Source organism: Sporosarcina sp. So3-204 (assembly GCF_058068165.1).
Genome location: NZ_CM176485.1, coordinates 3402613 through 3517955, shown reverse-complemented (window position 1 = coordinate 3517955; position 115343 = coordinate 3402613). Strand labels below are relative to the sequence as shown.

Below are 115343 nucleotides of genomic sequence, written 5' to 3'. Positions count from 1 at the left end.
AAATTAGGCTTTGTTTATTTAAATATAGATCGTCTTCGTTATGTGAACGTCTCATTTGGCCATGATGCTGGGGATTATGTATTATCAGTTGTTGCTAAAAGATTGAAGGAGGTCCTGCGCTATGACGATTCGGTGGGCAGGATTGATGGAGATGAATTTGCATTTGTTTTACGAGATATTGAAGATGCTGCTCACGCTATGGAAATTACAGAAGAAGTACAAAGTTACCTTGAAGAACCAATAGAATTAGCAGGTCAACAATATATATTATCCACAAGTTGTGGGATAGCAATTTTTCCAGAACATGCTAGCGACCCTTCAGAACTTGGGGTAAAAGCAGAGAAAGCACTTCAGGACACGAAGGCGCATGGTGGTAATGGATATAAGATATATCAGCACGGTACTGCAAAGAAAACATTGGAAAGGATACTTTTGGAAAATGAATTACGAAAAAGTGTTAAACTTGGTCATTTCACGCTCGATTACCAACCTCAAGTTAATCTTGCGAGTGGTGAAATGGTAGGTGTGGAGGCTCTTGTTCGTTGGAACCATCCTGATTTAGGAAGAATAAGACCCGATAAATTTATTCCTGTCGCTGAAGAAACAAAAATTATTATACCGCTTGGTGAATGGATTTTACGTGAAGCGTTTAAGCAGGCGAAGTATTGGCAGGGTAGTGGTTATTTATTTACAATGTCTGTAAATATTTCGGCAATCCAATTAGAGGAACCGTCATTCCTTACATTCATTAAAAACATATTAAATGAGTATGATGTTAAGCCGGAACTGATTGACTTTGAGTTGACTGAAAGTGCGTTTGCGGATAGGGAAGGTATAATGGATAAGATTATGAGTATTAAAGAACTTGGTATTACGGTTTCTATCGATGACTTTGGTACAGGATATAGTTCGTTTAGCTATATTAAAGAGTTGCCTGCGGATACGCTTAAGATTGATATGTCTTTTATACGGGATATTCATATAAATGAAGAAAGTCTTGCGATAGTTAAAGCGATTTTATTCGTAGCGAAAACGGTTGGCTTAAATGTTGTTGCTGAAGGTATTGAAATGAAGGAACAAGTTGATATATTGGTAGCAAATGGCTGTCAAATAGGACAAGGGTATTTATTCAGTAAACCGACGCGACCCGAGGAATGTGAGAAGACTTTCAAAAATACATATTTAAATAAAGGAGGACGTTCTATATGAAGAAGTTAGAAGTTACAGTTATTGGCGTGCCTATGGATCTTGGACAAAGTCGGCGTGGTGTTGATATGGGGCCCAGTGCGATTAGGTACGCGGGGTTAGTTGCAAGGCTAGAGGCGATTGGGCACAAAGTGAAAGATGAAGGAAATATTCCTGTTGATGCTATCAGATGTACAGAGCCTGAGGAGTTAAACTTGAAAAACTTAAAGGAAGTTTTAAAATCGAACACGTTGTTAGCTGAGAAGGTAGCGGATGTTATAAAGGGTGAAAGTTTTCCGCTTATATTAGGCGGAGATCACAGTATTGCGATTGGTACGTTAGCAGGACTTTCAAATAAATATAGCAATTTAGGCGTGATTTGGTACGATGCACACGCTGATATGAATACGAGTGAAACTTCTCCTTCGGGCAATATTCATGGTATGCCGCTTGCTGTAAGCATAGGTCTAGGCGATGAGCGTTTAGTAAATATATATAAAGAAGGAAGGAAAGTTAAGCCTGAAAACATTGTAATCATTGGTGCGCGCTCTGTAGATCCGGGGGAACGTCTTTTGATTAAAGAGCGAGGTATAAAAGTTTATACGATGCATGAAATTGACAGAAATGGCATGTCGGCGGTTATGGAAGATGCGATTTCCTACTTGGCGTCCAAAGAAGTTGATGGTGTTCATTTATCGCTTGATTTAGATGGGCTAGATCCGCTTTATACCCCAGGAGTCGGGACGCCGGTTCAGGGAGGGATTAGCTACCGCGAGAGCCACCTGGCAATGGAGATGCTTGAGGAGTCGGGTATTATTACATCAGCCGAGTTCGTAGAAGTAAATCCGATTTTAGATGAAAAAAATAAAACAGCTGATGTTGCAGTCGCACTAATGGGTTCGCTATTTGGTGAAAAATTAATTTAGTTTTAAAGTTGAGTCCATCTTTTAATTAGGAGATGGACTTTTTTCTATTTCTATAAAATTACCAAGTTTCTCAAATTAATATAAGTTCGAATATAGATTGTTAGAATTAAATGGTAAACGATGGTAAAGTTAATTTATATTTAAAATAAATGAAACCTGTTGATACCTTCACTCGTATAGAAGGAATAGCCGCATAGGGCGGAGGAGAATTTGCCATGGACGAGTTGATAAACAAAAAAATAAATGAGGTTATAAAAGGAAATCAGGATGCATTTGAAGAAATTGTAACCTTATTTCAACACCGCCTTTATCATGTGTGTTATAGAATGTTAAATAATCGCCAAGAAGCGGAAGACATCGCGCAAGAAGCTTTTGTCCGGGCTTATGTCAATATTCATACATTTGATCAGAGCCGAAAGTTTTCAACATGGTTATTTCGTATAGCAACGAATTTATGCATTGATCGAATACGGAAGAAAAAGCCTGACTATTATCTAGATGCAAATGTGCCAGGTACGGATGGTTTGACGATGTATTCAAAAATCGCTTCAGAGGATGAATTACCTGAAGATGAAATAGAGCGAATGGAAACGCAAAAAAGAATTCAGTATGAAATTAGCAGACTTTCAGATCGTTATCGATCGGTTATCATATTAAGATATATGGAAGAATTGCCGTTGCAAGAAATCAGTGACATTTTGGGATTACCACTTGGGACCGTGAAGACACGTGTCCACCGAGGGCGAGCAGCCCTTAGAAAACAGATGGGTAATTTGTAGGGAGGAAATTATTATGAATACCTGTCCAGAATATATCGTTGATTATATGCATGCGTATTTAGATTGTGAAATTAGTGAAGATGAGCAACGAGAATTGGATACGCACCTTGCTAGTTGTACTTTATGCAATGAAATAATGATTGAATTAACTGCCGCTACGGAACTTCTAGAGAGTGCAGATCCGATAAATGCACCTGAGCGATTTGTTGAAAATGTTATGGCGCGTTTACCAAAGGAGAAATCACAAGTCGGAGTTCATAGGTGGCTACGCAAGCATCCTATACTTGTTGCCGCTGCTATGTTCTTTATTTTGATGAGTGCATCTTTATTTTCGAACTACGGTGATGATCAACAATTTTCAGTGACTATGCAACCTGATTTAGTTATCGATAGTGGAACAGTCCTAGTTCCTGAAGGGGTCACAATAAAGGGTGATGTCATTGTGAAAAATGGTGAACTTAGAGTTGAAGGCGCAGTTGAGGGCGATATCACAGTTATTAACGGGTCAAAATATATGGCTTCCACAGCAGTAGTAACTGGGGAAAGTGAAGAAATTAATAAGGCTTTTGATTGGTTATGGTATAAAATGAAGACTACAATTAAGGATGTTTTTCCAAAGAAGCAACAAGAAGATTCGTTAGAGGAGTAGAACAAGCGACCGGAATTATCGCCATGAGCGTAACGGGTCGCTTTTCACACGTCTGAGGTAAGCATAGTGGAAGGTTGTTATGTTATACTAGATGCATATGAAACCGTTGATGAAGGTAGGCGAAGTACATGCCATTTGTAGAGAAAATAGTTGACCTCAGTCCGGTTGCAGCATTCATTAATATCGTGGATGTGCTTCTAGTCTGGTTTGTTTTTTATCAACTAATTAAAATTATTAAAGGAACGAAAGCTGTTCAGCTATTGAAAGGAATATTTGTCATTATAATCGTTCGTATTTTAACGGACTTTTTTGGACTTGATACTTTAAGATGGATGATGGAGCAAGTGCTTACTTGGGGATTCCTGGCAATTATTATTATCTTCCAGCCAGAGCTTCGTCGGGCACTTGAACAACTAGGTAGAGGTAGGCTTTTTGCGCGGACAATGTCGCAGGAAGAGGAAGAACGGGATCGTCTTGTAGAAGCATTATCTAAATCGGTTAACTATATGGCGAAACGTCGTATTGGCGCATTAATTTCCATTGAAAAAGAAACCGGTCTAAGTGAATATATTGAAACAGGTACACCGCTAAATTCTGTACTGACGTCTGAATTGCTTATTAATATTTTTATACCAAATACACCTTTACATGATGGAGCAGTAATTGTTCAGAAGAACAGAATTGAGGCGGCGGGCTGTTATTTACCGCTATCAGAAAGTCCATTTATTTCAAAAGAGCTTGGAACGAGGCATAGGGCTGCTCTTGGCCTAAGTGAGGTAACGGATGCAGTCACTATTATCGTCTCCGAAGAAACTGGTGCAATTAGCATTGCTTCAGATGGTGATATTAACAGAGATTTGACTATTGAAGAGTTTGAATTACGTTTACGTAAGGTTTGGTTTGGTGAAATACCGACTGACCAGCCGAGCACCTCTAGATGGAAATGGGGCGTGAAGAAAAATGGATAAGTTTATGGATAGCCCATGGTCTCTTCGTTTTACTGCCTTATTTCTTGCGATTATTTTATTCTTTTCTGTTAAAGCAGAAGATAGTAATCTAAATGGTAAAACGGTTGGAGATCAAATTGATACTATTCTAGAAGTCCCAGTAGAAATTTATTATGATGATGAAAATTTAGTTGTTACAGGTGTTCCTGAAACTGTAAATGTTAAAATTGAAGGTCCAATAAATATCGTGCAGACAACAAAGTTAATTAAAGACTTCACGTTATTCGTCGATTTGCGAACACTTACAATGGGTGAACATCATGTACAAATACAAAGTGAAAACATGTCTAATAAACTAGATGTTCGAATAGACCCTTCGACGATTGATGTTTTAATAGAAGAAAAAGTTACACAGACGTTTAAAGTGGAGCCAGAGTTAAATAAAAGATTAGCAGCAGATGGTTTTAATGTAGTAAATATGGAAGTTTCACCGTCTACGATTGAAATTACTGGTGCGAAAAGCATTATTGATTCAATTAGCTTTGTAAAAGCGACCGTGTCAGGGGAACAAGGATTTAGCAAATCATTTGAACAACAAGCAAAAATACGTGTATTAGACAGAGATTTAAATAAGTTAAATGTTGAACTTGAACCGCAAAGTGTTACTGTAAAAGTCGAAGTAGAAGAAAATAGCAAAGAAGTCCCAGTTTTATTAGAACAAGTGGGAACGACTGATGAGACGGTAGCTATTGAGTCTCTTACGACTGAGACGAAGTTTATAAAACTTTTTGGTCCAAATAGCGTTTTAGACGAAATTAAAGAGTTTAAAGTAAATGTGGATGTCTCTAAAATAAAAGGCTCAGAAAAGCTTGATGTTGAAATTAAGAAACCCAAAGGTGTGTCGTCACTTTCGACGAATGTCATAAAGGTAGATGTCAAAGCAACAACAACAGCAGCAACTGAAGATAGTGCAGAAGACGAAGCAGCAGAAGAAGAAATATCAAAAGTAGAAACTGAAGAACAGATAAAACCTGCATCTACAGTGGAATTTGATAATATTTCAGTTAACGTGATTGGTTTGAATCAACAGTTTAAAAGTACATTATTAAAACCAATAAACGGATTATTGAAGCTATCTGTTACGGCGAAAACTGATGTTATTAATAACTTGAAGAAATCGGACTTTACCATTTCTGTTGATGCAAACAGTGTCGTTGAAGAAGGGGAGATTATCCTCCCGGTATTGATAAAAGGTCCAGAGGATATAAAATGGACCATTTCAGATGATGAAGTAACATTGAAAATTGAGTTGGCATGAAGTTTTTATTACAACGTACAGGATTGAAGGAGAGATTGAATTGAAAAAGTATTTTGGCACTGATGGTATCCGTGGAATAGCAAACGAAGAATTGACGCCTGAATTAGCTTTTAGATTAGGTAGAATAGGAAGTCATATATTAACGAAAGAAACACAAAATAAACCACGGGTGCTTGTAGGTCGTGATACGCGTATTTCAGGTCATCTACTGGAAAACGCATTAATTGCTGGAGTATTATCAACAGGTGTAGAAGTTATGACATTAGGTGTAATTAGTACGCCTGGTGTCGCTTACTTGACGCGTGTAATGAATGCGGATGCTGGTGTAATGATTTCTGCTTCACATAACCCTGTTGAAGATAATGGTATTAAATTCTTTGGAGCAGACGGTTATAAGTTGACTGATGAGCAAGAATTGGAATTTGAACGTTTACTAAATGAACAAGAAGATACACTGCCACGACCAATAGGAGCAAATGTAGGATCGGTCACGGAATACTTTGAAGGTGGACAGAAGTACATCCAATACTTAAAACAGACCGTAGATGAGCAATTTACGGGTATACATGTTGCGCTAGACTGTGCGCATGGTGCGACTTCGACATTAGCGACCCATGTGTTTGCTGACTTGGATGCTGATTTATCAACTATGGGAGCTTCTCCTAATGGACTTAATATTAATGATCAAGTCGGTTCAACACACCCTGAGAAACTAGCTTCACTCGTAATTGAAAAAGGAGCTAATATTGGTCTAGCGTTTGATGGTGATGGAGATAGGCTTATTGCTGTCGATGAAAATGGTAAGATTGTTGATGGAGATCAGATTATGTTCATTATAGGCCGCTATTTACATTCGGAAGGCCGCTTGAAATCTGGAACAATTGTTTCAACAATTATGAGTAATTTAGGATTTTATAAAGCATTGGCAGAACACGGTATGAATAGTGTGAAAACCGCAGTTGGCGATAAACATGTTGTTGAGGAAATGAGAAAAGGAAATTATAACTTAGGCGGCGAGCAATCAGGCCATATTGTATTTCTTGACTATAATACGACAGGTGATGGACTTTTAACTGGACTTCAGCTGGTAAATATAATGAAATCAACGGGTAGAACGCTTTCTGATTTAGCGAGTGAAATGTCTATATTTCCACAAGAGTTAGTAAATGTACGTGTATCTGATAAAACCGCTGTAGCTGAAAATGCTGTGGTAGCAAAAGTTATTTCAGAAGTTGAAGAGGAAATGGCTGGAAATGGTCGGGTGTTAGTGAGACCTTCAGGTACTGAACCGCTTGTGCGCGTAATGGTTGAGGCTCCTAGTGCGGATGATTGTAAACGTCATGTAGAGCGTATTGTTGCAGTCGTTCAAGAGGAAATGGGACTAGATTAAGACTGTCTTAGTGAAGACCAAAATGCCCGTTTAATGGTATTTTTGGTCTTTTTTCATGTTAAATTTTTAGAAAGGAGCTATTGTGTTTATGGTTATAAATAAATATCAAGAGTTACTATATAAAAGAATCGAAAGAACTTTTTCTGAGTGGGACGAAAAAGAAAACATTTCCGAAAAGGAATTATATGAGTTTTTACATAAGTTAAAAGGAACTTCAGGGACAATCGGGTTAGAAATATTGTCTGCATTTTGTTCTTCCCAGTTAAATATATTATCCGAAGAAAACGAGAATTTAATTCCGACATCGACACTTGTTAAATTTAAGTTAAGAATCAGACAGTTTTTAGAAGGAATCGATGAAACAAGTGAACGAATTCTAGAGAATAAGGCTAATCTTAAGTTCGAAAAAGAAGTGTTTGTGCTAATTATCGATGATGATTTGGAATTTGTTTCTTATGTAAAAGAGTTGCTTGGAAATATGGGTGCACAAGTTGCAATTGCATTGAATGGAAAACGAGGGTTAGATATGTTTTATTCAATGCGTCCTAATATTATCCTGCTCGATTTACATCTACCTGACATGAGTGGATTTGAAATCCTGGATCAAATTGCGGATATTGCAAGAGCAAGACATGTTCCGATTGCAATCATGAGCGTAGATGATAGTAGAGATAACAGAATTAAATCATATGAAAGGGGAGCAATGGATTTTATTGCAAAACCTCTTGATACAGATGTTTTTATTTCTTACCTGTTTAATCGTGAAGCAACGAGAAAAATGATAGATGAATCGATAATAACAGATAGCTTAACTGGTGTTGGAAATCGTCGACATTTTGATGAAATGCTTCATTATTTATCAGAAAATGCGAATCGAGCTGGATCTGAATTTTCACTTGTTATGATTGATATCGATTTTTTTAAGAAAGTAAATGATCAATTTGGTCATCCTGCAGGTGATGAAGTCCTTAGAAAACTTGGAAGAATTGCTCTGAAAATGAAAAGAGAAACGGATCATGTTTTCCGGTACGGTGGCGAGGAATTCGCGTTACTAGTAACTGGTGGATGTGCTGAAGATGCATCAATACTTGTGGAAAGAATACGTTCAGAATTTAGTGAACTTATTTTTCGAGCAGGAGACCAACCCTTCCCGGTTCAATTCTCGGCGGGCATTGCAATGTATCAAGGAGATCCAACGCAATTAGTCTCTTCAGCAGATCAAGCTCTTTATTCTGCTAAACGGACTGGGCGCAATAAAACGGTTATTTATCAATCGGAAGTAGCGATATTGAAACGTAAGCTACATATTTTTATAGTTGACGATGATGTACTACTTCGAACAATACTTTTTGAAAAAGTATCCGAGTGGAAATTATCTAACGTCGATGTAATTGTGCACGCATTTTCAAATGGACCAGACTTTCTTGAAACAGATTGGTATAGTCCAGAAGAAAACTTCATCATTTTATTGGATGGAATTATGCCTAAAATGGACGGACTAGAAGTTTTGGGGCGATTAAAAAACGAATTCAATGAAAGTAACGTTATCATTGCGATGATGACTGCGCGTACTGGGGAGTCTGATATTAAAGCGGCCTTATGGCTTGGCGCAGATGATTATATAATGAAACCATTCAAACCATCAGATGCCTTAGCTCGTATTCAACAACTTTCGAATAGATTTTTTATCTAATTATTTAATTACGCCTGGTATTACCAACACTAGTAAATCCTAAGCATAGGTGAAAATATCTATTCTTTAAGAGGGAGTTTAGTTTCTCGCGCAGTTCAATAGAAAGTGAATTTCCACTCTTCCTATTTTCAATTATAGAAGTCTGGAACTTCTGCTGAATACAGATAAATTGAGTGTTGTGATGAGGAGGTAAGATTAATATGAAAAAGAAAAATATTTTAGTAGTAGATGATGAGGATATTTTGCGCATGCTCATTGTTGATACGTTTGAATTTGAAGGGTATTCTATTGATGAGGCGGAAGATGGTAGAGTAGGCTTTAAGAAAATTATAGAGTCGGATTATGATTTAATTATTCTTGACTATATGATGCCAGAATTAACTGGGATGGAAGTACTTGAGAAAATGAAATCATTAAATTTAAATATTCCGGTCATTATGTTGACTGCAAAAACACAACAAGCTGATCGAAATCTAGCCTATCAAAATGGTGCGAAGTATTTCATGCCAAAACCTTTTAGTCCAAATGCCCTTTTACAATTAGTCAATCAAATATTTGCAAAATAACAATAGGAAAAGCTGCTTTATGCATCGGATTAATCCGGAGCATAAAGCAGCTTTTTAGTTATTTGAAAAGTTATATGTTTGGGTAGGTGTGTAGATGTTACTGTTTTTCATTCAACGTTCATATATTAAAGGCTACCCTTAGAGATATTACATTACGAGCTAAATAGTTGCTTTCCTTTGGGTTTTATAAAGAAATAGACTACTTATTATTTTGTTTATGGGAAATCAACAGTTTTCTAAGAGAAAATAATTTTATTGGACTTTTTCAGCGGCTGTCGAGGCGCATTTACTATTGATAATACTAGAATCAATTACTGGGTATAAAATACGTCCATCAGTAGTATGCAAAACATCAATTATAGTCTCAGATAATTTGTGAGGTGGATATGGTTTTGTCATGTAATGATTGATGCTGAACTCTTTTAAAAGGTTATTCTGTTTATCTAGAGCAGATGAAATAATAATTGGAATATTTTTTGTCAATTTTTTATCTTTTAATTGTTTTACAAAATCCCAACCAGTTAGTTCTGTACTGAGTAATATATCAACAACAATACAGGCGGGAAGCGAATCTTTCACTGATTTCAATGCGGCGTCAACGCTGCATTGATAAGTTACGGAAAAACCTTTTGTTTTAAGTTCTTCCGCTAAGAGTAAGGCGATGCTTTCGTCATCTTCGACGATTAGTACAGTAGGTGAATTATTAGTCAGACTTTTACTGGATTCTATGTTTATTTGTAATGGTAAGGAAAAATAAACAGTCGTTCCTTTAGCAACAGCAGATTCAATCCAAATTTCACCTTCGTGACTCTCAATAATTTCTTTGCAAATCGCTAGCCCTAGACCAGTACCGCCTATTTTACTACTGTATCCACTGTCAAGCCGTTGAAACTTATCGAACATTTTAGCATTATTAATTTCTGGAATACCAATACCTTCATCACGAATTGAAACGATGATGTAGCTTGAATTCTTTGATAGGCCAATTATTATTGAACCGCCATCTGGAGAAAACTTTAATGCATTACTTAATAAATTTGTAAATACTTGCGATATCCTATCAGCGTCAGCTTGAACAAGCATATTGTTTGTATAGTCTACTATATTTATTGAGTGTAAATCACTAATTTGGAAACTTTCAACCATGTTCGTTGCTGTTTCTAAGAGAGATATTTCTGTCATATTATAGAGTTGATTTCCGTGTTCCATGCTTTGTAAATCCAAAAAGTCATTTATAAGATTTGTAAGTCTTTTGGCTTCCTTTTGAATCGTTTCTAAATAAAGTTTCTGACGACTAACATCAATATTTCTTGATAAAAGTAGTTCTGTAAAGCCAAGAATACTAGATAAAGGCGTTCGTAATTCGTGGCTAACCGTTGAAACAAGTTCAGTCTTCATCCGATCAATCTCGTGTTCTTGTGTAATATCACGATGAACGAAAATAGTACCTACTTTTTCGTCTTCCATAACAATGGGGACACTATAAACATCAATGACTCTTGGCAATTTACCAGGTATTGTGTAAGAGGTTTGTAATGTACCGCTAACTTCTGAATTAAGCGCATCTGTAAAAAATTGTTTTAGACTAGTAGGATCATTAACTTTATTTGACAGATAGTCAATCCATTTAGACTGGTCATTAGCTATACTTTTTAACACATTATCTAAATCTAGCATTCCTTTGAAAGCATGGTTTTTTCTTTCGATGACCCCTTTAATTGAAACAAACTGAATACCTTCATTTACATTATCAATCACATTTTTGTTAAGTAAACGTTCATGATTAGAACTTTCATATTGTTCTATACGGTCTACAACTAATGCAAACCGGTTGAGTAGGCCGAATATATCATGCATATCCTCTTTGGAAAATGGGCGTCCCACACGTGATATAGCTATTGCAGTACTAAATTGAGCATTGCTATTTTTTATTGCTGCGTAAAAGTCATATGCGTAATTAACAGAAGTCGAGATTCCTTTCTCATAGACAGCTTCACGTTTCACAGTAAAATAAGATTCCTTTTCAAGACGTACATTAATATAGTCTGCTTGTTTTTCTTTGAATTCAAAAAAAGCTTTACTAGTCATTCCTTTTATTGCGAATTCATCTGATTCGAATAGCCAAAATGCCCCTATATCAATTGAATAAACACTATCGAAGTAGTCTAACGCTGTATCGACTAGTTCTTGCTTATCTAAAGTGAATGATAATTTGTGGCTTAACCCGTTATAACGTTCCAAACGGATTTTAGCAAAACGTGCATCGCTTAAGGCACTTTCCATAATTGATTGATTTTTATATAACTCGTCTTGTTGCATAAGTAATTCTTCATTTTGGGCCGTCATCTCTTCTGTTTTTGATTGTATTGTCGTAATCATTTTTGAGAAGGAAGCGGAAAGTGCACCAATTTCATCAGTTCTTTCAATTGGACGAAATGTGAAATCTGCGCCGGCATGATATTTATCAGCTGTTGATTTCATTCTTTCAATTGGTACGATGAAATTACTAATAAATTGCCAAGTTGTAACTGTTACGACAGTTAGGAGAACTGCGCCAAAAAGAAAAAGAATGACTGAAAATATTCTTGATTGCTTCATGGTTTTTTCTAAAACGACATCTACTTTATCGTAGACGCGTTTTTCGTATTGCTTGGAATAAGCAATGAGTCGGTTAATTGTAGCGTTTGATCCATCTAGTGATAGTGCGCGTAGTGCTTTATAATCGTTATTTTCAACGAGTAATAGCGCGTTAGGTAAGATGGTCGATTCATAATTAATAAAGAATTTTTCCATTTCCTCTATTAGTTCGCGTTCTTCTTTACTTAGTGGAAGGGTACGCAGATTGTCGATTGCTTCGTGTACATGACCAATCTCTTTATAAGCAAGGTTTAATTCGTTTTCAATTTGAAATGCATAATAGCCCCTTACGCGAAAGAAAACTTGATTGAGAGAGGTCGCTAAATTGTCTATAGATCTTGCTTTTTCCAAAGATACTTCCTGCTCCTTTTTCAATTCGGACCATGACTTTTGCATATATATGTATGTAGCTAAGGAGAATGCAAGAGATAAAACCAAAGTGATAAACATGACTTTTAGATATTGGTGCCTAATACCCTTTCCACTCAAATTATTCGGCCTCTTTTCACTGTAAATATTAAGTATATTTTACCATATGGAACCAAAAAAGGTTATCTTCAATTTAGTAGATTCCGCTAAATTGAAGATAACCAATGAAAAACTTATATTCTTTAGTTAACCGAACCGCCCGTTAATATAATCTTCTGTCCGTTTATCGGTTGGATTACTAAATAAGACTGAAGTGCGGTCAGCTTCGACAATTTCACCATTTAGGAAAAAGGCAGTACGGTCTGAAATTCGGGAAGCTTGTTGCATATTATGCGTCACAATGGCGATTGTTACGTCGTTTTTAATCGAATCAATCAACTCTTCCACTTTATATGTGGAAACCGGATCAAGTGCAGACGTAGGTTCGTCCATGAGAATCACTTCTGGATCAACTGCTAAGCATCTAGCAATACAAAGTCGTTGTTGTTGACCTCCAGACAGTCCATACGCTGGTTTATGAAGTCGATCTTTCACTTCTTCCCAAAGTGCGGCTCTACGAAGACTATCTTCAACAATAGTTTCTAACAATGCTTTATTTCGTATACCATGTATTTTAGGGCCGAATGCTACATTTTCAAAAATGGATTTAGGGAAAGGGTTTGGTTTTTGAAAGACCATACCTACTTTTGACCGAAGCACCTCAACTGGCATGGAATTTCCAAAAATATTATTATCCATAAATGTAATGTTACCGGAAATATTAACGTCTTGGACCGTTTCTACCATCCGGTTTAATGTCTTGATATAAGTTGATTTTCCACATCCTGATGGCCCAATAATTGCAGTTACTTCTTTCTCATTAATCGACAGGTTTATGTTTTTAAGTGCGTGGCTGGAACCGTACCAAACGTTCAGGCTAGATGTTTCATAAACGGGTTTTTTCCAGTTTTCATTATTCATAACCCGTAGCTTTTGGTCAATATTTTTTCGGTCTACTAATAAAGTCATTGTTATCCTCCTAACAATTTTCGAGCAATACTACTATGTAAAGTAATCATACCGAGAAATTGTTGAGGTAGTGTGAAGACTATGTAAAGATTTTGTAAAATAAAAAAGTACTCTACTAAATTATAGAGTACTTGTCGTTTATTCGAAAATGTAATGAAGTGCTTTGATGGCTTGGTCGACTGTTTCAACAGTGGCACTAGATTTACGTGACAGTTCTTTAAGTGGATGATGATGCTCTTTGTTTCTAATAAGAATAAGTGGTTTGCCGAATGCAACGGCGGCGCTTGCGTCCATTGCAGTATTCCACTGCTTATACTGTTCGCCGAAAAGCGCGATGACAAGATCAGCTTTTTTCATCAATATCTCTGTTCGTAGATTGTTAAAACTTGAAGCAGCTGCATCTTTTAATATTGCATCTGGTTGTGTCCCTAAGATTTGTTCGCCAATATTATCAGACCGATCATGATCTTCCATTGGTCCTACAAAATCGATTGGTAATTTTAGTGCAGCCGCTTTCTGTTTGATTTCTTCACGCCAAGAAGTATGAATTTCTCCTGCAAGATAAACGCTTAATCGCATAATAAATCCCTCCTGTATGTATTTCTTTTATTATAACATTTATGCCCTTGAGATTGCTCAGAAATGCCCGTAAGCTTACAATAGTAAGTAGAGCAAGGAGTGAGTAACATGAAAACAGTTTGGCATAATGGATTAATTTATACAATGGAAAGCGAAGGCGTAACATTAGAGGCGTTATTGACTGACAACGGGAAAATAATAGAGACAGGCTCATATGAAGAAATGAAAACAAAGGCAAAAGCTGAGGTTGATCTGCAAGGGGCTGTTTTGTATCCGGGCTTTGTGGATAGTCATTTGCATATGATTGGCCATGGTGAAAAATTACTTAGTTTGGATTTGGCAAAGGCGACGTCATCAGATGAAATGCTGGATATGCTATATAACGCTTATCCAGGATTAAGTGTCGATGAGTGGTTCGTAGGAGAAGGTTGGAATGAAAATAGTTTTCCAGATAAGAAAATTTTTACTAGATATGAACTTGATAAAGTAACCGATTCTCCAATGGTCCTAAAGAGGGCGTGCCGTCATGCTGTATTAGCTAATTCAAAAGCTCTATTACTCGCAAGTATTACAAAAGATAGTCCAGATCCAATAGATGGCGTCATTGTAAGAGATGAAGACGGTGAGCCGACGGGGTATTTATTGGAAGGTGCACAGGATTTTGTATTAGGTTTGATATGCGAACAAACTGAAGAAACGCTGACACGCGCTTTGCGAAAATCGGTTAATGACATGCTTTCATTAGGACTAACGGGTGGCCATACGGATGACCTCGGTTATTACGGAGAATATGACAACCCATTACAAGCATTTAAAAATGTTATTAACGAAAAGAATAAGTTTCGTGCACACTTGCTGCTGAGACATAGTGTGTTTAAAAAGTTAATGGAGGATGGAGCTACTTATGATGAGCCTTGGATAGAACCAGGAGCGATGAAGTTTTTTGTCGACGGTGCACTTGGCGGTAAAACTGCACTTCTAAGCAAGCCTTATTCGGACGCCCCAGAAACGTCTGGTATGGCAGTACACTCTGATGAAGAATTAAGAGAATTGGTTGCACTAGCTAGATCATACGATGCAGCAATTGCGGTTCATGTAATTGGAGATGGTGCAGTGGAAAAAGCACTCGATGCAATTGAGGAAAATCCTGCACCGGCGGGAAAACGAGATCGTTTGATTCATGTCAACGTATTGCGTGATGATCTTGTTGAAAGAATGGAGAAGTTACCAATCATATTGGATATACAGCCTGCATTTGTTCCCTCAGATTTCCCGTGGGTAATGGAGCGTTTAGGAGAAGACCGTTTAGAATGGGCGTATGCTTGGAAAAAACTGCTAGATAAAGGTTTTATTTGCGGTGGGGGTTCTGACGCGCCAATTGAAGATGTCGACCCACTGTCTGGTATATACGCAGCAGTTACGAGACGTGAACCTGGTGAATCGCATGATGGTTATCTACCAGACGAAAAACTGAGCCGTTTTGAAGCGGTCGGATTATTTACGACGGGTAGTGCTGCAATAATAGGCAAATCAGAATCCCGTGGTAAACTTGCAGTTGGATTCGATGCAGACTTCACTGTGCTCGATAGAAATTTATTCAACGTTGAGGTTGAAGATATATTAACTGCGAAGGTCGTCATGACAGTCGTTGCTGGTGAAGTCATGTACGCTTGTAAATAATCTTATTTGATTAGTAAAAAGGAGGAATAAAATATGAACGGACAAAATCGTGATGATGTAAAACCTGGTTTAAAAGTGGCAGTTATCTTGAAAAAAGATCAGCGGTCAGGAATTAAAACTGAAGGGGTTGTTAAAGACTTACTGACAAACTCGAAGTTCCATCCACATGGTATTAAAGTTCGGCTTGAAGATGGACAAGTTGGACGCGTGTGCGAAATATTATAAGAAAAAAGCGTTTGGGTAAATGCCTGAGCGCTTTTTTGTTTGCTGAAAAATAATGAATAGAGCATATTTTTATCTTTACAACAGCTTTACAAAAAACGCACACTGGCTTAACACTTGTCCTTTAAAGTATGAAATGTAAGTAAGAAAAACAAAACAGCAAGCCTATATCAAGGGAGGAAAAAATCAATTGAAAATTAAAAAGGTTCTTTTATTCTTAGTAATCGCTGCACTAGCAGTAATGGTTGGAGCTTGTGGGGCAGATAAAGAAGGTACTGAAAAAGATGATGATAACGCAAATGTTGAAAAAACTGAAAGTAAAGTAGACAGCGCAAGTGAAACAACAGCGTTAGAAGGAAGCGTTGTTATTGACGGGTCTGGAACAGTTTATCCATTAATGGCTAGAATAGCAGAAGAATATATGGTGAATGAGCAAGAAGGCGTCTCTGTTGAAGTAAGCAGAGCAGGAACAGGAGCAGGATTTAAAAAATTCCTTGTAAATGAGGGAACAGACTTCAATGATGCTTCTCGTCATATTAAAGATGAAGAAGCAGCTGAAGCTGAAAAACTAGGTATTGAAGTTAAGGAATTAAAAGTAGCGCTAGACGGACTAACATTTGTAATCAATAAGGATAATGATTGGGCTACTGAATTAACAGCAGAACAATTAATAAGCATCTTTAAAGCAGACGGCGGCATTAAAAAATGGTCAGATATTAACCCGGAATGGCCAGATGAAGACATCAAGCCAATGGGGCCGAACGAAAACCACGGAACATATGAGTTTTTCTATGAAAGTATTTTAGATGAGCAAGATCTAGTAGATGGTGTCAATTTACAACAAGACTACTCAACACTCGTTAGTTTAGTTTCTGAAGATAAAAACGGCATTGCGTTCTTCGGATTTGGTTACTATGTGAACAATACAGATAAGTTACAGGCTGTTAATGTAGACTTCGGTAGTGGTTCAGTTGAGCCGGCATTAGATACTATTTCTGAAGATGGGGCCTATGCAGATTTTACTCGCCCAGTGTTCACTTATTTAAATGTTGATCATGCAAAAGCGAAACCACAAGTATTAGATTATGCTATTTATGCTTTAAACAACATAAATAAATTTGCTGGGGAAACTGGATTCGCACCAATCCCTGAAGAAGAAGTTAAAGAGAACATCTCTTTCTTAGAAGGTTTAAAGTAAAAAGGTCTTAATAAGGGTTGTCCTTTAAGTCTCTTATGACTTTCCGGACAGCTCCTTCTTTTAAATTTACGCGAGATGGAAGGAGCTTCATTGTAATATGAGCATTAATCATACAATTCCTAGAAAAACTGAAGATAGCATTAGAGAGTTGATTGATAAAAAGAGGAAAGATAGGAATTTCAGAAATACACTAGAGAGGCTAATTCCTATTATTCTTTTCATGATAGCTTCTGTCTCAATTTTGACGACTATCGGCATTATTTACACACTGTCGAAAGAAACTATTGAGTTTTTCAAGCGCGTTCCGATGAGCGAATTTTTCACAGGAACAGTGTTAAAACCATTGAGTCAAACGCCTGAATTCGGTGTACTCCCACTTCTGATGGGAACGATTACGTCGTCTCTCATAGCCATGCTTGTTGCGGCACCGATTGGTTTAATGACTGCGATTTATTTAAGTGAATATGCATCAGCTAAAGTTAAAAAAGTCGTCAAACCATTATTAGAAATTCTTGCGGGCATCCCGACGATTGTTTATGGTTTTTTCGCCTTTACATTTATTACGCCGTTATTGAAAGGTTTTATTCCGGGACTTGAAGCAACGAATATACTTAGTCCAGGTTTAGTAATGGGTGTCATGATTATACCGATGATTGCATCGTTATCTGAAGATGCGATGAGTTCAGTTCCGAATACGATGCGTGAAGGTGCTTTTGCTTTGGGCTCTACTAAACTAGAGGTGACAAGACGAGTTGTCATTCCAGCAGCATTGTCGGGAATTATTGCTTCTTTCATTTTAGGGATATCCCGTGCAATTGGCGAAACGATGATTGTGACGATTGCAAGTGGAAGTACAAAGAATTTCACATTTGATATTACACAGTCTATGCAGACGATGACCGCATATATCGTTGAAGTAACAGGCGGAGATGCTCCAGCAGGTTCAACAATCTATTACAGTTTATATGCGGTAGCGATGACGCTCTTTGTTTTCACACTTGTAATGAATTTCGTTGCAAGATATATCTCTAAGAGATTTAGGGAGGAGTATTAATATGAATAAAACAAACCAGAGACAAGTATTGAGAAGAATAAACTTTAGGTTGATGATTAATAACCTGGCGAAATTCATATTTTTATTATCCACACTCTTTGGGCTCTTAATTTTAGGAGTTTTAGTTTATAGGGTCATGGCTCAAGGAATAGGTTGGATAAACATGGACTTCCTTACCGGCAAACTTTCGACCCAACCAGCACGAGCGGGAATCATGGGTGCAATTCTCGGAACACTTTGGTTAATGGTGGTCGTTGCACCTGTAACGATGTTTTTAGGTGTAGGGACAGCTATTTACTTAGAATTATATGCGAAAAAAGGGCGGTTTCAAGCGCTGATTCAAACGAACATTTCGAACTTGGCAGGCGTTCCTTCAATTGTTTACGGTATTTTAGGAATGACTGTTTTTGTTAGAGCATTAAATTTTGGAAACATAGTATTAGCTGGCGGATTAACGATGTCGCTTTTAATTCTTCCAATTGTTATCGTGGCTAGCCAAGAAGCGCTTCGTGCTGTGCCAGGACACTTTGGTGAAGCATCTTACGGTATGGGTGCAACAAAATGGCAAACGATTAGGAATGTAATCTTACCAGTTGCTATACCAGGTATATTAACAGGGGCTATTCTTTCGTTATCACGTGCAATTGGAGAGACTGCGCCACTTGTAGTGATTGGAATACCAGCGCTATTATTGCCTTTTCCAGGCGGAATATTCGATAAATTTACAGTGCTACCAATGCAAATTTATTACTGGACGAGTGATTCCTCTTTAATGGCTGAATATGCGAACTTAGCAGCGGCAACGATTATCGTACTACTTCTAACTTTGATTATTTTAAACTCAATTGCAATTGTCATTCGAAATAAATTTCAACATAGATATTGATTTGAAACTATAAAAACGGTTATGGCCTAGCAAAAAAATGCTGGGTTATTACTATTTATTATTTGTTCTATTAATACTATTTATAGGAATAACAGCAGTGAAAGCAAGTACTTATTTCATTAGTTCCTTTATTTATAGAGTTTCGAATCTATTGTGAATATAAAAAGTTGAGTCGGAGGAAAGTAAATGGCCACTAGAAAACAAAAACTTGGATTTAAGATGAAGCATAAACTAATGACTGTCATGGTGGCTTGTTGTCTTTTTATCGTCATTATTATGGGGACGGTTAGTATAACAAAAAGTAAAGAGTTGCTTGAGGAGTATGCTTTTAATAACGCGAAACTATCCGTTGAAAACCACGCAAAGGACCTTAGCAGTACGATAGAAAAAATTGAATCCTCAGTTGATGGATTGGCAATGACAACCTTATTAATGTTGGATGACGTGGAATTGCTACAAACAAGTCCGGAATATGTGGGACAAATTCAAGAAGAAGTCAGACCAATTGCAAGACAATATGGGAAAGAAACAGATGGTGCAATGGCTGTTTATGTAAGATTTAATCCTGATTTTACGGAACCTACTTCGGGCCTTTTTCATGTAGATGTTTATAATGATGGGATTATGGATGAACTGGTGCCAACGGATTTTAGTCAATATGATCCAAGTGATATTGCGCATGTAGGTTGGTATTATACACCGATTAATGCTAAAGAGGCGACGTGGCTAGACCCTTATCATAATGATAATATTGATGTTGATATGATAAGTTATGTCGTACCCCTTTTTAAAGATGGTGTTGAAGTAGGCGTGGTTGGTATGGATATTAATTTTGATTTATTTACGAATGCTGTTGCCGAAATGAAACCAACCCCTAGTAGTTATGGCGCTTTACTGAATCGTGATTTAACATTTTTGATTCATCCTACATACGGGAATGAAAATACACTTGAAGATGTTCAAGCGGAGTTGTCTAAAAAAGTAGTAGAAGAACAATTAGCAGTCGTTTCGACACAAGTGGATGGAAATGAAGAAATCGTTTCATTTAGTCAGCTTTCAAATGGACATTATCTTCTTTTATCTTCACCTAAAAAAGAAGTATATAAGAGTGTTGATTTGATTAAAAAAATTATTTTAATAATTGCTTTAGTAAGTGTAGTTATAAGTATTATCGTGGCCTTATTATTAAGTAATAAAATGACAAAGCCTATACATAAATTAGTAGAAGATATGAAAAAAGTTCAAGATGGGGACCTAACGATTCAAACAGCAGTTATGAGTAAAGATGAAATTGGAGAAATCGCTTCAAACTTTAACCGAATGACGTCGCAGCTACATGAAATGGCATCAAATATTACGGGAATCTCCGGTAAAGTAATCGTGGCTTCTGCCGAATTATCACAGATATCTGAAGAAACGGCTGCGTCTTCTGAGGAAGTAACAACTTCTATAGAAGAAATGGCGTCAAGCAATGGGGAACAAGCATCGTACGTTCAAAAAGGTTCTGAAATTACCCGTCATTTATCAGACGAATGTGTTGAGTTGTCTAAGTCGACGGCTCATATTAATGTGATGACAGATCAGGTTTTAATTGAGCAAATAAAAGGCATTGAAGTTTTACAAAACTTAGTTAAGACTACAGAGAAAAATGAACAAGCAGCTGATCATATTGGACATGTGATCACACGTTTAAATGATAAAACGGCTAACATTGTAACTGTATTAGCAACTATACAAGCGATTGCCGATCAAACAAATTTACTTGCTTTAAATGCGGCGATAGAATCTGCCAGGGCAGGAGAAGCTGGTAAAGGCTTCGCCGTCGTGGCCAATGAAATTCGTTCACTCGCAACCCAGTCTAAAGAATCGACGGGCCATATCCGGAAAATTGTTGAAGAAATTTATAAAGATACGAGTCTGACAGTTGATGCAATGTCGGAAGTTCAAGAAACTACTTCGGAACAAACGATTGTTGTAGGTGTTGTTCAGCAATCCATTCATAATCTTTCAAAGTCAATCGAGAACATTAATGGGCTTATTAAAATTAATGTAAACACCATTTATGACATTACTGATGAGGCAAATCGATTGGCTACTGAAATTGAAAGCATCTCGGGTATTTCAGAGGAGCAAGCAGCAGCATCTACAGAAATTTCGAGCATCATGCAAAACCAAATGAAAGACATTGAAAAAGTAAGTATTTCCACTGCACAATTACACGAATTAATAAGTGACCTACAAGACACTGTGAGAAGTTTTAAATTGTGATGCGGTGTAAATGAGTTGAGTTATTAATGCATACCACAATCTATATGGTTGTGGTATTTTCATATGGATTTTTGCTTGAAAAGAGATTTTTGGGAGAGTGTTTCCAAAAGTGCGCAATGTGTGTGGCGGAACTTAGTAACAAATTTCTGAAAGTAATCACCGTATGTGGAAAACTAATCAACATCGGATGAAAAGCATGCAACGTTTTCCGGAGTATGCAACGAATTAGTAGAACTTATCAACGCAATCGGGGAACTAATCAACATTTGTTGAAAAGTACGCAACGTTTTCCGGAGTATGCAACGAATTAGTAGAACTTATCAACGCAATCGGGAAACTAATCAACATTGGTTGAAAAGTACGCAACGTTTTCCAGAGTATGCAACGAATTAGTAGAACTTATCAACGCAATCGGGGAACTAATCAACATTGGTTGAAAAGTACGCAACGTTTTCCGGAGTATGCAACGAATTAGTAGAACTTATCAACGCAATCGGGAAACTAATCAACATCGGTTGAAAAGTCTACAACGTTTTCCAGAGTATGCAACGAATTAGTAGAACTTATCAACGCAATCGGGGAACTAATCAACATTGGTTGAAAAGTACGCAACGTTTTCCAGAGTATGCAACGAATTAGTAGAACTTATCAACGCAATTTGGGAACTAATCAACATTGGTTGAAAAGCATGCAACGTTTTCCGTTTCTTATCAGCTAAATTTTACTTATTCAGAAACTACATATGAAAAGGTTGGCGGGGTGACTATTAATTATTTAGCGAATTTAAATTTGAAATCAGGTACATACGATTTGTTTTCACAGCGATGGGGAAAGTGCGTTGGAATTTGTGCGTGAAATTCCTACTGCGTTAATAAAAGAAGAAATTAAAATCTGAAAGGTTAGTGATTTTTAAAGTAAGTAGTAAGAAATAGGAATGGCAGACTATAAATTGCCATTCCATTAACTCATATAACCTTAGAAGGCATTTTGGTTTCAGAATAAAGGTAATTACTACCCGGTAACTGTTTGCATCGCTTTTTCAATAGACTTGCCTTTTCTGCTAAATCAAAAATCGATTTATAATGACTCTTTTTAATACACGCAATTGATATAGATAATAGAGGGAAATACTCACTCTCACCATGTCGATTCTTCGAAAGAATCTGTCCTTTAGCAAGGTCCTGTTCATAATAATAGTTTTTAATAGAGTCATCAAATCTTTTAATTACTTGTTCGCAATACGTGGAACTATCTTCAGATGACACGACCATAATAAAATCGTCCCCACCAATATGGCCGACAAAGTCATTACTAGACGCAGTTTGTTTTAAAATGTCTGCGAGTTTCATAAGAACTCTATCACCCTTTTCAAAACCATAAACATCATTGTAAGGTTTAAAATTATCAATATCAAAATAGAGAACGCAATATTCTCCAGGGGTAGCAACACATTTTTGAAGATGCTGCTCTATAATTAAATTCCCCGGAAGTTCAGTTAGTGGATTTAAATGCTTCGCATAATCAATTTCGATTTGCATCGTCTTCTCTAGTAAATCTTTGACCGTAACAATCCCTAAGTACTTGTCATCTTTAGTAACGGTTATAAAATCATACAAATGTTCTGGATCCCTCATCATGGCAATTTTTGATACGACATTAATTGGCGTACATGCATCGACAATGATGAAGTTATTACTCATTATTGTGGATATTTTCTTTTTATGATACAAACTGTATCCGTATGGACCACTCAATTTTAAATTCAGTTGATTACGCGTAATGACGCCAACTAACATACCATTCTCTGTAATACAAAATCCTGGATAAGTATAATTTCCTGCTACTAAATTTGTAACATCGCCAATAAGCATGTCGCCATCTATCATTTCTAATGGCGTAGAAATATATTCAATATTAGTAGAAAGTACTCTATTGGCTGCTTTGCTGAATTTGCGTTTATTTTCCATTGCAATGATTTCATACAAATCCCGTCGAATGGGGTGGAGCTCGGATTCAGGCTTTTGAATATAGTAACCTTGTCCGAAATGTGCACCAAGATTGATAACGGTAAGCAGTTCGGATTTCGTTTCAATGCCTTCCGCTATGATGCGAATATCTGCTAGATTAGCAAACTCACACAAGCTTTTAACAAGCGATTGCTTCGTTTTATCCGTATCAATATCGCGAATTAACTTCATATCTAGCTTCATGAAGTTTGGGTGTATATCGGTAATAATATTTAGTCCAGAATAACCAGAACCGACGTCATCTATTGCTACTTGGTAAGATTGATTTTTATAATGTTCAACGGTTTTTTTAAAATCAGGTAAATTGTTAATGGCTTCTTTTTCAGTAATCTCAAAAATAATTTTTTCTGCATCAATGTCATATCTGCTTAAATATTCTTTTGTAAAACCTTGTTTGAACTTCTCTTCGCTCATAATATTTGGATTAACGTTTAGAAACAGTTTTCCTGCTGTTTGTAAACGATGAGCCGCCTCTAATGCCTTTGATCGGCATAAATACTCCAATTCCCATAATTGATCGTGTTCCATTGCATAAGTAAATAACTCCTCTGGTGAGGCTAAAACCGTATTTTTTGGCCCCCGACTCAATGCTTCATTCCCAAATAAAGAGCCGTCCTTAAGTGAAATGATTGGCTGAAATACAGTTTGAATCGTTCTTTCCTTTAATATATGTGAGAAAAGTTCATGTAAAGCGTCACTGACAATCTTCATTAGCAAAGTCCCTCCTATACAAATAGGCCCATAGATATACACTAATGAATTTTGGCCAAAGTATATACATGGTTTGGGTTAAGTTATTGTAAAGATTTAGTTAAAGTTAATTCCTTCTAATTAAAATCAAACTCCCAAAACTGGATAGCCCTTTGAAACTAAAAAGTCTATCCAAGAATTGCTTTGCATAGGCTAGAAATGATCTAAATAATTTGAATGGAGTGAAGAGACTACCTTACACAGATAATTACGAACGAGACACATACGGAATTATAGATTTTGGGTTAGAAATAACTTCGAACATGGTGAGTTTTTTGATAGGGAAATTAGTCACCATGAATTAGCACTTGCGCATGAAAATGCTCAAATGGTAAAGCAAATGGGAGATACTACTGGTTTTAATAACAGTAGTACCTTTTATGATCTAATGTGTTTATAGCTTAGCTTATAAAATAAGATGAAAATTTCTGTCTCAACCTCCTTTTACTATTACAGCAACATCAGGTGTATCTGTAAAAATACCATCTACCCCCATTTGAATCATCTCTTTCATAATGTCCGCATCATTTATGACAAACGGATGAATATGAAGACCTTCCCCATGTAAACGATTGACCAATTCCTTTGTAACGAGTTCTTGATTCACCCCAATGCCAGAAGCATATTGTCCTAACTGGCTAATTTCTTTATTGGAAATCCCGTTAATTTTTTGACTATACAATTTGACGAGTGGAATTGACGGCTCTAATTCAAATACCCTCTTCAAGCTATTCTCGCTATACGACTGGACAATAACTTTAGGAAACTCATCCACACGATTTATCAAATTATGCTCTGAAAGTTGGTGAATAAGTTCCTCTTCCATTCCTGGCGTAGCATTGAGTGATTTAATCTCAATGTAGTAATTTACCTCATCTTTAAAATAGGAAAGAATTTCTCCAAGTTCGGGAACAGGCAATACCTCGTACGTAGGGGAGGCCAAATCTGGGTGTAAGTTATTAAAGATAAATCCTGGAGAAAACCCTTGTAAATCCTTAAAATTAAGATTTGCAACTGCATGTTCATTCCCGTCAATTAATACATTTTTTTCATGTAAGGCGACAAGTTTACCATCTTTCGTCATATGTAAATCGAGTTCAATATAATCGGCTTCCATTGAAACAGCAAGTTCATACGCAAGCATTGTGTGTTCAGGCAAATAAGCAGAAGCACCGCGGTGGGCGATGACTAAGAAGTTATCAGTTGGTAAAGGGGCGCGCTTAATTGGCTCTATTGAACAACTTAGTAGTATAAATAAGCATATGAATAGTAGGAATCTCTTCATGAATAAGCACACCATCCTTGTTAAATAGTAAAAAAATTGGAATATTTTGCAATAAATAAAGGGGTTTATTAAACTATAGCGAAAGGGGTATATAGGATAATTGATTTAGCAAGATAATATTCAGGAACTTTTATAACTGATTATTAATTAATTGTAAATATACGGTAAATTAACCATACAATGGTCATTTATAGTATATGCTTGCGAAAGAGTCATAACATCATAGGATTTAAACACATCGAAAGGGGTCTTGCTTATGAAAAAAGTAGAGTTGATTGATCTATCTAAGTCTTATGACAAACAGGTCAACGTCATATCTAATATAAACGTAACAATTGAACCTGGCGAATTCTTTGTACTCGTTGGTCCTTCAGGTTGTGGAAAAAGTACCATGCTACGCATGATTGCTGGACTTGAAGAGATTACGAGCGGTACTTTGAAGATTGGCGAGGACATAGCGAACCATTTACCACCTAGTAAAAGAGAATTATCAATGGTCTTTCAAAACTATGCGCTTTATCCACATCTTACGGTAGGGCAAAATATAGCGTTTGGACTCAATGTAAAGAAAATTAAAAAGACTGAACAAGAGCAACGTGTGACGGATGTTGCCGAAATGCTAGGATTGTCTGATTTCTTATCGCGGAAGCCTAGAGAGTTATCAGGTGGGCAAAGACAGCGTGTTGCATTGGCTCGTGCAATTGTCAGTGAAGCGCCGATTTGTTTAATGGACGAACCTCTATCCAACTTAGATGCAAAATTACGCACACAGATGCGTTCAGAAATTAGACGTATCCAAAAAGAACTTAATATTACGATGATTTATGTAACACATGACCAGGTTGAAGCGATGACCATGGGTGATAGAATTATGATTTTACATAAAGGAGAAATCCAGCAAGTAGGGAAGCCGATTGATATTTATAATAACCCAGCTAACCCTTTTGTTGCGACTTTTATCGGAGCACCAGCTATGAACATAGCTGACGCAAGAATTGATGAGAGCACATCTGAATTGATTATCGGCGAAACAATTAGCGTGCCGATTCCAGCGTTGGAAAAAGAAGCGTTTCTAAATCATTCACTCATTGCTGGTATTCGTCCAGAACATCTGCGTATCGCTAATAAAGACAGTCAGGATACTTCCGAAATAAGCGTCGTTGTTACGAATATTGAAATACTGGGAAATGAAACGGTATTCTCATTCATAATTAATGAAGGGGAGTGGTTAGTCAAATGGAGCGGGCAGTGGCATATTGAAATTGGAGATACAGTTCAGTTGGAATTGGATTTCGCTTCACTTTGCCTCTTTAATAAAGAAACAGACCAGCTCATTAAAAAGCCAACGAATAGAGGGAGTTTTGTTTTAAATCAAGAGGTGACGTCATGAATTCACCTATAAAACAGAGCTTTTGGAAGAGAGCAATCAACGGACGAACAGCAACTCTTTATTTGATACCATCTATTATTATTTTCTCGGTATTCATCTTTTATCCGATGTTCAGAACAATTTATTTAAGCTTCTTTTTAACAAATCAAGCTGGAGAAGCAGCATTATTTGTAGGCTTTGAAAACTATGCGTATTTACTGGAGTCGTCGGAATTTCGAAATAGCATGAAAGCGACTGCACTTTTTGTACTATATACCGTGCCAGTAGGTATTATATTTGCGCTATTACTTGCGCTATTAGCAAATGAGAAATTAAAAGGTATAGGTTTTTTCCGAACTATTTATTCATCTACCATGGGCGTCTCGGTGGCGGCTTCATCTGTTATTTGGCTATTTTTATTCCATCCAAGTATAGGAATGTTCAATCGATTTTTAAATGTCGTGAATCTCCCACAAGTACAGTGGTTACTTGATCCTGAGTGGGCACTTCTTTCCGTTTCGATTTCTACGATATGGATGAATACAGGATTTTGCTTTTTAATCATACTAGGTGGCTTACAAAATATTGATGAACATCTATATGAAAGTGCACGGATTGACGGAGCTGGTTATTTTCACAGACTAAGACGCATTACAATTCCAATGTTATCACCTACTTTATTTTTTATCGTTACAATTTCACTGATTAATGCTTTCCAATCCTTTGGCCAAATCGATATCTTGACGAAGGGTGGGCCATCCCAATCAACAAACTTGATTGTCTATTCAATCTATCGTGAAGCATTTATTAACTATCAGTTTGGAACAGCTAGTGCGCAGGCCGTGTTCTTATTTTTAATTATTTTAATCGTAACACTTCTTCAATTTAAGCTATTAGAAAAGAAGGTGCATTACCAATGACAATGAGCCTTCCGAAGAAAATCTGGTTTTACTTTCTATTAGCAATTACTTCTCTATTTGTCTTTTTTCCTGTTCTTTACGCATTTATGATTTCTTTCATGACAGGACCAGAGATTATTCAAGGGAATTTCTTACCATCCAGTTTCCAGTTTGATAATTATATTAAAGTATTTGACCGCTTACCCTTATTAAAATATTTAATGAATAGCTTCATAGTTTCAACTACTGTAATGCTTGGTCAGATTGTTATTTGTAGTCTGGCAGCTTATGCTTTCGTCTTTCTGCCGTTTAGAGGGAGTAATTTTGTATTCTTTTTATTTGTTTCAACAATGATGATCCCTTGGGAAGCAACGATGATTCCAAACTTTTTCATCATTCAAAAGTTAGATTGGCTTAATACTTATCAAGGACTGACAATGCCGTTCTTTGCATTGGCATTTGGTACCTTCTTACTGCGTCAACATTTTAAAACAATTCCAAAAGAGTTGCACGAAGCAGCTAAAATTGCAGGATTAAGTAGATTTGCATTCTTCTGGCGCGTCATAATACCTGTTTCTAAAACGAGCATTGTTACGTTAGGGGCTTACGGGTTCTTAACAACATGGAATATGTATTTATGGCCGCTTTTGATAACGACAAATGATTCAGTTCGAACGGTACAAATTGGTCTAAAACAGTTGCAAACTCAAGAGATTGCAACCGATTGGGGGGTGGTAATGGCTGGTGTTATCGTCGTGATTATTCCGACACTTCTGCTGCTCTTCATTGGGCAAAAACAGTTGCAAAAAGGTCTTTCGCAAGGCGCTTTAAAATAAAAAATACTGAGGAGTGTTCGAAAATGAAAAAACTATTAAAATCGTCCCTATTTTTAATATTAATTTTAAGTGTAGTTGTACTTGCAGCATGTACAAATAGTGATAGTAGTAAAGAAGAGGAAAAGCCAAAGGAAGAACCTACTGATACAACAACTGAAGATACGGATACGGATGCGCCTGAGGAAACAGCTGATGGTGAAAAAGTAGAAGTTGAATTCTGGCATGCGATGTCTGGTGGATTACAGGAATCGCTTGATAAAGTTGTCGATGGCTTTAATACTTCCCAGGATAAGTACTCTATTAAAGCAGAATTCCAAGGGACATATGAAGAATCGTTAACGAAATTGCGAAGTGTTGGTGGAACGAAAGACGCGCCTGCCATCACACAAGTTTTTGAGGTAGGAACAAAGTATATGATTGAGAGTGGCTTTATTGAGCCAATGAATACGTTTATTGAGAAAGAAAACTTTGACATATCTGAACTGGAAGAAAATATTTTAAATTATTATAAAGTGGACGGCGAACTTTATTCAATGCCATTTAACTCATCTACACCTGTTATGATTTATAATAAAGATGCTTTTAAAGCAGCAGGACTAGATCCTGAAACTGCACCTGAAACATTCAACCAAGTAATTGAAGCGGCAGCAAAATTAAAAACAGATGATATGGCTGGTTTTTCAATGCTGACATACGGCTGGTTCTTTGAACAACTTGTTGCAACACAAGGCGGTTTGTATGTAGACGAAGACAATGGTCGTTCGGGTGATGCAACAAAGTCATTATTTAACGGAGAAGAAGGCTTAAAAGTATTTAACTTCTTAGATACAATGAACAAAGCTGGTACTTTTGGTAACTTCGGAACGAATTGGGACGATATCCGTGCCGCTTTCTCAACTGAAAAAGTAGCAATGTATATGGACTCTTCTGCAGGAATTGCAGGTATTATTGAAAACTCACCATTTGAAGTAGGCGTTGCATATATTCCGTATGCAGATGATGTAGAAAGAAATGGTGTCGTTATCGGTGGTGCTTCATTATGGATGTCAAAAGGAATTGCTGAAGAGGAGCAACAAGCAGCTTGGGAGTTTATGAAGTATTTGACAACTGCTGAAGTTCAAGCACAATGGCATCTTGATACAGGGTACTTTGCAATTAATCCTGCTGCATATGAATTGGATAATGTAAAATCCAAGTGGGAAGAATTACCTCAACTAAAAGTTACAGTTGATCAGCTTCAAGATACTGTGCCGGGTCTTGCAACTCAAGGTGCACTCATCTCTGTATTCCCGGAATCTAGACAGCAAGTAGTAACAGCGTTAGAGGATCTATATCAAGGTAAGGATCCACAAGAAGCGCTTGATCAAGCTGCTAAAGGTACTGACCGCGCAATTGAAATAGCTAATAAAACAAAGTAAGTCGAGGAGGTGCAAAATAGATTTGGATATATACGCACACCGTGGTTCATCAGGTACACATCCTGAAAACACACTTGTAGCATTCAGAGAAGCTGCGCGCCTTCCAGTTTACGGAGTCGAGTTTGACGTTCATTTAACGAAAGACAAAAAGCTTGTTGTAATTCACGATGAAACGATTGATCGAACGTCAAATGGAAGTGGCTTTGTGAAAGATATGACACTTGAAGAATTAAGAACGTACGACTATGGTAGTTGGTTTTCAGAAGAATTTAGTGGCGAACAGATTCCGACCTTGGAAGAGGTTTTAGGTCTTTATTTAGATACAGGTCATCATCTGAATATAGAACTTAAATCTGATGTCTTTCGATACGAAGGGATGGAGGAAATTGTTTTGGAACTAGTAAGTGATATGAAAATGGAAGATCATGTGCTTATCTCTTCCTTTAATCACGAGGTAGTCCAAAGCGTTAAGAAGCTAAATCCTAATTTGGAAACAGCAGCATTGTGTATGAAGATACCTGTCGATCCTTTAAATTATGTACGTAATTTACCATCTAATGGGCTGCATTTGTATTTACCAGAGTCTGTGAAACCTTCTGTTAAAGAAGCAATCGAAGATGGAGGCATTGTACGCGTTTTTACTGTTAATCGTAAAGACCATTTAGAAAAACTACATGAAATTGGTGTGCATGCGGTATTTACAGATTATCCTGAAAGAATGCTTGATTATGTCAAGGATTTATCATAGTTTTGTACAGAAAAACCTTCGGGATCTCCAAGCTAAATGGCTTGAGATTCGAAGGTTTTTTATTTATTTGAAATAGATTAGAAGCTACTCAGCTTCATGTTATGTGAAGGTTGTTGCTGTTGCGATTCACATCATCATGCTTAGGCATAACTTTAATAGGTAATGACCATAAAAAGTGTGAGACTTAGGTCCTGATTTGCCGATAACCATTGAATGAGCGTCGATATACGTAAATTATGCGCCGATTTAAGTGTGAATTACGCCGATATATATGTGATAACCGCCGATATAAAAAAACACGTACCAAGTGGACTGACCATTTGGTACGTGTTGGATTTATTATACGTTACGAATATCTTTTTCAACTTTTCCGTCTTTCATAACGACTTGAATCGTATCATTATTTGCAAGTGAATGAATATCATTAAGTGGATTACCTTTGACGATGACGATATCTGCAAGTTTACCTACTTCAATCGTACCCACTGTGTCTTCCCAGCCTAAACATTCCGCAGCTGTTTTAGTAGAGGAGACAATTGCGTCCATAGGTGTCATTCCTGCATCCGTCATTAATCCGAGTTCTCTTAAGTTCGTACCGTGTTTGAAAACGCCAGCATCTGTACCCATCGCAATTTTAACACCGGCTTTATATGCTTTAGTAAAACTAGCAACATGCTGTACAATTACTTCTTTTGATTTTTGGACTGCTGTAGCCGGCATACCTGTTTCGTGTGCTGTTTCTAATACTGCAACTGGTGCAAGAAGTGTTGGAACTAAAAACGTCCCATTTTCTAACATAAGTTCAATCGCTTCATCATCAATGAAAATCCCGTGTTCAATAGAATGAATACCTGCACGAACCGCATTTTTAATTCCTTCTGCTCCTTGTGCGTGCGCCATAACTTTAACGCCTTTTCTGAATTGGCCTTCTTCCACAATGACTTTCAATTCTTCTAATGAGAACTGCGTAAACTCCGGATGATCCGTTGCGCTGAGTACGCCACCTGTTGCGTGTACTTTAATAACTTCTGCGCCAGCACGTAACATTTCACGTGTTTTTTTACGGACTTCTTCAACACCGTCACAAATACCATTTGGCATTCCAGGGTATCCTGAAGGGAGGATTTCTACTGATTTCCCTGAAACCGTATAGCCGTCACCGTGACCGCCTGTGATTGTTAATGCATTGATGCTTAGCTGTAGACGAGGTCCAGGAATATAGCCGTTTTCAACTGCCATTTTCACACCTAAATCTGTTCCAAGTGCATCACGTACAGATGTAACACCTGCGTGCAAAGTTGTTTTTAAATATTCCGCTGCTTCATAGTACATAAATGAAAATGGTGTCGCTAATTTTTCTGCAATAGGTGAGTACTGAAACATCATATGAACATGTGTGTCAATAAAGCCTGGTAAAATTGTACCGCCTTGTGCATCAATGACTGTTTCTTCACCAGTCATTTCATAGCTACCGGCATCTCCAATAAAAACGATCTTTTTATCTTCTACAACGATAACCTGATTTTCTTTAGGATCTGTTCCATTACCATCAATAAATAATCCGTTTTTAAAAATTGTTTTTGTCATTTGTATTCCTCCTAATAATTTTTATAAAGTCTTCACTAATATGCCAGCAATGATTACGGATGCAATCGTTACCGTTGTAAAGCCGCCAATTACCATTGGTGCTAGTAATTCATCAAAAATAATTTTTTCTTCTTCTTCATTTCGTGCCGTACTTCTGCTCACTTCTTCGCAAAGAATATAATCTCCCGGGAAACCGAATAGTGCTGTTAATGCTACAGGCATACCTTTATATGGATGCCATTTGACGAGTTTCGATGTTAAGAACCCACCAATGGAAATACCAGCTGTACCTAATACTAGAATAAGGAGAATACTTGGCAAGTTTTCTAAAACTTGTTGAGGTGAAACACCAGCCATTCCGCCAATAACAACAAAGATTATACCAATCATTGTTATTGTAAATGAATTTGCTCTTTCCAATTCTTTCGATTCAAATAATCCTAATTTCAATCCAATTATACCGATTAATAGACACCATAATGTGTAGTGAATTGGCGTAACAGTACCAAGCGCAATACCAACTGCAGCACCTGCGAAGACGATAAAGAGTTTTATTGTAGCGCTTGTCCGAATAGGCCCCGGTTTTTTAGCTTGTTGTACTTTTTCTTGTTTTTTACTTTCAGTATTCATGGGCTTAAATGTCCCGTCATCAATAGAAGCTTTAATATTACTTGCGTGTTTTCTCATAAAGAACATAGCCAAAGGCATGCCCATAACACCTTGAAATGCGACAATGAGTGCGGGAATAACGATAAGGCTTGATAGACCTAATTCTGTTAATTTTTCAGTAGTTACTAGTAATGCGATTATTCCACCACTGATAGGGCCGATACCTGCAACGGCTGTAGGGTAATCAAAAATTACTGGCACAATGAGTAATATACAAATTCCAGAAAATACGACTCCACCTAAAGCGATTATGACAGCTTTATATTGAGTTTTTACTAAAGAAAAAGGAATCATGGTTCCCATATGAATAATTGCAGGCCCAATTAATATTGCACCAAGTGCTGCAAATTGTGATTTCTCCAAAATGTCTTTTGGGAAAATACCTGTCCAAGATAAAGTAAGAAATAAAACCATAGCTGTTAAAAGCATTGGAATTCTCGCTTTGGAAATAATGGAAAGTATTTCACCTGCGGCAATTAAAGATAAGATTAAAGCGGTAGCGATTAGTGGGTTTGATAACATGATAATTGCCTCCTGTCGCCTTATTCAAAAGACGTTTCTATGTTTGGTGTGTGAATATTTAGAAAAAATAAGACGGTTTTGTACGAAACATTTAAAATTAACTATTGTTATGTAGGCAATAATTAATTGATAACTAATATATCACTAGTATAAATAGTTTGTAAATAAATATTTATATATGAATTTAACAAATACTATGAAAAGCGCGATATAACGGCGTATTGAAATACTATAAATTTAATTATATAAGAAAAGTTGTAAGGAGTGGGTTTAGTCAATAAAAGCTTAAGAGGACTAACTTGTCTGAAAATAATTATTATACTGTAATTATTTGTATGTTAAATAAAATTGTTTTTTAATATGATATTTTGATTGTACATTAATTATAATAAATATTATTTTCCAAAAGATTGATTAACGGAAATCTGAATTAATTAAAAATATTATTGACTTATTTTAAAAATAGCAATACACTGATTACACAAGGTAGTTGAAGTGTTTAGAATTAAAATTATTATCAAAATAATAATTTATGCTTTTTTAATTAAGGAAGACTATCGAAATTAAGGCATAAAAATACTGATAAGAAAGATTAATTAAACTTAGTTTATGTTGTAATGATTAAAGGGATTAACATTTTTAAAATAACACTTGTTTACAGTTGAATGAAAGTTAGATTTGATAGGAATTCATCTGATATCATCCGAGGATCTTACTATTAAAGGGTCTAAAATGTTCAATCTTATAAAGAAATGAATCAATGAATGAACGATTAATTAAAAATGTAAGCGTTTAACTTTATGGTTTATGGGATAAAAAAACGACTTGCTACATCTAAATATAGTTAATTAGTAATTAAAAATGGTTTCACGCCAAGCTTTGTAAATTTAACTTTTAAAAATTAATTTACAAGTTAGGATTTAAATAAAAGGAGAGATACAAATGGGGAAAAAGAAAAATTTGTTTTTAGCACTACTTTTATGCGTTTTATTAGCGTTAGCGGCATGTGGAAGCCCGAAGGCACCAGAGACTGCTCCGAAAGACGATGTAGATAAGGAAGAAACTAGTAAAGAAGAAGCTAGTTCAAGTGATGTAACTGAAATTACTGTTGCGGGTAACGGTGGTAAAATTGAGCAGTTAATTCGCGATGAAATTGGTCCTAAATTTACTGAAGAAACAGGCATTAAAATTAATTACGTAGCTGGTTTGTCAGGTGAGCTTTATGCGAAACTTGAATTGCAAAAAGATAGCCCACAAATTGATGTAGCTACATTTACACCTGGAGATGTTGTTAAATCAGGTAATGCGGGTTTAGTTGAGAAGATAGATAAGAGTAAATTTGAAGGTTTAGATAAGATGGATGAAAAGTATATTTACGGTGATGACGGTGTTCCGATCTTTGGATATACAGTAGGAATTGTTTATAATACTAAAATGTTTGAAGAAGCAGGTTGGGAAGCACCAACTTCATGGAACGACTTATACCGTCCAGAGTTTGCAGGAAAAACAGCTTATCCAGAAGTTTCGAATGCGTGGGGACATGCTGCTTACTATAACTTAGGAATGGCAAATGGTGGCGACTTAGAAAATCTTGATCCAGCTGTAGAATACGGCAAAAAGGTTGCAGCTATTTCTGATACTTTCTATAAAAACTCTACTCAGTTATTACCTGTAATTCAGCAAGAAACTGCTGCTATTTCTATTTTAGCTAACTATGTTGTAACAGATTTAGTTGACGGTGGACTACCGATGAAAATGGTTATCCCTGAAGAAGGAGCACCTTTACAATCGTTAACTGCAGTTGTTGTAAAAAATACACCTAAGCAAGAAGCAGCAGAAATGTTCATAAACTTTGTTATTAGCGAAGCTTCTCAAGAAATCGTTGCACAAAGTGGATTCTATCCAGTTCTTTCAGATGTTAGCCTACCAGTTGAAATCGAAGACATCATTGGAATTTCTGATGCAAAAGTTTATACACCTGATTTCAATTTAATTGCTGAAACGAATGAACAATGGATTGAGCGTTTTGCAAAAGAAGTTGTTCCTGAATTAGGAAAAGACGTTAAATAAGTAGGTTGGAAGGGGTAGTACAAAAATGTCGAAGGTATTTGATGTAGATATACAAGATATAAGTTTAAGTTATGGGAAAACAAAAGTGTTAAATGACATTACACTACAAGTTGAGCAGGGCGAGTTTTTAACCCTGCTCGGCCCTTCTGGTTGTGGTAAATCAACGACACTTAATATTATTGCTGGATTCCTTGAGCCAAATGAAGGGGAACTATTTATTAAAGGAAAGAAAATGAATAATGTACCTTCTTATAAAAGAGATTTAGGGATGGTTTTCCAAACGTACTCTTTGTTCCCGCATATGAATGTGTATGATAATTTAGCATTTGGTTTAAAGCTTCGAAAGACTAGTAAAGAAGAAATTGATAAAAAAGTTAGTGAAAGTTTAACGCTTGTTAAAATGAACGGATTAGAAGAGCGTTATCCTAAAGAATTATCAGGTGGACAAAGACAACGTGTTGCGATTGCGAGAGCGTTAGTTGTTGAACCTACGTTATTATTACTAGATGAACCATTAAGTAACTTAGACGCAAAGTTAAGGCATGAACTAAGAGCTGAGATTAAAAGAATGCAAAACGAAGTCGGCGTAACAACAGTTTTTGTCACGCATGACCAAGAAGAAGCTTTGTCGATGTCAGATCGAATTGTTATTATGAATGCTGGTAGAATTGAACAAATTGGAACTCCAACTGAAATTTATCAAAACCCAAAGACTGAATTTGTTTTTAGATTTATAGGAAACTCTGCACAAATGGACGGTATTTTAACTGATTTACATGATTCAGGTTATGTACTTAAATTAGAAAATAATGTGCTAATTGATCTTCCAAAGAGTTCGTATCTTGGTGAAGAACAGCCTACTATAAATGATCCAATGAATTTATACATTCGTCCTGAGCAAAGCTATCTTGTCACTGATGAGAATAAACATAAGGTAGATATCGTTTTAAATGCAAAGGTTTCACAGATGAACTATTTAGGTGCGTCTTGGGAGGTTGAAGTTCAATTTATTGATTTCAATCAAAAAGTAACGATTATTACACCTGAAGTAAGTGAGGATGTATCCGTTGGGAGCGAGGTGAAAGTGGGTTGGAATCTAAACAGCATGAAGTTGTCGAAAAAAACAGTGTAGGTAAAATTTCTAAAAGAAGAAAATGGAAAAAGGTAGTTCCCGGCTCACTTCTAATCCTTCCGTTATTAGTCTTTATCGTTGCCTTTTTTATTGTACCAATGCTCTATATTTTATACTTAAGTTTTATTGACGTCAAAGAAGGGTTAAACGTTGAAGGAGCAGCATATAGCATTAAAAACTATGTAAACTTCTTTATTGACCCTTATTATTTAGCGTCACTCTGGTTAACGATAAAAATTAGTGTCTATACGGTAATTGTTTGTTTAATTTTGGGCTATCCTGTCGCTTTAACGATGGCAAGGGCTTCTATGAAAATGAGAAGCATTTTAACGTTACTCGTTGTATCACCGTTACTAATTAGTGTTGTCGTTAGAAACTTTGGCTGGTATTTATTGCTCCTTCCAAATGGAACGATTAATAAAACACTACTGAGTTTAGGGATTATTGATACGCCGCTTAAACTTCTATTTTCAGAAACTGGTGTTGTAATAGGTCTAGCAAGTGCTTATTTACCGTTTATGATTTTAGCAATTGCTACGAGTTTGTATAATATTGACCCTTCATTAGAAAAAGCGAGCAGCATTTTAGGAGCAAGCCCAATGCGTACATTCCGAACAGTAACACTGCCACTCAGCTTCCCAGGAATTGTAGGGGGAACAACACTTGTCTTCAGCGTATCGATGAGTGCTTATGTAACGCCTGTTCTTATGGGCGGAGCAGCAGTGCCTGTGTTGCCGGTCGTAACTTACGATAGAATTATGATTTTATTCCAGTGGACTTATGGTTCTGCTATGGCATACGTACTGCTTGTCGCAACATTGATCATTGTATTTGTTTATACGAAAATATTTGAGAAGAGTAAATACGGGGAGGTATTTCGTTAATGAAAATTCTTTCTCCTCTTCGCATGGCGCTTGCTGTATTCAGTATCTTTTTTCTGTTATTACCAATCGTAGTAACAGTCGTTTCTTCATTTACTGAAGCGGGTTATCCAACTTTTCCACAAGTCGGATTTTCACTGAAATGGTATGCTAAAATTTTAGAAAGACCGGAATTTATTACAGCATTAATTAATAGTGTGAAGTTCGCGACTATCGCTTCTATCGGTGCAGTAATTTTAGGGACATCAAGTTCACTAGCAATTGCCAAATATCGTTTTCCAGGCAGAAGCTTTCTAATTTCAATCTTCACAGCACCTTTAACTGTTCCACAAATCGTTCTTGGTGTTGCGCTTATCATCTACTTCACGCCACTAGGTTTAACGGGTACAGCTACAGGATATGTTATTTCTCATATTATTATATGTGTACCTTATATTATTCGTTATGTACTAACGGGTTTAAGTGGATATGATTATACAATTGAGCGTGCAGCTGTTATTTTAGGTGCAAATCCATGGACAGTATTTTGGAAAGTAACATTACCATTAATTAAACCAGCAATGCTATCTGGCGCACTATTTTCATTCTTAATTTCATTTGATAACGTAACATTGTCAATCTTCATGGTCTCACCACAAGTGAGAACGTTGCCTATCGAACTGTTTTCAAGAATGCAAGACGCTTATGATCCGTTAATCGCATCTGTTTCTACAATTGTTGTACTAATTACGGTTGTGTTAATCGCGATACTAGAACGTGTTTATGGTGTTGGGAAATTGTATAGTAATAAGTAAGTTTGTAGGAGAACATCGATCTATTCGGTGTTCTTTCTTTTGGTTTTGGAGTAGGTAGAAGGTCATGATTTACCGATATAAGTGTGTGAGTGTCCGATATAACTCACTTGAGCGCTGATATAAATGGATAAGTGTCGGATATATGATGAGTGAGCGTCGATATAACTGCAGAAGTGTCCGATATATTAAAACAGCTAAGCAAATCCGTTTGGATATGCTTAGCTGTTTATTTGTGCATACTTTTCTTGGCCATAACTTAATAAGTTCGTAAATATGCGATAACCACCGGGTACTTCATTTTGGATTTGCCGATAGAAGACAAGGTTTGTGTAAATATAAGTCCCTTTCCCGTGCTCCGCAATTAGGATTCCACCATCGAAAGCTTTTTCATTCGAATCCGCCATGCTGACAAAGGTCTCGAACTGATTATCCCAGTTTGAAGGGAAATAAAGCCCGCGTTCTTGTACCCAGCCATCCCAATCATGATGCGTAATTTTATTTGGATAGGAGAACAGCGTTGAATCTGGTTTAGTTACTGTTACTTTTGCCTTTTCATCCGTCACGCGCCATTTTATAGAAGGGTTTCCAAGTTCCAGTTTAAACGGTGCTCTATTTTCACCGTTCCAGCCATCACCAGGACGATGATATTGGACAATAAGATTGCCACCGTCTTCTACATATTTTAATAAACGGTCATTATGTTGAATCAAATCTGTACGTGATAAGTAAGCGCGAATTCCAATAACTATTGTGTCGTAAACACTTAAGTCGCCAGTTGCAAGGTCTGCTGCGTTTAATTTAGTTACATCAAAGTCGATATTAATGAGCGCATCCGCTACTTTATCTAAACCACTTTCAATATAGCCCACTTTCAACTTCTTTGGTTTAATTAATTCGAAAACAATTGCATTTAATGTAGCTGGTTGTAAATAAAAGGAGGGTTCAATATGCTCGTATTGAATTTCTTCTATAGTACTGTTCAATGTTTTACCGTCAACATTTGCTGATGCTTCAATTGAAACGTGTCCTTCTTCAATTTTGTTAGATGGGTAAAGCGTAAATTTGATGTCTTTAACTTCAAGGCTATGTGTGAAGCTTACTGTAAAAGTTTCTGGGAATACTGACCATCCATCAGGCATATTTAGAGAAACGTCTGTTACGAGTGCTTGATTACGATAATTTTTCACCTGCACAACTAATGGGATCTGATCTGGAATTTCTGCTGTATTGACAGCTATATGATCAGGAATAAAAGTGAGGCTAACATCAGGTAACACAGCTACATCGACATCTATAATTTGCTCAATCGTAACATTATTTGCAGTAAGTTGAATAACTGCTTGGATTGCCGCTTTGTCATAGGCGTGAAAGTAGTTCGCGTCGTGAGCAACTTGGATAGTAAATCTTACATTATTAGTATGGTCTGGATTTATAACCTTTTCGAGAATCGCCCATCCAGTAGGTAGACGTAAATCTATATTTGATTCAATAAAGTAATCCAATGATTCATGATTGAGTTGAATCTTTACATTGAATTGTTGACCTCTCGTTATAATCATATTATCCGTGGTCACTAATGGATCGATATTTGAAGCAATAAAGCTTACTTCATTTAATTGTTCTTCTTTCGTGTGAAGTTTACGTAGAAGGTCAAACTTCATGTCAACAACTAGGCTAGCAATTTCAGTTTTCTCAATGAGGTCACGAACAGTCATTAAAGCTTGTAGGGATTGCTCGAGAACGGCTGGTCGAATTGGATAAGCAAATATAATTGCATCAAGAGCGTACTGTAATCTTTTTAGCTCAGTTGCTAATGGATGTTTTTTAGGAAGGTTTTGTGCCCAATCATAAAAGTTATAGTGTATGCCCGAAAATAAATCACTTGATTGACCAACTACAGATTTTGTAAGTTCAAGATGAAACTGTTTAGGTTCAATTGGAAGATTGACACCCATTCCTTGGCTCTTATGCTTGAAACGAGAAATTTCACCAAGTTGAGGATAAGTCACTCTGTATATTGAATTGAAGTCTCCAATATCAACCGTTGTAGTAGTTTGTGATTTTGATTCCATAGGTAAATAAAGCTTTTTAATCTGCCAAGTGTTGAGATTTTTTAATTGTTCTGGAAAAATGTTTGGATCAGCAGCGTCTTTAAAAGCCTTTTCAGTTAAAATGGCGATTGCACGATGATGTCCGTGTTCGCTATCAATATCGAGAAAAGAAGGCATGATAATATCGGGCTGATAGGCGCGAATAAAGTGAATAAAACGGCGATACGTTTCTTCTTCACCCCATTTTTCAAATGTTGTTTCAGCTGTTTTCTCAATTCCGAAATCATAAATCACATCCGAAGTCGTTTCACTTAAATGGACCGTTTTAACACCTAGAATCTTAGATGCTTCAATCATTTCTTTCGTACGAAGAATACCTAATGCATCTCCAGTTTCATCCCCAAGCTGATTTTGCCCACCTTCACCGCGATTAGCAATTAAATTCATTGTCTTTATTCCAAGCCCCTTTGATAAATAAGCGAGTAAATTACTACGCTCGTCGTCAGGATGTGCACCTGTATTTAGAAAAGTGATTGTTGTTTCTAGTGGTTTAAGGACATTCCATAATGCCGTATCTATTTCTCCCCGTTCTTTTTTTAGGATAGGGGATTGTACGGGGAGAGGATATGTGCGTGCATTTAATATAGGTCGTGCTTTCATAGGATTAACCCCTTTCTACTTAAATCTTCTAATAACTCAATATATTCTCATTTTAAACAAACAATGCATATCTGTCAAGTAGGTTTTAACCTAATGTGTTGCACTGCGTTTAGATTTTGACTGTTGACTCTAACGTAACGTAATACTTTACAATAAAGATGTAAAGGAGGGGAATTAGATGAAAGTGAAGGAAGTATCACGTTTAACTGGTATTAGTGTGCGTACATTACATCATTATGATGCAGTTGGTTTACTAGTCCCAGATGACTTAACTGAAGCGGGGTATCGTATTTATTCAGATGAGAACATAGCGATCTTGCAACAAATATTATTTTTTAGAGAACTTGGTTTTGCATTGGAGAAGATAAAAGAGCTACTCACAAGTACTCAATTTAATCGACAAGAATTATTTGAAATGCAAAGGAAAATGTTAATGGATAAACGAATGCAATTAGACATGATGATTCAAACAATCGAAAAAACAATTCAAAATGAGAAAGGGGAAATGAAAATGACAAACGAAGAGAAATTTCAAGGTTTCGACTTCAGCAAGAACCTATATGAGCAAGAAGCAAAAGAGCGTTGGGGTGAAAAAGTTGTGGAAAAAACAAATACAAAGTTTGGTCCAGAAATACAAGAGGATATGAACAAAATTTATTTAAAACTTGCTGATATCCGTCATTTATCACCAGAATCTGAAGAAGCTCAGGCAGCGATTGGAGAATGGTATGTGTTGTTGAACAAGATCGGAAGTTATTCATTAGATGCTTTTAAAGGTCTTGGTGAAATGTATGTCGAGGATGAGCGATTTAAGGCTAATATTGATAAGTACGGCGAGGGGTTAGCGGAGTTTATGAGAGATGCAATGCGGGTTTATGAAGATTGATAATAAGGTAGAAGTAAAAGACACTTTCTGAATTGAGAGTGTCTTTTTAAAACTGAGTGTCCTGTATAATATCCATTGTGTCATGTATATTTGACACAATTATTTATTTTGTTATACTTAAATCATCAGGAGGCTTTACGATGGCGAAAAATTTACGATTGAAGGCGGCACGAGCTGGGTTGGATATGTCGCAAAAAAAGTTGGCTGAGTCGGTTGGTGTCACGCGTCAGACGATGAATGCGATTGAAAATGGGGATTACAATCCTTCATTGAATCTCTGCATAGCGATATGTAAAGTATTGAAGTTAACCTTAAATGATTTGTTTTGGGAGGAGTTATGATGAAAGCGAAAAAGTATGTTGAATTTCAACTCGCTAATCGTCACAAGATTGCGTTTCATACGATGGGAATGTTATTGATTTTAATTTTTTTAAACGGCCTAATTAAAGAAGGATATGGGAATTGGGCACCGCCTATGTTAGAAATGTATGTATTAATTTTTATTCCAACATTGTATTTTGTCCTAAATTCAATAGCAAAAAATGCGTACTTTAGCCAAAAAGATCACCCACTTCCAATCATCATTTTATTCGGTTTCGCCTTTGTACTAAGTTTATTTACAAATATACCAACCTTGTTAGATGGCTCGTATAAATTCGTGAGTGATGGACAATTAAGCGCTAGTGTTGGAAGTTTATTACTAATGATCATGACAGGATCTATTTCGATTACTTTACTATTAAGAATGAAGCTCAATAAAAGAATGGCGATTTCTGAAGATTGAAAGTGAACTTCTAAGCCGAAAGATATGATTTTATTTTCGCTATTCACTGTAAAACATGAGATAATGAGAAAAAAGATGGAATGGATGACAAAATGACAAAAACTGTTGAATTACAATTGAATGCAAAAAGTACGAGTGACATAAAAAAGGGCTATCCTTTAATTTTAAAAGAAGCGGTTATGAAGCCTGAGTTACTAAAAGAAGAAGGCTGTCTCATTCGGCTTGTAGATCGAAATTATCGATTTGTGGCAAAAGGCTATTACGGCGAGCAGAATAAAGGTATTGGCTGGGTACTATCGAGAAAAGAAGATGTGGAAATAGACTTCGATTTCTTTGAATCTAAAATGGCTGCAGCGTTTGAAAGACGTGCAGCGTATTTTGATAATCCAATGACGACTGCTTTCCGCGTATTTAACGGAGAAGGCGATGGAATCGGCGGTTTGACGATTGATTATTTCGCTGGGTTCTTTATGGTGAGTTGGTATAGCGCGGGAATTTATTCGATGAAGCATCATGTTTATAGCGTATTCGACAAAATCATTGAGTATAAAGGGATTTATGAGAAGAAGCGTTTTGATACGAAGGGCCAGTACATTGAGCAAGATGATTTTGTAAAAGGCGAACAAGGCGAATTCCCGATTATTGTAAAAGAAAACGGTATGAATTTTGCTATTGATTTGAATGATGGTGCCATGACGGGGATTTTCCTTGACCAACGTGATGTGCGTGAGACAATTCGTGACAATTATGCTGATGGGAAAAACGTGTTGAACACTTTTTCTTATACAGGTGCATTTTCTGTAGCGGCATTACTAGGCGGCGCGGTGAAAACGACTAATGTTGATTTGGCGAGCCGTAGTGAAGCTAAAACGATTGAACAGTTCAGTGTGAATGGGATTGATTACGAGCAACAGGAAATTCGCGTCATGGATGTGTTTGATTACTTCAAGTATGCGAAACGTCATGAGCTGAAATTTGACCTAGTCGTTCTAGATCCACCAAGTTTTGCGCGATCGAAAAAGTACACGTTTAGTACAGCGAAAGATTATCCAGCGCTTTTAATGGATGCGATTTCGATTACGGATAAAAATGGTATTATCGTTGCTTCGACAAATAATGCTAGTTTCGGGATGAAGCGTTTTAAAACGTTTATCGATCAAGCATTTATTGAGTCAGGCGTCAAATACAAAATTCTTGAAGAGTCTTCATTACCAAGAGACTTCCGTACGAATCGTGATTTCCAAGAATTTAACTATTTAAAAGTTGTTATTTTACAAAGAATAAAATAAGTATTATCTATGAGAAAGCTGTAACCGTTGTAATAACGGTGCAGCTTTTTTGTTAATTAAAATGAGATGATTGAAGTGGTTTTACAAGGGGTAATTCTTGTATTTTGTCTCATTTTAAAAAGTCCGTTCAACTATGCGAACGGACTTCCAAATTATAATTCATTAAGTTCTTCGTTCAATTTATTCGCTTGATTCCGGTAATGCAGGTAGAATGCAGTCCAGATAATTACATATACGAAAATAAAGAAGCCGAGGTTAAGCACGGCGCTTTTCGCTGTGAATGGAATCCAACCAATCCCGAATGCGAGAATAAAATAGAAAATAACGACTGTACCGAAATGCAAAGCGGTCTGTTGAACTAAATTTATTCTGGTGTTTTCGAAATATAATGGTGACACTGTAAAGAACCAACCATTAATGATTAAACCTGCTATATTTTTTATTAATAAATTAGAATCGAGCATATCATTTTTCCCGAAATAAATAACAGCGAATATCATTAACACTGCAAGAAATGAACCAAAGAAAATACCGAGTATGCTTCTAATTATAAAAGTTTTCATCTGTTTTTCCTCCTGTTCATCTTTAATGCGTCTTTGATTGAATTGACGTATGTCCTTGTTACATATTCTTTAGCCCCAGATTTGAAATGAACGCAAAGGGTCCCGTTAAAAGATGCTTCAAAACGACTTAATTCGTGTAAATTTGCGATGACAGATTTAGATAGGCGAATGAATTTGTTTGAAGGAAGTAAAGCTTCAAGTTCATATAACTTCTCTTTTAATTTAAATGAACCATCTGCCGTAACTGCAACAACAGATTCATCTTCGGTATGAAAATAATGTATTTCCTCAGGTTTCAATATATGCTGCATTTCTCCGTCTTTTCCGACAATAAATTCAGTATCGCGTCCTTTTAGAAAATCTAGTATTTCCTGTATTGAACTATCCATTTCTTTACAATGAATCGTAACTTTTGTCTCTTCGTAATCGGAATCGATATTTAAGGAAACTTTCAATCTCAGCAACTCCCCTCATGAATAAGTGTAGTGCTTATCAGACTATTCTGCACTGCCTTTTGAAAACTTATTGATAAATAAAGCGATAAAGAACAAAACTAGAATATAGCTTAAGGATCTGGTTGTATCTTGATTAAATTGAAATTGATTGTTCCACACGTCAATAAAAAGTTGGTTCATATGATAGATTGGATTGATTTTGGCAATGGAAGCAACGAAATCGGGCATCATTTCTATAGGGATAGCAAATCCGCCGGTTACCATCACGACTTGGAAAACGACAATAGAGAAGATAAGTGCACTATTCATTTTATTGAAGAAAGAATAGATAGCAGATGAAATAATGAGCAGAATGGCGTTAAGTAAGATGAAAAATCCGTAAGAACTAATTAAACTAGTTGCGCTATAAGTGATACCATAAGCGGTTATTCCGATTAGATAAATGAGGATAAAACCAATGCTGGTGAGAATGATTGATTTAATTATACCTGATAATAGCAGAACATTTTTCGGAACAGGAGAGAGGGTAATTCTTTTTTCGATGCCAGTTGTCCGATGAACAACTTGATCAAAACCGAAAGTGAAAAACACGACACCGAAAGTGATTAGTAAAATGAATGAAGGGGTATATAATTGACCATAACTTAGGTTACCGGCGTACGTAAAATTACCGTACATTAATCCCATGAAGATATACGTTGCAGGAGGAACGATGACAATAAAAATTAAGTAAAATATTTCGCGTGTAAACATTAATAAGTCGTATTTTAATTGCGTTATTAACATGCATACGCCTCCTATATAGATACTTTTGATAAGTAAAAGTCATTTATTGATTTATGGCCATAAGATAAAACATTGTCGATTGTATCGAAAAATTCGTTTAAACCATCGTTAATGAGCATGACCTTATCGCAATATAACTCAACTTCGTCCATATTATGCGTCGTCAAAATGACTGTTCCATTTGTTCTTTGATTATAATCTGTGATGTAGGACCATAGCATATTACGCATATGTGGATCTAATCCAGTCGTAGGTTCATCTAAAATGAGTAGTTTTGGTTCTGAAATAAAAGCGATGGCTAAACTAACAATTTGCTTCCAACCTCCTGAAAGTTTGTCGAAATACTTTTTCCGATGTGGAGCCAATTTGAAGTCGTTGATAATCTTTTCTACATCTGTGGTTGATTGATAATACGCTTTGAATAATGTTAGTAATTCGAATACTTTAAGCGTTTTGTAAAATTGTGTTGGCTGTAGTACTACGGAAATGTCTTTGCGTATTTGTTCGAGTGAGTTTGTTGAGATGGTTTTTAAATTTTGATTAAAAACTTTCACTGTGCCTGCATCATACTTTTTGATTGTCATCATAATTTCTAAAAATGTAGTTTTGCCAGCGCCATTTTTTCCGATGACACCAATGACTTCTCCTGATGATGCTGTAAAATCAATTCCTTTTAAAACTTTGTTCGCGCCATAAGATTTTTCCAAATTAGTAATGTTGATAATCGTCATTACAATCCTCCTAACTGAACATGTTATTAATGTTAGTGTATGGGATAACTAAGCAACCGTCTTTTGTTCTTAGGTGACTGGTGTTATTTAGGTGGTGTCTTGCAGAAGATGAGGGGTGAAACGCAGAGGCGTTTTTCGTGATGTTCCAGTTTTTATGGTGTTTAAGATTATATCCGACAGTTTTTGGTTTTTATCCGACACATGGGGCAATATATCAGCCGCATCCTCCGTTTTATCCGACACTTTAAGTAATATATCATGCACTCGTATAATTATATCGGCAAAACAGGACTTCATGCCCACACTTAATCTCAAGATAACCCATCATTTATGAGAATGGACTATGCAATCGTAACTTGAAAAATTATTTGAGTTATTCTCCTACATTACAAACAATTTGATGACAGATGGCAATTTAATTAGTAATATTAAAATAATGCTTTAATAAGGAGATATGCAGCATGAAGCGAATAGTTGTCATTTTAATGATTGTTAGTGTAATTGCTGGTTGTTCAAATTCATTTAGTCCGGATAAAGGATATAATATGTCGTTGTTAAAATATGATTTCCCGGTACCCAACAATGCTAATGAAGTTGAGCCTGAAGCTTGTGCGGCAGGTGTTTTACATGCGGCGAAGTATGAATTGAAGAATATTGGTGGGAAAAATGGCGGAGATCCACCTCAGCATTATCTAGATGAAATTTCAGATCAAGGCTGGACCTCTCTTGATAATAGAAATACGGAAATGATTCGATATTTTAAGAAAGACTCTACTGTACTATGTCTAATCTTTCACGAAAATGCAGTTGATATATTTGAAATGTTTTCGAAAGAGGAACCTTTGTAAGATATAAAGGTTCCTTTTTCTTATTTTATTTTTTAAATTGTTCTGGAGAATCTTCTGTGAGGTGGCGAGAGTTTATGAAACGGATAATGGTGATTCTACTAGTAATCTGTATGTTAAGTGGTTGCTCAAATAGTTTTAGCGCTGACGAAGGTTATCGTATGTCTTTGATTAATTATAGTTTTCCGGTTCCTAAAAATGCGGGCGAACTTAAACCTGAAGCTTGCACGGATGAAATTACAAAATCGTCGAAGTATAAGTTGAATAATATTGGTGGCGAAAATGATGATGGGCCGCAACCGCATTATCTCAATGAAATTAAAGAGTGGGGCTGGACTGAGCTTGAGGATGAAAGTACGGAAATGATTCGATATTTTGGTAAAGAAGATGAAACGATTTGCGTGGTTTTTAATAAAAATGTAATTGATGTTTTTGAAATAACGAGTCCTAAGAATCCTTAATTGCATGGATTCTTTTTTGTGTTTTTTCATATAAAATGAAAAAAATGGGATCATTAATTCGAGTGATTACATGTAACTCAAGTTTACTATCGTGTAATTGATAATAAAAATAAAATAAAGTAATAAAAATGAAACTTATTAAACTTATAAAACGTATTAATAAAAGAAGCAGATAAAAGAGGCGATAGCCTATAAGAATTCATGAAATAAAACCCCTATACTAATAAGTATTTGTGAAGAATTCTAGTATTTGTGGTAACAAATTTTATGCTGTATTATGAAATATATGCACTATTTAGGGTAGCAAAAATTGAAACAAAGAAGGAGTGTTTTGTTTGGCAATCAGCTTACAAAAAGGACAAAAAATTGATTTAACAAAAGGTAATCCAGGTCTTCAAAAAATTACTGTAGGCCTTGGCTGGGATCCGATTGTCAAAAAGTCAGGCGGATTGCTTGGCGGTCTATTTGGTGGTGGAAGTAGCAGCGGCGGAAATATGGATATCGATGCTTCTGTTATCATGCTTCAAGATGACAAGTTTTTGGGTAAGGACAACTTAGTTTATTTTGGTAATTTAAAAAGTAAATGTGGAAGCATACTGCATAAGGGGGACAATACTACAGGCGACGGCGACGGTGACGATGAGCAAGTCGTAATTGAACTGAACAAAGTGCCTGCAACTGTTAATAAGCTTGTATTTGTTGTTAATATTTATGATTGTGTAAAACGTAAGCAAGATTTCGGTCAGGTTGAGAACGCTTTTATTCGCGTTATTAATTCTTCAACAAATGAAGAACTTTTAAAGTTTGACCTATCGGAAAATTATGCTGGTTTAACAAGTTTAACGGTTGCTGAGATTTATCGTCACGCGAATGAATGGAAATTCGCTGCGGTCGGTTCAGGTTCAACAGACCCCGGTTTGTCACAAATGGTAACACGTTATTCTTAAATAATAAAAAATAGGAAGAGGTTGGCTAAATGGCTATTTCATTGAGTAAAGGACAAAAAATTGATTTAACGAAAAGTAACCCTGGATTAACGAATATTACGGTTGGTGTTGGTTGGGATACGAATAAATATGATGGTGGTAAGGATTTTGACTTAGATTCATCTATTTTCCTATTAAATGCTGCTGGGAAATGTGGAAATGAGAAGGATTTTGTCTTCTTTAATAACCTTCAAGGCGGCAACGGATCTGTCGTACATACGGGTGATAATTTGACGGGTGAAGGCGACGGGGATGATGAGCAAGTGCAAATCAATCTGGTGAATGTGCCAGCATCGGTCGAAAGAATTGCTTTTACAATTACGATTCATGACGCAGATGAGCGCAGCCAAAACTTTGGTCAAGTATCAAATAGTTATGTGCGCATTATGAATGACGCAGGCGGCGAAGAGCTTATTCGTTATGATCTCGGGGAAGATTTCTCGATTGAGACAGCTGTTGTTGTTGGCGAATTGTATAGACACGGTAGCGAGTGGAAGTTTAATGCAATTGGTAGTGGTTATCAAGGTGGACTTACTTCACTTGTTAAGGATTACGGTTTACAAGCATAATTTTAAAAGAATGACAGGTACCGCCACAATTTGTAAAGTGCAAAAGGTGGCGGTATATTGCATCTTTATCTTGTTAGTTAATGGTAATATACAATTAATTAATCTTTAGGAGTGGTTTAGTTGGCGATTATGTTATCTAAAGGACAGAAGATTGATTTAACAAAAACAAATCCTGGTCTTGTACGTGGTGTCATTGGACTTGGTTGGGACACAAATCAGTATTCGGGTGGACAGGAGTTTGACCTGGATGCATCTGCATTTCTTGTAGACGCGAGCAATCGTTGTCAAAATGATCACGATTTTATTTTTTACAATAATTTAGAACATCCAAGCGGTGGGCTCTTGCATACGGGTGATAACCGTACGGGCGAGGGTGACGGAGATGATGAGCAAGTCATTGTCGATTTTTCGAAAATTCCTTCTTACGTTGACCGAATCGGTATTACTGTGACGATTCATGATGCGGAATCTCGTAGCCAAAACTTTGGACAAGTGTCGAATGCCTTTGTTCGTCTTTCAGATGAAGCGACAGGTAAGGAATTGCTTCGTTTTGACTTAGGCGAGGATTTCTCTATTGAAACCGCTGTCGTTTTTTGTGAGCTTTATAAACACGGAAACGATTGGAAATTCAATGCAATTGGCAGTGGGTTTTCAGGTGGTCTCGCATCATTATGTGCAAATTATGGGTTAGAAGTCTAAGATTCAAAAGTTTTGATTAATAAGCCTCCGCTGGAAATTTACATACTTTATTTTTATACAACAGGAGGAACTAATGGAAATTTTGAATGGTATATTTGACACTTACGCCGCTTTTTTTGACTTGGATATGTGGATAAACGTATTAACAGACCCAGTTAGTTGGGGATTAATTGGTACACTAATTATTCTAGAAGGATTGCTATCTGCAGACAATGCGCTTGTACTCGCTGTTATGGTTAAGCATTTACCAGAAAAACAACGTAGGAAAGCACTTTTTTACGGTTTGCTAGGTGCTTACGTTTTCCGTTTTATCGCGATAGGTATTGGAGTTCTCCTCATCAAGTTATGGTGGGTTAAAGTATTAGGCGCAGCTTATCTTGCTTGGTTAGCGATTAAATACTTTATTGATAAATCCAAAGTTGCAGACGAAGAAGGCGAAGAAGAGGGCATTAAAGCAAAAGGAATCCTAATTCGTCTTTTTGGTACGTTTTGGGGGACAGTTGCTGCTGTCGAGATTATGGACATAGCATTCTCAGTAGATAGTGTTCTTGCAGCTTTTGGTGTGAGCGAAAAAATATGGATACTACTACTCGGTGGAATGCTCGGTGTATTAATGATGCGTGGAATTGCAGGCGTGTTTTTAAAGCTAATTGATAAGGTACCTGAATTAGAAACGACAGCATATATTCTTATTTTAATTATTGCTGTTAAGATGGGTGCTAGTGTTCTCGGCTTTGAATTATCACACGTAGCGTTCTTCATCATCCTAATCATTACATTTGCTGCTACATTTGTTGTTCACAATATAAATAAGCATGCGATTAAAAACTAAAGAAGGGTCGTTCCTTCTTTTTTCTTATCCAAAAATTGAAGTGTGAAGAAGGTGTATAGGTTGAAATATTTCAGCGATTTATCAAAAAAACAGTTAGAAAAATTATTTTTCCGACAACCACAAATGGTGACGAAATATACAGATAAAAAGCGCCTAGCTTACAGTCTAGGCGCCATTTTATATATGCCGGCTACAAAACTAGACATTGCGAATTTAATTATTACAAACAAGTTTAAAGAGCTTGTTACGCTGGTCATTTGCTTAGAAGACGCTATTGGTGATAATGAAGTAGAGCAAGCAGAGAATAATCTCATTGAGCAGATGAAAAAAATTAGAAAGTCTGTTAAAGATGGACTTCTTTCAGAGGAAGCGAAGCCATTAATTTTCGTGCGAGTAAGAACGGCTAAACAGATGGTAAGTATATCAGAACGACTTGGTGAAGCACTTCAGAGTTTAGTCGGTTTTGTATTTCCTAAGTTTTCTACTGACAATGCAGAAGAACTCTTAACTGAACTTCGTTCGATAAATGAGCACACAGAAACGATTATATACGGGATGCCGATTTTAGAATCACCTCATGTTCTTTATAAAGAAAGTCGTTTAGATGAACTTCTTTCGTTAAAGAGAATCGTCGATCAGTATGGTGACTTAGTGTTAAATATTCGCATTGGCGCAACTGATTTATGCGGTCTTTATGGATTAAGAAGAGATAGTGAAACGACCATTTACGAAATCTCCATCGTCAATGAACTCATTACAGACATTGTTAATATTTTTGGACGCGCATCAGATGGCTATGTGATATCAGGACCAGTATGGGAACATTTTTCTTCGAATGAACGCTTTTTAAAACCGCAGCTACGAGAAACCCCATTTGAAGAACAATTTGGTTCAGAAGGGGTTCTGTTAAGGAAAGAATTAATTCGCAAAGATTTTGATGGCTTAATTCAAGAAACGTTGTTGGATAAAGTGAATGGGTTAGTCGGGAAAACGATTATTCACCCAACGCACTTGTTGCCCGTGCAAGCGCTACATGTAGTATCTAAGGAAGAATACGTTGATGCGCTTAGTATTGTACAGCAGGCAACGGGTGAAAAAGGTGTATTCAAAAGCGAATTTCAAAATAAAATGAATGAAATCAAACCTCATTTGAATTGGGCGCATAAAGTTTTACTCAAGTCGGACATATACGGGGTGTACAATGAGGACAGTACGTTCATCGACTTATTATCCAAACCAACATACACATGAAATTGGTGAGAATTTAACAGTCGATATTAAAATAGATGCCAATCCATACGAACTTCCGGTGGAAACGTTGTATGAAATGGCGGCACGAATTAATAAGAAACGCTCTTTTTTATTCGTCAGTAAAGTACTCGGGAAGCACATTCCACTTAATCCGAAAGTTCCGCTCATCGCTTCGGCACTTCTTGCTTCTATTTATTATGAAAGTAAGACGTTGAAGGAAGTCCCGAATAAAGAAGTACTTATTGATGCGTTAATCGACGGTTCGAATGAAAAGTTAAATGCGGCATATAAGGCAGTAAAGAAGCTGGATTATACAATGGATGAACGTATTTTGTTCATCGGTTTTGCGGAAACGGCGACGGCACTTGGCCATGGTGTGTATGAATGTTTTTTTAATGCAGATTATATCCACTCAACGAGAGAAATGCTTGTAGATCAAGACGTCACGCTGTACTTCGAGGAAGAGCATTCCCATGCGACAGACCAACGTTGTTATGCGCCAGAGCATTTCTTGAAAAATGATCGACCGATTTGCCTTGTAGATGATGAAATTACGACAGGGAAAACGGCGTTGAATATTATTGCTTCTATACAAAAAAAGTTTCCACGTAAAGAATATGCTGTGTTATCTCTGCTAGACTGGCGTAGTGAAGAAGACCGTGCGAATTTGGAGGCTTTTGAAAAGGCCCATGATGTGAAGATTAATATGTATTCTTTGCTGTCCGGGACTATTTGTGTAGAAGGTGTTCCGAATATTAGTGAAAGTTATCAAGTTGAAGAAGAAATGGTTGATACACCCCAGTACCAACGCATAAATGTAGGATCATTTTCTGTTCCATCTCCACATTACGCATATTGCTCTGTCGATTCACTTGGTATTGAAAATGGAGCGCCTTATTTAGCGTTAACAGGAAGATTCGGCATTCATTCTGAAGGAAACGCAAATGCTGAAGCATATTTTGAAAAAATTGGGAACTATTTACAGACGTTGCGTCAAGGTGAAAAAACGTTGTGCCTTGGCACTGGTGAGTTCATGCATATTCCGATGAAAACAGCAGTCTATATGGGGGAAGGTGTTCTCTATCATTCGACGACAAGAAGCCCTATATTTCCAATGAATCAAGAACGTTATCCTATAAAAAGTCGCTTTCCATATGCGAGTCCAGATGATCCTTCTGTTATGAATTATGCGTACAATGTGTTGGATCAACAATATGATGAAGTATTTTTATTTTTTGAACGTACGATTGAAGCGGAAAGACTGAAGCCGATGTTGCGTCAGTTTAAACATGTTCCAATTATTCATATTGTCGATTTTATTTGAAGAGGGGGTTCTTGCGTGTTACAACCTAGAGTGCAAACGGTTAAAGGCAGTTATTCATCAGATGATGTTGTATTTCTGTTAAAGGATTTAACGAACGCACATCTTGAAAAAGGCGTAGATGAGCGAGAGGAGGCTATTCAAAGCGGCGTCCATTACTCGGAAATGTTGCCAATTGAGTATGAGCCTTCTGAACAGTATTTATCATTATTTTATGCATCACTCGAACAGTACAAACAGAAAGTGGCGATTGCGGTTGGTACAGTTTCTGAGCTTTTAATAGAGAAAAGAGGCAAGGAAATTGTACTTGTTTCACTTGCGAGAGCGGGAACACCAATTGGTATTTTGATGAAGCGTTATTTGGAAGAAGTACATGGATTCGATGTGCCTCATTATAGTGTATCCATTATTCGTGGGCGTGGGATTGATGAAAATGCGATGCTTTACATTATTAACGAACACCCCGATGAGCACATTGTCTTTGTGGACGGCTGGACAGGTAAGGGTGCGATTCAGAAAGAGTTGACGCGTTCTGTTCAATCATTAAATGAAAAGCATGGTGTTGTGTTGGATGATGAGCTTGTTGTGTTAGCAGATCCAGGATATTGTTCGACGCTTTATGGGACGCGAGAAGACTTTCTTATTCCAAGTGCTTGCTTAAATTCCACGGTTTCTGGTCTTGTCAGTCGCACGGTTTTAAACAGTCTATGGATTGGTGAAACAGATTTTCACGGGGCGAAGGTGTATACAGAGCTTGCGGACAAAGATGTGTCAAATTATCATATTGACGTGATTACAGCTGAATTTAAGGCAGCAGCACCGTTTATTGCGAGAGAAAAAGCTTTGTTGAAAGTGACAGATATGACCCCAAGCTGGAAAGGCCTCCAGACGATTACTTCGATACAAAAGGAATTTGCTATAAAGGATGTCAATCTAATTAAACCAGGTGTAGGAGAGACGACACGAGTCCTCCTGCGGCGTGTCCCATGGAAGATTCTTGTGAAAGATTTAGATGATGCCCGGTTGCAGCATATTTTCCAATTGGCGAAAGAACGTCATGTGCCTGTAGAGGTTTATGAACAGATGTCTTATACTTGTTGTGGGCTCATAAAGCCGTTGGATCTAAAATGATGTTCGCTAGTGATTTGGACGGTACGCTTATTTATTCGAAAAGATTTTTAGATGAAAATCAAAAAGAATACCCTATTCAGAGTGTTGAAATATATAATAGAAGAGAAATTACATTTATGACCTTAAAGACGATTGACCTTTTGGTAAGGTTATCTAAAGAGATGCTATTTGTGCCGGTAACAACGAGAACGATAGACCAGTATAAACGGATATCCCTTTTTCAAGAGAAGATTCGTCCGACTTATGCAATTGTATGCAATGGTGGTGTCGTGTTGAAAAACGATGAAGTTGATGTCGATTGGCAACATCACATGCAGACGAAGATTGACAGAAGTGTTGTTACAGTAGACGATGTTGTGCAAATGATAGAAGTGACGTCTGATGTATCATGGCTGAAAGAAATTCGCAAAGTAGACCCGTTTTTTATTTGCTTAATCATTCATCCAAAGTCAACTCCATCTGCATTATTACGACAGTATTCAAAGTGGGCGGCTGAGCGTGATTGGACTTTATCGGTGCAAGGTAGAAAGGTTTATTTCGTTCCACTTTTTGTGAATAAGTGGGATGCAGTGAATTATGTTGCGCAAAGTGAAGGTATCAAGACGGTTTATGCTGCGGGAGATTCTTTACTTGATATCAGTTTAGTTGAGCAGGCGACTTTTGGTTTGATCCCTAGGCACGGTGAAGCTGCAGTGAATTTCGGTCATCTTGGTTTAACGAAACATGAAGGTATTTTAGCAGGGGAAGAAATTATAGAAACAATTATTGCGATGCAATTAGAACTAACTTTCAATGCTCGTTAATACTGCACGCTGGGACTCCTTCTCTTTGCGTGAAAATATGTAAAGGGGGAGTTGAGATGATCAGGAAACCAATATTGAAAACGGTTGATTATACGAACTGGGCAACTGAATTAGTGAAGCCAACTGCCGCTCGTCTCGAGTACAAGTTGGATGAAGATAGTGTGCAGTACAGCCGGATTGCCGCACGTATACTAGGAACGGGATTTGATGAAACGGATTATCAAATTGAGCTATACACCGTCAGTCAAAACCCTGGTGTGCATATTTTATCTGAAATACTCGATAAAACAATCGCGCCTGAACGGTTCAGGGCAATCCAAGAAATCTATGATCTCATTCAAAAGCAACCGAAGTTGTCGATTAATCGTTTTGTCGCATTTTTAGAAGGGCATCAATTATTGCCTAAATACGAAAAGGACCCTATTTTTAATCGGCTCGTTCGTGCTGCGCTTATTGATGTCTTTGAATTATTTCAGAAAAATCATGTGGGTGCATTTACCCATCCTGAATTCAGACGTGTTTTTCTTGATATCATTAAATGGACGTGGAATCATCTTGACCCTTGGGTAAAAGCGGCGCCAATAACTGAAGACGTACCGCACGTCATATGGTACGGTGATATGAATAAAAGTCAGGTATACTTTTGCTATTATTTATTGTTATTAGGAATAGATATCGTCATTGTTCATCCTGAAGGAAAAGATGATTTTAAAGAAGTTGATCCCGACGATAAGTGGTCAATCGTGGCCAACTATCCGACAACGATGGCGCTCAGGCCTTTCCCGAAAGAGGAGCCTCAACGTCAAGGAACTGTTGCGTATCGTGCGTCCAAAGAAATTGACCACGTGCTGCACCATGAAGGCTCGGCGTTTTATAAGCCTTGGCAATTTAGAGAGCATCTACCTGTTTCCGTTACTTTGAAAACAACGTATGATGAAATCTTTTTGCTGGCAAAAGAAAAAGCATTTATACGTCCCAACTTTTCATCCAATGCGGAAGAAGTGAAAATCCCTTCTCTGTTTTCGAAAGTTTCTGGTGTTTCGGCTAATCCAAAAGATTACTGGGATAAGATGAATGCACTTATCAATCTACCTAATAGTGTGTTGGTGCAAAGTTTTCCTTATATACAAGATCGAAAAGCGAACAACCAATATCATTATCAACATGCGCTCGGGAGAGATGGACGGCTTGATCCTGAAAAAATGCTACAGGGAAATTGGTGGCAGTATCGTCAGCTTCGCGATGGTGTACAGAGAGGGATTGCAGCAGCAATTTCAAGAATGTGTGCAACACCTAAATTGAAAGCACAGCACGGAGAAAGTGAAGAGCAAGTACAACTGTATTTGTTTACACAGGCAACGACGATTCCAGAAGAGTTATTAAATGTGCTACAAACATTTGATTATTCACAGGACATTCCTAAAATCATTTTGTTTAACAATGAAATAAATGGTGTACTATCGCGTGCCGATACGGCGTTACTATTATTGTTGAATGAAATCGGAGTAGACATCGTGTTGTATAATCCGCCGGGGCATAATGATTTGGAGCTTTTTATCGACAAAGAATATTTTGACCATCATTTACTTGAAGATATGGTATTTGATTTAACATTTCAGGCACGTAAAAAAGAAAGTTCTATTGTAAGTGGTTTTATAAATCGTTTTTTTAGTGGAAAGGGTTGATAATAATGGAAGATACGAAAAACTATGAAGTAGAAGTATTGACGGAAAATAAGGCAGAGGTAATGCGCAATCAGTTACGTGAGGATCCAGAAGTTCATAACTTAGTACGTTCAATTGACACAAGAAATCAGATGGCACTGTTAGAATTCGGTAAAGACCCTGCAGTTGAAATTTCTACTTTCTCTGACCGTATTTTAGCGTCAATGCGTTCATCAAGTGTCACCGATTCAGGTAATATGTTGAGGCAGCTTGGAAAAACAATGGATAAGTTTGATAAGAATGATTTTGATGAACCAAAAGGATTTTTGGGTAAGCTCTTTAACCGAGGGGATAAGTTAATCGAGAAGGTGTTTGGTAAATATCAAACGATTGGTAAAGAGATAGAAGGTATACATATTGAAATTTCAAAGTATAAAGATGAAATGATGCGCTCGACAACGAATATGGATGAGATGTATGATCAGAACTTTAATTATTATATGGCGCTAGAGAAATATGTCGTTGCGGGACAAATTAAAAGTGAAGAACTAAGTGCACTTATACCCAATCTTCAACAACGTGCAGCCAGTGGTGATCAACTTGCACAGATGGAATTAGATACAATGAGTAATGCGATTCAAGCACTTGATGAGCGTGTATATGACTTAGAAATGGCGAGAATGGTTGCACTTCAGACAGCACCGCAATTACGTCTTTTACAACGTGGTAATACTAAGCTAATCGGGAAGATTAACTCAGCTTTCATCACGACAATTCCGATTTTTAAAAATGGGATTATTCAAGCAGTGGCCGCAAAACGCCAAAAACTTGTAGCGGAATCTATGAGTGAACTGGACAAACGTACGAATGAAATGTTGTTACGTAATTCCCAAAACATCGCGACTCAAAGTGCTGATATTGCACGTTTAGCTGGTGGTCCGAGTATTAAAATCGAGACAATTGAAGAGAGTTGGAGCACAATTGTTAAGGGACTAGACGAGACGAGAGCAATTGAGGAAGAGAACAAACGCGCAAGAGAAGACGGGATGAAGCGCATTGCTCAACTTCAGGACACGATGAAAAACCATGGTAAGTAGCGTTCTGTATGAGATAGATAAAGATAGATGACTTTACTCATCTATCTTTAATGAAATGAAAAGAAAAAGTGAAGCTTAAATGTGGCTTTGCTTACAAAGAGAGACATTCTCTTGGAGATCACGATATAATAAAAACACCAAGGCTCTGTACGTACACAGAACTTGGTGTTTCTTATTTCAAGACTTCGCCTTCACGTCTAAAGAATCCGAAGATCCCGACGGTTTGGACAATATTTGTAAAGGCTTGTGGATCAACCTCATTAATAATAGTTTCTAAATCATATAGTTCATAGCGTGTGATAACAAGATACAAGATACTTTTATCTTCTTTCGAATAAGCCCCTTTTGCAGGGATAATTGTAATCCCGCGCACCATTTTGTTGTGAATGGCTTGCTGTAATTCATCTGCTTTATGTGTAACAATCATTGCGGTAACTTTTTCGTGACGCGTGTGTAGTGTATCAATTACAACAATCGTTACATATAAAGTCAACATTGTATAAAGGGCGTTTTCAGGTTCATATAATACGCCTGCCATGACAATAATAATACCATTAAGTATTAAAAAGTAAGAACCGATTGGTTTATCTTGTAAGCGCGATAACACCATAGCGACGATATCCATGCCGCCTGTTGAAGCCCCTAACTTTAGCGATAAACCAACTCCAACCCCTGCAATAACACCGCCAAAAACAGCGTTTAGAATAATATCATTAGATACGGTAATGACGGGTAATAGTTCAAGGAAAAGAGTTGCGAACACAACAGATACGATACTGTAAATGGTAAATCCTCTTCCTACTTTGAACCAGCCTAATATAAAGACAGGAATATTAAGTACTAACAATAGAATCCCAGTACTAATATTAATTCCAACGAAATCGCTTAACAGGCTAGATATAATTTGTGCGGCACCTGCAAAGCCGCTTGCATATACGTTTGCATTAATTAAAAAGAAGTTTAAAGAAATGGCGACTAATAGAGAGCCGAAAATAACAACTGCAATACGTTTTGCTTCTATAAAAAACATGTGGACCTCCTTGATATATATGCTATAACTTACTTAATCAATTAATGACTAGTGAATAGTCGTAGTGAACAATTGTATAGGATTTATTGGGAAAATGGTACTGTTAATTGCTATTTTATATCATTTTCAATAATAAGAAAAATTGATGATATTAAATATTGCTAAGTTTTACTAACTGCTTTAAGTTAATATGCACAAAAACAGACATATTATTTCTGTTTCTTCTACCGAAATTACTCTATAATAGAAGAAGTGATAGAACTGATCGATGGAAAGGGACGAGGCAGATGGAACTCATTTATAAAGGAAAAACGAAAGATGTCTATAACGCTGGTGGTAACAATGTTCTCTTGAAATTTAAAGACGATATGACCGGAGAAGATGGTGTTTTTGATCCGGGAGCAAATACAGTAGGCTTAACAGTTGAAGGTGTTGGGCAATCAGGCCTTCGCATGACGACGTTTTTCTTTAAGAAAATGAAAGACAAAGGCATCCCGACACATTATGTTGAGTCGAATATAGAAGAAGTGACGATGACCGTTCGCAAAGCTGCTATGTTTGGAACTGGTCTTGAAGTTATTTGTAGATTCCGTGCCGTTGGAAGTTTTCTAAAAAGATACGGCGCATATTGTGAAGAAGGACAAGCGCTAGATGCCTTCGTAGAAGTAACATTAAAAGATGATAACCGAAATGATCCACCGATAAATGCGGATGGACTTGCACAACTTGGTATTTTGACAAAAGAAGAGTATGCGACACTTGAGGTTTTGACGAAAGAAGTTTCCGCTGTTGTTAAGGAAGAGTTAGCTGCCAAAGGACTTGAATTATATGATATCAAACTTGAATTTGGCCGCGACAGTGAAACGAATGAAATTATGCTTATAGATGAAATTTCTGGTGGTAATATGCGTGTGTATAAAAATGGCGCGTATATCAATCCAATGGATCTTGAAAAGTTAGTGCTCGCTTAATAGAGAAAATCGCAATGATTCCATACAAAATGGATTCATTGCGATTTTTATTTTATAGTTAACTTTTATGTTATTAAACATTTATTTGGTAATAATGTTTAATAAATATAATTTAAGCCATCCTTTATAAGAAAGTATGTAAAGGAGGAATTTTTTTGAAGCGTCTATTAAGTTTCATTCTGATAACGAGTTTAGTCATATTATTAGCTGGATGCGGACAGAAGAAAAATTTGCAACCTGTAAGTAGTGAAAAGGTCGAAGCTGTCTCTGCGCCTATCCTGAACACTGATGGTGAAAAAATTGGTGAAGTAAGTATCGTTGAAAATACAGAAGGTGTTACAATTGATGTAATTGCAGAAAACCTTCCACCGGGTAAAAAAGGCATTCATATTCATGAATTTGGCAAGTGTGAGCCGTCAGATTTTAAAACGGCCGGAGGACATTTGAATCCTTTTAAGAAAGAGCATGGGTTTGATAATCCGAAAGGCTATCATCTAGGAGATTTGCCAAATATTGATGTGGATCATGATGGTATCGTAAATGTAAGTTTGAACTTAAATAAAATTACATTAGATCCAAGTGCGAAAAATACTATTCTTGATAAAGATGGAAGTGCAATCATCATTCATAGCCAAGAAGATGATTACAAAACTGATCCAGCAGGAAATGCGGGCGAACGTATCGCATGTGCGGCTATACTAAACTAGATAGGGATTCCACTAACAGATGTTGTTAGTGGGATCCCTATCTTTTTAGCTTTCTTAACGAAATACAAACAGTTTTACCAAGTTATTTAAGTAAAAAATTTTCGGTATAATAAGGCTGTGATTTTTCATTAAATGAAACGCCGATACCAAGATGACTATACGTTTCAAGTAAAATATTTTCCCTATGTCCAGCCGAATTCATTAATCCTTCATGTGCAAAAATACTACTAGATTGTCCATATGCAAGATTTTCACCAGCACCTCTGAACGATACTGAATCATCTTTCATGCGATCGAAAGGGGATTTACCTTGTTTATTTTCATGGCTAAAATAATCGTTGACTGCCATATCTTGGCTATGTTTTCTAGCAGTTCCTGAAACATGGGCGTCCCACTCGAGTGCACCAAAACCATTCCGGACACGTGAAGCATTTGTTAAGTCAAATAATTGTTCTTCGAAACCGTTCCGAAGCATGGCGTCGCCAGCTGTGTAAATGCCGGATTTATTTTTTTCAAGCGACTTTGAAATGAGTTGAAGTGCAGTTACCGTGTCATCTTTATGAAGGTCATAAAAGACGTATACATACATATCTCCGACTTCAAACAAGTCAAACTCTTCACTATCTTGGAGAATATAGATATTCAATCCTTTACGCATTTCTTTTAGCGGTTCGCCGAATACTTCACGTACCATTGTTTTTGGAGAACCATATTTAATGCCTGATGCTGATGAAATAAGGTCGTCATTTGTATAAAGTGCATTCACTACACGGTTTTCATCATATGATAGCATCATGAAATTACGGAATTCTTTATGAAATGTTTGCCACTTCGTTCCGTATTCATTTACAGATTGTCGGTTTGGGGTGCCAAGTGTATCTATAACCTCTTGTTCGGTAGTTCCAAGCTCTATATTATGAACTGAAAGCTGGCTGTTTTCAGGTTTTTCTAACGCTGGCTTTTTAACTTTATTGACAACTTTGGCTTCATCTTCGTCAGTAATTGAACTGATGAACAAAACGGCCTTATCGACAGTATCACTAATGAAGTGAACTGAGTTTGTTAAAGAATCTTTATTTAATAAAGTGACTATTTTTTCATCAACAGGTTCTAAGAAAGAGATGTCTACGTATCTGGAGACGGGTTCTTCCCAAAGTGGCTTAACAAAATATATAAGGGTGATAAATAGAATAAACCAGAATAATCGTTTCACGGCATAGCCTCCTTAACTCTATTGTAACCTGTCCATGTAGGATGAATACAGTGGGAACATACTTAATTCCGACCATTACCAGAAATGGAATAAAAGCTGTATACTAGAGGAACCACAGTTGAACGGAGTAGAGTAATGAGTTTATCGAAAAAAATGATGAATACACAAGTAATGAAAAAGAATGAATATATATTTCGATGCCCAATTTGTTTGACTCAAATGGAGTTAGTAGATAATTTAAGACTTGTTTGTAAGGAGAATCATTCATTTGATTTATCAAAACAAGGTTATGTGAATCTTGCGCCTCAAGCACATGCAACGAAATATGACAAATCTTTATTTTTAGCTAGAAAATCAATTACAGAGAGCGGCTTTTTTAATCCAATGCTTGATTGTGTTACGAAGGAAATCACAAAACATTTAGGGAGTCAGCAGGCGTCTGCAATTCTCGATGCAGGGTGTGGGGAAGGATCTCATTTAAATAATATATTATCATCGCTTCAGGGATATGTCGCTGGCGTAGGAATCGACCTTGCAAAAGAAGGTATTGTGGCTGCGGCAAAAGAGAACCCAGGGAGCGTTTGGGCGGTAGCTGATCTGGCAAATTGTCCTTTTCGAGATGAACAATTTGATGGCATTATAAATATTTTATCGCCTGCGAATTACGCGGAGTTTACGCGCCTTTTGAAGCCGAACGGGCTGTTTGTGAAAGTAGTACCTGGAAGTGGATATTTAAAAGAGCTCAGGGCTGTGTTTTATGATGAAGAGAAAAAGCAATCAGAAACAGATCCAGTTGAGCGTTTTTCTGAGCACTTTGAGCTGGTTACTACCGAGAAAGTGGTCTATGAATTTCCATTAAATCCTGATTTATTACAATCGTTAATTCAAATGACGCCACTAACTTGGGGTGCGAGTTCAGAAAAAGTCGCTGAAGCAATTCGCGCCGATATTCCTATGATAACAATAGATTTTAATGTCATTGCTGGCTTTAAAAAAGACGCGCTTTGAAAGGGGAAATCGCATGTTTGGGGGGATTAGTGGTGTGCCAAGTTGGTTCTATATATTAGCGGTGGGAGTTGTAGTTTTACTAATAATTATTACAGAAATTAGAACGCGATAAGGGGGTACATAGCTTGACTCGAAAAGGGATTGGAAAGCGACAACGTCCAAAATTATCTATGGGACTTGAAGAAATGCTAGCAGATGACGTTTGGCGGCATGAAGGCTATGTTGAAAGGGTTAGTATTAATGGCGGCGTAATTTACGGTTCCGAGGATGAGAGATTATCCTTCGATAGTGTGCAGTTTAAAAAAGTATCTTTTTCAGGGAGCGCGTTAAGAGGTACTGAATTTGTCGATGTTGTGTTTGAAGCGTGCGATTTTTCAAATGTGAATTTCCAAAATGCGGTATTTCACAGATGTGAATTTGTAAATTCGAAATTAACGGGTGCCGACTTTGCGAATGCAGGCATTGTGCATACATTGTTTAATGAATGCGACGGGAAATATAGTAATTTTAACTTTTCTAGAATGAAAGAAGTCGAATTTTCGGCTTGTAATTTATCGGATGCAGAGTTTTATGAGTGCTCATTTAAAGAGGTACGGTTTTTGACAAGTAAAATGGATAATATTAATTTTACGGAAACCGATTTGAATGGTATTGATTTATCGACTAATATTTACGAGCGAATTGAGGTATCAATGCAGAAAATTGCAGGATGTATTGTGTCAAAAGAGCAGGCAATTAGTTTTGCCCGTGTTCTAGGATTATCAGTAAAAGAAGATTAATGGTATACTAATTACAAAATCGAATGGAAAAGAGAGACTAACTTATGCTAACTTTTGAACAAAAACAAGAAATTATTGAGTCATTCCCAGAATTAACGAAGAAAAATGTATCGATGAAACGTGTGAACTATCATTATGAGGATAGTTTGTTTGATAAAACAGTCGTCGTTCAACATCTTCATCCTAACGGCAACGGCTTTGTTTATGTTGCGGATATTCCAGGGTACGAAACAGATGATCGCGGACTCGTTAACATTCGTGAGGCAACAGAAGAAGAACTTAGAAAAACAATTACGGATGCTATCGAATCTTTATCTGAGGAAGAAGATGTGGAGCAACCAATTGAACAATTGTGGAAAAACGGCGATGGTGTCGAATTGAAACTTATTGGTGAAGAAGGATTTTGGAATTTATACCACGGACTTAACTTAGAAGAAAGTTTTGGCGAAGTCGGAGAAGCCTATGCTTATTTAAGAGAAGAGCGTTTTACATTAGTTGAGGAGTGATGAATTGTGAAAGGGAAAACTTTGGTGATCGGTATCGTCATTTTCGTCATTCTTGTTGTTGGCGCAGTTTATTTTTCAATGATGGCGACAATTAATAAACAAAAAGAGGAAATGGGGATTAACCAAAGCCACTCGAGCAATCATGATGGTATAAGCTATCCTATAAGTTTAGAGATTTAAATCTACATATTGGATTGCTAGTTAAATAAAAGCGCGCGTAGATGATATCATCTACGCGCGCTTTTACTATTTTCGATTTTGTTTATCCTCCGGGCGATAAAGTCCTTTTCCGAAAGGTAACCACCAATTCCATTTCCCAAACAATTTCATCAGGCTTGGTACGAGAAGAAGTCTAATGATTGTTGCATCGATGGCGACTGCTAGAGCTATGCCGACACCTATTTGTTTCACTGGCATGACGTCTGTGAATGCAAATGCGCCCGTTAGGACAATCATAATCAGTGCTGCGGATGTAATGACTTTACTTGTCGTTGCAAGACCTTCAACTGTTGCCTTATCATTATCAAATGATTGCGCATATTCTTCTTGCATCCTTGATATTAGGAAGACCTCATAGTCCATACTTAATCCAAAGACAAGACTGAAGACGATAACAGGAATAATGAGTGCAATTGTACCCGCTGGAATCCCGAAATGTCCGTACTGGAAAACGTAAACAAGAAGACCAAAAGCTGCAGAAAGTCCAATAATATTCATCAAAATAGCTTTGACGGGAATGACGAGTGATCTGAAAGCGATCATTAGAATAAAGAATGTAGAAATGATAATGATGCCGAGAACTAACCCAATTTTATCGAAGATTTCATCAAAGATTTCTTGATTAAATTTCGGTGATCCACCAATTGTTAAGTTCCACTCAGTCTTATCCTTGGACCAATCACGAACCCAATCTTGTGCCTCATCAGATGAACCTTCTGCAGCAAGACTTACGGGAATCATGAGTTTTTTATCGCTAATGAATGTCTCTAATAATGGCGTGAGTCCAGCTGCCATTTCTGGTGACATCATTGCTTGATTCCATTGTTCGACAGAGTTAATATTACTCGCGGTGAAAATGGTTGTGACCTCGTCTACTAGTTTATCGCTAGTGAGATCATCTCCCAACTTCTTAATGGCGTTTAGGCCGTCTTCATTTTCCCAACCTTTATCGCGCTCCGCAATCAAGTACACTTGTGATTTATCTGTTAGGTTGAACTCATTTTCTACTAGTTCGAAAGCTTGACGAGAATCATATGACGCCGGTAAGGAGTCTAGTTGCGGAATCGATAAGTTCATATTCTTTACTGGAATAATCGCAATCGAAAGAAGAACAAGCGCAACAGCGGCGATGGTAACAGGTCGTTTAATAACTGCTTTAGCAAATTTACGCCAGCCGCTTTCACCGGTTGTTCTTTCCTTTAGAACTTGCCATTTATTGATCCGGTCGCCAAGCGCCAGAAGTATCGAAGGAAGAAGTGTAATTGAGCAAAAAACAGCCATCGTAACAACAATCATTCCACCGACAGCGATGTTTTGAAATAAATCAACTTCAATAACGAGCATTGCACCGAGTCCAATGAAAACACAAAATGCTGAGAAGATGACTGAGCGTCCAGCTGTAACAATTGTTTTCGTGACTGCATCTTGTATACTGCCTAATTTCCGTTCTTCACGATATCGACTAATGAACAGAAGCGCAAAATCGATACTGAGTGCGAGCCCGAGCATGGGAATAATATTTAATATAAAGATGGATAAGTCTGTATATCCACCGAGTATCGTCAAAATACCGAAAGACGAGATGACCGTGACGATGCCTATCATTAGTGGAACTATAGAAGCAACAACTGTTCCAAATGCGAACAATAGAACAATAACCGCAATTGGAAGCCCGATTGCCTCTGCCTTGATCAAATCACGTTGACTAGCAGCGTTAATGTCTTTAGCGATTGCAGAGGCACCTGTTAGGATAACGCCTTTTTCATCTCCGACGGCATCGCGAATATCACCAACGACATCAGGCATATGGGCGGCGTTATCATTATTGAAATGAAGAAGCGCATATGAAACTTTGTCTTTATAGAGCGCCTCATCATCAAGAGGTGATTGGATTGCGGACGTAAGTTTAAGTTTTTCTACTTTTTTGAGTGTAGCTTCGATTTTGTCGTCAGAGACTTTATCGAAAACGAGGAACATCGATTCAGCTGGCATGTCGAACGTCTCGGAAATTGTTTCCATAACAGCCGCATGATCACCGTCCATTTTAAATCCGTCACCTTCAAGCATGCCGGGGAGTCGAATAGCCAAAACAGCTAATGTAATAAAAATGGCAATCCACCCGATAATAATATATTTATAACTAGTCGTAACGAACCGTGCAAGTAAGCGCAATAAAGTCAGTCCTTCCGGGAAGTGTGTATAAAAACTATCTACCTTGCTTCTATAGTAACGGAATTTGTTGGAAAAGTCTTATATCTATGATTAGTGTGGGTGTTAAATAGTTCGAGGGAAATGTTGCTAGGTTCCGAGTGGATGTTGCATAGTTTAGATAAAACGTTGTGAGGCTGAGCGTGTACGTTGCGTAGTATCCGAGAAACGTTGCAATGAATCGCCGATGTTGCATAGTTTTTGTAAAACGTTGTGAGGTTGAGCGTGTACGTTGCGTAGTATCCGAGAAACGTTGCAATGAATCGCTGATGTTGCATAGTTTATGTAAAACGTTGTGAGGTTGAGCGTGTACGTTACTTAGTATCCACGCAATCGCATTCATTAAAAATGAACAAAGAAAAAAGCCATCCCCCAGAGGGAATAGCTTTTGAATGGTTAGTTCAAATTAGTCTTTAGTAACGTTTGAAGCTTGAAGACCGCGTTCGCCTTGCTCGATTTCAAAAGTTACGTCTTGGCCTTCTTCAAGTGATTTAAATCCTTCACCTTGAATAGCTGAGAAATGAACGAATACGTCATCGCCATCTTCACGCTCGATAAAACCAAAACCTTTTTCTGCGTTAAACCATTTTACTTTACCTTGTTCCATGTTTGTTTCCTCCTCGTGTACATTTTGTACACATTGTGTTACTATCCTTGCTCAATTCTTGTAGCGGTCAAGATTTATCTAGACCATCATGTTGTCGAACAAAAATAATTCTTCTTTATCATAGCGTGGATTAAAGAATAAAGCAAGTGAATTGATTAAATTAAAAAAATAATGCTAGGATTCGATATACAATCGCTGCAAATATAGCGGAAACTGGAAGTGTAATAATCCATGTGATAACAATCTTTTGAGCAACGCCCCACTTAACACCTTTTACTCGTTGCGCGGTTCCGACACCCATAATTGCGGATGAAATAACATGCGTTGTACTAACAGGTAAGTGAAGAAGCGTTGCGCTAAAAATAATCATTGCTGAAGAAAGATCGGCAGCTGCACCGTGGACGGGCCGAATTTTCATAATTTTGCCACCGACTGTTTTTATTATTTTATAGCCACCAATGGAAGTCCCGATTCCCATTGCTGTTGCTGCTGCAATTCGAACCCATAACTGGATATCATCCGACGTTTGAAGATTTCCAGCAATTAATGCCAACGTAATAATCCCCATCGCTTTTTGGGCATCATTCGTTCCATGTGTAAAAGATTGAAGTGCTGCAGTTCCGATTTGCAAATAGCGGATTCTGGTGTTCGTTTTAAACAAGCTCGAGTTTTTTAATAAAACTTTAAAGAGTGACATCATCAGGAAACCACCAGCAAGTGCAATAAATGGTGAAATGAGAAGAGCTTGTAATATTTTAATAAACCCACCGTAATTCAATATGCCGAAACCTGCCGCAGAAATAGCAGCACCGGCAATTGAGCCGATTAGTGCATGTGATGAACTGGATGGTATAGCAAAATACCAGGTGATTAGATTCCAAGCAATTGCTGAAATAAGGGCTGCAAGAATAACGAGTGCACCATTATCAAGCATGAATGGATCGACAATGTCTTTAGAAATCGTCTTTGCAACACCTGTAAACGTTAATGCACCAATGAAATTCATTGATGCGGCCATAATAATGGCTACTCTAGGTTTTAACGCACGTGTCGAGACAGATGTTGCAATTGCATTAGCTGTGTCATGAAATCCATTTATGAAATCAAATCCAAGTGCGAAAACTACAACTAGGATTGTAAGGAGAAGTACTGTATCCACGTAGTTTCCTCCTTATGCGTTACGCATAATTATAGTTTCGATTGTATTCGCAACATCTTGACAATAATCAGCAACACCTTCAAGTTGTTCGTATAACTCTTTATATTTAATAATCCGGATTGGATCTTTTTCATTAATGAAAAGCTGCTTTATGGAGGTACGTTCAATTTCATCACAAATCCGTTCGTAATCCTTTATTTTTATTGCGTGTTCACGCATTTCTACAAGTTTCTTTTTAGAAAGAAGCTTCATTGCTTTAACGATTTCGTCGGTACTTTTCACGATATTATCTATAAACGAATGGATATACTCATCAATCTCTGTGAGAGAGAACATTTCTAAATAAGCAACAAAATGCTCAATACCATCTAGAATGTCATCCATCTTAATCGATAACTGTAGAATATCTTCGCGCTCAATTGGTGTCATGAAAGACTTGTTGAGTTTAGTGATGATATCGTGAATCAATTCATCGCCTTCCGTTTCATAAACTTTTAATCGAATGCTTACTTGTTTTAAGTCCGCGACAGTCTCAACTTTAAAGTCGGATGTATAGTGAGCTGCTTCCTGTACATTTTCAGCGATGGTTAAAAGTGCGGCAAAAAAAGGATCTGTTTTTCGTGAATTAAACATCGTTAAGCCTCCAACCCTTGAGGGTATAATTTTTAAAGTAGATTTATTATAACAAAATAATACGAATTTAGTGCGTAATAAGACATGATTTTTATAAAAAAGACAAAAAATAATTGTCTTTAAATAACAAATCAATTTCTAATAAATGAAACTATTTGGTGCTTCAGACGTATAGATTATTAATGCATAAAACAAGTAGACTTAGGGGGGGATTAAGTGGAACTTTTTGGTCAGCCGATTGAGCAAGTTTATTTATATGCACTAATTATTGCAGTTATCGTTACGATTTTTTACGTATTTTTTAGTGATATAGCTGAAGGGGTTGGGGAAGGAAACCCGTTTATTGATCCAGCTGTTATCCTACCATTTCTAACATTTACAGCTGCTGCAGGCTTTATTTTTGAAAAGGCTGTTAGCTGGAACAGTGGCATTATTATTATGGTGGCACTTGCCGTCGCATTTGTATTAACATTACTGCTTTATTATTTCATCTTGCTTCCATTATCATCTGCAGAAGTTTCGCTTGCATACACTGATGATTCGTTAATAGGCCAGGTAAGCAAAGTAATTGTGCCGATTCCCGCTGATGGGTATGGTGAAATTGTAATTGAAACAGTTAATGGTTTAATTTCGAAACGTGCAGCTGGTTATGAGAATGAAACGATTGATTATGGAAAAGAAGCATTAGTCATTGAAGTTAGGAATGGAACTTTCATTGTCAAAGAGTATGAGCCATTCCGTTTTAAATAAAGTTAGGGGGATTAGCTAATGGGAATTTGGATTGCAATTGGTGTTGTCGTTTTTGTTTTATTGGCAGTTATTCTTGTTTATATTTCTAAGTACAAAACCGTAGGACCAGACGAGGCGCTAATTGTTACAGGAAGTTATTTAGGAACTAAAAATGTTCATGCGGATGACTCCGGAAATCGTGTTAAAATCATTCGCGGTGGCGGTACATTCGTATTTCCGATTTTTCAACAAGCTGCACCACTGAGTTTACTATCGAGTAAGCTTGAAGTTACAACGCCAGAAGTATATACGGAGCAAGGTGTTCCAGTAATGGCAGACGGAACAGCGATTATTAAAATCGGTGGTTCTATCATTGAAATCGCAACAGCAGCTGAGCAGTTTTTAGGGAAATCTAAAGAGGACCGTGAAAATGAAGCGAAGGAAGTTTTGGAAGGTCATCTACGTTCTATTTTGGGATCGATGACTGTAGAAGAAATTTATAAAAATCGTGATATGTTCTCGCAAGAAGTACAGCGCGTTGCTTCACAGGATTTATCAAAAATGGGGCTTATCATCGTTTCATTTACAATTAAAGATGTGCGTGATAAAAACGGTTATCTTGATTCATTAGGAAAACCGCGTATTGCACAAGTGAAGCGCGACGCAGACATTGCGACAGTAGAAGCAGAGAAAGAAACGCGTATTAAAAATGCTGAAGCATCTAAAGAAGCACAAAAAGCGGAAATTGAGCGCGCTACTGAAATTGCTGAAGCTGAAAAAGAAAACCAATTGAAAGTTGCAGAATATCGTTTAGATCAGGATGTTGCGAAAGCGCGTGCTGACCAGGCGTATGAATTGCAAACTGCTCGCTCCAAGCAAGAAGTTATGGAGCAAGAAATGCAAATTAAAATTATTGAACGACAAAAGCAAATTGAACTAGAAGAAAAAGAGATACTACGTCGCGAGAAACAGTACGATTCAGAGGTTAAGAAAAAAGCCGATGCAGATCGTTATGCCATTGAACAAAATGCCGCTGCCGATAAGTCGAGACGCATGGCAGAAGCGGATGCTGAGAAATATGGAATCGAAGCACGTGCAACAGCGGATGCTGAAAAAGTAAGACTTGAAGGTCAAGCAAAGGCTGATTCACAGCGTGCCCAAGGTGAGTCTGAAGCAGACATTATTAGATTGAAAGGTCTTGCTGAAGCTGAAGCGAAGCGTAAAATTGCGGAGGCGTTTGAGCAATACGGTCAGGCGGCAATGCTTGATATGGTCATTACGATGATCCCTGAATATGCGAAACAAATCGCAAGTCCATTATCTAATATTGATAAGATTACAGTTGTCGATACGGGAAGTGGAGAAGGCGGCGGTGCGAATAAAGTAACTTCGTACGCGACTGACTTGATGTCGACTCTTCAGGAAACATTGAAAGCGACTTCCGGCATAGATATGAAAGAGATGCTTGAAAACTACTCAGGAAAAGGTAGTTTGCGTCCGAGTATTGATCAGCTGACACAGGAAATTAAAAGTAAAAAGGTTGCTGAAGAAAGCGGCGAACAGAAAGATTAATTGAAAGTTAGGGAGACCATGCAAGTTGATGGTCTCTTTTTTGGTGGTTAAAAAGTCCTGGTTTGCCGATATCGTTTCGATGAGCGTCGATATAATTCGTTTATGCGTCGATATAATTCAATTAAGCGCTGATATATCGTCCAAACTGTCTGATATAACGCCACGGAGCGCCGATATATCTAAAGTGTCGACTCATTCTTAAGGAAACAACCATATTTATGCGCAAAGTATCTTAAAGAAAATTTGATTTTTATTTTAAATTTTTTTCTCGAAAATTCTTTTTAATTCTCGAGAAAAACCTACCAAAGAAATGATTTTATCTTAATTAACGCGGTAAACTGTGTTTTTTTTCTTAATATTGTATAATAAGAGAGATGAAATATATACCTACATAAGAAACGAGAGGCGGATGACAAATGGAATTTCGTATTGAGCATGACACGTTCGGTGAAATTAAAGTACCTGCAGATAAGTTATGGGGTGCACAGACGCAAAGAAGTAAGCAAAACTTCAAAATTGGTGGAGAAAAAATGCCGATTGGTGTTATTCATGCATTTGCACATTTGAAAAAGTCAGCAGCAATTGCAAGCCATGTACACGGTAATATTTCAGAAGCAAAAATGAAAGCAATTTCTGCAGCAGCAGATGAAGTAATTGCAGGTAAATTAGATGACCATTTCCCACTTGTTGTATGGCAAACTGGAAGCGGAACACAATCGAATATGAATATGAACGAAGTCCTAGCACATCGCGGCAATGAATTACTTGAAGCATGGGGCGAAAAAGATCGTCTACACCCGAATGATGACATTAATAAATCACAAAGTTCAAACGACACATTCCCAACTGCACTTCACGTTGCAGGTGTGATTGCGGTTGAAGAAAAACTGATTCCAGCAATTGAAAAACTAAAAGCGACACTTGGCGATAAATCAAATGAATTCATGGATATTATTAAAATTGGTCGTACGCATTTACAAGATGCAACACCTCTAACGCTAGGACAAGAAATTAGCGGCTGGCACCGTATGCTAGAAAAAACTGAGAAAATGATTAAAGACAGTGTTGATTCAATGAAAGAACTTGCGATTGGTGGAACGGCTGTTGGAACAGGTCTAAACGCACCAGTAGGTTTCGGGGATCGTGTTGCTGCGGAAATTAGTAAAGCAGTCGGCATTGAATTCACATCTGCAGAAAATAAATTCCACTCGCTTACGAGTTATGACGAAGTTGTATATGTTCACGGTGCGATTAAAGCACTTGCAGCAGACGTTATGAAAATTGCGAATGACGTTCGCTGGTTGGCAAGTGGTCCACGTTCGGGCATTGGGGAAATTACAATTCCTGAAAATGAACCAGGTAGTTCAATTATGCCGGGGAAAGTAAACCCAACACAAAGTGAAGCAATCACAATGGTTGTTGCACAAATAATGGGGAATGACGCAACAATTGGTTTTTCTGCAAGCCAAGGAAACTTTGAGTTGAACGTCTATAAACCAGTAATTATCTATAACTTCTTACAATCCGTTAATCTTCTTGCGGATGCGTTAATTAGCTTTAATGATAACTGTGCAGTAGGAATTGAGCCGAATCGTGAAGTGATTGACAATCATGTGAAAAATTCACTTATGCTTGTTACTGCACTTAATCCACATATCGGTTATGAAAATGCAGCTAAAATTGCGAAGGCGGCTCATGCGGCTGGGTCTACTTTAAAAGAAGCAGCGCTTAAAACTGGTTTGTTAACTGAAGAACAATTTGACGAATATGTCGATCCTTCGAAAATGATTGGAAATACGAAGTAAAAGTCACAGGTTTGTGAAACATAATAATAGCCCATTCTGTTAAAATAAGTAATAGCAGATATGGGAAGGTGTGAAATTCATTGAAAAAACGTGTTTTTTATATAATGTTTATTGCTTTGTTTGTGTTATCAGCTTGTGGTAATAAAACAGAGCAAGGTTTAAAAGTAGGAGAGCAAGAACATTTGCATAACGGTGATTTACAAGAAGTCACTGCTTCTGCAGATATTTTACCATCATTTCTCGACGATAAACCTGAAGACATGCGACTCGTTTATGAAGTAGCAGGATCCGCAACTGATATTATTGAGTGGATGCCTTGTTACTGCGGATGTGGTGAAAGCGCTGGACACGGAAGTAATATGAACTGCTTTATCGATGAAATTCGTGAAGATGGTTCTGTCGTATGGGATGATCACAGCACGCGTTGCCAAGTTTGTCTAGATACGGCAGTAGAATCGGTAATGATGACACAAGACGGTAAAACGCTAAAAGAAATTCGCGATAATATCGATGAAAGATATAAAGAGGGATTTGCGGAGCCAACAGATACGCCAATGCCTTCTTAATAAAATAAAAAGCAGACCCGACTCGGTGTCTGCTTTTTTTTCTACCTAATAAACAGTTGGAATACAAACGCATTATTCCTGCACAGGGTTAAATCTATCGAATCCAACCAATCGGCGGGCTAATAAATGATATAATTGAGTTAATAGATACGAATTAGAGAATGGAGATGATAGTATGACAAACTATCCATTTGTTGCGTCATGGAGTGGTGGAAAAGATTCTGCAATGGCTTATTACAAGGCGATTAAATCTGGTGCTGTACCGAAAAGAATTCTGACCATGTTCGAGGAAGAGGTCGGGCATTCTAAATCACATGCTCTTTCATTTGAATTTGTTCAAGCGCAGGCAAAAAGTTTAAACGTCCCACTCATGATCCGTCGAGCAGGTTGGCAAGGTTATGAAGTCCAATTTTTGGATGCGATGAAGGAATGTAAGCAGGCGGGCATTCTCCATGGTGTTTTCGGTGATATAGACCTTGAAGATCATCAGAAATGGGTTCAACAAACATGTGCGAAAGTTGGAATGGAAGCAGTGCATCCATTATGGATGGAACCACGGCGAAAAATATTAGAAGAATTTATTAGCCTTGGTTTTGAAGCTTACGTTGTTGTGATTAATACGAAGATGATGCCGGCGAATTTTATTGGACGTAAGTTTACAATTGAACTTATGGACGAACTAGATGCATTAGGTATTGATTCATGCGGTGAATTTGGTGAATTTCATACTGTCGTAGTCGATGGTCCGATTTTTAATGAAAGGCTACCGATCACTTTTGAAGAAGAAGTAGAGAGGGACGGGTATGTGTTTTTAAGCGTTGGATTAAAAGAATAAGAATTGCGTAGTAGTTAATTGTCCCATACAATGAAACAGAATCTTTAAATTAATATAAGTAAGTTACAAGGCAGTGAAAATAGAATAGTGTTTTAATCTACCGAGAAGGGAGAATGTAAGATGAAATTAGATCCCCGTAATCCATTGCCACTACATGTACAACTTAAAGAAATTATTATGCGTTCAATTAATGAAGGCCGTTATCAGGATAAGATTCCGAGTGAGAGAGAATTAACTGAACAACATGAAATTAGCCGATCCACTGTACGCGAAGCCGTATCACAACTCGTGCAAGAAGGAATTTTAGAAAAAAGGCATGGCAAAGGTACATTTATCTCGATTAAACCGATACATGATTGGTTGGGCACTTTAAGCAGTACTTCTGAAACGGTGCGTAAAATGGGCATGACGCCAGGTGCAAAGTTGCTGGAACATGGAATTGTAGTAACGCCTTATCCTGTTCAAGAACTAACAGAGGAAATAGAAATGTATTTAATTAAGCGTATTCGCTATGCGAATGAAACTCCTCTTGCTATTGAAACGCATTACTATCCAGTAGAAATTGGTCAAAAACTTGCGAAGCTTGATATTGCAACAGGGACAATTTATGATTTACTAGAAAATGAGTTGCAGCTTCAATTATCGGAAGCAGAGCAGATTATTACGAGCAACCGTTTGAGTAATGAAGACGCAGATCTTTTAGGGATAAATCAATCTGACAGTACGCTGCAAACAGAACGTTTTTTGACCGATACCGAAGGATCATTGATTGAGTACTATACCGCAAATTATAGGGCGGATATGTATTCTTTTCATATTAAGTTATCCAGGGAAAAGTAATTAATTATTAATTATTAATTATTAATTATTATGATGGTATTAATCAAATTAAAACTACATATATGAGTAAGTACTGATAAGACTTTATCGAATGCGACTTTATTTAACGCGTTTAAATTGAAGTCTTTTTTTTATGTGTTCAAGGTTTGAAATAATACTATTCTTAAAGTAAAAGATGCTACCTAATTAAATATATTGTCGGTATTGTTAGATTAATTCGAAAACAGGTATACAAATAAATTTAATCGTGCTATTATACTAATAATTCCAAACTGGTACGGACAACATGATGAGTTGGTGTGGAAGTGTAAGTGTTATCCGACAGTAATTGACAATATAGGACATACATATGTTATTTGAAAAGAAACCATTGTCTACAGAATAATAATAAGGAGGATATGAATGGATGTCTCGATTGTATTTCAGTCAATATTACTAATTGCATTTATGATTTTCATCGGGGCACTCCTAGCCAAGACATTTACTTTCAATGATGATACGCGCCAAATGTTAATTAGTCTTATCGTTAACGTAGCGATGCCATCAATTATTCTATCAAGTATTTTTAATGTTGAGATTAACAGCGATACATTTAAATTGGTTGCAATTGTATTCGGTGTTTCAATAGCAACGAACGTCGTCGGGATAGGTCTTGGTTGGGTTTTGGCGAATTTCTTTTATAAAAAGTCAAATAAAAAACGTGAAATCGCATTACTGTCTGGATTGGGAAATACGGGATTTATCGGAATTCCACTCTGTGCAGTTTTGCTTGGTCCTGAAGGTGCTTTGTTTGCAGCAATATTTGATGCGGGTGTAGATTTTACAATTTGGACAGTAGGCGTACTTATGCTTCAGAAAAATAGTAAGTTCTCTTTTCAAACGCTTAAAGCAATGGTGAATATACCGACTATTGCAATCGTTTTTGGATTGACGGCTGCTTATTTTAACTTTAGACCTCCGACATTATTCATTCAGTTAAGTAATCAATTGGCGGCTTTAGCAGCACCGCTTGCTATGTTCTACATAGGTATTTTGATTATGACGCTACAACGTGCAAGGGTTCGAATTGCAGGGCCGAAAGTATGGCTCCCTGTAACAGTGAAGCTGATTTTACTACCTTTGTCAGTTGCTTTAGTAATTGGTTTAGTTAATTTTGAACCTCTTGTCATTCAAACGATACTCATTCAATCGATGATGCCGACGTTAACACTCGCATCTATTCTGTTTGCGAAGTATTCAGCAGACGAAGATATCGGCGCTTTGTCAACCGTGTTATCAACAATTTTCGCATTACTCACGATCCCATTACTTATTTACTTAATGAACTTATTCATAACCTACTAAATTTAAAAGAGTGGAAGGATGAAAATGATGATAAAAGCAGACTTAATTATTTATAATGGAAGCGTTTTAACGCTGGATGATGAAGGGACAAATGGAGGATCATTGACAAGCTATAAGGGTCGTATTACTGGAATATGGTCTGATGTAAAGCCGCCAGAAGAACAAATAACACGTTCGGAAGAAGTAAAAGAAATCGATTTAAATGGTGCAACGATCTTGCCAGGATTTATCGACACACATAATCATCTACTCATGTACTCACAGAATAAAAGACAGGTAAATTGTACATCACCATTACATAAAAGTATTACAGACTTGAAAAAAAGTATTGCGGCGGCCACTTCTGATAAAGAAGTAGGAGAATGGATTCTTGGATATGGTTATGATGATACCTTGCTCGCTGAAAAACGTCACCCAACTAAAGAGGATTTAGATTCAGTAAGTACTGACTATCCAATATTTATCCGACATATTTCGGGCCATCTTGCTGTTGCCAATACGACGGCATTAAAGTTAGCTGGATTAGATAAAGAAACAGAGAAACCTGATGGGGGTCATTTTGGAAAAGATGAACTCGGTGAACTTACTGGAGTACTTTATGAACCTGCGGCGATGGATATGGTTTTCGAACATGTTCCTATACCGAGTACTGATGAGTTAGTTGAGCTTATTGGTGAAGGTGCTATTGATTATATGGCGCAAGGTATCACGACGAATACCGATGCTGGGGTAGGTTTGTTTCTCCTTGAAAGAGAGTTCGATGCTCACATACGTTCAATACAAGAAAAAACAAATCCTATGAAAATGCGTTTCATGGTATTAAGTTATTTATTGGCAAACGATGGTGTTTTTAGTAAATACACAGCCGCCGAACTCGACAAAGAAATACAAGAAAAAACAAATGGAAAGGCAAAATTAGATAGCGCGAAATTATTTCAAGATGGCTCTATCCAAGGACTAACGGGTGCACTGCGTGAACCTTATTATTGTGACGATAAGCTTTATGGAGATCTAATATTTTCCCAGGAGCAACTGAATGAATATGTTCTAGATTTCCATGAACGAGGATTCCGTGTAGCGACACATGGAAATGGTGATCGTGCGATAGGTTCTGTTATTGAAGCATATGAATATGCCATTCAAAACGGCGAAAAACGTGATCATCGTCATCGTATTGAACATGTGCAAACAGCTTCAAAGGAAGATTTAGAAAAAATGAAGTCACTTGATATTGCGGCCTCTTTCTTTATTAATCATGTTTACTACTGGGGTGACCGTCATCGCGATATTTTCTTGGGACCGGATCGTGCTGAACGAATGAATCCGCTTAAAGAGGCTGCAGACCTTGATATGTTATATACACTTCACTCGGACTGTCCGATTACACCTATTTCCCCTTTGTTTTCAGTTTGGGCTGCAGTTAATCGCGTCACCCGAGATGGTGAGGTATTAGGTGAATCGCAAAAGATAGACGTGGAAACTGCACTGAAATCAATGACGATTTACGGTGCAAAATTGAATTTTGAAGCTGATGAAGTAGGGAGTATTGAAGTTAATAAAGCTGCTGATTTTGTAGTGCTGGCAGAAAACCCAATGACAATTGATCCGATGCAGATTAAAGATATTCAAGTGCAGATGACGATTGTAGACGGCGAAATAGTTTATCAAGGGTTGTAAAAGCAATCCTTGTAAATTCAAAAGACTGAAGAATTAGAACGATTAAAATGGGGGAATGAAAATGGCTTGGTATTTAACGTATTCACTTGGATATTTTATAGTGATGTTTGCGATCGGTATTTATTATTTTACGAAGGTAAAAGATGCGGATTCCTATTTAATTGCGGGTTGGAATATGAGTTTCTGGAGTATAGTAGGGACAACAATTAGTACGAATATTGGAGCTGCGGTTTTCATTGGCTATGTTGGAATGGGATTCACTGTCGGAATGTCAGGTTACTTTAAGTTTGCATTGCCTGCTTATCTTACGAGTATGCTACTCATCTATTTCTTCAGTAAACCGCTCAGAAGGCAAAGGCTTTATACAATGGCGGATTTATTTAGTGAACGATTTGGTTCGAAAACAGGAATTATACCGTCTGTGTTATCTGCATTTATTTACTCGGTTCCCGCAACGTCTCTACAAATTGTTGGTATGAGTACTGTGTTTAGTATGGTTTTCCATATTGACGTTAAAATAGGAATTCTTTTATCGTTTGCGTTAATTCTTGGCTTTACAATTCTTGGGGGCTTAGTAGCTGCAATTGTAACTGATGCTTTACAAAGTTTTATACTTGTTATTGGTTTGTTTATATTAGCTTTTGCTGCTTTAAAATTTGGCGGTGGTATTTCAAATGTAATTGCCCATACGCCGAAAGAATTACTATCGCCAGCTGGCCCGGAAGGTATTGGAGAAGTATTAATGTTTGCGTTAACTGTTGCGCCGTTCTATTTAATTTGGCAATCAACTTGGCAAAGGATTTTCGCTTCGAGAACAGAGAAAATTGCCATTCAAGCGGGAACAGTAGGTTATATCATAACATCTATCATCAGTATATTGCCATTTGCGATAGGGGTAACGGCTCGTCAATTTGTACCAGCTGATATTCATCCAGATTTAATTTTTTCTTATGTTACAGTTGATTTATTACATCCTGCAATAGGCGGTATCGTTATCGTTGGTTTGCTTGCCGCATTAATGACAGGTGCAGATTCCTTCATTCTTCAAGGTAGTTCCAATATTGCACAAGATTTATATTTTCGTATGTTAAATCCGAATGCATCTGGCAAGCAGATGATGTTCGTAGCGCGCTTTAGTGTCGTGCTGATATCTGTTCTTGCATTAATCATTTCATTTTTCATGACGGATATCATTAGTGTTTATCAATGGGCATTAAGGCTTTCTGCTACAACAATAGTGTTTCCGTTTTTAGCGGTCATGTTCTGGAGAAGGACGACTGCAAGAGGTATTGTCATCAGTATGATTTCAGCCGGTGTTGTGACGGTTATATGGCCGTTCCTGAATACGGGATTAGATCAAGTTGTACCTGGACTCTTAGTCTCGTTAGTTACTATAGTAATTGCGAGCTTAATGACGAAGCACTCACCAAATGAAATTATTAAAGCGGTTTATTGGGAAGATCTTCCCTCTGCAAGTAGAGATATAGGGCAAGGTGATCCGTCCGAGTTAGAAAAAGTATAAAGTATGAAAAAGTAAGGCGTGAGAAATCTCGCCTTACTTTTATGCAAAAAAAAGCCGTAAAAGCGAATTCGCTTTTACGGCTTTAACAATTTTATTAAGGTAAATAAACACCTACGCCTGGTCCGAATGGAATTCCGAAACCAATGAAAACAAATAACTGGACGATCCAAATTAGCAGGAATGTCATTGAGTAAGGAAGCATTAAAGCCATTAATGTACCAAGTCCGGCTTTTGGTTCGTATTCTCTCATGAATGAAAGAATAATGACGAGGTATGGGTTCATCGGTGTGATGATGTTTGTTGAAGAGTCCGCGATACGATAAGCGACTTGAACGAATGCTGGATGATAACCAAGGAATGCGAATAGTGGAATGAAGATAGGTGCTTCAAGTGCCCACTTTGCAGATCCACTGAAAATAATTAAGTTAAGTAATGCTGTAAAGAAAATATATCCAATGATCACTGAAATACCTGTTAGTCCAATGTTTTGTAAGAAGTTAGCGCCGCTAACTGCAACCCAAACACCTAAGTTTGACCAGTTGAAATAACTAATAAACTGAGAAGCTGCAAATATTAAAACGATATAACCAGACATATCTTTCATTGCTTCAGCCATGAATCTTGGAATGTCATGTGAAGTTTTGATTTTACCAACTGTGCGACCGTATGTTATACCTACAACGATAAAGAAGAATAAAATGATAGGGATGATACCGTCTAAGAATGTAGAAGGAATTATGCCGCCGTCTTCATTTAGAAGTATTGAATTAGGCCAGAACAACCCAGTTGCAAGTAGTGCTAAGTATAAAAATCCTGCAATACCGGCATTACGTAGTCCGCGACTTTCATCTGCAGAAGACGCTTGAATTTGCTTGTCTATTTTACGCGTAAATTTTCCGAGTCTAGGTTCAACAAATTTATCGGTTAAAATAGCACCTGCAATTGCTAAAACAAATACAGATACAGCCATGAAATAATAGTTATCTACAGGTGTAACAACCATATTAGGATCAAAAGTTTTAATCGCTTCTGTTGAAATCCCGGATAGTAATCCATCTGTTCCGTTAATAATTAGGTTTGCGGTAAAACCTGCTCCGACTCCCGAGAATCCAGCAGCTAAACCTGCGAGTGGGTGTCTACCAATTGTGTAGTAAACCATTGCAGCAAGTGGGGGGATAATTACGAATGCCGCATCTGATGCAATATTACCCATAATTCCTACGAATACAATTGTGAAGGAAACCAATCGTTTTGGTGCTTTCATAATCGTGCGTTTAATTGTTGCTTCAAGTAGGCCAACACGTTCAGCCAATCCAATACCAATCATCATCGATAGTACTAATCCTAAAGGTGCGAAACCTGTAAAATTCGTTAGCATAGAAGTGAGTATGTATTGCACACCTTCACCAGAAAGTAGGCTTTTAATTACGAGTACTTCCTCTGTTTTAGGGTGTGTAACAGTCACTTTGAAAAGGCTTACAATCCATGAAGTGAGAATAACAGTTACTGCTAAATATACGAAGAGCATAAATGGGTCAGGTAGTTTATTACCTGCTCTTTCTACTGCTGCTAAAAATCCTTTTTGACGAGCGCCTTCTGTTTCGTTCTCTGACATCTTTGTACCTCCTAAAATAGATATATTAGAACCCACTGAAATTCTAATATTTCTATTGTATACAAATACATGTAACTTCCGCAATGTATTTTTTAGTTTTTTAAAAATTATTTGTTCTATGGCGTTGTGAAGTGTGTTAATATTTTAATTAAGGCAATAAACAAATAAGATTACCTTAAAAGAAAGAGTTGATAAAATGAGTTGGGAATTTATTAATGAAAAAGTAGTTGCGTTAAGAAGACAGTTTCATGTTAATCCAGAACTAAGTGGGCAAGAATTTGAAACATCCAAAGTAGTTCAAGAGACATTGGAAAAAGCAGGAATTACCTTCCAAACAGGATTCGCAAATACGGGTGTACTTGGTATTATAGAAGGTGGAAAACCTGGTGGAACACTTGCATTACGCGCTGATATGGATGCTCTACCAATCTTGGAACAAACAGCTATTGACTTCCCATCAAAAAATCCAGGTGTCATGCATGCATGTGGCCATGATGCGCACACGGCTATGCTTTTAGGGACTGCCTTACGTTTAAATGAAATGAAAGCGCTTTTACCTGGGAGAGTGTTACTCGTTTTTCAACCGGCTGAAGAGGCTTCTCCAATTGGGGGATCGCGTCCAATGCTAGATGATGGCGTATTTAAAGAGTTTCGTCCGGATGCAATCATAGGACAACATGTATGGCCGAGTTTGCCAGTTGGCCAAATCGGAATTAGAGACAAGGAAATGATGGGTGCCTCAGATTCATTTAAAATTACGATTAAAGGTGAAGGCGGCCATGCGAGTATGCCGCAAGAAGGAAAAGATGCGATTGTCATTGCTGCAGAATTTATTTCAGCGATTCAATCAATTATTAGTAGGAATACAGATCCACTTGAAGCGGCTGTTATAACAGTTGGGACAATTTCTGGCGGCTATCGTTACAACGTAATTGCTGATGAAGTGAAATTAGAGGGAACTGTTAGAACTTATAAAAAAGAGATTAAAGAGCTTGTTAAAAAAAGATTAAATCAGTTCATTGAAGGTTTTGAAATTGCTTACGGTGTGTCAATTGAGCTTATATACACAGACGGTTACGAAGCTACAATAAATACGCCGGAATGGGCACAATTGATTCGCAGTCGTGTTGTAGAAAAACTTGGTGAAGAAGCTGCGCCGACTGTAAATGCATCACTTGGCGGAGAAGACTTTTCACGTTTTCTTGATGAAGTACCGGGTGCATTTTACTGGTTAGGTTGTGGGAGAGAAGAAGTTGAAGTGCAACGACCACTTCACGACGCCAAGTTTTATTTGAATGAAGATTGTCTTGGACTTGGTGTAGATTTAATGACTGATGTTGCTGTTGAAGCGCTTGCTAAGATAGCGAATAAAGGTACTGGAAAGTAATGAACCGTTCACAAATCGATTTTAAAACAAACTCCATTGAAAAAGAATTAATAGAATGGCGTCGAGCGCTTCATCAAATACCCGAAACTGGTTTTCTAGAATTTCAAACAACTGCGTTTATAATGGCCAAGTTATCAAAGCTGGATTGTACATTATTTGTTGGAGAGGCTGTCATGACAAAAACAGGCAGAAAAGGCATGCCTTCTGACAGAGAAATGAAAGATTACTATCAATCAGGTTTGACTATAGAACAAGATTTGTTGGCACAAATGAAAGACGGAATGACGGGTTGTGTCGCGGTATTTGATAGCGGTCGGGAAGGACCTCATACCGTTGTTAGATTTGATATTGATGCACTTCCAATTGAAGAAACGCAAGACGAAAAGCATATGCCAAATCAGGAGAATTTTGTGTCTACACGATTTGGAAGTATGCATGCATGTGGTCATGATGGGCATGCAGCAATCGGCATTGGTGTCGCGAATCTACTAGATGGTATGAAGGAAGAAATGAAGGGTAAGATTACGCTCTTGTTCCAACCAGCCGAAGAAGGTGGCAGGGGCGCACAGGCTATGGTCTCGAAGGGTTGGACGAAAGATGCGGATTATTTTTTAAGTGGTCATCTCGGTTTTTTAGAAGAACCAGTTGGCACAGTGGCTTTAACAACGAGCGAATTTCTAGCCACAACTAAGCTAGACGTAACTTTTAAAGGGGTTTCTGCGCATGCAGGGAAAAGCCCTGAAGTGGGAAGAAATGCTTTGTTAAGTGCGGCTTCTGCAGCGCTTCATCTAAATGGAATTGCGAGACATTCAGAGGGAGCAACACGTATTAATATCGGGAAGTTAGTTGCAGGTGCGGGACGTAATATAATTGCCGATCAAGCGAAGATGATGATTGAAACGCGTGGCGAGACAACTTCACTTAATGATTATATGCGCTTAGAAGCAGAACGTATTATTCAAGCGAGTGCATGTCTTTTCGATACAAAAGTAGTTGTTGAGGAAACAGGTTATGCCGAAAGTGCTGTTTGCGATAAAGAATGGATTGATTGGGGGAGAAAGGCACTACAAGGGAGTTCATATGCTACTCAAGTAATAGATGAAACTAAACTTGGTGCTTCAGAAGATGCTACTGCTTTTATAAATGATGTCCAAGATCATGGTGGTAAAGCGACTTATATTATTGTTGCATCGCCTCTCAAAGCACCCCATCACCATCCTGAATTTGATTACGATGAAAAATTATTAGCTGTAGCCGTATCGACATTTACCCGACTCTTAAGTTATCATCATAGTATGAGCATGAATTTGTGAAACTATAGTTAAGGACTGAGTATAGATGACGGTTAAAATTGGTGTCATTGGACCAGAAGATTCTGTGCGTAGAATATTAGAAATAGGTCAACAATACGAAACGGTTGAGTTAATCCCTTTTATTTATACAGCTACTGAAGAAGTGGAAGATATTTTGAAAAACAATAAAGAATTAGTAGAACAATGGTTTTTTTCAGGACAATCACCCTATTTTTATGCGTATGAACGAGGTTTAATTCAACCAGAAGACGCTGCATATACAAAGCTACAGGGCTCGGGTTTTTTAGGTACTTTACTAGAAGGTATTTTTGTTGAGGGTAAAATCTTTGAACGCGCAAGTATCGATACACTACCAAATGAAGCAATTGAACGCAATAAATCATTTTATAAATTAGAAAGCATTCAATTTACAACTTTTCCATATGAAGGTTATCGACCACAATCAGGCATTCTTGAGTTTCATATTGATGCATTTGAATCAGGTCTGTCTGAAGTGGCTTTCACTTGTATTTTAGGTGTCCGTGATGAATTGATAAAGCGTGGAATCCCCGCATTTCGAATCATACCATCTGATATGTCTATTATGATGATAATCGAATTGCTGGAAGAACGTATTTATACTGCACGAAATAAACAATCACAAATTGTCCTGCTTGGTGTAGAGGCTATTCTATCAGAAGAAAATAGTCGGAACTTGCCGTATTCCTTTCGTTTAAAAAGACAAGCTTTATTAATACAAGAAAGACTGTTAACGACTGCGGAAGTACTTCATGGCTCTCTAATGACATTAGGGGACGGCTTATACTTTATTTATTCAACTTATGGTGAAATTGAAGGGGAATTACAAAAAGGTTCACTTTCACTTTTAATTCAACAAGTTGAAAAACAAAGTGGACTAAAAATTCGGATAGGAATTGGCTACGGTAACACAGCTATGCAGGCGGAGCAAAGTGTTCGACTAGCATTACAACATGCACGTCAAACAGATGATTCCCTAATTGTGTTAGTCGATGAAAATGAAAAGATTCGTCTACATGAGTCTGCAGATTCAAAATTGTCATATGAACAAAAAAGTTTTGGTGCTGATTGGGATAAATTATTTGATGGTGCGGCAATTAGTCCGCAAACTGCCTCGAAATTACATGCTTATTCAATACAATACAGAAAAGAAGCATTTACCTCTAATGACGTGGCTTTATGGATGAAAAGCACAGATCGTAATGGCCGGAGAATCGTCACGGAGCTTGAACGTCTAGGCATAATATCGCTTGCGGGAGAAGAACAATTAGGTGGGCGCGGAAGACCAAGGAAAGTTTATAAATTTAACTGAAATTCAAAATAAAATCCACTCAACTTCTTCAATGAAGGTGAGTGGATTTTTCAATACTTATAGTTCTTGGTAATCTCTTTGATGTATACCGCCGTCTTTTACTACTGAGTGATATAAAGCTTTTAAAGCATAGCTTTTTTCAATTTCCATCTCTTCCATTACTTTTCGGAGACGCACAGATAATTCAGGACTGTTCTTTACAAGTTGTTCCATTTTTGATTTTGAGTATTGCATGTATAATAAACCTCCCCGTACTATGAATTTCTTCTTACAGTATACCAGGAAACGGGTGTTATACTATACATAACTGCATGAAATGGGGAGACGATTTATGATGTTTAAAACAATTGGTATTCTTGCACATGTAGATGCTGGGAAAACAACTTTTTCAGAACAGCTACTTTATCATACAAAAAGCATTAGAGAAAGAGGGCGTGTTGACCATAAAGACGCGTTTCTAGATAGTCACGACATCGAAAAGAGTCGTGGCATTACCGTTTTTGCGGATCAAGCAGTTATTGAATTTAACGATTCTATTTACACCATTATTGATACACCAGGTCACGTAGACTTTTCACCTGAAATGGAACGCGCAGTGCAAGTGATGGACTTTGCGGTTATCGTTATTAGCGCTGTCGATGGTGTGGAAGGGCATACAGAAACAGTTTGGCAGTTGTTACAAAAGCATGCGATTCCAACCTTTTTCTTTTTAAATAAAACTGATCGTGAAGAAGCGAATATAGAAAATACGTTAGAAGAAATACGCTTATATTTAACAAAAGACGTCTTTGACATGACGACCTCTTTTAATAACGGCATCATGCAAGAAGACCTCGTTGAATTTATTGCAGAGAGAGATGAAGCTCTTTTTGAACAGTATATGGAATCAGGTTATGACAAAGTATTATGGTTGATTACATTAAAGAAGATGATTAAAGAAAACAAAATATTTCTTTGTTCAAGTGGATCTGCACTTAAAGATGTTGGTATTATGGCTTTTTTTGAGAAAGTAGATGAACTTACAGAAACCGATTATATAGAAGAAAGTGAATTCGCCGCACGCGTCTATAAAATCCGGCATGATGAAAGTGGAAGCAGGGTGACCTTTCTTAAATCGATAAGTGGATTGTTATCTGTTCGAGATGAAGTGAAGTGTAGAGGAAATGTGGAAAAAATCACACAAATTCGTTCCTACAATGGGGATAAATTTAAGATTGTAAATCAAGTACATGCGGGCGAAATGTTTGCTGTGACAGGACTAACTGAAGCTTCCATTGGGGATGGTGTAGGAGCGCTAGAAGAAAAGTCAGTCTTCGAATTAATTCCTACATTAATATCTAAAGTTGTTTTCGATTCTTCCATGCACGTGAAGGAGGTACTCGGGTGTTTTACGACTTTAGATGCTGAAGATCCTTCTTTACGTGTTTTTTGGGATGAATATTTTGGTGAAATTCACGTGCATGTAATGGGTGTAATCCAATTAGAGGTACTTCAACAGATTGTGAAAGATCGTTTTAAATTTTCGGTCACATTTGAAAACCCAAAAATCATCTATAAAGAAACGATTGAAAGAGCTGTGACAGGTTACGGACATTTCGAACCATTAAAGCATTATGCTGAAGTGCATTTAAGAATAGAGCCTGCTGAACGAGGTAGTGGCATTTCATTCGCTAATGCAAGTCTTGCAAATGATTTGTCTACCGGCAATCAGAACTTAATTCGCCATCATTTATTTGAAAGAAATCACCATGGACTATTAACTGGTTCGATAGTTACAGATGTGAAGATTACGCTATTAACAGGAAGAGGACATAATGAGCATACATCAGGTGGAGACTTTAAAGAAGCTACTTTCCGGGCATTAAGACAAGGGCTTGAACAAGCTGAAAATAGATTACTTGAACCTTATTATGATTTGAAAGTAAAAGTCCACTTAGATGTAATGGGGCGCGTACTTTCTGATATTCAACAAGCGCATGGAAGTTTTGAGCCGCCTGAAACGATTGGCAATCAAACAATTATTAAAGGACGTGTACCCGTCGCCACATTTATGAATTACAGTACGACATTTGTGTCCTTTACAAATGGAAAGGGTAGCTTAACCTTAAAATTTAGTGGTTATGATAAATGCCATAATGAAGCGCAAGTCATTGACGAAATAGGTTATAACAAAGAGGCGGATCCCGAGTATTCCTCTACATCGATCTTCTGTGCAAAAGGGAAAGGTTATAAAGTTCCTTGGGACGAAGCAGAAAGTGCGATGCATTGTCCGAAGTAGGTTGGTGAAAACTTATAGCGAAGTACCATCAAACCTGAAAATAGCGAAACGTTCATTGTCATTTTGTTCATATAGCTCTTGTAATTTCACTTCTTGAAACAGTTTAAAGGGTGTCTTTGTATTGATATATTGCATATATGCGGCTGTTGGGTAGTAAAGGATGACATCAACAACGCGTTTATCTTTTTCAACAGAAAGCAAAATATTATCAAGCACTTTTCCAAATATAACAACAGAAAATGGGTTGAAGAAATAAAACTTATTGTCTGTTGGTCTTATTTTATATTGCTCTGCCAAAATACATTCAAAACGAATTGATGACTGAGCTATTTTTCTTTTTCGCATATAGTTTACCAAGTTATGAAGTGCTTCTTGATATAAAATATCGCTCACTTCTACACCGACAACCGCTGTTTTAACACGGTTATGAATATAGAAGGGAAGTCGGCCCTTGCCACAACCGAAGTCAACGACAACGTCTGATTTTTGTAATTCATATTCAGAAAAAAGCCCGTCCAATGCAAAATAAGGCGTCGCTTCGTAACGGTTATGATGAACCGAACTTGTCAGCCATTCACGCACGCCAGTTGTTTTAATTTGAAGTTCTTTATCATATTCTTTTTCATTCATAGAATTCACCTCTGTTAATTAATCAAGTACTCTAATTATAGCCTAAATGAATGCGATGTAGCTTAAAAGAGGTAAAGGTTTTCTGAAGAAAAGAACGAATAGAGAAATTGAGTTGAAAACTAAACGATATTCGTAGGTTGGTTACATATATCGGACAGTTTACAAGATATATCAGCGCTTTGACTGTTTATATCGGACACTTTTTCTAATATATCGGCAAATCAGGACTTTACACCTATCCATATAATCATAGAAAAGGAGACAATCCATTAAAAATGGATTGTCTCCTTTAAATTCTTTTCATTTCACGAAGAAGGCGGTATCTGAACTTCAAAACTTTCAAATTCAATTGGATCTCCTTCATACGGTTTAAACTCGATTTCGATTTCCTCGCCATCTAAACCATATTCTACACCGCCGCCATCAATTGCATGAGTAATATAGGGTGTTACGGTTAATTTTTTCACGGCATTAGAAATTGGGTCAAATAATCTGTTACCACTTTGATGTTCTATACCATTATCACTAGTACCCGTACTAGAACCTGAGAGAATTTGAATTTCATTACCTGATTCATCCACTACATGAAAATCAATATTGCCCGTTTGGAATAAACCTTCATCTGCAACAGCATCGAAATGTAAGAGCAGACCAGCAGGACTAATTTTCACATCAGTTACAGAAAGATCAACGCCACCAGAATGTTGGGAGTGATTTATATTGACTATTTCCACGTCAGTTTGGGCTTTTACCGGAATTTTAAATTTCCATTTCCTGTTGTCAGGACCTTCGAAAATGAGTCCGAATTCAAATTCATCAGGTAATTCAGTGACAGTATCGATGTCGTATATGCTGGTGCGATAAATCGGTGTCAGGTCATTCTGCGATAGTCCACCACCGTGATTAAAATGTTTTCCGTTAATGGTAAAGTCCGGGCTCCCACTTTCAAAATAATTTTCTTTGAGCGGTTCTTGTGATTCCAATGAGTAACTCACCGTAAACCGCGTACCATTGTAAAAGACTTCGTCAATCGTTATCGTATCGCCCTTTACAGTCTTGGAAGTTCCGACAATTTGTGTCAAACCAAGACTGCTTACTTGATTTAAACCGCGGTCACCTGAATCATTGAAAATGGATCCTATCATCGGAATTTGTGAAACGATATTGGCCACAACGGGTGATACAGATGCTGAGCCGACTAACAAGCCGAATGCAACGGCAGCGGCACTTGCAGTATATAAAAGTTTCCTCCGCATGGACTTCTTCTTTTTAGGTATCTCTTCTTGAAGTGCTTCAAAAATAATGGAATCTAATTTTTCAAGAGGAACATGTATGTTGTCGATTTCTTCTTTAAATCCCGGAATTTTGTCTGTCATCCGAATAAACCCCTTTCAATTTTGTCTTTAATAACGCTAAACCACGTCTAATATTCGTCTTCACTGTACCTTCTGGACAACTTAAAAACGTCGATATTTGCCCAATTGTATAATCTTGATAATAACGAAGTAATAAAACAGTTTTGTACTTCTCTTCGATTTCATCCAACGCATTAAGGAGATCAAGTTGAACTTCAGGTTTTGCATGAGATGATTCACCAAAATGCTCCATAATTTCAGGGCTTATGGGTACAATCTTTTGCTTCTTTTTTAGGGAATCAATTGCTGTGTTAATTAAAATTCGTGTGATCCAAGTTGAAAAATAGTCGTTATTTTCAAGGGAAGGTATTGCTTTCAATGCTTTGTATATCGTTTCTTGAAAAACTTCTAACGAGTCGTTCTCGTTTTTCATATAAATAAAGGCTATTTTATAAAGCTTTTCTTTCTCTCCGTGAACAAGTGCTTGAAATGCTTCTTTGTCACCTTTCTTCGACCGTGCTACAAGTTTTGATTTCGTTGCCAATCTTGTATCCTCCTTTCTTGTTCTGCTTATTAGAGTGAATAGGGGAGCAAAACGATTCAATTATTTAAATGTCTTTTTATAATTATTAATTCGAAAATAAATATACTGTCACCGATTGTTGGACTGTCACACTTATCCCGAAGAATTAATACCACTCGCCAAATCCTGAAAGTGGAGCAAGATATATAGTTACTATTTTATTTGTAAGAAAAAACAATTAATTGCTACAGAAGAACAGGGATGCTGTATAGCTAAATGTTATAAAAAGAAGAGAACGTATTTTCTTTATGTCATTATAACTATCTTGTTTACAAACAATTTACAACCCTTTAATACTACCTCAACAATCGTTCGATATATTTATAGTATCGAATCGAGAGAGGTAGGTGCTGATTAATTTGATAGCAGATTTACATATGCATACAACTTGTTCGGATGGAGAATTAAACCCAGTTGAGCTAATAGAACTTGCATCGAAACAGGGACTAACCCATGTATCTATTACCGATCACGATACAATCCTCGCATACAATGAAGCTGTGCATGCAGCCATATTATACGATATTGAGTTAATAAGTGGTATTGAGTTCAATACATCTGGTCCAAATGGAGAATTACATATACTTGGATACGGTATTGATATATCGAATTCATCTTTAAATAATTATTGTGATTGGCGTAGGAATGATCGAATTGGTTGGAGTCAAGAAATCGTTGGAAAATTAAATGAGCTTTCTTATGAAATTGAGTGGGAAAAGTGTTTTGAGCGTGCAACCGGCGGTATTATTGTACGCACGCATATTGCAGATGAACTTGTAGCAAAGGGCTATTTTAAGACGAATTCAGAAGCCTATGAAACTTTATTAGAGAAAGGTAAAGCCGCTTATATCCAACGAGCTACATTTACGTCAAAAGAAGCAATAGATTTAATTCATGAATGTGGGGGATTAGCTTTTCTCGCTCATCCAGGCATATATAAGTTTCGTTGGTCGATCGATGTTCTTATTGAAGAGGGAATCGATGGAATTGAAGTGTTTTACGCAAAGCATGATGAAACAGGGACGAAAAAGTGGTTGGAACTAGCTATCGATAATGGTCTTGCGACGAGTGTCGGCAGTGACTTTCACGGAGAAACATCTAGAAACCCACAAATGATTGGTACTGTAAGTTATGATGAAACGCTTGTTCATCCATGGCTTCAACTTCTGCTTCAAAAGGAGAGGGTTTCTTTATGAGGTTTTATGGATCTTCTACACTATTATGGGGCCATTCATGTGAATACATATTTAAGCGATTTGCATCAGTCGGCCTACAAGGTGTGGAGTTATGGGCGGAACAATTTTGGCATGAAAAATGGTCTGGTCGTGAAGTGTATGAAAATGCAAAAAGAAATGAGCTTGACTTAACGCTTCATGCAGCAAGTTGGGATTTAAATATTTGCTCGTTGAATATCGGGATCAGAAAGCAATCAATAAAAGAAATAAAAAATTCACTGGAACTAGCACAGATGCTAAATATTAGTAATGTCACTATGCATCCAGGACGTTTAACGTTAAATGAAGACTGGGAACAATTTCATATTGAAATACTTCAGGAATCGCTTGATGAACTTGAGGCTTTTGCAATAGATTTGGGTATCACACTTTCAATAGAACTAATGGAATTCGTGAAAAAAGAATTTATTACTTCTGCACACGCGTTAAATAATTTAGTCGACCATCGTTCAGATTTTATGATGACGACATTTGATATAGCACATTGTCCACTTTGGCTAGACCCAGAAACTGTTTTAAAAGAATTAAATAAAATTAATAAAATACATTTAAGTGATTCAACAACCGAGAAGTTTCATGTTCCATTAGGAGAAGGCAGTATTGACATTCCGCCAGTGATGAAATTAATCGAAAAACTTCAAGTTCCAATTGTAATTGAAGGATATGATTATTTGGAACAGGGAAAAATTTTGGAGAAAAATATTCAATATCTTGTACATAACGGACATTTAAGAATGCAGGGGGTGCATGTATGAGAATCTTAGTGACAAATGATGATGGTGTTTATTCTCCTGGAATAAATGCACTAGTAGAGGTTTTACAACATTACGGTGAGGTTGTTGTCGTCTGTCCAGATCAAGAGAAAAGTGCTGTGAGCCACTCGATTACATTGCGGGAACCACTCGAAGTTAAGGAAACCAAGTTATTCGGTGAAAAGGTAAAAACTTGGGTAGTTAACGGTACGCCAGCAGATTGCGTGAAGCTAGCAGTCGACGTGCTGGTACCAGATAAGATTGACCTTGTCGTATCAGGAATGAATATCGGTTCTAACGTTGGACGTGATCTTCACTACTCTGGAACGATTAGTGGTGCAGTCGAGGCTTCATTACTAGGACTCCCGGCGATTGCGGTATCGCTAAATGTAACAGATGTACTTCCAGCGAATTACAGTTCGCCTAAAAACCTTCTTACTAAGATAATGGATATGATTTTTAAAAATGAGTTACCCAAAGATTTATTGTTAAATATTAATATTCCAATCGTTGAGTATAGTGAGTGTAAAGGAATTAAACTGGCGACACCGGACTTTAGTGTGAATCGGTATCGTCATGTCGAAGTATTTAATCCAAACGGAAAGTTATTTTATTGGATGAAGGATTGCCATTCAGAGCTTACAACAACAATTCCCAATAGTGATTTTGCGTTAGTAGAAGAAGGATATATTACAGTTACTTCATTGGACACAAAAATGATCAATATAGATGGCAAATGTAAAGTTGTGGAATTTATTAAAAATCATGAAAATGAAGATAAAGGGGCATATATTAGATGATTAAAAAACAATTATTACTATTGTTATTGTGTTTGACTTTATTACTTTCAGCTTGTACAAGTGGTGAGAAAAAGGAAACAACGGATGAAAAATCAGAGGAAGATAAAGATGCAACAACAGAGGAAACAGAAAAAGTAGAAGGCGAGCTTCAATTTTACACATCACAACCAGATACGGATGCCACAGAACTAGTAAAACAATTTAATGAGGAATACCCAGATGTAGATGTGAAAATTTTCCGTTCTGGTACAGAAGAAGTCATTGGGAAGATTTTAGCCGAAAAACAAGCTGGAGCTATACAAGCGGACGTATTACTCGTAGCTGATAGCGTAACTTTTGAAGGCTTAAAAGAACAAGAGTTATTGGCAACTTATGAATCTCCAGAACATAAGAACATACCAGTAGAATTTATAGATGCTGATCATATGTATGCGGGAACGAAAATCATGTCGACTGTTTTAGCTGTAAACACAGAAAAGGTAGAAGAATTACCGACATCATGGAAGGTATTAACAGAAGCAGGTAATGAAAAGCTTTCTATTATGCCAAGTCCTTTGTATTCGGGTGCCGCTGCTTATAACGTTGGCGTCTTAACACGCCAAGATACATTCGGCTGGGATTTCTTTGAATCGTTGAAAAGCCATGAAATGACCGTCGTGCAAGGTAATGGTGCTGCACTTAAATCTGTTTTGAGCGGAGAAAAGTCATATGGCGTGGTAGTTGATTTTATTGTAACTAGAGCAAAAGCTGAAGGTTCGCCAATCGAGATCGTTTATCCAGAAGAAGGTGTGCCCGTCATAACTGAACCAATTGGTATGATGAAAGATTCTAAAAATAAGACGGCAGCCGGAGCGTTTATTGATTTTGTCTTATCTGAAAAGGGTCAGCAAGTTTCAGCGGATCTCGGCTACACACCAATACGCGAAGGAATAGAAGCACCAGAAGGATTAAAAACATTTAAAGAAATGAAAGTAATTTCTGCACCTATTCACGAACTTTACAAAACGCGTGATGATGAGAAACGTAAGTTTAAAGAGCTTTTCGGAGAGTAAATATCAAAGGTGGCCTTTATATAAATGACAAAAGTCATGGTGCGGGAAAATGAAAAAAGTGAATTAATTAAAACAATTACCAACCAGATTACATTTAAAAGGTTTTTAGGTTTGCTTAGCGGAGCCCTAATAATTATATTGTTCCTTCTACCAATTGTACGACTGTTTGGGATGAGTTTCATAAGTGAATCGGGTGTCTCACTAATAAATTATTCCAATATTTTAGCTGAGGCATCAACTTGGAAAATGTTGCGAAATACTCTCATCATCATCGTTGGCTCAACAGTGGTCTCCGTTCTACTTGGCATTGGGATGGCTTGGGTAATTGCTTATACGGACTTGCGATATAAGAAAGTCATTCAAGTATTTATCATTTTACCCTTCATCATTCCATCTTATATCGTAACGATTGCGTGGACGCAATTAACGAGTGCGCTACCATTTATCAACATCAATTTATATAGTTATGTGGGTATTATTTTTGTGCTTGGCATTTCACATTATCCGCTCGTCTATTTATTTACAGCGAATATATTAAAAAGAATTCCAAAAGAGTTGGAATGGGCGGTTAGATCTTCGGGTGGTAGTCGTTGGACTGCATTTAAAAAAGTTACTTTTCCACTAGCGCTTCCGGGTATCGTCGGGGGTGGGATGATTGCTTTCTTAACAAACTTAGATAATTTCGGTATACCCGCCTTTTTAGGTATACCGGCAAATATCACTGTACTAAGCACGGCTATTTATCAAGAAGTGATTGGATTTGGACCTAGTTCATTTTCACGGGCTGCGACCCTATCGGTTATTCTAGCAATTGTCGCTTTGTTAGGAACTGCTATCCAATGGTATTTACTTAGAAAGACAAAGATCAATGAGACTGCAAGTTTAGATGAAACTCCCCGAGTTGTACTTGGAAAGAAGCGGAAGTGGGTTGAGTTGGTATTATGGATTTTTGTTTTAGGCGTGAGTGTCGTGCCTCTTTTATCTATGATGAAAACTTCAATTGTTAGGGCATATGGTCTTCCGTTTAAAATGGAAAATTTAACATTAGATCATTATAAATACTTATTATTTGATTACGATAAAGCTTTCCAAGCAATGGGGACAAGCTTAAAACTATCAATTATAACAACAGTTATTTGTATGGTATTTGGTACTATTGTTGCTTATTATCGAATTCGTAAAGGTACACGTGTAATGAGGTTTGCGGAGGTTGTAATCGGTTTGCCTTATGCGCTACCTGGTATGGTATTAGCATTATCCATGATCTTCGCTTGGGTACAACCAATACCGGGATGGAATCCAGGCATTTATGGAACGATGTGGATTTTATTAATTGCGTACATTACGAGGTTCATGATATTGCAAGTGCGAGGGAGTATGACGGCTATTTCCCAAGTATCAATTGATTTAGAAGAGGCGGCAAGTGTTTCAGGTGCGGGTGCTTTTGTGAAATGGAAGTCAATCTTATTACCACTTTTTTTGACAGGTATTTTAAGTGGCGCATTTCTTGTTTTATTGACAACGTTAGCAGAACTAACGGTTTCCTCACTGCTTTGGTCAAGTGGAACAGAAACAATTGGAATCATTATCTTTAATTTTGAACAAGCAGGATATACGACATACTCAACAGCTTTCTCTGTATTAATATTAGGAATGATGCTAATTCTAGCGAGTATTGTTTACGGGCTTCAATATGTGTGGAAATGGAGGTTAAAACAAGCATGAGTATGAAATTAGTCAATGTAAAAAAGAGTTTTAATTCTATGGAAGCATTAAAAGGAATTAATTTGACCATTGAAGAGGGAGAATTTGTAGCAATTGTTGGTCCATCAGGATGTGGAAAGACGACATTATTGCGTTTAATAGCAGGATTTGAAACACCTTCAGAAGGGCAAATTTATATGAATAATGAATGCATTGCAAATGAAGTGCGGAGTATCTCTCCTGAGAAACGTAATTTAGGAATGGTCTTTCAAGCATTTGCACTATGGCCGCATATGAAGGTTAAAGAACAAGTCAGATTTCCATTAATGCACCACCGTTTTGTGTCTGCAGATTTACAGGAAAATAAAGAAAAAAGAGTCGTTGATATGCTTAAACTAGTAGGTCTAGAAGATTTCGCGGAACGGATGCCTGGGGACTTATCAGGCGGTCAAAAACAACGCGTTGCAATTGCGAGGGCATTAGCACCAGAACCTTCTCTATTATTAATGGATGAACCATTAAGTAGTTTGGATGCAAAACTTCGAATCGAGCTACGCAATGAGATCCAAATGATTCATAGGAAAACAAATACATCCATTGTCTACGTTACACATGATCAAAGTGAAGCGTTAGCGATGGCGGATAAAATTGTCGTTATGAAAGATGGTGCGATTGAGCAAGTGGGCACTCCAGAAGAAGTTTATAGCAGGCCTAAAACTCAATTTGTTGCAAAATTTATAGGTAAAGCAAATATTTTTCCTGGTCGATGGGAAGAAGATGCTTTCTATCCATTTCAAGGTGATGTGATTAAATGGATTGTTCCTTACGTTTCGGATGAAATGAAAGTGGAAGGGAAATGCCCGGTTCGCCCTGAACAATTAATGTTAGTGAAAACCGGTGAAGGTATCCGTGGGGTTGTACGAAATGTATTATTTCAAGGAAGAGAAATGCATTACACCATCGATATAGGAGAAGAACTTATTGATGTTGTGGAAGATATGGGTCGCCGATATGATATAGATGAAATTGTTGTTATTCAGTTTAGAGAAACAAAAACTGAGCAACACACTCAATCAACGAGTAAGAAATTATCTGCAACGTATTAACTAGTAGATTAATAAAAACAGGAAAACTGCTCATGTTTGTTAAGTCATGAGCAGTTTTTCGTTGCCTCATTTATAGTGAACTGGATTTCCGTTCAAAATATGCATGCAATCTATATTCACAAACTTCCTTAATCCATTTATACAGAATTTCTTCGTGTTCTGGTAATGGTTTACGTGAATTTTGAAGGTATTCTCCACAAATGTAATCAAACCCATCGAAGAATTGCTCCATTTTGAAAGATTCTATTTATTAATGATAGCATGTATTTTGATGATTAGAGAAAATATCCGACAAACCATATTAATGTTACTAATAATCGTTATCTTTTATTGTCGGTAGCGCTAGCAAAGTAAAGATGTGCTATTATTATTATATAGATGTTGTATTGCTCAGGCTTTTGCTTTTAGGCGTTAGAGCTTATAAATATTCATAAATAACTTGTAATCTACATTTTTATTAGTACAATACATAAACAGAAGAGTTTTTGGGAATATTAGGGGGAGATTAAGTGAATTCACTTGCTTATGCAATATTGGGGATTTTATCTAGAAAGCCGATGTCAGGTTATGAACTTGGGAAACAATTGGAACTATTATGGGCTGCAAACTTGAGCCAGATATATCCAATTCTCGCTAGGTTAGTTAAGAAAGAAATCGTGGAATTCGAGTTAATTGAACAAGTAGGCAAACCAAATAAAAAGAATTATTATATTACTGAAAAAGGAACAGAAACTTTAAAAAAATGGATTAAAGAAGAGCCTGTAGAACCAATTATCCGTGACGAATTCATCATAAAGTTTTATTCAATTTGGCTAGCAAATCCTGAGGTAGCTATTCAATTATTAAATACCCGAAGAAACACTTATGTAAAAAAACAAGAGCACTTTTTAAAGGAGCTAATAGCATTAAAAGAAGATCCAGCGATTGATCATATGGATATGAATCAGCTGCATTTTAGCAGATACTTATTGTTGAAAAGAAAGACTCGGATTCTTCAGTTTGAACTTGATTGGTGCGATGAACTTCTTGTTTTGTATTCCGCAAGCACTGTTGAAAAGTGATGTGAATTCTTAAAAAACAGTACTATCCATTAATAATTGGATAGTACTGTTTTTAAATTGAGTAAACTATTTCCCCGTGTAACAAAGTATTTTAAGCTTAAATAGAATACCGTCTTTTTAAGTAAAATATTACATATGTATATTTTTATAGATAAGCATTGACATATGAATGAAATGAAAATATACTTAGAATTGTCAAAAAGAATACATATATACGATGGTATTCAGGCATCCATAATTGGAATTTGTTGATGAACCTTAAAGAATTATAGGTAATGGAAACGGTTACCAAGAATTACTTTGTAAATTTTTTTATTATATTTATAATACTAAAAAGAATAAAATAGGAGGAATTTAATATGTATACATTCGATAAAAAGGTAGTTTGGATTACAGGAAGTACAACTGGAATTGGTAAAGAGACAGCAATTGGATTTGCTGAAAGAGGCGCGGATGTAATTGTTCACGGTTACAATGATGCAGAAAATGGCAAGAAAATTTTACAACAATTAAAAGAACTTGGTTCAGATGCATTATTAGTAGATGGCGATGTTTCAAGTAAGGCGGATGTACAAAATATCGCAAAACAAATCCAGGAGAAATACGGTAAATTAGATGTACTAGTTAATAATGTAGGGGCATCAATTACAACAAGCACGATTGAAGAGCTTGAAGAAGAGGTGTGGGATAAAGTAATGGATGTTAATCTTAAATCCATTTACCTTGTTACAAAATATGCGCTTCCTATGTTAAAAGGCGAAGAAAATACTAGAATTGTTAATATTACAAGTGCTGTTGAACGTACAGGTGGAACAATGAAAGATTTAGCTTATACAGCTGCAAAGGGTGGAGTTAGTGCCATTACACGCGCATTAGCTAAGCAATTAATCCAATATAATATCCAAGTGAATGCTGTTGCACCAGGACTTATTGATACACCATTCCATAAAACCGATGCGCCTTTAGCTAGTTATAGTTCAATCCTTGATCGAATTCCTATGAAAAAAGCAGGGCAAGCTGAAGATATTGCAGGAGCCGTAATGTTCCTTGCGTCAAATCATGCAAACTATATCAATGGTGAAATTATTGAAGTTAGTGGCGGACGTCGCGTTTCATAATTGTACCCGTATAAAATTAAACTAAAGAGGTGTAAGTAAATGGCTGAATTACAAACTAGTCATCAAATACATGTTCGAAATCCACGTACCGGTGAAGTGGATTATAAATTTACTCCGACAACGGTAGCTGAATTAAAAACTCAATGTAGTCGTCTTCGCGAGGGACAAGAACAATGGCGAAAGTTAGGACTTCAAGGACGTGTTGAAGTACTTAACAAATGGAAAGATTCTCTTGAATCGCATAAAGCTGAAATTATGGATGCGCTTGTCGCAGATACAGGTCGTCTAAATGAATCTATTCGTGAATTTGAAAACATTAGTAAATGGATTGGTCGTTGGGCTACTGTAGCCGCGGATGTAATGGCTCCACACACACCAAAGACATCAGAACATATGCCTACAATGGAAATAGGGCAAGAAATTGTACCTTATGAGTTAGTAGGCGTCATTAGTCCATGGAATTTCCCTATGTCCCTTTCTACAATGGATATGATTCCGGCTTTATTAGCTGGAAGTGCAGTCATTGTAAAACCAAGTGAAGTAACACCTCGCTTTATAGAGCCAATTCAGAAATCAATTGATGCAGTTCCTGAGTTAGCTGCTGTCTTACAGTACGTAGTAGGTGCAGGCGAAGTAGGCGCGCAGATGATTGATGAGGTAGATTTAATCGTCTTTACGGGAAGTGAAAGAACCGGACGTAAAGTGGCGGCACAAGCTGGACAAAATCTTATCCCAGCATTTTTAGAGTTAGGTGGAAAAGATCCTGCGATTGTTCTGAAATCTGCTGATATTGAAAGTGCGGTACAAGGTATTTTATTTGGCGCTGTTTGCGGTGTCGGACATCAATGTTTCTCTACGGAACGTATTTATGTAGATGAACAAATACATGATACATTCGTTCAACGTTTAGTAGAAGAAGCGAACAAAATTGAACTTGCTTATACACTTGGAAATGGTCATCTTGGACCGATTATTTTTGATCAGCAGGCAGTGATTATTAAAAATCAATTAGATGATGCTTTAGCGAAAAATGCTGAAGTGCAATGTGGCGGAGAAATTGAACATCGTGACGATAGTCGTTGGATGCGTCCGACAGTTCTAACAAATGTTAATCATTCAATGTCTATTATGATTGACGAAACTTTTGGTCCTGTAATGCCAGTCATGTCATTCTCGACAATTGAAGAGGCGATAGCATTAGCTAATGACTCTAATTACGGATTAAGTGCTTCAGTTTTCTCTAGCGATGAGAAAGAAGCTTATGAAGTTGCTGTTCGATTACGAGCGGGTGGCGTAAGTATAAATGATGCAGGTGTATTACCTTTTGTAATTACAGAGGCACCTGAATACTCGTCGTTTAATTGTTCGGGATTAGGTGAGTCACGTTTTGGTAAAACAGGTTTAAGCAGATTTTTACGTCATCAATTGATTATTAGAAAGAATACGACTGAAGAAAGTCCATGGTGGTATCAGGTTTAACCTGATATCTCCATCCTTCAATTAATAATAATAGCCTTTTTAGAACTGAAGTATTCGGAGAAATTAGTCATTTCACTTGAAGAGGAGAGATTTTATGCGTTGGTTTGTATTAGCTATGCTATTTGTTCTTTATGTTTTAAACTTTGCTGATAAGTCAGTACTTGGATTAGCTGCTGATCCTATCATCACTGATTTGAGTTTGAATTTTGAACAGTTTGGACTCGCAGGAAGTAGTTTTTATTGGTTTTATGCGGTAGGTAGTGTATTAATTGCAAGTCTTTCTTTTAAATACGGAACAAAGAAACTAATTGTTTTTATTGCAGCTGGTTGGACAGTTTCACTACTTTGTGCTTACTCCGTAAGTAGTTTAACAGGATTAGTTATTATTCGTATTGCATTAGGTTTCTTTGAAGGTGGAACTTTAGCACTTTGTATGGCGCATATCGCGAAATGGTTTGTCGCTGGTTCAAGGGGAACAGCGAATGCAATTCTTTTATCTGGTGCCACATTCGGTGCCTATCTTACCGCGCCACTTCTAGTGAAAATGATTGCAGGTATTGGCTGGCAACATACATTTGCTGCACTTGGGTTAGCTAGTTTAGTTTGGTTATCGTTCTTTGTATTCTTTAAAGAACAGCCTAAGGATTCGGTAGAGGTTGCAGATGCATCAGGTACTGAAAAAATGAAAGTATCTTTCAGTGAAATGTTGAAAGTTATGGCGACGCCATACTTTATTTCCATATTGATGTCATTCTTTACAGTAATGTGGTTAATTGCCTGGGTTGTTGTATGGGGACCAACGTATTTAACTAAGATTGTAGGATTGACACCTGAAAAAATGGGACTTGCTTTTGCAACAATTGGTATATCTGCTGCAATTGTTTCAATAATTGTTGGAAAGATTGCGGACCGTTTATTTGCAAAGACAAAGAGTCCATTCAAGTCTTATATTAGAGTTGCTGTAACTGCTATGATTATAGCTGCTATATCATTTGCATTAACAACAGTTGTAACTTCTCCAGTACTTGCTATTATATTTTTAGGGCTTGGTATTACGATGAACAACTGTATTGCACCCTTTACTTCAAGTGTTGTAAGTTCGATGGTTCATCCGAGTCAAGTAGGATCGATACTAGGATTTAAAACTGGTTTCGGTAGTTTAGCAGGTATTATAGCACCTTTATTGACGGGCTTTCTTGTTAATTTTGCTGGAGATGATATTAGAGCAGGATTTAGTTATGGTGTGTTCGTATCAGTTGGACTATATGTAGTTTGTGCAATTTTCCTCTATATGACTAGTAAAAAAGTGCATATGACTAATGAAAAAAATAAAGCAGTGCAACAAAGTGAAGCTATGATTGAACAACCTGTTACGAATTAATATATAAATAGATGAAAAAGGCTACTTACAAGTTAACTTGTAAGTAGCCTTTTAATATTAATGATGATGGTGCATTGGGTCATTTGAATCGTCATGATCTTCTGTTCCAGGAATCGTGGAAACGACGGCTTCTGTAGTTAGGAATATTCCTGCTACTGATGCTGCATTTTGAAGGGCAAAGCGTGTCACTTTGGTCGGATCAATAATTCCTTCTTGTAACATATTCACCCATTTACCATTTGCAGCATTGAAGCCGATGCCAGTTTGTTCTGTTTTGATACGTTCACAAATAATAGAGCCTTCAAATCCTGCATTGATAGCAATTTGACGAACAGGTTCTTCTAATGCGCGTAGCACAATTTTAATACCTGTCGCTTCGTCACCTTCAGTTATAGCAAGTAGTTTTTCAACAGCTTCGTATACATTTACAAGTGCAGTTCCACCTCCAGGGACAACACCTTCTTGCACAGCGGCACGAGTTGAGCTTAATGCATCAATCATTCGAAGTTTACGCTCTTGTAATTCGGTTTCAGTATGAGCACCAACTTTTATAATTGCAACGCCACCAGCTAAGTGTGCTAACCGTTCCTGTAACTTTTCAATTTCAAAGTCTGAAGTCTCTATTTCTATTTGATTACGAATCTGAGAGACACGTTTTTCAATATCTACAGCTTGTCCAGTTCCGTCAATAATTGTTGTATGATCCTTTGTAACGACAACTTTAGCAGCACTGCCTAAATTTTCAATTGTAGCATTCTTTAATTCTAATCCTAGATGTTCTGCAATCAGTTGTGAATTTGTCAATGCGGCAAGGTCTTCCAACATTGCTTTACGACGTTCACCAAAACCAGGTGCTTTAACAGCAACAACATTTAGGACGCCGCGTAATTTATTTGCTACTAAAGTAGAAAGTGCTTCTCCTTCTATATCATCTGCAATGATTAGTAGCGGCTTCTGTTCTTTTAAAACCTTTTCCAATATCGAGACAATGTCTGTTAAATTCATCAATCGATGATCTGTCAATAAAATATAAGGATTTTCTAGTACAGCTTCCATACGATCATGATCTGTAACCATATGAGATGAACTATAGCCGCGGTCAAATTGCATACCCTCAACAACTTTTAATTCATTATTAAAGCCTTTGGATTCTTCAATAGTAATTACGCCATCAATTCCTACAACTTCCATCGCTTCAGCAATCAATTTACCAATATCAGAACTACCGGATGAGATAGTCGCAACTTGTTCGATTAAATTTTTATCATTAATGGTTACTGAAATGTTTTGAAGTTCACTAACAGCGGTAGCAACAGCCTTTTCGATTCCTCTTCTTAAACCAACAGGATTTGCACCAGCGGTAACATTTTTTAAACCTTCTCGAATCATTGCTTGCGCTAGAACAGTTGCTGTTGTTGTACCATCACCCGCTAAATCATTCGTTTTTATTGCAACTTCTACTACTAACATTGCACCCATATTTTCGTAAGGATTTGCAAAGTTAATTGCGCCAGCTATTGTAACGCCGTCATTTGTAATTAAAGGTGGACCATAATCACGCTGTAATACGACATTTCTTCCTTTAGGTCCCAGTGTGACTTTAACAGTGTTAGCTAGTTGGTTAACGCCATGCAACATCATTTTACGAACTTCTTCACCGAACTTAATTTCTTTTGACATAGTTAGCACTCCTTTAAGTTTAAATTATATTAATTAATCATTTTAGTAATAAAGAATTTAGATGATGTAGTTTCTATAATTAAAGATTGAAAGCGATTACCTATATACAAATATACATATATAATCATTGACATACAAGTGGAAGAATATATAATTAGAAGTATCAAATAATTTAATTTTCTAAGGAGGAAATATTATGATTGAAGTTCATAAAAAGTATGACCTATCCAGTTTGAAAGTTGAAGGTAACCCATTTCTTAAAGGCGCATTTAAACCTAATGATACTGAATATACGGCTGACACTGATAGTTTGAAAGTAATTGGAGATATACCGAAAGATTTACACGGAATTTACGTACGTAATACGCATAACCAAGCACATGAATCGATTGGTTTATACCATCCATTTGATGGTGATGGAATGCTACATGCCATTCATTTTGAAAACGGAAAAGCTACATATCGTAACCGCTTTGTTCAAACAGTTGGATTTTTAGCAGAGCAAGCGGCGGGTCGTTCATTATGGCCTGGATTACTTCAGCCGGAACTTTATACAATGCGTGGTTGGGGTGCAATCGGTTCCATGAAAGATAATGCGGGAACAGATGTAATTGGGCACAGTGGACAATTACTTGCTTCGATGTCTCAAGGTAGTGAGCCTTATCGTTTGGATCCGGTTACATTGGAAACAACTGGTGTAAGTGAATGGGGTAAACACCTAAGCTCATTGGGTATCAGCTCTCACTATAAAGTAGATGCGAAAACTGGAGATATGATGTTCTTTAACTTTGGGGAAAAATATCCGTACATGAACTATGGCGTTATCAATCGTGATAACGAAATGGTTCACTATGTACCTGTAGAATTGCCAGGCGCTCGTTGGCCGCATGATATGGGTATTACGGAAAACCACACAATTTTACATGACTTACCAATGTTCTTTGATGAAAAAGATTTAGCGAAGGGCATTCGTCAAACAAAATTCTTTAAAGATATTCCAAGTCGTTTTGGCGTAATCCCACGTTTTGGGGACAACTCGCAAATTCGTTGGTTTGAAGCAACACCTTGTTATATCCTTCACCTCTCTAACTCTTATGAAGAGGGCGATGAAGTGATTATGGACGCGTGTGTATCATTTAACCCCAAAGCACCAGGCGTAGGTGAAAAGAATGGTGATCCATTTGAGCGTATTCTTGCCCATTTAGATAAACATAAAACACAAACGCATATGTGGAGATTCCGTTTTAATATGAAGACAGGTAAAACGATTGAAGAGCGTATAGATGATGAAGTAACAGAGTTCCCAATTGTTAGTAATGACTTTGTAGGCTATAAATACCGTTACAGCTACAACACATTATTCAAGCCAGGTGATTGGTTGTTCACAGGTATTAAAAAGTATGACCTATTAACTGGGGGGTCAACACGTTATGAGTACGGTGAAGGACGCTACGGAGACGAGCCGCAAATTGCACGATCACCTAATTCAGTTGAAGAAGATGATGGTTATTTAATTACAATGATCATTGACGAAGCTAAAAATCAATCAGAGTGTATCATTCTTGATGCAAGAGAAATTGAAAAAGGGCCAGTCGCTACGATTATATTGCCGCATGTTGTCCAAACAGGAACACACGCTTGTTGGGTAGACGGTGACAGAATTTACGGAGAACGTCCAGCTAAATAAAAGCTGATTTAAGATATTTATTAATTGAAGCTGCAGGTGGAAAGTATCCGTCTGCGGCTAAAATTATATTCATTATATATAAAGGGTGATTTAATTGACGAAGAATGTAGTGCTCATTCCAGGATTAAATAATACTTCGGAAACTTGGGATCAAGTTAAACAAAATTTACCTAAAGAGTGGAACGTTGATGCAGTAGATGTCCCACCACTGGCAGACGTAGATGAAATTGCGGATCAGTTATTAAAAGGCAAAACAGAACCTTTCTACCTTTGTGGGTTTTCATTCGGTGGCTATGTCGCTTTATCGATGCTTGAACGTGCACCAGAACTTATAAAAGGATTTATTTTATTAGCATCTAACAGTAATTCTGATACTGACCAACAAAAAGAAGCAAGACAAAAGGCGATTGCTAGAGCAGAAAACGGTGAGTATTTTACGATGATGGAGGCCAATGGACCTTTAACTTTCCATCCGGATAGTATGCAGGATGAAGAAATCATGCGTATGCGCACTAAAATAGTAAATGACTATGGTCCAGAACTATTTGTTCAACATGTGAAAGCAACGATTGGCAGACCCAATCGCACAGCTATCTTTAAAGAAACGAAGATACCTAAACTTGTTATTGCAGGAAAAGAAGACGGTGTTGTTCCAGCTGTTAAGCTACAGGAACTAACTGAAGGCGCGTCAAATGTGGAATTTAAAGTTATCGCTAATACAGGTCATATGATTCCTTTAGAACAGCCAGCTGAAGTTGCTAAAGTTCTTCAAACATGGATTGAGCAAAACTAAATCGTATATTAGGAGGATGAAGATATGGAGAAGTTAGTCATTACAGTAGCGCCAAACGGTGGTCTTATTACGAAAGAAACTACGCCATATGTACCTATTACTACAGAAGAAATTGCAGAGGAAGTTCGTCTATCATGTGAAGCCGGTGCTTCAATAGTTCATCTTCACGTTAGAGCAGAAGATGGTTCAGGTACTGGAGATATTAAAGTATTTGAAGAAGCGGTTAAAAAAATCAAAGATCGTTGTAATATTTTAATTGGATTAACAACTGCTTCTAAACTAAATGAGCCTGAAGAAGAGCGTTTAAAGGTATGTGACTTATCACCGCAATTAGCTTCATTAAACATGGGATCATTAAACTTTGGAGAAGTTGCTTTCATAAATTCACCAAGTTATTTGAGAGATGCCGGTAAAAAGATGCAGGATTGTAAAGTGAAGCCGGAGTTAGAAGTATTTGATCTTGGAATGATGGAGAATGCTAAAAAACTCATTGGAGAAGGTCTCATATCTGCGCCATACCATTTTCAATTAATCGTTGGGGCTCCAGGTGGTGCACCTGCTACTCCAAAAGCATTATTAGGAATGATTGATAATCTGCCGGAAAATTCTACTTGGGGTGTTATCGCACTACAAAACCAACTTCTCATGCACACGATGGCAGTTGGTTTAGGTGGGCATGTGAGAATAGGTATGGAAGATGAAATCTATATACGTCCAGGTGAATTAGCTAAATCAAACGCAGACTTTATCAAGCGTCTTGTGACGATAGCAAAAGATTTGGGTCGAGAAGTTGCTACACCAGAAGAAGCAGAAGATATTTTCTCGATACCTAATAGAAGATTTACGACAGCAAAGTAATCTATATAATGTAGATTTAACTTTGTTCAATGATTTTAATGATCAATTAATATAAGAAGAAAAAGATTAGACTTTAATGTCTAATCTTTTTTTAATCGTGAAAAGTAATTTACGCGATTACGTTTCACAATTAAGAACCCTTGTTCTTTTTCTTTCTTTTTGATATAATTGAATAAATAGATAATTGCGCCTTAGCTGAGACATCATTACTTTGAAAAGGATGTGTTTAGGACATGGCTGTAATGGCATGCGTGAAGGAATCTCCCACCCCTTATAAACATGCGATGGTAATTCAAGAAGAACAGAAAAAGTATGTGAAACATGATCAATTATTCAAAGAGCTTATTAACAATTTCTTCGTCGAGTTTTTAGAAGTTTTTTTCCCGGATGTACATGCCGGTATTGATTTCAAGTCAATTAAACCGTTATCTGAAGAGTTATTTACCGATTTAATCGATGGCGAAAATCGTCGGGTGGATGTTGTGATTGAAGCGAAATTGAAAGGGCAAGATACGCTCATTATTATTCATGTAGAACCGCAAAGTACTTATCGAAAAGATTTTGAGCAGCGCATGTATCATTATTTTAGCTTGCTTTATAATAAGTACAGAAAACCTATTTTACCAATTGCTATTTTCAGTTATGATGAAAAACACATAGAAAACAATCAATTTACAATTGAATTCCCTTTCTTTCAAGTGCTGACCTTTAATTTCTAAATGTTGGAATTGAAGAAAATGAATTGGCGGGAATATTTGCAGTCTGATAATCCGGTAGCGGCGGCATTATTGGGAAAGATGGGGTATAGTAAAGAGGAAAAAGTTCGGGTTAAATTGGAGTTTTTACGTATGATGGTAAAGATGGAGTTAAATCCTGCAAGAGCCAGATTTATCAATGACTTTTTTGAACAATATTTAAAACTAGATGAAAAAGAGGAGGAAGAACTTATGCGTGAAATTAGCCACTTGGATAATGCAGAAGAGTTTACAAAGCTCCCCAACTCCTGGGAAGAAAGAGGGATTAGGAAAGGTATAGAACAAGGAATAGAACAAGGAATAGAACAACGTGAAAAAGAAGTTGTTCTTGAAATGTTGAAGGAAGGCTTGTCAATTGACGTTATTGCCAGGGTAACTCATTTAGATAAGGAGATAATAGAGGATTTAAGAAAATCGATATGAAACCAATAAATTAATTGTAAATACCCAATGTAAAAGTGAATTTGCATTGGGTATTTCTGTTACGTGCAAAATTTATAAACGACTTTTTAATCTTGAAACATTTCCATAAACTTCTTTAATGCAAATGAGTGATAGCTATCCTTTTTAGTAACGATACCTAACTTCCATAGTAAGGACGGAGCTTTAAGTGGTACCATTTTGATATTCTCGTTATTGAATTTACCCGATATAGATTGAGGAAGTAAAGTAATGCCAAGGTTTGAAGAAACAAGTTCTATAATTAAATCCCATTGTGAACTTTCGTATGAAATAGTTGGATTAAAGCCTACCTCTTTACATGCGCCAATGATGTAGTGGTGTAAGGCGAAGCTTTTAGAGAAAAGTATAAAGTTTTCATCTTTTAGTTCTGATAAAGCAACCGATTCACGTTTGGCAATGGGGTGATCACGATGGACAAATAATACGAATTTATCCGAAATAAAAGGATGTACGTTAAAGATTGAATTGTCTGTTGGTAATACAACAATACCAACATCAATTTGTCCTTCTTCGACAAGTTGTTCCACTACTTTAGCGCCGATTTCATGTAATTCTATTCTAATACTGGGATATTGCTCTTTAAAGTTTCTGGCGATTTGTGGAAAGAAAAGTGTTCCAATTAGTGGTGGCATACCAATTTTAATTTCGCCTGAAGTCCCATGGGTAAGCCCTTCCAATAAGTTTGGTAGTTCATCTAAGACAGAAAGAGCTTGTTGCCCTTGTTTATAAACTATTTTTCCAGCATCCGTCAAAATAAGCCCACGTGTAGAGCGGTTGAAGAGTAAAACGTTAAGATCTTCTTCCAACTTTTTTACTGCTTTACTTAAGGATGGTTGAGAAAGGTAGGAGTGTTCAGCGGCCTTTGTAAAACTAAAGTGATTTGCGACTTCGATAAAAGCTTTAAGATCTTTAAATTCCATTTCTATCAACCTTCCATTTATTCGCAAAGAGAATACGATTCATTCTATATATGTATTTTACATATAAGTCAGAACTGTGTAAACTATTAGTAAAGAGTTAGAGGAGGTAATTAAATGAGTAAAGTATGTAATTCATTCGTGGAAGCGATTTCAGACATAAAAGATGGCGATACAATTATTGTAGGTGGGTTCGGTCTATGCGGTATACCAGAGAAATCAATTGCAGCATTACGTGACAGTGGCGTGAAAGATTTAACTGCTGTTAGTAATAACTGTGGTGTTGACGACGGAGGACTTGGTCTGTTACTTGTAAATAAGCAAATTAAAAAGATGGTTGCTTCTTACGTTGGGGAAAATAAGATCTTCGAAAAGCAATTTTTGAACGGTGAACTAGAAGTAGAATTGACACCACAAGGAACACTTGCTGAAAGAATTAGAGCAGGTGGCGCAGGGATTCCTGGTTTCTACACAGCAACTGGCGTAGGAACACCAATAGCAGAAGGAAAAGAAACAAAAGAATTTAACGGTAAAACTTATTTACTTGAAGAGGGAATTGTAGGCGATTTTGCTTTAGTAAAAGCTTGGAAAGCGGATACACTTGGCAATTTGGTTTATCACAAAACAGCAAGAAACTTTAATCCACTTGCGGCAATGGCGGGTAAAATAACAATTGCAGAAGTAGAAGAAATTGTAGAAGCAGGGGAATTAAGTCCAGAAGAAATTCAAACACCAGGCATCTACGTACAAAGGGTTTTACTTGGAACAGATTATGAGAAACGCATCGAGCGCTTAACGGTAACAAAAGCGTAAAAAGGAGAGATGAAAAATGGCAGATATGCGACTAACAATTGTAAAACGTGCAGTTCAGGAAATTAAAGACGGTATGAACGTAAATCTTGGAATCGGAATGCCTACACTCGTTGCAAATGAAATTCCGGCTGATTTCAACGTATTATTGCAATCAGAAAACGGGCTACTTGGCATAGGACCTTATCCAGTTGAAGGTCAAGAGGATGCAGATTTAATTAACGCAGGAAAAGAAACAATTACGACTGTTCCGGGTTCTTCATTTTTTGATAGTGCAGAATCTTTTGCGATGATCCGCGGTGGACATATTGATTTAGCTATCTTAGGTGGTATGGAGGTTTCAGAAAGCGGTGACTTAGCAAACTGGATGATTCCTGGTAAGATGATCAAAGGTATGGGCGGCGCGATGGACCTTGTTGTTGGTGCACAACGCGTAATTATCATTATGGATCATGTGAGTAAGCATGGTGAATCAAAAGTGAAGAAGGTTTGTACTTTGCCACTTACAGGTAAAGGTGTAGTAGATAGATTAATTACAGATTTGGCTGTATTTGATTTCACGGATGAAGGAATGGTATTAATCGAAACTGCACCAGGTGTAACTACTGAAGAAGTGGTTGAGAAAACAGAAGCAACATTTACAATATCGGCAGACTTGTTGGCGGCGAATTAATTTACTTTACACAATAAAAATGTGGCGATACCTGTTATGTTAGGTATCGCTTTTTAATACAATAGAATGAAATTTTAACTAGTTAGATTTGACAGGAGGTTATATTATGGAGAAAATAGCAGTTATCGGTTGTGGCACAATGGGGCATTCAGTTGCGCTAAGTGCAGCTTGGGCAGGGTATAACGTGAAAATGCAAGGCGTAGATAGTGCTGACATAGATCGTGCTTTACAAGGCATAGACAGTAAATTACAGGTGCTAATTCAGAACGGGTTAACTACTGAAGCAGAATCATTAGTAATTCAAAGTAAAATCGAAACTGTAACGACGATTGAAGAAGTTATTATCGGGGCAACTTTTATCATCGAGGCTGTGCCAGAACAGATTGAACTTAAGAAAAGTATATTCAACCAGTTGGACAGTCTTTGTGATGCTGATGTTATTTTAGCAAGCAATACTTCTGCACTAAGTCCGACTGAGATTTCCTCGGAGACAGTTAATCCCGAGCGTACAGTCATTACACACTTCTTTCATCCAGCGCATTTAGTACCATTAGTAGAAGTCGTTCGAGGTGAAAAGACAAGTGATGCAACAGTGGCGCGTTCGTTGGTGTTAATGACTAATATGAATAAAAAGCCAATTGAAGTAAAAAAAGAAGCACCTGGTTTTGTAGGGAACCGTTTGCAATTCGCCTTGTTGCGTGAGGCACAATACATTTTGGAAGAAGGTATTGCATCGCAGGAAGATATTGACGCAGCCGTTATTTATAGTATTGGTAGGAGATTACCTGTAACGGGACCGTTCTTGTCTGCGGATATGGGGGGGTTAGATGTATACACGGATATCTCTAATTACTTATACAGTCACCTATCCACTGCACAACAATCTGCGCCAAGTATGGATAAGCTTCTGAAAGCTGGCAAGCTCGGAAATAAGACCGGAGAAGGTTATTATAAATGGGATGCTTCGTTCTCTGAAGAGATGAATAACAAGCGAGAGAAAGAATTGATTCGATATTTAAAACAAGATATGGAGAAATAAAAAAATCAGCCGATTGAGGCTGATTTTTTTATTTTAGTTTCTTAGTAGTTGGAAGGAATGTGTTACACGATTTCTTCCATTGTTTTTGGATTCATATAGTGCCAGGTCAGCGTTAGTGATGACTACTTGTTCGCTGTGTTCATTAGTGAATGTGTCTATTCCTATGCTGACAGTAATAGGGTACTTGCCCCAATCATTATTTTCTACAGTAGCACGTAACAATTCAGCTTTTTCTATGGACTCTTCAAAACTTACCCCATTTAGTATGACGATAAATTCTTCACCTCCATAACGGACGACATCATACTCTCTGTAAACCTTTTTCATAACCTCTGCTAACTTAATTAGAACGCGATCGCCGACAATATGTCCCCATGTATCATTTACTTTTTTGAAATAATCAATATCAATTATTGCCAAAGAAAAAGGCATATTATTCTCTTTAAAGTTTATGATACTTTTAGATAAACTCGTTTGAAAAAATTGTCGGTTTCGTAAACCGGTCAAGTTATCTGTTAAGGTCATCATTTCGAGTTGTTCATTCATCATAATAAGTTCTTCGTTTTTTAATTCAATTTCGTCAAGAAGGATATTTAACTTAGCGGTAGCTTCGTCTTTTTCACGATAAGCATCTTCAATCTTAACACTAATAGTACGAATTTCTTTTTCATACTCGACGCGTTTTGGGATATGAACACAGACACAATCGATTAGCTCTTCGCTTTCCTGAATTCGTCTTTTTCCATATAAAAGAATTGGGTAGTCTTCACCTTTGCTTGATTTTAAAGATAAAAACATTTCATTAACATGCCCGTAAAGTCTGATAAAAGGATAAAAGTATGTATGAAAGAAAAATTTGTTTGAAATTGACATAATCGACTCGATATGATGATCAATGATTTCGTCGCTTTTATAATTTAGCATCTTTAAAAAGGTTTGATTCGCTGATTTCACAAATCCAGTTTCTGTGATTGTAATGAATCCACAAGGCAAATTGTTTAGTTGGTCGTCCATTAACTAACATCCTCTCTTTAGAGGTATTCTTTGATGTATTGAATTGTACTTTCAGGATGACTTAAGTGCGGGTAATGTCCCTTGGCATCCATTATTTGAAGTGTACTATTGCTTAAGTTTTTATGTAAATATTCTCCTACTTCAATAGGTACAATACTATCTTCGGAGCATTGTATAACAAGACAAGGAACGGTTACTTTAGAGAGATCTTCACGGTGGTCTGAATAGAATGTTGCTTCTGCAAATCGATGCGTTATGCCTGGGTCTGTTGCGTTAAAGCTCTGTTCTAGTTCTTGTGAATAAATTGGTAAGTCAGGATTATTCATGGCGATTGGCGCAAAGTGGCTAGCCCAACCTACAAAGTTCATTTCCATCATTGTTAAAAGTTCTTTAATATCGCTAATTTCAAAACCGCCATGATAGTCAGGTAAATGATTTAAATAACACGGAGAAGGTCCAATCATTATAACTTTTTCAAAGCACTTAGGATTTTTAATAGAAGCTAACATGCCAATCATCGAGCTAACAGAGTGGCCGACGAAGATTGCATTCTCCAAATCTAGTTCCTCACATATTTCTAGTATATCATCAGCGTATCCATGAAGTGAGTTGTATTTTTCAGCACTATAGGCAGTCCAATCGGATTGTCCTGAACCGACATGGTCGAATAAAATAACACGATAGTCTTTTTCAAAATGAGGAACAATGAATCGCCACATATTTTGGTCGCACCCAAAACCATGAGCGAAAATTATTGTTTTGTCACCGTTTCCACGTACTTTTATATGATTACGATTAATGATAGATTGCATAGTATTAATCTCCTTTCCAAGGTGTACAACATTCATAGGTTTTTACGGAACTCAATAAGCTTTAGGATACCATTTACCTATTTAAGATTCAAAAGGTAGAAAGGTGGAATAGGTAAATACCAAGGTTGTAGACGGATTCTATATTATTAGAATAGCTAGCAGCGGTATTTTCTGCTAACTCAATGGTGTGGGTATAACTGGCTATTAGTAAAGTCGTATTTGGTGCGTTGTATTAGTTCAATAAATCTCCCAATTCTTTCTCAAGATATGGTTTTGCATTTAACAAATCTTTAAATTCATTATAGTTTTTTCGCTCATCAATTGTTGCTATTCGGCCAGTTTTATATGCGCGAATTAATATGTTCTTTGGTGTATGCTCCATATCAATAAATTCTAAAAGTTGTGCCTCATATCCGACAAGTGAAAGTAATTCAGCCCGAATCGAATCTGTTGCAAGTGCCGCAAAACGTTCTTTGATTAAACCGTGCTTCAGCATCACATCAAGCGAAGGGGATTTGATTTGACTGAAAAGTTCATGCTGACAACAAGGTACGCTTAAAATAACTTTGGCGCCCCATTTAACAGCCCGAGCTAATGCCATGTCCGTTGCAACGTCACATGCGTGTAATGTAACGACCATATCTACAGAAGTTTCCTCATTATAATCATTGATATCTCCGACAAGAAACTCAAGGTTATCATAGCCAAGATCTTTTGCTATCAAGCTACATTCTTCGATGACTTCCTTCTTGAGATCTAGTCCGGTTACTTGGATATTCATCCCTTTTTCTATGCGTAAATAATGATAAAGTGCAAAAGTTAAATAGGATTTCCCAGAGCCGAAATCCAAAATGCGGACGGATCGATCTTTAGGGAGATATGCGAGGGAATCATCAATGAACTCGACAAATCGGTTAATTTGCCTAAACTTATCATGTTTTTGTTTTTTTACTTTACCTTCTGGCGTTTGAACACCAAGACGTATTAAAAATGGATAGGGTGTATTTTCATCAAGCAAGTAATTTTTCTTGCGGTTATGGGATAAGTCTGCAACTTTCGCTGATTGGGATTTTTCGGCTTTCCACATCACTTTGAATTTCTTCGATAGTTGGATATGAATTTTTTCGTCCGTGAACTCCGCATGTACTTGGCGGAAACGTTCTAGGATTTCTTTTAATTTCTCAGGCAACTCACCTATTGTAATATTGTCGTGATTTAGAATACGTTCATATTGATATTCAAATTGAATATGTAATTCCCCGCGTAATTCTACAGGTTTAATGCGAACACGTTTTAATTCGTCTGATTTTGTGCGTGGTTGACTGATTGTACCGCTGATAAAACTGTTATTGGTTAGTTGTTCTGTAAGTTGAGTTAGTAATTGTTCAAAATCCATTTGTACCGCTCCTTAAAAACAAGTTACTTTTAGTTTACATTGTTTGAGCTGCAGGTATATAAAAAATAATAAA

Annotated in this window: 106 protein-coding genes (1 of these 106 running past the window's edge); 78 read left to right on the top strand and 28 right to left on the bottom strand. The window is 37.1% G+C overall.

Translation table 11 applies throughout. From position 1 onward, the window contains the following. From AC3RV6_RS17305 to AC3RV6_RS17265, 9 genes are all read left to right on the top strand, one after another. On the top strand, positions 1–1209 hold the 3' portion of the coding sequence (locus tag AC3RV6_RS17305) for a sensor domain-containing protein (RefSeq protein WP_489747199.1). Its footprint begins 918 nt before the window's first position; 1209 of the gene's 2127 nt are visible here — the last part of the coding sequence; its start codon lies beyond the left edge, outside the window; it ends in the stop codon at positions 1207–1209. After that, a complete protein-coding gene (rocF, locus tag AC3RV6_RS17300; protein ID WP_489747198.1) occupies positions 1206–2111 on the top strand; it encodes an arginase in 906 nt (301 codons plus the stop codon). The genes AC3RV6_RS17305 and rocF overlap by 4 nt, the downstream gene beginning before the upstream one ends. Before the next feature lie 215 nt (positions 2112–2326). Then, entirely contained in the window at positions 2327–2890 is a 564-nt protein-coding gene (gene sigW / locus AC3RV6_RS17295; RefSeq protein ID WP_489747197.1) for an RNA polymerase sigma factor SigW, read from the top strand. A 13-nt stretch (positions 2891–2903) separates the two neighbouring features. Continuing rightward, positions 2904–3539: a zf-HC2 domain-containing protein gene (locus AC3RV6_RS17290; protein WP_489747196.1), complete on the top strand. Its 636-nt coding sequence runs from the start codon at positions 2904–2906 to the stop codon at positions 3537–3539. 128 nt (positions 3540–3667) lie between these two features. Next, positions 3668–4507 (top strand): diadenylate cyclase CdaA, encoded by an 840-nt coding sequence (cdaA, locus tag AC3RV6_RS17285; protein ID WP_489747195.1) that lies wholly within the window; start codon positions 3668–3670, stop codon positions 4505–4507. Next, complete coding sequence (locus AC3RV6_RS17280; RefSeq protein WP_489747194.1) at positions 4500–5804, top strand: CdaR family protein; 1305 nt, start codon at positions 4500–4502, stop codon at positions 5802–5804. The genes cdaA and AC3RV6_RS17280 overlap by 8 nt, the downstream gene beginning before the upstream one ends. Positions 5805–5844: 40 nt before the next feature. Further along, positions 5845–7194, top strand: coding sequence for a phosphoglucosamine mutase (gene glmM, locus AC3RV6_RS17275; protein ID WP_489747193.1), 1350 nt, complete (start codon positions 5845–5847; stop codon positions 7192–7194). An 88-nt stretch (positions 7195–7282) separates the two neighbouring features. After that, the gene (locus AC3RV6_RS17270; protein ID WP_489747192.1) at positions 7283–8887 is read left to right on the top strand and encodes a GGDEF domain-containing response regulator; all 1605 of its coding nucleotides are present in this window, start codon (positions 7283–7285) and stop codon (positions 8885–8887) included. Between the two features lie 200 nt (positions 8888–9087). Continuing rightward, complete coding sequence (locus AC3RV6_RS17265) at positions 9088–9453, top strand: response regulator transcription factor (RefSeq protein WP_489747191.1); 366 nt, start codon at positions 9088–9090, stop codon at positions 9451–9453. 252 nt (positions 9454–9705) lie between these two features. Here the strand turns inward: AC3RV6_RS17265 and AC3RV6_RS17260 are convergent, their stop codons facing one another. The 3 genes from AC3RV6_RS17260 to AC3RV6_RS17250 form a co-directional block, all read right to left on the bottom strand. Next, positions 9706–12441 carry an ATP-binding protein gene (locus AC3RV6_RS17260; RefSeq protein ID WP_489747190.1) on the bottom strand — a complete coding sequence of 912 codons (2736 nt, stop codon included), beginning with the start codon at positions 12439–12441 and terminating at the stop codon, positions 9706–9708. A gap of 264 nt (positions 12442–12705) precedes the next feature. Next, positions 12706–13479, bottom strand: coding sequence for a phosphate ABC transporter ATP-binding protein PstB (gene pstB, locus AC3RV6_RS17255; protein ID WP_489749299.1), 774 nt, complete (start codon positions 13477–13479; stop codon positions 12706–12708). 186 nt (positions 13480–13665) lie between these two features. Continuing rightward, positions 13666–14106 (bottom strand): YtoQ family protein, encoded by a 441-nt coding sequence (locus AC3RV6_RS17250; protein ID WP_489747189.1) that lies wholly within the window; start codon positions 14104–14106, stop codon positions 13666–13668. A gap of 108 nt (positions 14107–14214) precedes the next feature. Here AC3RV6_RS17250 and AC3RV6_RS17245 point away from each other — a divergent pair, with 108 nt between their 5' ends. The 7 genes from AC3RV6_RS17245 to AC3RV6_RS17215 all read left to right on the top strand — a co-directional run bounded on the left by AC3RV6_RS17245 (position 14215) and on the right by AC3RV6_RS17215 (position 22309). After that, positions 14215–15786, top strand: coding sequence for an amidohydrolase (locus tag AC3RV6_RS17245; protein ID WP_489747188.1), 1572 nt, complete (start codon positions 14215–14217; stop codon positions 15784–15786). A gap of 33 nt (positions 15787–15819) precedes the next feature. Beyond that, positions 15820–16011, top strand: a complete 192-nt coding sequence (locus AC3RV6_RS17240; protein WP_489747187.1) for a YwbE family protein — start codon at positions 15820–15822, stop codon at positions 16009–16011. Positions 16012–16198: 187 nt separating this feature from the next. Further along, positions 16199–17206 (top strand): PstS family phosphate ABC transporter substrate-binding protein, encoded by a 1008-nt coding sequence (locus AC3RV6_RS17235; RefSeq protein ID WP_489747186.1) that lies wholly within the window; start codon positions 16199–16201, stop codon positions 17204–17206. A gap of 97 nt (positions 17207–17303) precedes the next feature. Beyond that, the gene (pstC, locus tag AC3RV6_RS17230) at positions 17304–18260 is read left to right on the top strand and encodes a phosphate ABC transporter permease subunit PstC (protein WP_489747185.1); all 957 of its coding nucleotides are present in this window, start codon (positions 17304–17306) and stop codon (positions 18258–18260) included. A gap of 1 nt (position 18261) precedes the next feature. After that, a complete protein-coding gene (gene pstA, locus AC3RV6_RS17225; RefSeq protein WP_489747184.1) occupies positions 18262–19146 on the top strand; it encodes a phosphate ABC transporter permease PstA in 885 nt (294 codons plus the stop codon). A 186-nt stretch (positions 19147–19332) separates the two neighbouring features. Further along, entirely contained in the window at positions 19333–21414 is a 2082-nt protein-coding gene (locus AC3RV6_RS17220; protein ID WP_489747183.1) for a methyl-accepting chemotaxis protein, read from the top strand. An 808-nt stretch (positions 21415–22222) separates the two neighbouring features. Then, complete coding sequence (locus AC3RV6_RS17215) at positions 22223–22309, top strand: hypothetical protein (protein WP_489749298.1); 87 nt, start codon at positions 22223–22225, stop codon at positions 22307–22309. A 70-nt stretch (positions 22310–22379) separates the two neighbouring features. Here the strand turns inward: AC3RV6_RS17215 and AC3RV6_RS17210 are convergent, their stop codons facing one another. After that, positions 22380–24152, bottom strand: coding sequence for a GGDEF domain-containing protein (locus tag AC3RV6_RS17210; RefSeq protein ID WP_489747182.1), 1773 nt, complete (start codon positions 24150–24152; stop codon positions 22380–22382). 472 nt (positions 24153–24624) lie between these two features. Beyond that, positions 24625–25476, bottom strand: coding sequence for a glycerophosphodiester phosphodiesterase family protein (locus tag AC3RV6_RS17205; RefSeq protein WP_489747181.1), 852 nt, complete (start codon positions 25474–25476; stop codon positions 24625–24627). 256 nt (positions 25477–25732) lie between these two features. Between AC3RV6_RS17205 and AC3RV6_RS17200 the strand changes: the two genes are divergently transcribed. Genes AC3RV6_RS17200 through AC3RV6_RS17180 form a run of 5 tightly spaced genes read left to right on the top strand, consistent with a single transcriptional unit; the run spans position 25733 to position 30746 of the window. Further along, complete coding sequence (locus AC3RV6_RS17200; protein ID WP_489747180.1) at positions 25733–26866, top strand: ABC transporter ATP-binding protein; 1134 nt, start codon at positions 25733–25735, stop codon at positions 26864–26866. Then, a complete protein-coding gene (locus AC3RV6_RS17195; protein ID WP_489747179.1) occupies positions 26863–27765 on the top strand; it encodes a carbohydrate ABC transporter permease in 903 nt (300 codons plus the stop codon). The genes AC3RV6_RS17200 and AC3RV6_RS17195 overlap by 4 nt, the downstream gene beginning before the upstream one ends. A gap of 2 nt (positions 27766–27767) precedes the next feature. Continuing rightward, a complete protein-coding gene (locus AC3RV6_RS17190) occupies positions 27768–28580 on the top strand; it encodes a carbohydrate ABC transporter permease (protein WP_489749297.1) in 813 nt (270 codons plus the stop codon). Positions 28581–28603: 23 nt separating this feature from the next. Beyond that, the gene (locus AC3RV6_RS17185; protein WP_489747178.1) at positions 28604–29998 is read left to right on the top strand and encodes an ABC transporter substrate-binding protein; all 1395 of its coding nucleotides are present in this window, start codon (positions 28604–28606) and stop codon (positions 29996–29998) included. Between the two features lie 22 nt (positions 29999–30020). Beyond that, the gene (locus tag AC3RV6_RS17180; protein WP_489747177.1) at positions 30021–30746 is read left to right on the top strand and encodes a glycerophosphodiester phosphodiesterase; all 726 of its coding nucleotides are present in this window, start codon (positions 30021–30023) and stop codon (positions 30744–30746) included. Positions 30747–31085: 339 nt separating this feature from the next. Here AC3RV6_RS17180 and AC3RV6_RS17175 read toward each other — a convergent pair whose 3' ends face one another. Both AC3RV6_RS17175 and AC3RV6_RS17170 read right to left on the bottom strand, forming a co-directional pair. After that, positions 31086–32333, bottom strand: coding sequence for a metal-dependent hydrolase family protein (locus AC3RV6_RS17175; protein WP_489747176.1), 1248 nt, complete (start codon positions 32331–32333; stop codon positions 31086–31088). A 21-nt stretch (positions 32334–32354) separates the two neighbouring features. Next, the gene (locus AC3RV6_RS17170; protein WP_489747175.1) at positions 32355–33524 is read right to left on the bottom strand and encodes a hypothetical protein; all 1170 of its coding nucleotides are present in this window, start codon (positions 33522–33524) and stop codon (positions 32355–32357) included. A 942-nt stretch (positions 33525–34466) separates the two neighbouring features. Here AC3RV6_RS17170 and AC3RV6_RS17165 point away from each other — a divergent pair. The 4 genes from AC3RV6_RS17165 to AC3RV6_RS17150 are packed head-to-tail and all read left to right on the top strand — an operon-like array spanning position 34467 to position 38401. Beyond that, a complete protein-coding gene (locus tag AC3RV6_RS17165; RefSeq protein WP_489747174.1) occupies positions 34467–35594 on the top strand; it encodes an extracellular solute-binding protein in 1128 nt (375 codons plus the stop codon). Between the two features lie 25 nt (positions 35595–35619). Continuing rightward, a complete protein-coding gene (locus AC3RV6_RS17160; protein WP_489747173.1) occupies positions 35620–36726 on the top strand; it encodes an ABC transporter ATP-binding protein in 1107 nt (368 codons plus the stop codon). Beyond that, the gene (locus AC3RV6_RS17155) at positions 36684–37610 is read left to right on the top strand and encodes an ABC transporter permease (protein WP_489747172.1); all 927 of its coding nucleotides are present in this window, start codon (positions 36684–36686) and stop codon (positions 37608–37610) included. The genes AC3RV6_RS17160 and AC3RV6_RS17155 overlap by 43 nt, the downstream gene beginning before the upstream one ends. After that, positions 37610–38401, top strand: a complete 792-nt coding sequence (locus tag AC3RV6_RS17150) for an ABC transporter permease (RefSeq protein ID WP_489747171.1) — start codon at positions 37610–37612, stop codon at positions 38399–38401. Before AC3RV6_RS17155 ends, AC3RV6_RS17150 begins: the two co-directional genes overlap by 1 nt. A gap of 218 nt (positions 38402–38619) precedes the next feature. Here the strand turns inward: AC3RV6_RS17150 and AC3RV6_RS17145 are convergent, their stop codons facing one another. Then, positions 38620–41112, bottom strand: coding sequence for a PIG-L family deacetylase (locus tag AC3RV6_RS17145; protein ID WP_489747170.1), 2493 nt, complete (start codon positions 41110–41112; stop codon positions 38620–38622). A gap of 178 nt (positions 41113–41290) precedes the next feature. Here AC3RV6_RS17145 and AC3RV6_RS17140 point away from each other — a divergent pair, with 178 nt between their 5' ends. From AC3RV6_RS17140 to AC3RV6_RS17125, 4 genes are all read left to right on the top strand, one after another. Continuing rightward, positions 41291–41998, top strand: coding sequence for a MerR family transcriptional regulator (locus AC3RV6_RS17140; RefSeq protein WP_489747169.1), 708 nt, complete (start codon positions 41291–41293; stop codon positions 41996–41998). A gap of 140 nt (positions 41999–42138) precedes the next feature. Then, positions 42139–42339, top strand: coding sequence for a helix-turn-helix transcriptional regulator (locus tag AC3RV6_RS17135; protein ID WP_489747168.1), 201 nt, complete (start codon positions 42139–42141; stop codon positions 42337–42339). Continuing rightward, complete coding sequence (locus tag AC3RV6_RS17130) at positions 42336–42782, top strand: hypothetical protein (RefSeq protein ID WP_489747167.1); 447 nt, start codon at positions 42336–42338, stop codon at positions 42780–42782. Before AC3RV6_RS17135 ends, AC3RV6_RS17130 begins: the two co-directional genes overlap by 4 nt. Positions 42783–42874: 92 nt before the next feature. Continuing rightward, positions 42875–44071, top strand: a complete 1197-nt coding sequence (locus AC3RV6_RS17125) for a class I SAM-dependent rRNA methyltransferase (RefSeq protein ID WP_489747166.1) — start codon at positions 42875–42877, stop codon at positions 44069–44071. Between the two features lie 152 nt (positions 44072–44223). Here AC3RV6_RS17125 and AC3RV6_RS17120 read toward each other — a convergent pair whose 3' ends face one another. From AC3RV6_RS17120 to AC3RV6_RS17105, 4 genes are read right to left on the bottom strand one after another with little or no spacing between them, the layout of a single operon-like run. After that, a complete protein-coding gene (locus AC3RV6_RS17120; RefSeq protein ID WP_489747165.1) occupies positions 44224–44634 on the bottom strand; it encodes a DUF3021 domain-containing protein in 411 nt (136 codons plus the stop codon). Beyond that, entirely contained in the window at positions 44631–45089 is a 459-nt protein-coding gene (locus tag AC3RV6_RS17115) for a LytTR family DNA-binding domain-containing protein (RefSeq protein WP_489747164.1), read from the bottom strand. The genes AC3RV6_RS17120 and AC3RV6_RS17115 overlap by 4 nt, the downstream gene beginning before the upstream one ends. A 42-nt stretch (positions 45090–45131) precedes the next feature. Further along, positions 45132–45875, bottom strand: coding sequence for an ABC transporter permease (locus AC3RV6_RS17110; RefSeq protein ID WP_489747163.1), 744 nt, complete (start codon positions 45873–45875; stop codon positions 45132–45134). A gap of 11 nt (positions 45876–45886) precedes the next feature. Then, entirely contained in the window at positions 45887–46606 is a 720-nt protein-coding gene (locus AC3RV6_RS17105; RefSeq protein ID WP_489747162.1) for an ABC transporter ATP-binding protein, read from the bottom strand. A 461-nt stretch (positions 46607–47067) separates the two neighbouring features. Here AC3RV6_RS17105 and AC3RV6_RS17100 point away from each other — a divergent pair, with 461 nt between their 5' ends. From AC3RV6_RS17100 to AC3RV6_RS17045, 12 genes are all read left to right on the top strand, one after another. Continuing rightward, complete coding sequence (locus tag AC3RV6_RS17100) at positions 47068–47454, top strand: hypothetical protein (RefSeq protein WP_489747161.1); 387 nt, start codon at positions 47068–47070, stop codon at positions 47452–47454. A 74-nt stretch (positions 47455–47528) separates the two neighbouring features. Further along, a complete protein-coding gene (locus AC3RV6_RS17095; protein ID WP_489747160.1) occupies positions 47529–47912 on the top strand; it encodes a hypothetical protein in 384 nt (127 codons plus the stop codon). A 335-nt stretch (positions 47913–48247) separates the two neighbouring features. Then, complete coding sequence (locus tag AC3RV6_RS17090) at positions 48248–48859, top strand: TerD family protein (protein WP_489747159.1); 612 nt, start codon at positions 48248–48250, stop codon at positions 48857–48859. A 29-nt stretch (positions 48860–48888) separates the two neighbouring features. Further along, entirely contained in the window at positions 48889–49467 is a 579-nt protein-coding gene (locus tag AC3RV6_RS17085) for a TerD family protein (protein WP_489747158.1), read from the top strand. 120 nt (positions 49468–49587) lie between these two features. Next, positions 49588–50166: a TerD family protein gene (locus AC3RV6_RS17080; RefSeq protein ID WP_489747157.1), complete on the top strand. Its 579-nt coding sequence runs from the start codon at positions 49588–49590 to the stop codon at positions 50164–50166. Positions 50167–50239: 73 nt separating this feature from the next. Next, entirely contained in the window at positions 50240–50998 is a 759-nt protein-coding gene (locus AC3RV6_RS17075) for a TerC family protein (protein ID WP_489747156.1), read from the top strand. 60 nt (positions 50999–51058) lie between these two features. Beyond that, positions 51059–52249, top strand: coding sequence for an HpcH/HpaI aldolase/citrate lyase family protein (locus AC3RV6_RS17070; RefSeq protein ID WP_489747155.1), 1191 nt, complete (start codon positions 51059–51061; stop codon positions 52247–52249). Next, on the top strand, positions 52200–53573 hold the full coding sequence (locus AC3RV6_RS17065; RefSeq protein ID WP_489747154.1) for a phosphoribosyltransferase family protein: 1374 nt from the start codon (positions 52200–52202) through the stop codon (positions 53571–53573). Before AC3RV6_RS17070 ends, AC3RV6_RS17065 begins: the two co-directional genes overlap by 50 nt. A gap of 15 nt (positions 53574–53588) precedes the next feature. Beyond that, entirely contained in the window at positions 53589–54701 is a 1113-nt protein-coding gene (locus AC3RV6_RS17060; protein WP_489747153.1) for a cysteine protease StiP family protein, read from the top strand. Continuing rightward, on the top strand, positions 54698–55504 hold the full coding sequence (locus AC3RV6_RS17055; RefSeq protein ID WP_489747152.1) for an HAD family hydrolase: 807 nt from the start codon (positions 54698–54700) through the stop codon (positions 55502–55504). Before AC3RV6_RS17060 ends, AC3RV6_RS17055 begins: the two co-directional genes overlap by 4 nt. 56 nt (positions 55505–55560) lie before the next feature. Then, positions 55561–57189, top strand: coding sequence for a YceG family protein (locus tag AC3RV6_RS17050; RefSeq protein WP_489747151.1), 1629 nt, complete (start codon positions 55561–55563; stop codon positions 57187–57189). A 5-nt stretch (positions 57190–57194) separates the two neighbouring features. Beyond that, positions 57195–58265, top strand: a complete 1071-nt coding sequence (locus AC3RV6_RS17045; RefSeq protein WP_489747150.1) for a toxic anion resistance protein — start codon at positions 57195–57197, stop codon at positions 58263–58265. A 172-nt stretch (positions 58266–58437) separates the two neighbouring features. On the opposite strand, the gene AC3RV6_RS17040 is transcribed toward AC3RV6_RS17045, so the two are convergent. Continuing rightward, positions 58438–59295, bottom strand: coding sequence for a YitT family protein (locus tag AC3RV6_RS17040; protein WP_489747149.1), 858 nt, complete (start codon positions 59293–59295; stop codon positions 58438–58440). A 287-nt stretch (positions 59296–59582) separates the two neighbouring features. Here AC3RV6_RS17040 and AC3RV6_RS17035 point away from each other — a divergent pair, with 287 nt between their 5' ends. Both AC3RV6_RS17035 and AC3RV6_RS17030 read left to right on the top strand, forming a co-directional pair. Further along, on the top strand, positions 59583–60266 hold the full coding sequence (locus AC3RV6_RS17035) for a phosphoribosylaminoimidazolesuccinocarboxamide synthase (protein ID WP_489747148.1): 684 nt from the start codon (positions 59583–59585) through the stop codon (positions 60264–60266). A 155-nt stretch (positions 60267–60421) separates the two neighbouring features. Beyond that, entirely contained in the window at positions 60422–60973 is a 552-nt protein-coding gene (locus AC3RV6_RS17030) for a superoxide dismutase family protein (RefSeq protein ID WP_489747147.1), read from the top strand. An 82-nt stretch (positions 60974–61055) separates the two neighbouring features. Here AC3RV6_RS17030 and AC3RV6_RS17025 read toward each other — a convergent pair whose 3' ends face one another. Next, positions 61056–62186 carry a CAP domain-containing protein gene (locus tag AC3RV6_RS17025; RefSeq protein ID WP_489747146.1) on the bottom strand — a complete coding sequence of 377 codons (1131 nt, stop codon included), beginning with the start codon at positions 62184–62186 and terminating at the stop codon, positions 61056–61058. 135 nt (positions 62187–62321) lie between these two features. On the opposite strand from AC3RV6_RS17025, the gene AC3RV6_RS17020 reads away from it, so the two are divergent. The 4 genes from AC3RV6_RS17020 to AC3RV6_RS17005 all read left to right on the top strand — a co-directional run bounded on the left by AC3RV6_RS17020 (position 62322) and on the right by AC3RV6_RS17005 (position 64659). Continuing rightward, a complete protein-coding gene (locus AC3RV6_RS17020) occupies positions 62322–63194 on the top strand; it encodes a putative RNA methyltransferase (RefSeq protein WP_489747145.1) in 873 nt (290 codons plus the stop codon). A 125-nt stretch (positions 63195–63319) separates the two neighbouring features. Further along, a complete protein-coding gene (locus tag AC3RV6_RS17015; RefSeq protein WP_489747144.1) occupies positions 63320–63973 on the top strand; it encodes a pentapeptide repeat-containing protein in 654 nt (217 codons plus the stop codon). Between the two features lie 44 nt (positions 63974–64017). Then, the gene (locus AC3RV6_RS17010) at positions 64018–64479 is read left to right on the top strand and encodes a hypothetical protein (protein WP_489747143.1); all 462 of its coding nucleotides are present in this window, start codon (positions 64018–64020) and stop codon (positions 64477–64479) included. 6 nt (positions 64480–64485) lie between these two features. Next, complete coding sequence (locus AC3RV6_RS17005) at positions 64486–64659, top strand: hypothetical protein (protein WP_489747142.1); 174 nt, start codon at positions 64486–64488, stop codon at positions 64657–64659. A gap of 66 nt (positions 64660–64725) precedes the next feature. On the opposite strand, the gene AC3RV6_RS17000 is transcribed toward AC3RV6_RS17005, so the two are convergent. From AC3RV6_RS17000 to AC3RV6_RS16985, 4 genes are all read right to left on the bottom strand, one after another. Then, entirely contained in the window at positions 64726–66870 is a 2145-nt protein-coding gene (locus AC3RV6_RS17000) for an MMPL family transporter (RefSeq protein ID WP_489747141.1), read from the bottom strand. A gap of 442 nt (positions 66871–67312) precedes the next feature. Next, positions 67313–67513 (bottom strand): cold-shock protein, encoded by a 201-nt coding sequence (locus AC3RV6_RS16995; protein WP_489747140.1) that lies wholly within the window; start codon positions 67511–67513, stop codon positions 67313–67315. A 160-nt stretch (positions 67514–67673) separates the two neighbouring features. Beyond that, complete coding sequence (locus AC3RV6_RS16990; RefSeq protein WP_489747139.1) at positions 67674–68672, bottom strand: inorganic phosphate transporter; 999 nt, start codon at positions 68670–68672, stop codon at positions 67674–67676. A gap of 12 nt (positions 68673–68684) precedes the next feature. Next, the gene (locus AC3RV6_RS16985; protein WP_489747138.1) at positions 68685–69305 is read right to left on the bottom strand and encodes a DUF47 domain-containing protein; all 621 of its coding nucleotides are present in this window, start codon (positions 69303–69305) and stop codon (positions 68685–68687) included. 216 nt (positions 69306–69521) lie between these two features. On the opposite strand from AC3RV6_RS16985, the gene AC3RV6_RS16980 reads away from it, so the two are divergent. From AC3RV6_RS16980 to AC3RV6_RS16940, 9 genes are all read left to right on the top strand, one after another. After that, positions 69522–70055: an NfeD family membrane protein gene (locus AC3RV6_RS16980; protein WP_489747137.1), complete on the top strand. Its 534-nt coding sequence runs from the start codon at positions 69522–69524 to the stop codon at positions 70053–70055. Positions 70056–70073: 18 nt separating this feature from the next. After that, entirely contained in the window at positions 70074–71606 is a 1533-nt protein-coding gene (floT, locus tag AC3RV6_RS16975) for a flotillin lipid rafts scaffold protein FloT (RefSeq protein ID WP_489747136.1), read from the top strand. A gap of 416 nt (positions 71607–72022) precedes the next feature. After that, positions 72023–73411 carry a class II fumarate hydratase gene (gene fumC / locus AC3RV6_RS16970; protein WP_489747135.1) on the top strand — a complete coding sequence of 463 codons (1389 nt, stop codon included), beginning with the start codon at positions 72023–72025 and terminating at the stop codon, positions 73409–73411. Positions 73412–73491: 80 nt separating this feature from the next. Next, complete coding sequence (locus AC3RV6_RS16965; protein ID WP_489747134.1) at positions 73492–73977, top strand: PCYCGC motif-containing (lipo)protein; 486 nt, start codon at positions 73492–73494, stop codon at positions 73975–73977. A gap of 175 nt (positions 73978–74152) precedes the next feature. Then, positions 74153–74812 carry a Dph6-related ATP pyrophosphatase gene (locus tag AC3RV6_RS16960; RefSeq protein ID WP_489747133.1) on the top strand — a complete coding sequence of 220 codons (660 nt, stop codon included), beginning with the start codon at positions 74153–74155 and terminating at the stop codon, positions 74810–74812. 120 nt (positions 74813–74932) lie between these two features. After that, on the top strand, positions 74933–75652 hold the full coding sequence (locus AC3RV6_RS16955; protein WP_489747132.1) for a GntR family transcriptional regulator: 720 nt from the start codon (positions 74933–74935) through the stop codon (positions 75650–75652). Positions 75653–76054: 402 nt separating this feature from the next. Next, positions 76055–76996, top strand: coding sequence for an AEC family transporter (locus AC3RV6_RS16950; protein WP_489747131.1), 942 nt, complete (start codon positions 76055–76057; stop codon positions 76994–76996). Between the two features lie 24 nt (positions 76997–77020). Continuing rightward, on the top strand, positions 77021–78673 hold the full coding sequence (locus AC3RV6_RS16945) for an amidohydrolase (protein WP_489747130.1): 1653 nt from the start codon (positions 77021–77023) through the stop codon (positions 78671–78673). A 61-nt stretch (positions 78674–78734) separates the two neighbouring features. Continuing rightward, complete coding sequence (locus AC3RV6_RS16940; protein ID WP_489747129.1) at positions 78735–80195, top strand: sodium:solute symporter family protein; 1461 nt, start codon at positions 78735–78737, stop codon at positions 80193–80195. A 94-nt stretch (positions 80196–80289) separates the two neighbouring features. On the opposite strand, the gene AC3RV6_RS16935 is transcribed toward AC3RV6_RS16940, so the two are convergent. Then, positions 80290–81810: an AbgT family transporter gene (locus AC3RV6_RS16935; RefSeq protein ID WP_489747128.1), complete on the bottom strand. Its 1521-nt coding sequence runs from the start codon at positions 81808–81810 to the stop codon at positions 80290–80292. A gap of 196 nt (positions 81811–82006) precedes the next feature. On the opposite strand from AC3RV6_RS16935, the gene AC3RV6_RS16930 reads away from it, so the two are divergent. Genes AC3RV6_RS16930 through AC3RV6_RS16920 form a run of 3 tightly spaced genes read left to right on the top strand, consistent with a single transcriptional unit; the run spans position 82007 to position 85840 of the window. Then, positions 82007–83197 (top strand): M20 metallopeptidase family protein, encoded by a 1191-nt coding sequence (locus tag AC3RV6_RS16930; protein ID WP_489747127.1) that lies wholly within the window; start codon positions 82007–82009, stop codon positions 83195–83197. Then, on the top strand, positions 83197–84510 hold the full coding sequence (locus AC3RV6_RS16925) for an amidohydrolase (RefSeq protein WP_489747126.1): 1314 nt from the start codon (positions 83197–83199) through the stop codon (positions 84508–84510). Before AC3RV6_RS16930 ends, AC3RV6_RS16925 begins: the two co-directional genes overlap by 1 nt. Before the next feature lie 25 nt (positions 84511–84535). Further along, positions 84536–85840, top strand: coding sequence for a hypothetical protein (locus tag AC3RV6_RS16920; RefSeq protein ID WP_489747125.1), 1305 nt, complete (start codon positions 84536–84538; stop codon positions 85838–85840). A gap of 57 nt (positions 85841–85897) precedes the next feature. Here the strand turns inward: AC3RV6_RS16920 and AC3RV6_RS16915 are convergent, their stop codons facing one another. Beyond that, positions 85898–86074 carry a hypothetical protein gene (locus AC3RV6_RS16915; protein WP_489747124.1) on the bottom strand — a complete coding sequence of 59 codons (177 nt, stop codon included), beginning with the start codon at positions 86072–86074 and terminating at the stop codon, positions 85898–85900. A 100-nt stretch (positions 86075–86174) separates the two neighbouring features. Between AC3RV6_RS16915 and AC3RV6_RS16910 the strand changes: the two genes are divergently transcribed. Continuing rightward, positions 86175–88118 carry a GTP-binding protein gene (locus AC3RV6_RS16910; protein ID WP_489749296.1) on the top strand — a complete coding sequence of 648 codons (1944 nt, stop codon included), beginning with the start codon at positions 86175–86177 and terminating at the stop codon, positions 88116–88118. 12 nt (positions 88119–88130) lie between these two features. Here AC3RV6_RS16910 and AC3RV6_RS16905 read toward each other — a convergent pair whose 3' ends face one another. The 3 genes from AC3RV6_RS16905 to AC3RV6_RS16895 all read right to left on the bottom strand — a co-directional run bounded on the left by AC3RV6_RS16905 (position 88131) and on the right by AC3RV6_RS16895 (position 90647). Continuing rightward, a complete protein-coding gene (locus tag AC3RV6_RS16905) occupies positions 88131–88748 on the bottom strand; it encodes a class I SAM-dependent methyltransferase (RefSeq protein WP_489747123.1) in 618 nt (205 codons plus the stop codon). 305 nt (positions 88749–89053) lie between these two features. Next, entirely contained in the window at positions 89054–90124 is a 1071-nt protein-coding gene (locus AC3RV6_RS16900) for a DUF4179 domain-containing protein (RefSeq protein ID WP_489747122.1), read from the bottom strand. Next, positions 90099–90647: a sigma-70 family RNA polymerase sigma factor gene (locus tag AC3RV6_RS16895; RefSeq protein ID WP_489747121.1), complete on the bottom strand. Its 549-nt coding sequence runs from the start codon at positions 90645–90647 to the stop codon at positions 90099–90101. Before AC3RV6_RS16895 ends, AC3RV6_RS16900 begins: the two co-directional genes overlap by 26 nt. Positions 90648–91045: 398 nt before the next feature. Between AC3RV6_RS16895 and AC3RV6_RS16890 the strand changes: the two genes are divergently transcribed. The 10 genes from AC3RV6_RS16890 (at position 91046) to AC3RV6_RS16845 (ending at position 102374) form a co-directional block, all read left to right on the top strand. Continuing rightward, on the top strand, positions 91046–91882 hold the full coding sequence (locus AC3RV6_RS16890; protein ID WP_489747120.1) for a PHP domain-containing protein: 837 nt from the start codon (positions 91046–91048) through the stop codon (positions 91880–91882). Further along, complete coding sequence (locus AC3RV6_RS16885; RefSeq protein WP_489747119.1) at positions 91879–92676, top strand: sugar phosphate isomerase/epimerase family protein; 798 nt, start codon at positions 91879–91881, stop codon at positions 92674–92676. Before AC3RV6_RS16890 ends, AC3RV6_RS16885 begins: the two co-directional genes overlap by 4 nt. After that, positions 92673–93473 (top strand): 5'/3'-nucleotidase SurE, encoded by an 801-nt coding sequence (gene surE, locus AC3RV6_RS16880; RefSeq protein ID WP_489747118.1) that lies wholly within the window; start codon positions 92673–92675, stop codon positions 93471–93473. Before AC3RV6_RS16885 ends, surE begins: the two co-directional genes overlap by 4 nt. Then, positions 93470–94525 (top strand): ABC transporter substrate-binding protein, encoded by a 1056-nt coding sequence (locus AC3RV6_RS16875; protein ID WP_489747117.1) that lies wholly within the window; start codon positions 93470–93472, stop codon positions 94523–94525. Before surE ends, AC3RV6_RS16875 begins: the two co-directional genes overlap by 4 nt. Before the next feature lie 24 nt (positions 94526–94549). Continuing rightward, the gene (locus AC3RV6_RS16870; RefSeq protein WP_489747116.1) at positions 94550–96250 is read left to right on the top strand and encodes an ABC transporter permease; all 1701 of its coding nucleotides are present in this window, start codon (positions 94550–94552) and stop codon (positions 96248–96250) included. After that, a complete protein-coding gene (locus AC3RV6_RS16865) occupies positions 96247–97335 on the top strand; it encodes an ABC transporter ATP-binding protein (protein WP_489747115.1) in 1089 nt (362 codons plus the stop codon). Before AC3RV6_RS16870 ends, AC3RV6_RS16865 begins: the two co-directional genes overlap by 4 nt. Positions 97336–97844: 509 nt before the next feature. Continuing rightward, positions 97845–98396, top strand: a complete 552-nt coding sequence (locus AC3RV6_RS16860) for a PadR family transcriptional regulator (RefSeq protein WP_489747114.1) — start codon at positions 97845–97847, stop codon at positions 98394–98396. A gap of 359 nt (positions 98397–98755) precedes the next feature. Beyond that, positions 98756–99514, top strand: a complete 759-nt coding sequence (locus AC3RV6_RS16855; RefSeq protein ID WP_489747113.1) for an SDR family NAD(P)-dependent oxidoreductase — start codon at positions 98756–98758, stop codon at positions 99512–99514. A gap of 39 nt (positions 99515–99553) precedes the next feature. Beyond that, the gene (locus tag AC3RV6_RS16850) at positions 99554–100993 is read left to right on the top strand and encodes an aldehyde dehydrogenase family protein (RefSeq protein WP_489747112.1); all 1440 of its coding nucleotides are present in this window, start codon (positions 99554–99556) and stop codon (positions 100991–100993) included. Between the two features lie 94 nt (positions 100994–101087). Then, on the top strand, positions 101088–102374 hold the full coding sequence (locus tag AC3RV6_RS16845; RefSeq protein WP_489747111.1) for an MFS transporter: 1287 nt from the start codon (positions 101088–101090) through the stop codon (positions 102372–102374). A gap of 57 nt (positions 102375–102431) precedes the next feature. On the opposite strand, the gene groL is transcribed toward AC3RV6_RS16845, so the two are convergent. Continuing rightward, the gene (gene groL / locus AC3RV6_RS16840; RefSeq protein WP_489747110.1) at positions 102432–104054 is read right to left on the bottom strand and encodes a chaperonin GroEL; all 1623 of its coding nucleotides are present in this window, start codon (positions 104052–104054) and stop codon (positions 102432–102434) included. A gap of 196 nt (positions 104055–104250) precedes the next feature. Here groL and AC3RV6_RS16835 point away from each other — a divergent pair, with 196 nt between their 5' ends. From AC3RV6_RS16835 to AC3RV6_RS16815, 5 genes are all read left to right on the top strand, one after another. Further along, positions 104251–105741 (top strand): carotenoid oxygenase family protein, encoded by a 1491-nt coding sequence (locus tag AC3RV6_RS16835; protein ID WP_489747109.1) that lies wholly within the window; start codon positions 104251–104253, stop codon positions 105739–105741. A gap of 94 nt (positions 105742–105835) precedes the next feature. Further along, entirely contained in the window at positions 105836–106534 is a 699-nt protein-coding gene (locus tag AC3RV6_RS16830) for an alpha/beta fold hydrolase (protein ID WP_489747108.1), read from the top strand. A gap of 24 nt (positions 106535–106558) precedes the next feature. After that, entirely contained in the window at positions 106559–107392 is an 834-nt protein-coding gene (locus tag AC3RV6_RS16825; RefSeq protein WP_489747107.1) for a beta-keto acid cleavage family enzyme, read from the top strand. A gap of 233 nt (positions 107393–107625) precedes the next feature. Further along, positions 107626–108111, top strand: coding sequence for an RpnC/YadD family protein (locus tag AC3RV6_RS16820; protein WP_489747106.1), 486 nt, complete (start codon positions 107626–107628; stop codon positions 108109–108111). An 18-nt stretch (positions 108112–108129) separates the two neighbouring features. Beyond that, positions 108130–108570: a hypothetical protein gene (locus AC3RV6_RS16815; RefSeq protein ID WP_489747105.1), complete on the top strand. Its 441-nt coding sequence runs from the start codon at positions 108130–108132 to the stop codon at positions 108568–108570. An 86-nt stretch (positions 108571–108656) separates the two neighbouring features. Here AC3RV6_RS16815 and AC3RV6_RS16810 read toward each other — a convergent pair whose 3' ends face one another. Next, positions 108657–109529 carry a LysR family transcriptional regulator gene (locus AC3RV6_RS16810; RefSeq protein WP_489747104.1) on the bottom strand — a complete coding sequence of 291 codons (873 nt, stop codon included), beginning with the start codon at positions 109527–109529 and terminating at the stop codon, positions 108657–108659. Between the two features lie 114 nt (positions 109530–109643). On the opposite strand from AC3RV6_RS16810, the gene AC3RV6_RS16805 reads away from it, so the two are divergent. From AC3RV6_RS16805 to AC3RV6_RS16795, 3 genes are all read left to right on the top strand, one after another. Beyond that, positions 109644–110339, top strand: coding sequence for a CoA transferase subunit A (locus AC3RV6_RS16805; protein ID WP_489747103.1), 696 nt, complete (start codon positions 109644–109646; stop codon positions 110337–110339). Positions 110340–110355: 16 nt separating this feature from the next. Further along, the gene (locus tag AC3RV6_RS16800) at positions 110356–111009 is read left to right on the top strand and encodes a 3-oxoacid CoA-transferase subunit B (protein WP_489747102.1); all 654 of its coding nucleotides are present in this window, start codon (positions 110356–110358) and stop codon (positions 111007–111009) included. A gap of 106 nt (positions 111010–111115) precedes the next feature. Beyond that, positions 111116–112048, top strand: a complete 933-nt coding sequence (locus AC3RV6_RS16795) for a 3-hydroxyacyl-CoA dehydrogenase family protein (protein ID WP_489747101.1) — start codon at positions 111116–111118, stop codon at positions 112046–112048. A 33-nt stretch (positions 112049–112081) separates the two neighbouring features. Here the strand turns inward: AC3RV6_RS16795 and AC3RV6_RS16790 are convergent, their stop codons facing one another. The 3 genes from AC3RV6_RS16790 to AC3RV6_RS16780 all read right to left on the bottom strand — a co-directional run bounded on the left by AC3RV6_RS16790 (position 112082) and on the right by AC3RV6_RS16780 (position 115270). Continuing rightward, positions 112082–113062, bottom strand: coding sequence for a diguanylate cyclase (locus tag AC3RV6_RS16790; protein WP_489747100.1), 981 nt, complete (start codon positions 113060–113062; stop codon positions 112082–112084). A gap of 17 nt (positions 113063–113079) precedes the next feature. Further along, on the bottom strand, positions 113080–113874 hold the full coding sequence (locus AC3RV6_RS16785) for an alpha/beta fold hydrolase (RefSeq protein ID WP_489747099.1): 795 nt from the start codon (positions 113872–113874) through the stop codon (positions 113080–113082). 232 nt (positions 113875–114106) lie between these two features. Then, positions 114107–115270 (bottom strand): class I SAM-dependent methyltransferase, encoded by a 1164-nt coding sequence (locus AC3RV6_RS16780; protein ID WP_489747098.1) that lies wholly within the window; start codon positions 115268–115270, stop codon positions 114107–114109. Positions 115271–115343 lie beyond the last annotated feature (73 nt).

Bases quoted from the DNA above. Each gene is read 5' to 3' on its own strand.
- AC3RV6_RS16910 (WP_489749296.1), top strand. From the start codon at position 86,175: ATGTTTAAAACAATTGGTATTCTTGCACATGTAGATGCTGGGAAAACA.
- AC3RV6_RS16930 (WP_489747127.1), top strand. From the start codon at position 82,007: ATGAGTTGGGAATTTATTAATGAAAAAGTAGTTGCGTTAAGAAGACAG.
- AC3RV6_RS17105 (WP_489747162.1), bottom strand. From the start codon at position 46,606: ATGACGATTATCAACATTACTAATTTGGAAAAATCTTATGGCGCGAAC.
- pstB (WP_489749299.1), bottom strand. From the start codon at position 13,479: ATGAATAATGAAAACTGGAAAAAACCCGTTTATGAAACATCTAGCCTG.
- AC3RV6_RS17110 (WP_489747163.1), bottom strand. From the start codon at position 45,875: ATGTTAATAACGCAATTAAAATACGACTTATTAATGTTTACACGCGAA.
- AC3RV6_RS17170 (WP_489747175.1), bottom strand. From the start codon at position 33,524: ATGTTATCAAACCCACTAATCGCTACCGCTTTAATCTTATCTTTAATT.
- AC3RV6_RS16915 (WP_489747124.1), bottom strand. From the start codon at position 86,074: ATGCAATACTCAAAATCAAAAATGGAACAACTTGTAAAGAACAGTCCT.
- AC3RV6_RS16815 (WP_489747105.1), top strand. From the start codon at position 108,130: ATGAATTGGCGGGAATATTTGCAGTCTGATAATCCGGTAGCGGCGGCA.
- AC3RV6_RS16940 (WP_489747129.1), top strand. From the start codon at position 78,735: ATGGCTTGGTATTTAACGTATTCACTTGGATATTTTATAGTGATGTTT.
- AC3RV6_RS16825 (WP_489747107.1), top strand. From the start codon at position 106,559: ATGGAGAAGTTAGTCATTACAGTAGCGCCAAACGGTGGTCTTATTACG.
- AC3RV6_RS17220 (WP_489747183.1), top strand. From the start codon at position 19,333: ATGGCCACTAGAAAACAAAAACTTGGATTTAAGATGAAGCATAAACTA.
- AC3RV6_RS17045 (WP_489747150.1), top strand. From the start codon at position 57,195: ATGGAAGATACGAAAAACTATGAAGTAGAAGTATTGACGGAAAATAAG.
- floT (WP_489747136.1), top strand. From the start codon at position 70,074: ATGGGAATTTGGATTGCAATTGGTGTTGTCGTTTTTGTTTTATTGGCA.
- AC3RV6_RS17290 (WP_489747196.1), top strand. From the start codon at position 2,904: ATGAATACCTGTCCAGAATATATCGTTGATTATATGCATGCGTATTTA.
- AC3RV6_RS17050 (WP_489747151.1), top strand. From the start codon at position 55,561: ATGATCAGGAAACCAATATTGAAAACGGTTGATTATACGAACTGGGCA.
- AC3RV6_RS17040 (WP_489747149.1), bottom strand. From the start codon at position 59,295: ATGTTTTTTATAGAAGCAAAACGTATTGCAGTTGTTATTTTCGGCTCT.
- AC3RV6_RS16900 (WP_489747122.1), bottom strand. From the start codon at position 90,124: ATGACAGACAAAATTCCGGGATTTAAAGAAGAAATCGACAACATACAT.
- AC3RV6_RS17150 (WP_489747171.1), top strand. From the start codon at position 37,610: ATGAAAATTCTTTCTCCTCTTCGCATGGCGCTTGCTGTATTCAGTATC.
- AC3RV6_RS16985 (WP_489747138.1), bottom strand. From the start codon at position 69,305: ATGTTTAATTCACGAAAAACAGATCCTTTTTTTGCCGCACTTTTAACC.
- AC3RV6_RS16845 (WP_489747111.1), top strand. From the start codon at position 101,088: ATGCGTTGGTTTGTATTAGCTATGCTATTTGTTCTTTATGTTTTAAAC.
- cdaA (WP_489747195.1), top strand. From the start codon at position 3,668: ATGCCATTTGTAGAGAAAATAGTTGACCTCAGTCCGGTTGCAGCATTC.
- AC3RV6_RS16875 (WP_489747117.1), top strand. From the start codon at position 93,470: ATGATTAAAAAACAATTATTACTATTGTTATTGTGTTTGACTTTATTA.
- AC3RV6_RS17100 (WP_489747161.1), top strand. From the start codon at position 47,068: ATGAAGCGAATAGTTGTCATTTTAATGATTGTTAGTGTAATTGCTGGT.
- AC3RV6_RS16810 (WP_489747104.1), bottom strand. From the start codon at position 109,529: ATGGAATTTAAAGATCTTAAAGCTTTTATCGAAGTCGCAAATCACTTT.
- rocF (WP_489747198.1), top strand. From the start codon at position 1,206: ATGAAGAAGTTAGAAGTTACAGTTATTGGCGTGCCTATGGATCTTGGA.
- AC3RV6_RS17240 (WP_489747187.1), top strand. From the start codon at position 15,820: ATGAACGGACAAAATCGTGATGATGTAAAACCTGGTTTAAAAGTGGCA.
- AC3RV6_RS17250 (WP_489747189.1), bottom strand. From the start codon at position 14,106: ATGCGATTAAGCGTTTATCTTGCAGGAGAAATTCATACTTCTTGGCGT.
- AC3RV6_RS16790 (WP_489747100.1), bottom strand. From the start codon at position 113,062: ATGGACGACCAACTAAACAATTTGCCTTGTGGATTCATTACAATCACA.
- AC3RV6_RS17130 (WP_489747167.1), top strand. From the start codon at position 42,336: ATGATGAAAGCGAAAAAGTATGTTGAATTTCAACTCGCTAATCGTCAC.
- AC3RV6_RS17185 (WP_489747178.1), top strand. From the start codon at position 28,604: ATGAAAAAACTATTAAAATCGTCCCTATTTTTAATATTAATTTTAAGT.
- AC3RV6_RS16905 (WP_489747123.1), bottom strand. From the start codon at position 88,748: ATGAATGAAAAAGAATATGATAAAGAACTTCAAATTAAAACAACTGGC.
- AC3RV6_RS17140 (WP_489747169.1), top strand. From the start codon at position 41,291: ATGAAAGTGAAGGAAGTATCACGTTTAACTGGTATTAGTGTGCGTACA.
- AC3RV6_RS17210 (WP_489747182.1), bottom strand. From the start codon at position 24,152: ATGAAGATTGTCAGTGACGCTTTACATGAACTTTTCTCACATATATTA.
- AC3RV6_RS16820 (WP_489747106.1), top strand. From the start codon at position 107,626: ATGGCTGTAATGGCATGCGTGAAGGAATCTCCCACCCCTTATAAACAT.
- pstC (WP_489747185.1), top strand. From the start codon at position 17,304: ATGAGCATTAATCATACAATTCCTAGAAAAACTGAAGATAGCATTAGA.
- AC3RV6_RS16995 (WP_489747140.1), bottom strand. From the start codon at position 67,513: ATGGAACAAGGTAAAGTAAAATGGTTTAACGCAGAAAAAGGTTTTGGT.
- AC3RV6_RS16835 (WP_489747109.1), top strand. From the start codon at position 104,251: ATGATTGAAGTTCATAAAAAGTATGACCTATCCAGTTTGAAAGTTGAA.
- groL (WP_489747110.1), bottom strand. From the start codon at position 104,054: ATGTCAAAAGAAATTAAGTTCGGTGAAGAAGTTCGTAAAATGATGTTG.
- AC3RV6_RS17195 (WP_489747179.1), top strand. From the start codon at position 26,863: ATGAATTCACCTATAAAACAGAGCTTTTGGAAGAGAGCAATCAACGGA.
- AC3RV6_RS17265 (WP_489747191.1), top strand. From the start codon at position 9,088: ATGAAAAAGAAAAATATTTTAGTAGTAGATGATGAGGATATTTTGCGC.
- AC3RV6_RS16780 (WP_489747098.1), bottom strand. From the start codon at position 115,270: ATGGATTTTGAACAATTACTAACTCAACTTACAGAACAACTAACCAAT.
- AC3RV6_RS16855 (WP_489747113.1), top strand. From the start codon at position 98,756: ATGTATACATTCGATAAAAAGGTAGTTTGGATTACAGGAAGTACAACT.
- fumC (WP_489747135.1), top strand. From the start codon at position 72,023: ATGGAATTTCGTATTGAGCATGACACGTTCGGTGAAATTAAAGTACCT.
- AC3RV6_RS17160 (WP_489747173.1), top strand. From the start codon at position 35,620: ATGTCGAAGGTATTTGATGTAGATATACAAGATATAAGTTTAAGTTAT.
- AC3RV6_RS17145 (WP_489747170.1), bottom strand. From the start codon at position 41,112: ATGAAAGCACGACCTATATTAAATGCACGCACATATCCTCTCCCCGTA.
- AC3RV6_RS16925 (WP_489747126.1), top strand. From the start codon at position 83,197: ATGAACCGTTCACAAATCGATTTTAAAACAAACTCCATTGAAAAAGAA.
- AC3RV6_RS16945 (WP_489747130.1), top strand. From the start codon at position 77,021: ATGATGATAAAAGCAGACTTAATTATTTATAATGGAAGCGTTTTAACG.
- AC3RV6_RS16870 (WP_489747116.1), top strand. From the start codon at position 94,550: ATGACAAAAGTCATGGTGCGGGAAAATGAAAAAAGTGAATTAATTAAA.
- AC3RV6_RS16950 (WP_489747131.1), top strand. From the start codon at position 76,055: ATGGATGTCTCGATTGTATTTCAGTCAATATTACTAATTGCATTTATG.
- AC3RV6_RS17055 (WP_489747152.1), top strand. From the start codon at position 54,698: ATGATGTTCGCTAGTGATTTGGACGGTACGCTTATTTATTCGAAAAGA.
- AC3RV6_RS17120 (WP_489747165.1), bottom strand. From the start codon at position 44,634: ATGAAAACTTTTATAATTAGAAGCATACTCGGTATTTTCTTTGGTTCA.
- AC3RV6_RS16785 (WP_489747099.1), bottom strand. From the start codon at position 113,874: ATGCAATCTATCATTAATCGTAATCATATAAAAGTACGTGGAAACGGT.
- AC3RV6_RS17270 (WP_489747192.1), top strand. From the start codon at position 7,283: ATGGTTATAAATAAATATCAAGAGTTACTATATAAAAGAATCGAAAGA.
- AC3RV6_RS17085 (WP_489747158.1), top strand. From the start codon at position 48,889: ATGGCTATTTCATTGAGTAAAGGACAAAAAATTGATTTAACGAAAAGT.
- AC3RV6_RS16800 (WP_489747102.1), top strand. From the start codon at position 110,356: ATGGCAGATATGCGACTAACAATTGTAAAACGTGCAGTTCAGGAAATT.
- AC3RV6_RS17245 (WP_489747188.1), top strand. From the start codon at position 14,215: ATGAAAACAGTTTGGCATAATGGATTAATTTATACAATGGAAAGCGAA.
- AC3RV6_RS17095 (WP_489747160.1), top strand. From the start codon at position 47,529: ATGAAACGGATAATGGTGATTCTACTAGTAATCTGTATGTTAAGTGGT.
- pstA (WP_489747184.1), top strand. From the start codon at position 18,262: ATGAATAAAACAAACCAGAGACAAGTATTGAGAAGAATAAACTTTAGG.
- AC3RV6_RS16955 (WP_489747132.1), top strand. From the start codon at position 74,933: ATGAAATTAGATCCCCGTAATCCATTGCCACTACATGTACAACTTAAA.
- AC3RV6_RS17280 (WP_489747194.1), top strand. From the start codon at position 4,500: ATGGATAAGTTTATGGATAGCCCATGGTCTCTTCGTTTTACTGCCTTA.
- sigW (WP_489747197.1), top strand. From the start codon at position 2,327: ATGGACGAGTTGATAAACAAAAAAATAAATGAGGTTATAAAAGGAAAT.
- AC3RV6_RS16935 (WP_489747128.1), bottom strand. From the start codon at position 81,810: ATGTCAGAGAACGAAACAGAAGGCGCTCGTCAAAAAGGATTTTTAGCA.
- surE (WP_489747118.1), top strand. From the start codon at position 92,673: ATGAGAATCTTAGTGACAAATGATGATGGTGTTTATTCTCCTGGAATA.
- AC3RV6_RS16805 (WP_489747103.1), top strand. From the start codon at position 109,644: ATGAGTAAAGTATGTAATTCATTCGTGGAAGCGATTTCAGACATAAAA.
- AC3RV6_RS17205 (WP_489747181.1), bottom strand. From the start codon at position 25,476: ATGAAGAGATTCCTACTATTCATATGCTTATTTATACTACTAAGTTGT.
- AC3RV6_RS17010 (WP_489747143.1), top strand. From the start codon at position 64,018: ATGCTAACTTTTGAACAAAAACAAGAAATTATTGAGTCATTCCCAGAA.
- AC3RV6_RS16960 (WP_489747133.1), top strand. From the start codon at position 74,153: ATGACAAACTATCCATTTGTTGCGTCATGGAGTGGTGGAAAAGATTCT.
- AC3RV6_RS16885 (WP_489747119.1), top strand. From the start codon at position 91,879: ATGAGGTTTTATGGATCTTCTACACTATTATGGGGCCATTCATGTGAA.
- AC3RV6_RS16850 (WP_489747112.1), top strand. From the start codon at position 99,554: ATGGCTGAATTACAAACTAGTCATCAAATACATGTTCGAAATCCACGT.
- AC3RV6_RS16795 (WP_489747101.1), top strand. From the start codon at position 111,116: ATGGAGAAAATAGCAGTTATCGGTTGTGGCACAATGGGGCATTCAGTT.
- AC3RV6_RS17175 (WP_489747176.1), bottom strand. From the start codon at position 32,333: ATGACAAAAACAATTTTTAAAAACGGATTATTTATTGATGGTAATGGA.
- AC3RV6_RS17135 (WP_489747168.1), top strand. From the start codon at position 42,139: ATGGCGAAAAATTTACGATTGAAGGCGGCACGAGCTGGGTTGGATATG.
- AC3RV6_RS17065 (WP_489747154.1), top strand. From the start codon at position 52,200: ATGAGGACAGTACGTTCATCGACTTATTATCCAAACCAACATACACAT.
- AC3RV6_RS17035 (WP_489747148.1), top strand. From the start codon at position 59,583: ATGGAACTCATTTATAAAGGAAAAACGAAAGATGTCTATAACGCTGGT.
- AC3RV6_RS17020 (WP_489747145.1), top strand. From the start codon at position 62,322: ATGAGTTTATCGAAAAAAATGATGAATACACAAGTAATGAAAAAGAAT.
- AC3RV6_RS16920 (WP_489747125.1), top strand. From the start codon at position 84,536: ATGACGGTTAAAATTGGTGTCATTGGACCAGAAGATTCTGTGCGTAGA.
- AC3RV6_RS17125 (WP_489747166.1), top strand. From the start codon at position 42,875: ATGACAAAAACTGTTGAATTACAATTGAATGCAAAAAGTACGAGTGAC.
- AC3RV6_RS17165 (WP_489747174.1), top strand. From the start codon at position 34,467: ATGGGGAAAAAGAAAAATTTGTTTTTAGCACTACTTTTATGCGTTTTA.
- AC3RV6_RS17190 (WP_489749297.1), top strand. From the start codon at position 27,768: ATGAGCCTTCCGAAGAAAATCTGGTTTTACTTTCTATTAGCAATTACT.
- AC3RV6_RS17075 (WP_489747156.1), top strand. From the start codon at position 50,240: ATGGAAATTTTGAATGGTATATTTGACACTTACGCCGCTTTTTTTGAC.
- AC3RV6_RS16865 (WP_489747115.1), top strand. From the start codon at position 96,247: ATGAGTATGAAATTAGTCAATGTAAAAAAGAGTTTTAATTCTATGGAA.
- AC3RV6_RS17200 (WP_489747180.1), top strand. From the start codon at position 25,733: ATGAAAAAAGTAGAGTTGATTGATCTATCTAAGTCTTATGACAAACAG.